This window comes from Pseudomonas sp. QLc11A (genome assembly GCF_052112305.1).
In the GTDB taxonomy this organism is placed as follows: Bacteria; Pseudomonadota; Gammaproteobacteria; order Pseudomonadales; family Pseudomonadaceae; genus Aquipseudomonas; species Aquipseudomonas laurylsulfatiphila.
The window spans coordinates 57,022-172,364 of sequence record NZ_JAVAJJ010000002.1; the positions used below are offsets into that span (position 1 = coordinate 57,022).

The window sequence follows — 115,343 nt, forward strand, 5'->3', positions numbered from 1 at the left end:
TGCACCTGCAAAGCAATGCCGAGTACGAATTGATCGACCGTATTCACGCTGCCCGCAGCGAAGGCGTGGACTTCATTTTGATCAACCCGGCAGCTTTTACACATACAAGTGTCGCATTACGTGACGCGCTGCTGGCGGTGAGCATCCCATTCATCGAAGTGCATTTGTCTAACGTGCACAAACGCGAACCTTTCCGCCATCACTCTTACTTCTCCGACGTAGCGGTGGGAGTGATCTGCGGCCTTGGCGCCAGCGGTTATCGACTGGCCCTGGAGGCCGCCCTGGAACAGCTTGAACAACAAGTTAACCGCCCCTGACCGACCCTTGGGAGTTGATGATTCATGGATATCCGTAAAGTTAAGAAACTGATCGAATTGCTGGAAGAGTCCGGCATCGACGAGCTTGAGATCAAGGAAGGCGAAGAGTCCGTACGCATCAGCCGTCATAGCAAGACCCCGGCTCAACAGTACTACGCACCGGCTCCAATGCATGCTCCGGTTGCTGCGCCTGTCGCTGCCGCCGCTCCGGCTGCCGCTGCCGCACCTGCTGCTGCCGCCGCACCAGCGCTGAACGGCACCGTTGCCCGTTCGCCGATGGTCGGTACGTTCTACCGCAAGTCTTCGCCAACCTCGCCGTCCTTCGTTGAAGTCGGCCAGACCGTGAAGAAAGGCGACACCCTGTGCATCGTTGAAGCCATGAAGATGATGAACCACATCGAAGCTGAAACCAGCGGTGTGATCGAATCCATCCTCGTCGAAGACGGCCAGCCGGTTGAGTACGACCAACCGCTGTTCACCATCGTTTGAACCGCGGAGAGCCTTTGATGACTGCGAAGTTGGAAAAAGTTCTGATCGCCAACCGCGGTGAGATCGCCCTGCGGATCCTGCGCGCCTGCAAAGAGATGGGCATCAAAACCGTCGCCGTTTACTCCAAGGCTGACAAGGAACTGATGCACCTGGGCCTGGCAGACGAATCCGTCTGCATCGGTCCGGCATCGGCGGCCCACTCCTACCTGCACATTCCGGCAATCATTGCCGCAGCCGAAGTGACTGGCGCCACCGCCATTCACCCGGGCTACGGCTTCCTTGCGGAAAACGCCGACTTCGCCGAACAGGTCGAGAAGTCCGGCTTCGCGTTCATTGGCCCGAAAGCCGAAACCATTCGCCTGATGGGCGACAAGGTATCGGCCAAGCACGCCATGATCGCAGCTGGCGTACCGACCGTTCCGGGTTCTGACGGCCCGCTGCCGGAAGACGAAGAAACCGCTCTGCGCATTGGTCGCGAAGTGGGTTACCCGGTGATCATCAAGGCCGCTGGCGGCGGCGGTGGTCGCGGCATGCGCGTTGTGCACAAGGAAGAAGACCTGATTTCCTCGGCGAAACTGACCCGCTCCGAAGCAGGCGCGGCGTTCGGCAACCCGATGGTCTATCTGGAAAAATTCCTGACCAACCCACGCCACGTGGAAGTCCAGGTTCTTTCCGATGGCCAGGGCCAGGCTATCCATCTGGGCGACCGCGATTGCTCGCTGCAACGTCGTCACCAGAAGGTTCTTGAAGAAGCGCCGGCACCGGGCATTGACGAGAACGCACGTCAGGAAGTCCTCGCACGCTGCGTCAAGGCGTGCATCGACATCGGCTACCGTGGCGCAGGCACTTTCGAGTTCCTGTACGAAAACGGTCGTTTCTACTTCATCGAGATGAACACTCGTGTCCAGGTAGAGCACCCGGTTTCGGAAATGGTCACCGGCATCGACATCGTCAAGGAGATGCTCAGCATCGCCGCCGGCAACAAGCTGTCGTTCACCCAGGATGACGTGGTCATCCGCGGTCACGCGCTGGAATGCCGGATCAACGCCGAAGACCCGAAAACCTTCATGCCGAGCCCTGGCACGGTCAAGCATTTCCACGCTCCAGGCGGCAACGGCGTTCGCGTCGACTCGCACCTGTACAGTGGTTATGCCGTTCCGCCGAACTACGATTCGTTGATCGGCAAGCTGATCACCTACGGCGCAACCCGTGACGAAGCCATGGCGCGCATGCGCAATGCGCTGGACGAGATCGTGGTTGACGGGATCAAGACCAACATCCCGCTGCACCGCGACCTGACCCGCGATGAAGGCTTCTGCAAAGGGGGCGTGAACATTCACTACCTCGAGCACAAGCTGGCTGGCGAGAAGCACTAAGCTTTAGCTGGCACATGACAAGGCCGCCTCCGGGCGGCTTTGTTGTATCTAAAGGTTTCGCATTTCCCCTGTGGGAGCGAGCTTGCTCGCGATGAGGCAGGTACATCCAGCATCGGCGTTGACTGATACACCGCTATCGCGAGCAAGCTCGCTCCCACAGAGTTCCGGGTTAACCGGGAGTCGCGACAGCCCCAGGTCAACCCACTCCCACAAAAGCCCCGCGCTCGCGTAAACTTGCGCGCTTCTCGCAGCCCGCTAGGCTGCAATCAACATTTTTCAAAGGTGCCCGCCATGCCTTGGCTGCAAGTACGTCTCGCCATCAGCCCAGAACAAGCCGAAACCTATGAAGACGCTTTCCTTGAAGTGGGCGCCGTGTCGGTGACCTTCATGGACGCCGAAGACCAGCCGATCTTCGAGCCGGAACTCAATACCACGCCGCTGTGGTCGCACACGCACCTGCTGGCCCTGTTCGAAGGTGGCACCGAGCCCGGCCCGGTACTGGCCCACCTGGAGCTGCTGACCGGCAGCCCGCTGCCTGAACACCACAGCGAAGTCATCGAAGACCAGGATTGGGAACGCAGCTGGATGGACGGATTCCAGCCAATGCGTTTCGGCCAGCGCCTGTGGATCGTGCCGAGCTGGCACGCCGCGCCGGAACCTGACGCAGTGAACCTGTTGCTTGATCCAGGCCTGGCGTTCGGTACCGGCACCCACCCGACCACCGCACTGTGCCTGGAATGGCTCGACGGTCAGGACCTGAAAGACTGCAACGTGCTGGACTTCGGCTGCGGTTCGGGGATTCTGGCGATCGCCGCGCTGTTACTGGGCGCCAGGAAAGCCGTGGGCACCGACATCGACGTGCAGGCACTGGAAGCCTCCCGCGACAACGCCGGGCGCAACAACATCGCCGAACACCTGTTCCCGCTGTACCTGCCGCAGGACCTGCCGCAGGTGCAGGCCGACGTGCTGGTGGCCAACATTCTCGCCGGCCCGCTGGTTTCCCTGGCGCCGCAGCTGTCCGGCCTGGTCAAGTCGGGCGGTCGCCTGGCGCTGTCGGGCATCCTCGCCGAACAGGGTGACGAAGTCGCTGCCGCCTACGCCAAGGACTTCGATCTGGATCCGATCGCCAATCGCGATGGCTGGGTGCGCATCACTGGCCGTCGGCGCTAGAATGTCCGCCTGCATAATCCGGAATGCCGCATGACCGATAGCTTCGTCACTCAATGCCCGCATTGCCAAACCAGCTTCCGCGTCAGCCATGCCCAATTGAGCGTGGCTCGCGGCGTGGTTCGCTGCGGCTCCTGCCTGCAGGTGTTCAATGCCGCCAGACAATTGCTTGAGCAGGCCGGCAAGGAACCACCGGTAGCGGCGCCGCTACCGCCTGTGCAGCCTGCCGAACCGCTCGAGCCATCGGCACCGCGCGCCATCAGCCAAAAGCAATGGAGCGCGACTGAACTGGACCTGGACAGTCTCGACCTCGACGAAGAACTCGCCCGGCTCGAACAGCGGGAAATCCAGCCGGCCACCGAGCTCGGCCGCCATCGCGGCGACTCGCTGAGCGCCCGTCGCGACAGCACCGGGCAGGATGACGAGGAGCCCTGGTCCGACAGCCTGTTCAGTGAGTCGGCGGCCGATCGCGCGCAAGTCGACGAACCGTTAGACCACCCTGAATTGCCAGAGCCGACGGTTGAACCGGGCAAAGTCTCGCGCACCGAACCTTCGCTGTCCCTGGAACCGGTCGATCTCGACGACGAACTGCAGCCACCCCAGTTGCGCTTGCATGACCCACTCGATGCGCCACTGCACCACGAACGCCTGTCGGCCGCCGACGAGAACGAAATCGACGACAACCTGCCCTCGATCGAACCGTTGCGCAAGCGACGCGAACGCAGCGAGACAGGCCCACGTGCCGAAGTGCTGCAAGACCTGACCGACGACCCGCTGCAACTGGACTGGCAAAAACGCCGCTCACCCTGGGGCCGACGGCTGTTGTGGTTGCTGCTGGTGCTGATTGCCGCTGGCGCGCTCGCCGGCCAGTACATCGCCTACCATTTCGACGAACTGGCGAGACAGGATCAATATCGCCCGTGGTTCCAGCAACTGTGCCCGCAAATCGGCTGCACGGTGCCCTCCAAAGTCGACATTGCAAAAATCAAAAGCAGCAACCTGGTGGTGCGCAGCCATCCTGAATTCAATGGCGCGCTGGTGGTCGATGCGATCATCTATAACCGCGCAACCTTTTCCCAGCCCTTCCCGCTGCTGGAACTGCGCTTCGCCGACCTCAATGGCCACCTGATCGCCAGTCGCCGCTTCAAACCCGGCGAGTACCTCAATGGCGATCTCGAAGGCATGGCGGAAATGCCTCCGCAGACGCCGATCCACATCGCCCTGGACATTCTCGACCCCGGCGCCAAGGCCGTGAACTACAGTCTGAGCTTCCACTCTCCGGAGTGAAACGCTTCATCGCTCCCCGATTGAAGTCGGCTTTCTGACTCCCCCTGGCCAACCAAACCACGGGTAATAACAGAATAACTGTTCAGATTTTGTTCAATTCAGCCTTTATCCAGTCATCGAGAGCGGGTATCATGCCCACCCTTTTTCGAACTCTCATGATCCGGCCCCACAACAGGGAAGTCCTATGTCGGCGGTACGCATCGGCCCATATACATTGCATAACAGCTTGATTCTCGCCCCCATGGCGGGTGTCACCGACCAGCCCTTTCGTCAGCTGTGCAAGCGCTTGGGCGCGGGACTGGTCGTCTCGGAAATGGTCACCAGCGACATGAGCTTGTGGAACACCCGCAAATCGCGCATGCGCATGATCCACACAGGTGATCCCGAGCCACGCTCGGTACAGATCGCTGGTGGGGACGCGCAGATGCTGGCGGACGCTGCACGTGCCAATGTTGAAATGGGCGCACAGATTATTGATATCAACATGGGCTGCCCGGCCAAGAAAGTCTGCAACAAAGCTGCCGGTTCTGCACTGCTGAAGGATGAAACCCTGGTAACCGAGATCCTGCAGGCCGTCGTGGCTGCGGTCGATGTGCCGGTTACCCTGAAGATCCGGACCGGCTGGGACCGGGACAACAAGAACGGCCTGACGGTGGCGAAGATCGCCGAGCAGGCAGGCATTACGGCGCTGGCAGTGCATGGCCGCACCCGTGCCGACCTGTACACCGGTGAAGCCGAGTACGACACCATTGCCGCAATCAAGCAGGCGGTGTCGATTCCGGTCTTCGCCAACGGCGATATCGATTCACCGGAAAAAGCCCGGTACGTGCTCGACGCGACCGGTGCCGATGGTTTGTTGATTGGCCGGGCTGCCCAGGGGCGGCCATGGATTTTTCGCGAGATCGACCACTTCCTGCGTACCGGCGAGAAACTCCCGGCGCTGGAACTGATCGAGGTGGAACGCATCCTGCTAGAGCATCTGGCTGCCCTGCACGCCTTCTATGGCGATGTCATGGGTGTACGCATTGCTCGAAAGCATGTGGGCTGGTATCTCGCAACCCTGCCGGGCGCCAGGGAGTTTCGCGCCCACTTCAATCGTTTGGATGGTACGGATACACAATGCGCCAACGTTCGGGCGTTTTTCGCCGAGCGTTACAAGAGCCTGACAGGGGACGGAGAGTGGGTGGCCGCATGACGATGATGACCGAGACTTTAGTGAGTGGAACAACACCCGTGAGCGACAACGTGAATTTGAAACAGCACCTCAATACACCGAGCGAAGAGGGCCAGACCCTTCGCGGGAGTGTCGAGAAGGCGCTGCACAATTATTTCGCCCACCTTGAGGGCGCTGCCGTCACTGATGTGTACAACCTGGTGCTCTCCGAAGTCGAGGCTCCCCTGCTCGAATGCGTGATGAACTACGTCAAGGGCAACCAGACCAAGGCCAGCGAGATGCTCGGACTGAACCGGGGCACGCTGCGCAAGAAACTCAAGCAGTACGATTTGCTGTAAGCATTCAATCAAACCAGAAAGGCGCCCGCGTAAAACCGGTCGCCTTTTTTGCTGACTTCCTTTGCTTTTGATGGAAATTGAGATGACCGACCAGACTACCCGCCTGCCGATCCGCCGCGCCTTGATCAGCGTTTCCGACAAGACCGGGATCCTCGAATTCGCCAAGGAGCTTGAAGCCCTGGGCGTCGAGATCCTCTCCACCGGCGGGACGTTCAAGCTGCTGCAGGACAACGGCGTTGCCGCAGTGGAAGTCGCGGATTACACCGGTTTCGCCGAAATGATGGACGGCCGGGTGAAAACCCTGCACCCGAAAATCCACGGCGGGATCCTCGGTCGTCGCGGTATCGACGACGCGATCATGAACGAACACGGCATCAAGCCGATCGACCTGGTCGCAGTCAACCTGTACCCGTTCGAAGCCACCATCAACAAGCCAGGCTGCGACCTGCCGACCGCCATCGAGAACATCGACATCGGCGGCCCGACCATGGTTCGTTCGGCCGCGAAAAACCATAAAGACGTAGCGATCGTGGTCAATGCCAGCGATTACGCCAGCGTCCTTGAAAACCTCAAGGCCGGCGGCCTGACCTACGCTCAGCGCTTCGACCTGATGCTCAAGGCGTTCGAACACACCGCCGCCTACGACGGCATGATCGCCAACTACATGGGCACCGTGAACCAGGCGGCCGACACCCTGAGCACAGAAGGCCGCAGCGAATTCCCGCGCACCTTCAACAGCCAGTTCATCAAGGCCCAGGAAATGCGCTACGGCGAGAACCCGCACCAGAGCGCGGCGTTCTACGTGGAAGCCAAGCCTGCCGAAGTCGGCATCGCCACCGCGACCCAGCTGCAAGGCAAGGAACTGTCGTACAACAACGTGGCCGACACCGACGCCGCGCTGGAATGCGTGAAGAGCTTCGTCAAGCCGGCTTGCGTGATCGTCAAGCACGCCAACCCGTGCGGCGTGGCTGTCAGCCCTGACGCCGAAGGCGGCATCCGCAAGGCCTACGACCTGGCCTACGCCACCGACACCGAATCCGCTTTCGGCGGCATCATCGCCTTCAACCGCGAACTGGACGCCGAGACCGCCAAGGCCATCGTCGAACGCCAGTTCGTCGAAGTGATCATTGCCCCGAGCGTCAGCGAAGAAGCCCGCGCCATTGTCGCCGCCAAAGCCAACGTACGCCTGCTGGCCTGTGGCGAGTGGTCGACTGACCGCGCCGCTGCCTGGGACTACAAACGCGTCAACGGCGGCCTGCTGGTGCAGAGCCGCGACATCGGCATGATCGGCGCCGACGACCTGAAAGTGGTGACCAAGCGCGCACCGACCGAACAGGAAATCAACGACCTGATCTTCGCCTGGAAAGTCGCCAAGTACGTGAAGTCCAACGCCATCGTCTACGCCAAGAATCGCCAGACCATCGGTGTCGGCGCCGGCCAGATGAGCCGCGTGAACTCGGCGCGCATTGCTGCCATCAAGGCAGAACATGCCGGCTTGCAGGTAGCCGGTTCGGTGATGGCTTCCGACGCATTCTTCCCGTTCCGCGACGGTCTGGACAATGCGGCCAAGGCGGGCGTGACTGCCGTGATCCAGCCAGGCGGCTCGATGCGTGATGCTGAAGTGATTGCAGCGGCCGACGAAGCCGGCATCGCGATGGTATTCACCGGCATGCGCCACTTCCGTCACTAATACGGCAACGGTCGCACTGACGCCGGCATCTGCTGCGTTGGAGCCCACCTCGATGATGCTCATTGCCAAAAGGCAACTCCGCTCATCGAGGTGGGCTCCGCCTTGCATCTACCGGCGTCATTGCAACCTCCTAGGGCGTGAAGCGCTTTAGGTTCCAAAACAGAATTAGCGTCATCCGAGGTTTTTGAAATGAATGTTTTGATCATTGGCAGCGGCGGCCGTGAACACGCCCTGGCCTGGAAAGTGGCTCAGGATCCGCGCGTGCAGAAGGTGTTCGTGGCGCCGGGCAACGCTGGTACCGCCATCGAAGCCAAGTGCGAGAACGTTGCCATCGACGTACTGGCGCTTGAGCAACTGGCAGACTTTGCCGAGAAAAACGTTTCCCTGACCATCGTCGGCCCTGAAGTGCCGCTGGTTGCCGGTGTTGTGGACCTGTTCCGCAGCCGCGGCCTGGATTGCTTCGGCCCGACCGCTGGCGCTGCGCAGCTGGAAGGTTCGAAAGCCTTCACCAAGGACTTCCTGGCTCGCCACAAGATCCCGACTGCCGACTACCAGAACTTCACCGAAATCGAGCCTGCCCTCGCCTACCTGCGTGAAAAAGGCGCTCCGATCGTGATCAAGGCCGACGGCCTGGCCGCCGGTAAAGGCGTGATCGTCGCCATGACCCTGGCCGAAGCCGAAGACGCCGTGCGCGACATGCTGGCGGGCAATGCCTTTGGCGATGCCGGTTCGCGCGTGGTCATCGAAGAGTTCCTGGACGGCGAAGAAGCAAGCTTCATCGTCATGGTCGACGGCAAGAACGTGCTGCCGATGGCCACCAGCCAGGACCACAAACGCGTCGGCGACGGCGACTCCGGTCCGAACACCGGCGGCATGGGTGCTTACTCCCCGGCGCCAGTGGTCACCGCCGACGTGCACAAGCGCGTCATGGACCTGGTGATCTGGCCGACCGTGCGCGGCATGGCCGAAGAAGGCAACGTCTACACTGGCTTCCTGTACGCCGGCCTGATGATCGACAAGGCTGGTAACCCAAAAGTCATCGAATTCAACTGCCGTTTCGGCGACCCTGAAACCCAACCGGTGATGCTGCGCCTGCAGTCGAGTCTGGTGTTGCTGGTTGAAGCCGCCCTGGCCCAGGCGCTGGATAAAGTGGAAGCGCAATGGGATCCACGTCCGAGCGTCGGCATCGTTCTGGCCGCTGGCGGCTATCCTGGTGACTACGCCAAGGGCACAGCCATCAAGGGGCTGGATGCTGCCGCCGCACTGGAAGGCAAGGTTTTCCACGCCGGTACGGCGCTCAAGGACGGTCAGGTAGTGACCGCCGGTGGTCGTGTGTTGTGCGCCACAGCCATGGGTGCCAGCGTCGACGCTGCACAGCAGCAGGCCTACAAGCTGGCGGCAACGATTGACTGGGAAGGCTGCTTCTATCGCAAGGACATTGGCTACCGCGCCATTGCCCGCGAGCGCGGCGAAAGCCAGGAATAAGGTAGACACCGCGCCAGGCAATGAACACGGTTCATTGCCTGGCTATTCCGGCGCCGCGCATCGTTATATTCTGGCATCAACCTATCGAAGGGATTTCGCCGTGCGCTGGCTCAGGATTGCCATAAGCTTAACCGTCACATTGCTGACCCTGCTCTGCATGCTACCGGCCCAGGCCGCGCAAGGCAGTGGCTGGGCGGTATTGCTCGACGAACAGGGCGACCTGCAACTGAGCGACATCCGTTCCGCACGCTACACCAATCAATTCAGCCCCATCGAGCTCGATCGCATTACCGCGGCTGAACCCGATGGAGCGCTATGGTTGCGATTCAAGCTTGCACCGGGCAAGCACGAACAGGTGCTGCGATTGTTCGCGCCTGACCTGCGCCAGTTCAACATGTACGTACTGGACGGCGACAAGCTGATCGACCAATCCAGCACGGGCAACGAACAACCCCAATCCGAGCGTCCATTGCCCAGCAGCGACTTCATGCTGCCCCTGCCGCAAAGCGACAGCCCGCTGGACGTCTACCTTCGACTGGCCTCCGACCACCAGTTACGACCCTACTTCACCCTGCAATCGGCGGTCATCGCGGCTGCCAACCAGAACCAGACGCTGATCTATGGCCTGCTGTTCGGTTGCATCGCCATGCTGATCCTGCACAACCTCATCCGCTACGCCTACACCCGCTCGCACAGTGCCCTCTGGCTGGCAGCGTGTGAAGGGCTGTTGATGCTCAGCCTGCTGCTGTTGCTGAACCTCGCCGGCCCCTGGCTACCGGACTGGCACGCACTGCAGACGCCGGGGGCTTACCTGACATTGCTGCTGACGGCACCCTGCGGCCTGATGCTTGCCTATCGCTTCTTCTCCCCGCTCGGACCGCACCCGCTGAACCGGTTGCTGCTCGGCGAGGTCCTGCTGATCACCGCCTGCGGCCTGATGCTGCTGTTCGTCAATACCTTGCCGCTGAACTTCATTACCTACGGCCTGGTAGCCCTGGCTGGCCTGACCATGCTGTTCATCAGCGCCTATCACTGGCAAAAAGGCTATCGCCCGGCCCGTCTCTTCGTGGCGGCCATGGTGGTGTTCAACCTCGCCACCCTGGTCATCCTGCCTGCGCTGTTGGGGCTGACCCTGGTCGAACCCCATGGCCTGATCACGACATTGCTGGTATTCATCTGCATCAGCGGCCTGCTGATGAGCATCGCGTTGAGCGAGCGCCAGCGCCGCATCACCGAAGACCGTTTCAGCATCAGCCGCGACCTGGCGGCCAGCAATGCCGAGGTCAACGCCAAGGCCGAGTTCCTGGCGAAGATCAGCCATGAAATCCGCACCCCGATGAACGGCGTTCTCGGCATGACCGAGCTGCTGTTGGGCACCCCGCTATCGGTCAAGCAACGCGACTATGTGCAGACGATCCACAGCGCCGGGAACGAGCTGCTGACACTGATCAACGAAATTCTCGACATTTCCAAACTCGAGTCCGGGCAGATCGAACTGGACGATGTGCAGTTCGACCTCAACGCGCTGATCGAAGACTGCCTGAGCATCTTCCGCGCCAAGGCCGAGCAGCAAAACGTCGAGTTGATCAGCTTCATCCAGCCGCAAGTGCCTCGAGTGATCAGCGGTGACCCGACACGCCTGCGCCAGACCCTGTTGAGCCTGCTCGAAAACGCCCTGAAAAAAACCGACGAAGGCGAAATCCTGATCGTCGTGGCGCTCGACGAGCGCAACACCAAACCGCGCCTGCGTATCGCCGTGCAGGACAGCGGCGAGCCGATGGACGCCGATGAACGCGACGCCCTGATGCACGCCGAACTGCACAGCCGGCATTTTCTGTCGGCCACCCACCTGGGCGGCAACCTGGGCCTGGTGATTGCCCGGCAACTGATACGCTTGATGCAAGGGGAGTTCGGAATCAAGAGTGGCAGCAACCAGGGCAGCACCCTGTGGCTGACCCTGCCGCTGGATCCGGATCGCCTCGAGCACCCGACCTCCGACCTCGATGGCCCGCTGCAAGGTGCACGGGTATTGGTGGTAGACGACAACGACACCTGTCGCAAGGTGCTGGTGCAGCAATGCAGCGCCTGGGGCCTCAACGTCAGCGCCGCGCCTTCCGGCAAGGAAGCGCTGGCACTGCTGCGCACCAAGGCGCATTTGCGCGATTACTTCGATGTGGTCCTGCTGGACCAGAACATGCCCGGCATGACCGGCATGCAACTGGCGGCCAAGATCAAGGAAGACCCGAGCCTGAACCATGACATCCTGCTGATCATGCTCACCGGCATCAGCAATGCGCCGAGCAAGATCATTGCGCGCAACTCCGGCATCAAGCGCATCCTCGCCAAACCGGTGGCCGGCTACACCCTCAAGACCACCCTGGCCGACGAACTGACCCAACGCAACAAAGGCCTGGTCGTCACGCAATCACTGCCAAGCGGCCCGCCCCCGCCGGTCAAGGTCCCCAGCGATTTCCGCATTCTGGTGGCCGAAGACAACAGCATTTCGACCAAGGTGATCCGCGGCATGCTGAGCAAGCTCAACCTGCAACCGGATACCGCCTGCAACGGCGAAGAAGCCTTGCAGGCGATGAAAGCCCAGCGTTACGACCTGGTCCTGATGGACTGCGAAATGCCGATCCTCGACGGTTTCTCGGCCACCCAGCAATTGCGCGCCTGGGAAGTCGGCAACCAGCGGGTCCGTACCCCCGTGGTGGCATTGACCGCCCACATCCTGGCCGAACACAAAGAGCGTGCGCGCCAGGCCGGCATGGACGGACACATGGCCAAACCGGTCGAACTGTCACAACTGCGTGAATTGATCGAACACTGGGTCGCCCAGCGTGACCAGCAGAATCGCGCAACGACCCAAACGTCCTGAGCCGACAGACTGCGCAACCCCTGATAGACTCCCCCCTCGACTTCCCTCGCCAGTGAGCCCGGCACCATGCTCCATGTGTTGTTCAGCGTTTACCTGAAGATGCTGGTGCTCTACAGCCCATTCTTCGTGTTGTCCTGCTTCATCAGCCTGACCCGTGGTTATTCGCGCAAGGAACAGCGACGGCTGGCCTGGAAAGTTGCAGTCGCCACACTGGTCTCCAGTGTGCTGCTGTACTTGTTCGGCCGAGTGATTTTCAGTGTTTTCGGCATTACCGTGGATGCGTTCCGCATCGGTGCCGGTAGCGTCCTGTTCATCTCGGCACTCGGGATGGCACAAGGCAAATCGGCGGTACAGACCGACAACGTGCAGCAGGATGTGACCATCGTCCCGCTGACCATTCCACTGACCGTCGGCCCGGGCACCATCGGTGCATTACTGGTGATGGGCGTGAGTCAGCCGCACTGGGACGACAAACTCACCGCCATTGTCGGCATTGCCATGGCCAGTTTTACTGTGGGCGTGGTGCTGTTTTTGTCCAGTCGAATCGAGCGCATTCTCGGTGATCAGGGATTACAGATCGTCAGCCGTTTGATGGGGCTATTCGTATGCGCATTGGCGGCGCAGATTATCTTCACCGGGGTGAGGGGGTATCTGGTGCCTTAGCCCCCCCCTAAGCAAGCTGCACCGCGTGTTCGCCGACCTTGATGCACAGTGCCTGCCGTTGCGGCCCTAGCCACCGCACTGTGTCTTCTCGGAATGCCGTGTATTCGTTGACAGCAAATCGGGCGTGAAGAAATGAAGTCGTCACACCTCCCTCTACGCGATTCAAAGCGAAGTCTTGCCCGATAAACTGGCCTTCAATCGGCTGATCTGTTTCAAAGAACACGGTGGCCAATGTTAAAAAACCATCAGCCTCGACTACGCCTGCCAGCACTCTCACACGATGAGTACGCTTGAGATTGTCTTCGATACCGACTGAATGAGTCCCACTCTCCAATATCGATTGCTCACGGAAAACCCCAGCCCCCAGCGACTGTACTGGCAGTTGCGCAATCATGCGCAGAGCACTTCCCATCAGGAGGACTTGCTGAGCGGACAGCCTTGATTGAAAGGCTGCATGCACAGCGTCATACACGGAAAAAATCGTAACGCCTGATCGAGGGAACATTCCTGAGGTTGCCCCCTGGTCATGGAACTGCCAGCCACAAGCGGCCAGCGTCTCCACGAATACTTCGGCCCATTTGGCGTGGGCGTGACCATTCGGAAAATCTTCCTCGGCGGTGAGTTGCGCAAACAAGACAGTGTCAAGGCTGTCCTGCAGGGCCGCAGGCGACAACGCCTTCGACATCAGCAAAATGCTGCCTGAATTTATTACTACGGAGTACGTCATTCGCTTTCCTTGATTCAGAAAGGCCAAAGGCCTGAAGCCTCTGGCCTCGTTCCTTCACTTGCGCCGGCTGAACCGCCTGACCAACACATCTTTTCGGTGTTCGCCGAGGTACTCTTCGATGTCCGACTTGATTTCCGCATAACGGGCAGGGTTGAACGTTACAAACGACTTTCCGTGAAAGATTTCCAGGGAAGAAGTCTTCCAGTCGACAAACAGCGCACCGCCATCATCACTACCACCCTGATGATCAACCGCGCCTACCGCGATCAGGATAATTCCGTTGGCCATTTGCTCGCAGGGAATAGTGGTCAGGCGTACGCCTTCCGTATTCTTCGCTTCAAGGTTGAACAGATTTAGTGCATCAGGCTCTTTCTTCAATGCATCCAGCGTGGAGTTGGTGATTGCACTGAGCACAGTTGCGCCAGGAATTGCGGCCTTTGCAGCCTCGACGGCAGCCTGGATAATATCGACCATGACATTATCCATCGTGATCTTCAGCGAAGTGGCACTGTACTTTGAGTAACCTTTATCTGGAACGAAACACCCCAACTCTTCCAGGCACTTGGTAAAGGCGTGATACCAAGCCTTGGGATCTTTATTCCCGGGCACTTCGTAATTAGCTTCCATCTTCGACATGGTAATCAGGTTTTCAATGATCGCCATGTTCTCGATGCTGATCTTGTCACCGTAGCCAATCAGACTGTTGCCCAACACCAGCGCGTCCAATTCCTTGGTAGGACTCGAAGCGACCGACGACATCAACGACATTGTGCGCGGCCGCTTGGCCATGGCACTTTTACGCATCTTAATGCATGCTCTTACGAAATCAGCACTTTTCGAAAAACTTACAGAACTTTCAAAGTCATCCACAAGCAATACTCCTTTATTTATTAACAAGCGCTCCATCCAGAAGCGCCTTAAAACTAACGCAGCTCACTCCAACCATCAACCGCAACTAAATACAACATGTGTATATCAATCATTACAAACTAGCGAGACACGCATTCAACAACAAACAAACAGACACCGCCCACCAGGCCATTACTAATTAATAATGGCCTGGAGTTATTCAGCAGTCCGGAACAGTAACTATTGAATCGGGGTAAGCTTGTCGCCATAACTGCGTGGTGTGTACACCCAGGTACTACCGTCCAGGCGAGGGAACACACGAGTTGTCGAAGACCCGATGAGTACCATTGTCCGCATGTCCACCTGATCGACACCCAGTTGACCCAGCGTGGTCACCCGTAACGTCTGACCCGGACGGCCAATATCCCGCCCCAATACGACGGGAGTTCCCGGCTCACGGTGCTGGCTGACAATCTCCAGCGCCCGGCCCAATTGCCATGGGCGTGAACGAGAGATCGGATTGTAGAAAGCCAGCGCAAGATCGGCTTGCGCGGCCAGGTCCAGACGTTTTTCAATGATCGACCAGGGCTTGAGGTTGTCTGACAGCGACAGCACACAGAAGTCATGACCCAACGGCGCACCGGCCTGGGCGGCCGTCGCCAGCGAGGCTGAGACACCTGGCAGGATTTCGAGATCGACGTTGTGCCAGGCGGCATCGCTGGACTCGTGAAGCGCCTCCAGCACAGCCGCGGCCATGGCAAAGACCCCCGGATCACCGGACGACACCACCACCACAGAACGCCCTTGAGCCGCCAGTTCGAAGGCGTGACGGGCACGCTGCATTTCTTCGCGGTTATCCGTGCAGTGCAGCACCTGGTCAGCCCGGAATGGCCCGGCCATGCGTACGTAGGTTTCGTAGCCGAGCACATCGTTGGCGCGAGCCAGTTCTGCCTTCACCGCCGGCACCATCAAGTCGGCAGCGCCTGGCCCGAGGCCAATCACCGCCAGCCGTCCGCGCGGTCGGCCGATCTGCGATGGCTCCAACGGCTGCTCGGCGACTGCAATGGCAACCACGTCATCGCCGACGATGGATACAGGCCTGATGGCATGATGCACCAGCTCAGTCGCCGCACCTGCAGCGCTGACAAAACGCAACGGCACACTCAGCTCAAGCGCCGCTTCGCGCAACGTGGAGCCGGCCATTTCACTATCGGCTGCCAACAGGCAAGCCACCGATTGCACTGCGATTCCGGCCTGACGCAAAGCCTGGCGAATGGCGGCCGATGCATCGGCCACTTCACCCGCCACGGCAACCAGCACGTTGCGTGGATAGATCCGCAATTCGTGGGCCGCAGGCGCTCGCTCGGCATGACCGACGTGAACGGTCAGTCGCGCGTGTTCATTCTCAGGCAATTGCGCTTGCGCCAACCACGGTGCAGAACCTTCGATACGCACCGTTTCACCCGCCAGCAAATCGGACACGAAACGCTTGCCCAATTCCAGATCGCCCAAGACATACCCACTGGGCGGATTGAGCAGGCAGGTGCCGAAACGCAGTTCACCGCTGGTGGTGATCGCCGCCGAGACTTCCAGTGCGGCGGCAATCTCGCGCGCCATCACATTCACGCCGCCAAGACCACCAAGCAGAGGCACCACCGCGCTGCCGTCTTCGGCCACGGCCAGCACTGGCGGCTCTGCGCCTTTTTCCAGCAGCAATGGCGCCAGCGTTCGGATCACGATCCCGGCTGCGCACAAGGCTATGATCGGCGTGTCCTGTTGATAAAGCTCACGCAGGGTCGCACCGAATTCACGGTAGACGCGGTCAGCGCCCTCAACCCGCCCGGTCAGGCCGTGGATCAACGCCCCCGGATAAAACTGCTGAATTTTCTGTGCGGTCGCGAGGCTGCCATTGCCGAGAATGACAATCGCCGGAACTGGACGGGTCATCAGCCTTGCCACCTTTCACCGGGAACGATGATCAACGAGAAGTACGGCGAAGACATCGGCTCGACCTGATCCAGCGGCACGATCTTCTGATTGGCCATGGTTGCGCGTTCGACGTACAGCGCACGCTCGGCCAGGCCGAGCTCTCCGAGCACCTGGCGGACCTTGGGAAAGTTGCGTCCCAGCTTCATGATCACCGCCGCATCGGCATCGGCCAGGCGACGCTTGAGTTCGTCGTGCGGCAGCACACCGGACAACACCGACAGACTCTGATTGCGATACACCAGCGGCGCACCGAGCACCGAGGCTCCGCCGAGCATCGAACACACGCCAGGCACGACTTCAGCCTGATAACGCTGGGCGAGCCGGTCGTGCAGGTACATGTAGGAGCCGTAGAAGAACGGATCGCCCTCGCAGATCACTGCCACATCGCGGCCTGCGTCGAGATGCGCGGCCAGCTCTGCGGCAGCGTCATCATAGAAGTCGCTGATCACTTGCTCGTAGGACAACGGCGCCGGCAAGGCTTCAGTGGTCACCGGGTACACCAGTGGCAACAAATTCTGTGCGTCCTGCAGGTGCGCTTCGATGATACCGAAGGCGTTGCCCTTCTTGCCCTTGGCGACGAAGTACGCCACTACAGGCGACTCGCGCAGCAGTCGCAACGCCTTGACGGTAATCAGTTCCGGATCACCGGGACCGACGCCAAGGCCGATCAAACGTCCAGGTTGCTGCATCATTCGATCTCCGTGGCGAGGGCATTGACGGCGGCGGCAGCCATGGCGCTACCGCCCAGGCGACCCTGCATGATGACAAATGGCACGCCACGGCTGTCAGCCGCCAGCGCTGCCTTGGATTCGGCGGCGCCGACGAAACCTACAGGGAACCCGAGGATCAGCGCCGGTTTCGGCGCACCGGCGTCGAGCATTTCCAGCAAATAAAACAATGCCGTCGGGGCGTTGCCGATGACCACCACGCTACCTTCCAGATGGGGACGCCACAGTTCCAGGGCAGCGGCTGAGCGGGTGTTGCCCAATTCACGGGCCAGCTGCGGAACGCTTTCGTCACGCAAGGTGCAGATCACCGGATTGTTCGCTGGCAACCGCGCGCGGGTCACGCCTTCGGAGACCATTCGCGCATCGCACAAAATCGGCGCGCCGGCCGCCAGCGCATCACGCCCGGCCTTGCCCGCCCCGTCGGAAAACTGCAAACCGTCGATGGCCTCGACCATGCCGCAGGCGTGAATCACACGGACCGCGAGTTTCTCCAGATCGGCAGGAATTCGGTCGAGGTTGGCCTCGGCGCGAATGATCGCGAAGGAGTTGCGATAGATCTCCTGACCGTCGCGGATGTAATCAAGCATCAAGGGGGCTCCGTGAGCGAGCGTCGAGCAAGGCCGCGACCGCTTCAATAGTAAGGTTGTGTGCGTGCAGCGCGCCGAAACCCGGCTGCGCTGCGTCGCGAAAATATAGATCGTAGTGACCGGGGGCGACGGCCAGCAACGTGACGGGCGCGATATGCGCGGCGGCGCAGGAACGCGGGCAACCGCTCAGGTGTATGTTCAGCGCCGGTCCATGGCGACGCAGCAACGCGGCCAATTGCAGGGCATCGCCCTTGGTATCGGCCAGGCCTTTGGCGCAACCGTTTGAGCCGGTGCAGGCGATCAGCCGGGACAATGGCTGATCGGCTTCACACTGCAGACCCAGACACTGCAGTCGCCGAATGACCTCAGCGGCATTTTCCGCGCGAACATTGGGCACCAGCAGACTTTGCCAGGGTGTGAAACGCAGACTCGAATCACCGAGTTCGCATGCCACTTGCGCCACGCCTCGCAGCATCGTCGGATCGAGCCGTCCCAGTGGCGGGACAGCCCCCACATAGACAACGCCGGAGTCGGCCTGGGGATGGGCGCCGATGTGCAAATCGCTGCCAGCCGAAACCCGCTGCCAATCGACAACCGCTTGCATCGATACACACTCAGCCAACCGAAGCAGAACGTGCCCGATCGAGTACTCGGCCAGCAAATGACGCATCCGCGTCTGCTCGGGGCGCGCCCGTTCAAGGAACAACTCAAGCACCGCGACTACCAGGGCATGGCCATCGTCGAGCGCGACCGAACCGACCGGTTGGTCCGTCGGGCATCCAGCCAACCCAAACGCCAGCCGTCGCACACCGTTTCGCTCGAAGGCCGCGAGCCACAGGTCGTGGGGATGCTCAAGCATCGCCAGAGCCTCGCCGCCATCGAGTTGCACAGCGAACTTGGCACTGAGATCGTGAAAGCGTTCCTGCTGTTGCACCGTGGCCAAAATCCGATCGGCAAGTGCACGGGTATCGAACAGCATCTGCTGATCGAACCCGGCGGCAGGGCTGAGCATCAGATTGCGAACATCGTCACCCGCCGCATGGCTCGGGCCCAATCCTGCGGCAAGCAGGCAGTCGATCAAAGCGGCCTGTTCGTTGCCGATGCCACGAATCTGCAAGTTGCCGCGATTGGTCGCCTCGATCACGCCACCGGCATATCGCTCGGCTGCATCGGCCACCGCGAAGGCCTGCTGTGCACGGATGGAACCACTGCTGAGTTTGATTCGGCAAATGCCGCCGTCCAACGCCTGGACGATACGCAGCAACCCGGGACAGGCCGAAGGGCGTAAAGGGTTGGATTTCTGACGAGGATTCACTGGATGACCGGTACGAGGCGAAGGGCAGCATTATGCCTGCTTTGTCAGGCGGGATGAAAAGTCCAGGCAAATGGACGACGAAAAGCGCCCGGCTCCGGCGTCAGAATATTTGTTCTGGCACACGAGTTGTACTGGCTCATGTCAGGCATAAACGCCGCAAAAAATACTGACAACAAAAATCAACTTCACAACCCGCTCTTATTTCAACCCCATATCGACTCCTGTACTTTTAATTCGCAAACAACAATAGCAAACATATCAAATAGCTAACTATCAGGAGCAACCCATGAGCAAAAACAGCCTGTCTGGAGCATTAACCGGACACAGCCTTACTTCATGCATAGACGAACTTTCACTGCAAGATCACAAAGACCTTACCGATTGCACACAAATAGCCACAAAATCCGCTGACATGCTTTGTAGTCGCTTCACTGATTCGTCAACGTGGCTGCATGAGTATGTAAATACGCTGGATTTCCTGGGTTGGTCTGTCTTTGAAAACGCGATTTTCACCCGCACCCGTAGCGTCATTTCACAAAGCGTTGCGCACTTTCTGGTGCAAAGCGCTGAAGGCATGCGGGACTCCCGACAAGGCAATGCCATGATAGACACGCTCGACGCGCTGAAGCCCGACAAATCGGCGCTGTTTTCACTGGATAAAGAGAGTCTTATGGGAGAAGGTTTTCAGGTAATACCTGCACGCTACGATTCAAGGGGGTTCCTTGAAATAGCCGTCTTTAATCTTGAATTGGTAGTAACCACAAGAAAAAGTGGTTTTTTGTTCTGGAACTGGGAAGATCAGGATGCACAAATCACCCAGCGCCGGGCCAGCCTTAAACTGGACAGATATAAACTCGAAAATAAAAAACCGCTGATTGAAAAAAAGCTTCGCGAGATCACCATGAAGAGATTCGAACTGCGCAAGCCATCATAAGATTGAATATCCTGACACTTGAATGGTGTCATCACGGTCAAAAGCACGCCTTCACCCGATGACAACAGGCGAATGCCGCGCCGCGGTATGATGCGCAACCGCCAGCCCGGCACGGACCGGCTCCGTGATTTGGCTTCGATTGATAGATGAGGAACAGCATGACCCCCTGGCTGACAGTAGTAGGCATCGGAGAGGAAGGCTTCAAGGGGCTTGGAAAAAATGCCCGACATGCTCTGCTGAAGGCTTCGCGGATCATTGGCGGTCAACGACAACTGGATCTGCTGCCAACCTGCATCCGTGGCGAACGGCAACTGTGGCCAAGTCCTTTTTCCCTTGAACCGGTCCTGGCCAGACGTGGCGAGCCCGTCTGCGTCCTGGCCAGCGGCGATCCAATGTTCTATGGCGTCGGCGCCAGCCTTGCCCGACAACTCCCTGCCAGCGAAGTGCTGACGCTTCCCGCGCCCTCCTCCTGCTCACTGGCAGCAGCGCGAATGGGTTGGCCCTTGCAGGACGTGGTCACCCTTTCGGTAGTGGCCCGGCCGCTCGCCACACTCAACGCCCACCTGTCCAGCGGCGTGCGCTTGCTGGTATTGAGCAACGACGGCCGCAGCCCCGCGGCCATCGCTGCACTGTTGCGCGAACGAGGCTTCGGCCCCAGCCGCCTCACCGTGCTGGAACACCTGGGCGGCGAAGCCGAGCGGCGTATCGACAGCATTGCCAGCGAATGGAACGCCCCGCTGATCGCCGACCTGAACCTGGTCGCCATCGAATGTGTCGCTGAACCGAATACACCGCGCCTGTCCCGACTGGCCGGACTGCCGGACTCCGCCTTCAGGCACGACGGTCAATTGACCAAACGCGATGTGCGCGCCATCACCCTCGCACGTCTGGCCCCGATCCCCGGCGAACTGTTGTGGGATGTCGGTGCCGGCAGTGGCTCGATCGGCATCGAATGGATGCGCACCCACCCCGGTTGTCGCGCACTGGCCATCGAGGCGGATGACGGCCGCCAGGCGTTGATCGAGCACAACCGCGATGCCCTCGGCGTTCCCGGCCTGCAGCTGGTTCGTGGCAATGCGCCGCAGGCCTTGGCCGGCCTGGAGCGACCGGACGCGATTTTCATCGGCGGCGGTGTCACCCGTGAAGGCGTGCTGGATACGTGCTGGGCCGAACTCAAGCCCGGTGGCCGGCTGATTGCCAACGCAGTCACCCTGCAAAGTGAAATGACCCTGATGGCCTGGCGCGAGCAACACGGCGGAGAGTTGACGCGAATTCATATCGCGCAAGCACAACCGCTGGGCAACTTTGACACCTGGCGCCAGGCCCTGCCGATTACCTTGCTGGACGTGACGAAGCCTTTCGATGCGTGACGAGACCGCCGAACAACCTGCACCGCTGCGCAGTGGCTTGACCACCGGCAGTTGCGCCACCGCTACCAGCCTCGCTGCCGCTCGCTTGCTGTTGGCCGGTGTAACGGCCGATGCGGTGGACATCGTGCTGCCCAAAGGCAAGCACGTGCAGATGCGTCTGGAGTTCTGCCGCCTCACCGAGGACGGTGCCGAAGCGGGAACCCTCAAGGACGCCGGCGACGATCCCGACGTGACCCATGGCGCCCTGCTGTACTCCCAGGTGCGCCTGAGCGCCGAGCCGGGGATTCGCTTCCATGCCGGCCGCGGCGTCGGCACCGTGACCCGGCCCGGGCTGGTGCTGGGTGTCGGCGAACCGGCGATCAACCCGGTGCCACGCAAAATGATCGGCGATCACCTGGCGGGACTGGCCGACGAACTCGGTTATGCCGGCGGTTTCGACGTGACGGTCAATGTCGAGAATGGCGAGGCACTGGCACTGAAAACCATGAACCCACGCCTGGGCATTCTTGGTGGACTGTCGATCCTCGGCACCAGCGGCATCGTCCGGCCGTTTTCATGCGCGGCCTACATTGCCTCGATCCACCAGGGCATCGACGTGGCAAAAACCAACGGTTACCTGCACATCGCCGCCTGTACCGGCAACGCCAGCGAAGACACCATGCGCCAGGTCTACAACCTGCCGGAAATTGCCCTGATCGAAATGGGCGACTTCGTCGGTGCCGTACTCAAACACCTGCGCAAAGTGCCCGTGGACAAGCTCAGCCTGTGCGGTGGTTTCGGCAAGATCAGCAAACTGGCGGCCGGGCATATGGATTTGCACAGTCGTCATTCGAGCATCGACCTGCCGCAACTGGCGCAATGGGCCGCACAGGTCGGTGCCGATACGGCATTGCAGCAAAGCATCCGCGAGGCCAACACCAGCCAGCAGGCACTGGCCATGGCCGCCGCAGCCGGGGTTGCCCTGGGCGACGCAGTCTGCCAGCACGCCCTGGATTTTGCCCGCAGCGTGGTGCCGGCACAGGTTCAGGTGGAAGTCTTTGCCATCGATCGCCAGGGCGGGATTGTCGGCCATGCAGGCGCGTTTCAATGAAGCGCATCCTGTTGCTCGGCGGTGTGACCGAAGCCCTGGCCATTGCCCGCACGCTGGGGCCGCAGCACATTTACAGCCTGGCCGGTATCGGTCGGGTGCCGACGGACCTGCAATGTCAGATCCGCGTGGGAGGTTACGGCGGTGCCGAGGGTCTGGCGCAATTCATTCGCGATGAAGGTATCGAACTGCTGGTCGATGCCACTCACCCCTACGCCGCCCAAATCAGCCAGAACGCTGCGACCGCCGCGCAATTGAGCGGCGTTCCCTGCTGGGCGCTGCGACGTCCGGCCTGGCAAGCCCGGGTGGGTGATGACTGGCGGGAAGTTGCCGATTGGGCCGAACTGATCGAAGCCCTGAAACCCTTCCGCCGACCGCTGTTCACCCTCGGCCGCGAGCCCCTGCAACACCTGGACGAAATTCCTGCGGAGCAATTCTGGACTCTGCGCGCGCTGGAGGTCTATCCGGGTAACGAGCGCTGCGAAGTGATCGGCGCACGAGGCCCCTTCCTGATTGAGGATGAACGAGCCTTGTTCGAACGCCGACAGATCGACGTATTGATCAGCAAGAACAGCGGCAGCGCAGCGACCGAGCCGAAGCTGGAAGTGGCGCGTGAGCGTGGGGTGCCGGTAATTGTTTTGAAGCGGCCGGTGTTGCCTTGGGTTGAGCGAGAGTTTGCGGCGGTGGCCGAGATACTGCAGGTAATGGTAGAGCAGCAATTGATCTGATTTTTGCGAACACGTCAGGGCGCCTTCGCGGGCAAGCCCGCTCCCACAGTGGACCTCACTGAGCACAAATCCAGGGCTAGACAAAGAAACCTGTGGGAGCGGGCTTGCCCGCGAAGCGCCACCAGGGATTACGCAAAGGCTGGAACCTGCCAGTCACTCAGACTTTACGTACAAACTTTTAATGAACGACTGACTCTCTTGAGATTCTGAACAATGTTTAAGCGGTGCTGGCATTCTGGAATTCGCAGCTATGATGAAATCAATGAACGCAACGCACTGCGACACCAAACCGCACGCCGCATTTTTACTTATCGGCCCTGATCAGGCTAAATAGCCCGCGCCTGATCGCCCACCCAAACGGATTTTGTCCCATGTCCCGACAACGGCTCGCAATTGCCTGGATAGCCTGCTTCGCAGTGCTGTTCAATTTGCTCGCCATGCCGATGTCCGGAGCGATGGCGCAAACGTCGAAGTCACCTGCCGAACAGTTGTTGTGGGGCAGCTTCTGCAGCGCCAGCGGCACCAGGATGGTGGCGATTTCCATCGGCGACCTTGAACAGAAAGCCCCGCAAAACGACGATCATTCCAACATGCAGCATTGCTGGTGCTGCTCGGGTTCTGCGCCATTGGTGGCGTTGCCGGGACATTCGCCACAGCTGTATTTCGCGCACTTCGAATCCAACCGAAGCCTGCCTGCCACCTCGCTCGACAGCCCGTCACCACGCCAGCAATGGCCGAGTCTCAACCCCCGCGCTTCACCTCTGGTGTGATTTTTTCTCGCAATTGACCTGCGTTTAAATCGTCCCGGAGAACTGCCATGTTGAACAAACTCATCGTTCTGGCCGCGTTGTTGCTGCCTGCCTGCTTTGCCAATGCCCACGAATACAAGGTCGGCACGCTGGAAATCGCCCACCCGTGGTCCCAGGAGTTGCCACCCAGTGCGCCCACCGTTGCGGCGTATTTCGTGATCGACAACGAAGGCAAGACCGCCGACCGCCTGCTCAGCGTCGACACCCCCATTGCCGGCGAAGCGCAATTGCATGAGCACGTGATGCAAGGCGACATGATGAAAATGCAGCACGTACCGAGCGTGGAAGTGCCCGCCGGTGGCGAGGTCACTTTCGCACCGATGGCCTATCACGTGATGTTGCTGGGTCTCAAGGACCGCAGCCTGCTGGTTGACGGCAAGCGCTTCCCCATGACACTGCACTTCGAAAAAGCCGGTGACGTGACGGTCGAAGTCGCGGTGCAGAAGCAGGCGCCGGACGGCATGCAAGCGCACATGCACAATCCGTAATCGCCTGAGCTGAAAACGCCCATGCGCCCGCTTAGCGCCAGGTCATCCAGGCCACGCAGTCAGGCATTGAGCCTGACACGCGGCAGCTGGATCAGCCTGTTCGCCATGCTGATGATCTTTATCGGTCCGCTGATTTCCCAGTCGATGCCGATGGATTCGCGCGCCATGTCGATGAGCATGCCTGCGGGTATGAGCATGGACATGTCTGCGATGGAGCATGCCGACCACGGCAAGCAAACCTCCGCCGAGCATTGCCCGCCAGCCCCGGGGCACCATGTGCTGTGGGAAAAGTGCGGCTATTGCAGCCTGCTGTTCAATTGCCCGGCGCTGACCGGTGGCGTGTCCTTCGCCAACTTCGTCACTCCACCTGTCAACACCTTCACCACGCCCTCTCCGCGCCTGGGCCATGCCCGGCTAACCGTCTTCCCCGGCGCCCGCACCCGCGCCCCGCCTGCCGTCGCGTAAACACCCACCTCCGATCTCACACGGCCCGCAAGACAACCCAAGCAACCGGTGGGAGCGGGCTTGCTCGCGAAGAGAGAGTGTCAGTCAACGTAGATGTCGCCTGGCACACCGCTTTCGCGAGCAAGCCCGCTCCCACAGGGACAGCTTCAGGCTGCCGGCCGTGTCGTTTACGACTGTTCGATGGAAATTTCATGTCCAGGTTTTCTGCTGACACAGGCTTGAGCCCAGCCCAAGTCTCCATGGCCCAAAACGAATCCGGCATTCGTTTCAGGCACGCCACTGCGATTTTGTGCAGTGCATTGCTGGCGCCTTCCGCGCTGGCCGATGAACACGCCGGTCACACTGAAGAACTGAGCCCGACGGTGATTACCGCCGTTGCTCCCAGCTCGCCATTGACCATCGTCACCAACCCCAAGGACCCGCGCCAACCGGTGCCGGCCAGCGACGGCTCGGATTATCTCAAAACCATTCCGGGCTTCGCCCAAGTGCGCAACGGCGGCACCAACGGCGACCCGGTGCTGCGCGGCATGTTCGGCTCGCGCCTGAACATCCTCACCAACGGCGGCATGATGCTTGGCGCCTGTCCTGGGCGGATGGACGCGCCGACCTCCTACATTTCGCCGGAAACCTACGACAGGCTGACCGTGATCAAAGGCCCGCAAACCGTGCTCTGGGGGCCGGGCGCTTCGGCCGGCACCATCCTGTTCGACCGCGAGCCGGAAAGCTTCGGCGAGCTCGGCACACGGGTCAACGCCAGTGTGCTGGCCGGCTCCAACGGGCGCTTCGACAAACTGGTGGATGCCGCTGCCGGCGGGCCACTGGGCTACGTGCGGGTAATCGGCAACACCGCACATGCAGACGACTATCAGGATGGCAACAACGACACCGTCCCATCGCGCTACGACAAATGGAACGGCGACGTCGCACTCGGCTGGACCCCGGATGCCGATACCCTGCTGGAGCTGACCGCCGGCAAGGGTGACGGTGAAGCGCGCTACGCCGGGCGCAGCATGGACGGTTCGCAGTTCCTGCGCGAAAGCCTCGGCCTGCGCTTCGAGAAATCCAGCATCGGCGATGTGCTGGATACGGTCGAGGCGCAGGTCTACTACAACTACGCCGACCACGTGATGGACAACTACACCCTGCGCACGCCGTCCGGTACCGGCATGATGGCCGGCCCCATGGCCTCCAACGTCGACCGACGCACCCTCGGCGCGCGGATAAAGGCCACCTGGCGCTGGGCTGATGTGCAACTGATCAGTGGCATCGACGCACAGACCAACGAACATCGCCAGCGCAGCGCCATGGGCATCGACACCTACAAGGACCTGCCCTACACCAAGGATGCCGACTTCCATAACTACGGTGCGTTCGGCGAACTGACCTGGTACGCCACCGACCGTGACCGCTTGATCAGCGGCGCACGCCTGGACCGCGCCTCGGCCAAGGACTATCGGCAGACCGTCGGCTCGGGAATGATGACCCGCCCGAATCCGACCGCCGACGACACCCGCGCCGACACCCTGCCAAGCGGCTTCATCCGCTACGAGCATGACCTGGCCGACAGCCCGACCACCTTGTACGCGGGCCTCGGTCACACCCAGCGGTTCCCGGATTACTGGGAGCTGTTTTCACCCAAGTCCGGCCCCGCCGGTTCGGTGAATGCCTTCGATTCAATCAAACCGGAAAAAACCACCCAGCTCGATTTCGGCCTGCAATACAAGACCGAAACACTCCAAGCCTGGGCCTCGGGCTACGTCGGGCAGGTGCGCGATTACATCCTGTTCAACTACACCCCGACAATGATGGGCACGACCTCGCAAGCCGAGAACATCGACGCACGAATCATGGGCGGCGAACTGGGCGCCGCGTACAGCCTCACTGAACACTGGAAAGCCGACGCGACCCTGGCCTACGCCTGGGGCAAGAACAGCAGCGATGGCTCTGCATTGCCGCAGATGCCGCCGCTGGATGCCCGTTTCGGCCTGACCTACAGCGAAGACAACTGGAGTGCCGGCGCACTGTGGAGAGTGGTCGCCGCACAAAACCGTATCGACCAGAACAAGGGCAACGTGGTCGGCAAGGACTTCGGCAAGACGCCGGGGTTCGGCGTGTTCTCCCTCAACGGTGCCTATCGGATCAACAGCAACTGGAAGGTCAGCAGCGGCGTCGACAACCTGTTCGGCAAGGCTTACGCCGAGCATTTGAACCTGGCAGGCAACGCTGGTTTCGGCTACCCCGCCAACGACCCGCAAGCCATCAAGGAGCCGGGGCGCACGCTCTGGACCAAGGTGGATATGAGCTTTTAAGAGCATCGCGGGCAAGCCCGCTCCCACATGGACAATGTGGAACCTGTGGGAGCGGGCTTGCCCGCGATCGGTTGCGCAGCAACCGCAAAACAAACAACTAAAAGATCCAGCCAAGCGGAGCACACGTGATGAAACAGCCCAAAGTGAATTTCTACAACCTGGCCTGGCGCTGGCATTTCTATGCCGGATTGTTCGTTGCGCCATTCATGGTGATGCTGGCCCTGACCGGCACCATTTACCTGTTCAAGCCGCAACTCGATTCGCTGATGTACAGCAGCCTGCTCAACGTGCCGGCCGGTCATCACACTGTCCCGGCCGACGACCTGCTCAAGCGGGTAAAAGATGCGTATCCCCAGGCAACGATCAAACAGTACCTGCCACCGGTCAATACCGAACGCAGCGCCCAGTTCGTCGTGCTCAACGACGGCAACGAGCTGAACGTTTTTGTCGATCCGTACCACGGCGACATCCTCGGCGAGCAAGACGCCAAGAAGAACCTGCAAGCCATTGCGCGCGCGATTCACGGCGAGCTGATGATCGGCACCGTCGGCGATCGGCTGATCGAACTGGCCGCCGGTTGGGGTGTGGTGCTGGTGGTTTCCGGGGTATTCCTGTGGTGGCCGCGCGGTCAGGCCGCCGGCATTCTGTGGCCACGCCTGAGCAGTCGCGGGCGGGTGCTTTGGCGTGACTTGCATGCCGTCACCGGATTCTGGGGCGCCTCCCTGCTGTTGGTGATGCTGCTCAGCGGCATGACCTGGACCGGCTTCTGGGGCCAGCAATACGCGGCCGTGTGGAACGTCTTTCCGGCGGCAATGTGGGACAACGTACCGAAGTCCGACGTCGAGGCGCGCAGCCTCAACAGCGCCACCCGCCAGACCGTGCCCTGGGCCATGGAAAACACGCCGATGCCAATGTCCGGCGACCACGCCGAGCACATGGCCCACGATGGCGCGCAAGCCGGCCCGGCCGCACCGACCATCAGCCTGCAGGACGTGCAGAACATCGCCACCCAAAGCAAGGTCGAGCCGGGCTACAGCATCACCTTGCCAACGACCGCCACGGGTGTGTTCACCATCGCCGTGTTCGCCGATGACCCGCGCAATGACGCCACGTTGCACATCGACCAGTACACCGGCAAGGTCCTTGCCGATGTGCGTTTCGAGCACTACGGCGCCGTCGCCCGCGCCACGGAAATCGGCGTGATGCTGCACGAAGGCAAGATGTTCGGCACACTCAATCAGCTCATCGTTTTGCTGATCTGCCTGATGATCCTGCTCAGTGCGGTCAGCGGCGTGGTGATCTGGTGGAAGCGTCGTCCGCAAGGAAAACTCGGCGTACCGCCGCTGCGCCACGACCTGCCGAAATGGAAAACCGCCATGGTGATCATGTTCGCCCTCGCGGTGGCCTTCCCGTTGGTGGGCGCTTCGCTGGTGGTGGTGTGGGTGCTGGATCGCGTGCTGCTGTCGCGTTTTACCCGGCAGACTGAGAACGCCTCATCTTCATCATGAAACAGCTGAGATGCGCGGGGCTCAAGGGGCTGTAAACTGCCCCGCGCGTCACCCTCTCGCATTGAGGGTGTCCTTTCGGGCCTCTTCGCGAGCAAGCCCGCTCCCACAGGTTTCACGCAACTCCTGTGGGAGCGGGCTTGCTCGCGAAGAGGCCATCAGCTTCACCTCAAGAGTAACGGCATGACCTCGCTGCACCTCACCAACCTCACCTGGTCCCCACTGGGCCACGGCCATTGCCACCATCAATTCCAGCTGCGTGATGCCTCCGTGCACGTGGCCGCGGGTGAGTTCGTCGGGCTGATCGGCCCCAACGGCAGTGGCAAGACCAGCCTGTTGCGTTGTGCCTGGCGCTTCAGTAAACCGGAGCACGGCGAAGTCAGGCTCGATCATCAGAATGTCTGGAAGCAATCCTCGCGCTGGTGTGCACAACGCATCGCCGTGGTCTTGCAGGAGTTCCCCGACGCCTTCGGCCTGACCGTCGAGGAAGTGGTCGCCATGGGCCGCACGCCGCACAAAGGACTGTTCGATGGCGACACGCTCGAGGACTCGACACTCATTCATCAGGCGCTGGAGTCCGTCGGCCTCAAGGGCTTCGATGACCATGAGTTCGCCACCCTCTCTGGCGGTGAAAAACAGCGGGTAATCCTCGCCCGCGCCCTGGCCCAGCAACCGCAACTGCTGATCCTCGACGAGCCGACCAACCACCTCGACCCACGCTATCAGCTTGAGCTGTTGAAGTTGGTCAAGCACCTGAACATCGGCACCCTGGCGAGCATCCACGACCTCAACCTGGCGGCGGCTTTTTGTGATCGGTTGTACGTGATCAACCATGGCCGCATCGTCGCCAGCGGCACGCCGCAAGAGGTGCTCACCGCCGCCCTGCTGCGCAACGTGTTTGGCGTCGAAGCGCTTATCGATGACCATCCGCTGCACGGCTACCCACGAATCACCTGGATAACCCAACCATGAATTTGCGTTCCCTGCTGAGCTTCGGCCTCTGCCTCGTGATGCTGTCGGGCAGCGCCCAGGCCTTGGCCGAAGCCACCCATTACCCGCTGACAGTCAAAAGCTGCAACCGCGAAGTGACCTTCACGCAAGCACCGCAACACGCCCTCAGCCACGACATCAACATGACCCAGATGATGCTCGCCCTCGGCCTCAAATCACGAATGGCCGGCTACAGCGGCGTCAGTGGCTGGAAGGCCGTGACACCCGACATGCAGTCGCTGCTCGACGGTCTGCCGGAGCTGGCGGCCAAGTACCCGTCGGTGGAAACCCTGCTCGATGCCAACGTCGATTTCCTCTTCGCCGGCTGGGACTACGGCATGCGCGTGGGCGGCGATCTCACTCCGCAAACCCTGCAGCCGCTGGGCATCAATGTGTATGAGCTGAGCGAATCCTGCGCCTTCGTGATGAAGCGCCCACCGGCCAGCCTCGAAGACACCTACAACGACCTGCGCAACCTCGGCAGGATCTTCGACGTGCAGGACCGCGCCAACGCCCTGGTCGCCCACATGCAGGCGCAAGTGGCCAACATTCGCGAAACCTTGCCCGCGCAAAGACCGCGGGTCTTCCTGTACGACAGCGGCGAAGACCGGGCCATGACCTCAGGCCGCCTGGGCATGCCGCAAGCACTGATCGACGCCGCTGGCGGGCGCAACATCCTGGAGGATGTCGACGCAAGCTGGACCCGGGTCAACTGGGAAAGCGTGGTCGAACACAATCCGCAGGTGATCGTGATCGTCGACTACAGCGAAATCACTGCCGAACAGAAGATTCAGTTCCTGCTGGCCAACAAGGCCCTGCAATCGGTGGACGCGATCAAGCACCGGCGCTTCATCGTCATCCCGTACGTGCAGGCCACACCGGGCATTGATAACGTGCTGGCGGTCGCCACCCTGGCCAAGGGCTTCCACAGCGAATGATCAACCGTCGCTACGCCCTGTTGCTGATCGCCCTCGGTGCCCTGTTGCTGGTGTCGTGCGTGGTGTCCCTGGGTTTCGGCCCGGCGCGGGTACCGCTGGACGTGGTGTGGCGCATTCTGTTGCACAAACTGTTCGGCTTCGGTGTACCGGACTGGAACCCCGGGCAGGAACATATCGTCTGGCTGATCCGCGTGCCGCGCATGCTGCTCGGCGCACTCGTGGGCGCCGGGCTGGCTTTGATCGGCGCCGTGCTGCAAGCGGTGACGCGCAATCCGCTGGCTGACCCGCATTTACTCGGCGTCACGTCCGGCGCGACGTTGGGCGCGGTGATCGTTGTGTTGCATGTCGGAGAAATCGTTGGCCTGCTGACCTTGCCGATCGCAGCCTTCATCGGTGCATTGCTGAGCATGCTGGTGGTGCTGATGATCGCTAGCCGCCACGGTCGCCTCGACAGTGATCGTCTGTTGTTGTGCGGCGTGGCGGTGTCGTTCGTGATGATGGCGATCGCCAATTTGTTGCTGTTCCTGGGCGACCATCGAGCCAGTTCGGCGGTGATGTTCTGGATGCTCGGCGGACTCGGGCTGGCGCGCTGGGAATTGCTGGCGGTACCGACCGCCAGTGTGTTGTTCGGGCTGGTGTTGCTGCTGGGCATGGCGCGACCGTTGAATGCACTGATGGCCGGTGAGCAGACGGCAGTGACCTTGGGCCTGAATGCGCGCACCGTGCGCCTGCGGGTATTTCTGATTGCATCGCTGATGACCGGGGTTCTGGTGTCGATCAGCGGCTCGATCGGTTTTGTCGGACTGATGGTGCCGCACATCGCGCGGCGACTGGTCGGGGCTGAACACCGAAGAGTGCTGCCGGTGTGCGTGTTGCTCGGCAGCGTGTTTCTGGTCTGGGTCGACGTTGCTGCACGGACGATGATCGCGCCCGAAGACTTGCCCATCGGGGTGGCCACGGCGGCGATTGGCGGGTTGTTCTTCATCGGCTTGATGCGACGTCGTTAACGCCATGTTTAATTAAAACAAACTTCAAAACTGCATCTATGCCTGGAAAAACCTCGTATTGAGTTAGCACTTAACAAATCCATTACCACGCTCATACTCCGCCCCCGCGAGTTGAATAATAAAAACACTCGCGCACTTCAATGACGATTATTCCTACACCTCAATCGTCACAACTCTTACAAGAGCGGAAAGAGGTAAACATGTTCAAAAAACTCATCATATCCATCGCACTTGTTTCAACGCCTGCATGGGCAGCCAAGCCCCCCTTTACTGGCGTTGACTACAGCGGCCGATATCAATGCACCGGGATGGACAGCCATATCGGTGCGTTTGAAGGTGTTGTCGACATGAAACTCAATGCCGAACAAAGTACCGGCGAACATGGCGCCTACGGTATTACCCTGACGTTGCCCGACAACTCCCGGTATGACGGCTTTGCCGCCGCCAACTCGAGTTCCCTGGCGATTTACTTTGCTCATACGGACCCGTCGCTCAAGGATTACGGTGTCGGGATTGCGAACTTCGCTTCCATGCCCGACGGGAAAACTTCATTCACCAAGTACTACTACGGCCCGGAGTACAAAGGTGGCGGACATGGTTTTGAAACCTGCGTCAAAAGCTGATCTGATGCGCCGCTGACTTTGTGGGAGCGGGCTTGCTCGCGAAGAGGGTGTGTCAGACAACATCAATGGCATCTGAAACACCGCATTCGCGAGCAAGCCCACTCCCACAATCGATTGTTGTTGCTCACACAATCTGCGCCCCAATCTGGCGCAACGCTTCGCACCAACACGCCTGCCGCGATCCTTCCTGGTGCGTCATCAATCCGCATAACCGCTCTAAAACGCTATTCCCCTACCTTTCCCCGACCGGGCACAGCCCTTGCTAAAGACCCTTCAGTAGTCCGCATCTGCCAACCAAGAAAACTCATAAGTTCATGGAGATCGCACAATGAAGCGTCGCAGTTTGATCAAGGCTTTCACTCTCTCGGCATCCATTGCCGCAATGGGCATGACCTGGACCGTCCAGGCCGCCGAGACCATCAAGGTCGGTATTCTGCATTCGTTGTCCGGGACCATGGCGATCTCCGAAACGTCATTGAAAGACATGGCGCTGATGACCATCGACGAGATCAACGCCAAGGGCGGCGTGAACGGCAAGATGCTGGAGCCGGTGGTGGTCGACCCGGCGTCGAACTGGCCGCTGTTCGCCGAAAAGGGTCGTCAGTTGCTAACCCAGGACAAGGTCGCCGTGGTGTTCGGTTGCTGGACTTCGGTGTCGCGCAAATCGGTACTGCCGGTGTTCGAAGAGCTCAATGGCCTGCTGTTCTACCCGGTGCAGTACGAAGGCGAAGAAATGTCGCCGAACGTGTTCTACACCGGCGCCGCGCCGAACCAGCAGGCGATCCCCGCCGTTGAATACCTGATGAGCGAAGAAGGCGGCAGCGCCAAACGCTACTTCCTGCTCGGTACCGACTACGTCTACCCGCGCACCACCAACAAGATCCTGCGCTCGTTCCTGCACTCCAAAGGTGTGGCCGACAAGGACATCGAAGAGGTCTACACCCCCTTCGGTCACAGCGATTACCAGACCATCGTCGCCAACATCAAGAAGTTCTCGGCGGGCGGCAAGACCGCCGTCATCTCCACCGTCAACGGCGACTCCAACGTGCCGTTCTACAAAGAACTGGCCAACCAGGGCCTGAAAGCCACCGACGTTCCGGTTGTGGCGTTCTCGGTCGGCGAAGAAGAACTGCGCGGCATCGACACCAAGCCACTGGTGGGCAACCTCGCCGCGTGGAACTACTTCGAATCGGTCGAGAACCCGGTGAACAAGAAGTTCGTCGACGACTGGAAAGCCTACGCCAAGAAACACAACCTGCCGGGCGCCGACAAAGCGGTGACCAACGACCCGATGGAAGCCACCTATGTCGGCATTCACATGTGGGCGCAAGCCGCCGAAAAAGCCAAATCCACCGACGTCGACAAAGTCCGCGAAGCCCTGGCCGGCCAGACCTTTGCTGCGCCATCCGGTTACACGCTGACCATGGACAAGACCAATCACCACCTGCACAAGCCGGTGATGATTGGTGAGATCCAGTCTGACGGTCAGTTCAACGTGGTGTGGCAGACCGAAGGACCGATCCGCGCCCAACCGTGGAGCCCGTTCATCCAGGGCAACGACAAGAAGCCGGAGTATGCGGTGAAGAGCAACTAAGCCACAGGATGTCGGGCCCGGGCACTTTGTCTCAGGCCGACACAAATCCCTGTGGGAGCTGGCTTGCCTGCGATGGCATCGCCTCGGTGCAGCAAATACATCGAGTCGCCTGCATCGCTGGCAAGCCAGCTCCCACAATGTCCGCGTCAAGGCGACTTACTATGCCCACCGCCCTTTACCGCCTCATCCTCGCCATCGCACTCTTGCTGCCGATGGCCACCCACGCCGGCGACGCCGAAGACTTCGTCGCCGCCAATCCCGTGCAGCAAGCCAAACTTCTGGAAGCCTGGGCCGCGCAGCCCGATCCGGCCCGTATCGAGTTGATCAATGCCCTGCAACAAGGCGAACTGACCATCGACGGGCAACCGAAAACCCTGCGCCTGAACAACCGCCTGCGGGGTCTGATCGACTCGGCCCTGGCCAGTCATCAGTTGCTCGCCGCCGACGCAAAAATCCGTCTGGCCGCCGCGCAGCAATTGCAGAAGAGCGCCAAACCGGCGCAGTTGAAATTCCTCGACCAGCAACTGGCGGGAGAAAAGGATGAAGGCGTCCACGCCGCCCTCAGCCTGGCCCTGGCCAATCTGCAACTGGTCGACAGCGATCCAGCCGTGCGCCTCGCTGCCGTGCGCCTGCTCGGCGAAACCGGCGATCCGCTGGCCCGCACCCGCCTCGAAAGCCTGCTTGAGCCGGGCGTTGAAACCGATGCGATGGTGCGTACCGCCGCTGAAACCAGCCTCGCCCAGGTCAAGCGCAAGCTGCTGGTCGGCGAGATGCTGGGCCAGGCGTTCAGCGGCATGTCCCTTGGTTCGATCCTGCTGCTCGCGGCACTGGGCCTTGCGATCACCTTCGGCCTGCTCGGCGTGATCAACATGGCTCACGGCGAGATGCTGATGCTCGGCGCCTACTCGACCTATGTGGTGCAACTGATGTTCCAACGCTTCGCCCCGCAGGCCATCGAGTTCTATCCGCTGATTGCGTTGCCCGTGGCATTTTTCGTCACCGCCGCCATCGGCATGGCGCTGGAGCGCACGGTGATTCGCCACCTCTATGGCCGCCCGCTGGAAACCCTGCTCGCCACCTGGGGCATCAGCCTGATGCTGATTCAGCTCGTTCGGTTGCTGTTCGGCGCGCAGAACGTCGAAGTGGCCAACCCGGCCTGGCTGTCGGGCGGGATTCAGGTGCTGCCCAATCTCGTACTGCCCTACAACCGCATCGTCATCATTGTCTTTGCACTGTTTGTGGTGGTGCTGACCTGGCTGCTGCTGAACAAGACACGCCTGGGCCTGAACGTGCGAGCGGTCACCCAGAATCGCAACATGGCCGCCTGCTGCGGCGTGCCCACCGGACGCGTGGACATGCTCGCCTTCGGTCTTGGCTCGGGCATCGCCGGCCTCGGTGGCGTGGCCCTGAGCCAGATCGGCAACGTCGGCCCGGACCTCGGCCAGAGCTACATCATCGACTCGTTCCTGGTGGTGGTGCTCGGTGGTGTCGGCCAGTTGGCCGGTAGCGTGCTGGCGGCATTCGGCTTAGGGATAGCCAACAAGATTCTCGAACCGCAGATCGGTGCGGTGCTCGGCAAGATCCTCATCCTCGCGCTGATCATTCTGTTCATCCAGAAACGTCCGCAAGGCCTCTTCGCACTCAAAGGACGGGTGATCGACTGATGAACCAGCCCCTGCTCGTTACCGCGACCCAAAAAGCCGGCCCCAAAGTCTCGATTGCCATCGGCGCAGTGATCCTCATTGTGTTGCTGGCGTTACCGCTGCTGTCGTTGTTACCGGTGGACAGCACGCTGCATGTTTCAGCCTATACGCTGACGTTGGTGGGCAAGATTCTCTGCTACGCCATCGTCGCCCTGGCGCTCGATCTGGTCTGGGGCTACGCCGGCCTGCTGTCCCTGGGGCACGGCCTGTTCTTCGCCCTCGGCGGCTATGCCATGGGCATGTACCTGATGCGCCAGGCTTCGGGTGATGGTTTGCCAGCGTTCATGACGTTCCTGTCGTGGACTGAAATGCCGTGGTTCTGGACCGGTACCAGCAGCTTCCTCTGGACCCTGTGCCTGGTGGTATTGGCGCCGGGGTTGCTGGCGTTGGTATTCGGCTTCTTCGCCTTCCGTTCGCGAATCAAGGGCGTGTATTTCTCGATCATGACCCAGGCCCTGACCTTTGCCGGCATGTTGCTGTTCTTCCGCAACGAAACCGGTTTTGGCGGCAACAACGGCTTCACCAACTTCCGCACCATTCTCGGCTTTGGCATCACCGAACCGGGCACCCGCGCGGTGCTGTTTTTCGCCACGGTGCTGTTGCTGGTGGCGAGCCTGTACATCGGCTGGCGCCTGGCGCAGAGCAAGTTCGGTCGGGTACTGACCGCGTTGCGCGATGCGGAGAACCGCCTGATGTTCTGCGGCTACGATCCGCGCGGGTTCAAGTTGTTTGTCTGGGTGCTGAGCGCGGTGTTGTGTGGCCTGGCCGGTGCGCTGTACGTGCCGCAAGTCGGCATCATCAACCCGAGCGAGATGTCGCCGACCAACTCGATCGAAGCGGCCGTATGGGTCGCCCTCGGCGGGCGCGGCACCTTGATCGGTCCGTTGCTCGGTGCCGGTGTGGTCAACGGCATGAAGAGCTGGTTCACCGTGGCGTTCCCCGAGTACTGGCTGTTCTTCCTCGGCGCGCTGTTCATCGTCGTGACCCTGTACCTGCCCAAAGGCGTGATCGGTCTGCTGAAGAAAAGAGGTGAATCATGAGAGTCACGGCAACCGCTGAGTTCATGCTCGAACCGGCGTTTTTCCCCGTAGAACCCAACAAGGACGCTGGCAGCAGCCGTGACGCCATCGGTCTTGGCCAGCGCGCCGGCAAAGGCCTGAATACACGCCACGGCACCATCCTGACCCTGGAAGACATCAGCGTCAGCTTCGACGGCTTCAAGGCGCTGAACGATTTGAACCTGTACATCGGCGTCGGCGAACTGCGCTGCATCATCGGCCCCAATGGCGCAGGCAAGACCACGCTGATGGACGTAATCACCGGCAAGACCCGCCCCAGCCACGGCAAAGCCTGGTTCGGCGAAACCCTGGACCTGACGCAGATGGGCGAAGTGCAGATCGCCCAGGCCGGCATCGGGCGCAAGTTCCAGAAGCCGACGGTGTTCGAAGCCTTGAGCGTGTTCGAAAACCTGGAACTGGCGCAGAAAACCGACAAGTCAGTGTGGGCCAGCCTGCGGGCGCGCTTGAGCGGCGAGCAGAAAGACCGCATCGCCGAAGTGCTGGACACCATTCGCTTGACCAGCTCGGTCAATCGCCCGGCCGGCTTGCTGTCCCACGGCCAGAAACAGTTCCTCGAAATCGGCATGCTGCTGATGCAGGACCCGCAATTGCTGCTGCTCGATGAACCGGTGGCGGGCATGACCGACGCCGAAACCGAATTCACCGCCGAGCTGTTCAAGCGCCTGGCCGGCAAGCATTCGCTGATGGTGGTGGAACACGACATGGGCTTCGTCGGCTCGATTGCCGACCACGTCACCGTGTTGCATCAGGGCAGCGTGCTGGCCGAGGGCTCACTGGAGCAGGTGCAGGACAACGAACGGGTGATCGAGGTCTATCTCGGTCGCTGAGGTTGCGAATGCAAACCCTGTGGGAGCTGGCTTGCCAGCTCCCACAGGGTTCTGTGTGAAATACAAGGAATTTGAACATGCTGCAAGTCGAAAAACTGCACCAGTACTACGGCGGAAGCCACATCCTGCGCGGCCTGACGTTTGACGTGAAGGTCGGCGAAGTCACCTGTCTGCTCGGGCGCAACGGCGTGGGCAAGACCACCCTGCTCAAATGCCTGATGGGCCTGCTGCCGGCCAGGGAAGGCGCGGTGAACTGGGAAGGCAAACCCATCACTGCGTTCAAGCCGCACCAGCGAGTGCATGCCGGCATTGCCTACGTACCCCAGGGCCGGGAGATCTTCGGCCGCCTGACCGTCGAGGAAAACCTGCTGATGGGCCTGTCGCGTTTTCCCGGTAGCGAAGCGAAGGAAGTGCCAGCGTTCATTTACGAGCTGTTCCCGGTACTGTTGCAAATGAAACAACGCCGGGGGGGCGATCTGTCCGGCGGCCAGCAACAGCAACTGGCCATCGGCCGCGCGCTGGCCAGCCGCCCTCGCCTGCTGATCCTCGACGAGCCCACCGAAGGCATCCAGCCGTCAGTGATCAAGGAGATCGGTGCCGTGATCAAAAAACTCGCGGCCCGGGGCGACATGGCCATTCTGCTGGTGGAGCAGTTCTACGATTTCGCCGCCGAACTGGCCGACCAATACCTGGTGATGTCCCGGGGCGAGATCGTGCAACAGGGGCGTGGTGAAAATATGGAAGCTGAGGGCGTGCGTGGGCTCGTTACCATCTGAGGCGTCACGGTCCGCTTCTTTTGCCACGGCACCAATTTGTCGCGACGAATTTGCGACTGCGCACGCTATTGGTGCATCACGACACTAAACAGCCACCTCCTGCCTGCAATGCCTTGCGGCACAGCCTTTGCAAACATCCTGATGACCTCTCGACAAGCATTGACTATGACTCTTCCGGCTTCAGGCGTTTTGTTTACCCCCAGTTGGCATGCCGAACTGGAACTGGGCTACGCCCGATTCGACAACACCACGCGCCCGGTCCAGCGTCGGCACAAAGGCCCGCTGCGGGTACAAAAGCACCTGTATGCCGAAGGGCCGGAAGTCTGCCAGCACATCATCGTCCACCCACCCGGCGGCATTGCCGGCGGTGATCGACTGGACATTTCGGCCAGCGTCGAGGGCAATGCCTGGGCGCAAATCACCAGCCCCGGCGCGGCCAAGTGGTATCGCGCCGCTGGTCCCGCCTATCAGCAGCTGAATCTGAAGGTGGCGGCCGGTGCGACACTGGAATGGCTGCCCCAGGAGACGATCATTTTCAGTGCGGCCCAGGCTGAACTCAGCACCTCCATCGACCTTGAAGGCGATGCGCGCCTGTTCTACTGGGACGTCGTGGCCCTGGGCCGTCCGGCCAGTGGCGAGCGCTTCGACCTTGGGCATTTCCAGGCACGACTGGGTGTGCGCCGCGACGGCCAGTTGCTCTGGCATGAACGTCAGCGCATTGTCGGAGCGGACGGTTTACTTGATTCGCCCATAGGGCTCGACGGGCAACCGGTGTTTGCCACGTTGTTGGTGACGGGTGAGATCGATAGCGAACTGCTGGAGAAATGCCGCTCGCTGCCCAACGACGTGCGCGGGGATTTGACCCAGTTGCCGGGGTTGCTGGTTGCACGGTGTCTGGCCAGTGAAGCGTTGTTGGCGCGGGGATGGTTGATTGAACTTTGGAAGTTGTTACGCCCCGCCCTTCTGGGTCGCGAGGCCGTATCACCCAGAATATGGAGCACCTGAAATGCGATCGAATGTGGGAGCGGGCTTGCTCGCGAATGCGGTGGGCCAGTCAGCATTGATGTTGAATGACACTCCGCATTCGCGAGCAAGCCCGCTCCCACAGGGTTTGTATTCACAGATCCGAACTTTTTAATCTGCCCAGATGGATGTCTACGATGGACCTGACCCCACGCGAAAAAGACAAGCTGCTGATCTTCACCGCGGGCCTGGTGGCCGAGCGGCGTTTGGCGCGCGGCGTGAAACTCAATTACCCGGAAACCATGGCCTATATCTCCGCGGCCCTGCTCGAAGGCGCCCGTGACGGCCAGACCGTGGCCGACCTGATGCACTTGGGCACCACCCTGCTGACTCGCGAACAAGTGATGGAAGGCATCCCGGAAATGATCCCGGAAATCCAGGTCGAGGCCACCTTTCCCGATGGCACCAAACTGGTCACCGTCCACCAACCCATCGCCTGAGGCCGCGCCATGACTTACCACATCCGCGATGCCGTGCCTGCCGACTTGCCGGCCATCTGTGACATCTACAACGACGCCGTGCTCAACACCACAGCGATCTGGAATGAACAGGCGGTCGACCTCGGCAACCGTCAGGCCTGGTTCAGCGCCCGGCAATCCCAGGCTTACCCGATTCTGGTGATCGTCGATGGTGAAAATTCGGTACTGGGCTATGCCTCATTCGGTGACTGGCGACCTTTCGACGGTTTCCGCCACACCGTCGAGCACTCGGTCTACGTGCGCAGCGACCAGCGCGGCAACGGCCTCGGCCCACAGCTGATGGAAGCGCTGGTCGAGCGCGCCAAAGGCTGCGGCAAGCACGTGATGGTCGCCGCCATCGAAAGCGGTAACGCCGCGTCCATTCGTTTGCATGAGCGCATCGGCTTCATCACCACCGGGCAAATGCCTCAGGTCGGCACCAAATTCGGCCGCTGGCTGGACCTGACGTTCATGCAACTGACCCTCAACCCCGGCGCGCAGCCGCCAGGCATCAACCAGGAGTAATACCCGATGAACGCCGCCCAACTGCGACGCGTAAACGTTGAAAGCTTTGCGCACTATCGTCAGGGCCTGATCGACCTGCTGCTCGACGCCGTCGGCTATGGGGCCAGTGTCGGCTTCATGGCCGGCCTCGATGCGACCCAGGCACACGCCTATTTTGATGAGGTCCAGGACAACCTGAACAAGGGCAATCTGTTGCTGTGGGTGGTGGTCAAGGACGAACAGGTGCAGGCCAGCGTGCAGTTGGGCTTGTGCCAGAAAGCCAACGGCCTGAACCGCGCCGAAGTGCAAAAGCTGCTGGTGCGCGAACATGCCCGGCGTCGCGGTCTGGGCCAGCAACTGATGAGCGCGCTGGAGGCGGCCGCCCTGCAACACAAGCGCGGCATGCTGTACCTCGACACCGAGGCCGGTTCGCCCGCCGAAGCCTTCTACCAATCGCTGGGCTATACCCGCGCCGGTGAAATCCCCGACTACGCCTGCGACCCGAGCGGCCGCTACAAACCGACCGCCCTTTATTACAAGATTCTCCAAGGAGCCCAATGATGATTCCCGGTGAATACCAGATCCAGCCCGGTGACATCGAACTCAACGTCGGCCGCCGCACGATCAGCCTGAAGGTGGCCAACAGTGGTGACCGGCCGATCCAGGTCGGCTCGCATTATCACTTTTTCGAAACCAACGACGCCCTGGCGTTCGACCGTGCCGCCAGTCGCGGCATGCGCCTGAATATCCCGGCCGGCACGGCGGTGCGTTTCGAACCGGGGCAGAGTCGCGAGGTGGAGTTGGTGGATCTGGCGGGGCATCGTCGGGTGTTCGGGTTTGCCGGCAGGATCATGGGTGATCTTTAAGTAACGCTGCGGCCGCACTGGCGTCATCGCGAGCAAGCTCGCTCCCACAGTTGATCGCGTTCCTCTGTGGGAGTGAGCTTGCTCGCGATAGTGAGCGCAGCGAACGATCTCAAATCCAATTAAACCCCCAAGGCAAGCGCATGAAAATCTCAAGACAAGCCTACGCCGACATGTTCGGTCCCACCGTCGGTGACAAGGTGCGCCTGGCCGATACCGAATTGTGGATCGAAGTGGAACAGGACTTCACCACCTACGGCGAAGAAGTGAAATTCGGTGGCGGTAAAGTCATTCGTGACGGCCAGGGTCAGAGCCAGCTGCTGGCCGCCGACGTGGTCGACACCCTGATCACCAACGCGCTGATCATCGATCACTGGGGTATCGTCAAGGCCGACGTCGGTCTCAAGGACGGGCGCATCGCGGCGATCGGCAAGGCCGGCAACCCGGACATCCAGCCCAACGTCAACATCGCCATTGGCGCCAGCACCGAAGTCATCGCCGGCGAAGGCATGATCCTCACCGCCGGCGGCATCGACACCCACATCCACTTCATCTGCCCGCAGCAGATCGAAGAGGCATTGATGAGCGGTGTCACTACCATGATCGGTGGCGGCACCGGACCGGCTACCGGCACCAATGCGACCACCTGCACCTCCGGGCCGTGGCACCTGGCGCGCATGCTTCAGGCCGCCGACGCATTCCCGATGAACATCGGCCTCACCGGCAAGGGCAACGCCAGCTTGCCGGAGCCGTTGATCGAACAGGTCAAGGCCGGTGCCATCGGCCTCAAGCTGCATGAGGACTGGGGCACCACACCCGCGAGCATCGACAACTGCCTGAGCGTGGCCGACCGGTTCGACGTGCAGGTGGCGATCCACACCGACACCCTCAACGAATCCGGTTTCGTCGAGACCACCCTCGCCGCCTTCAAGGGCCGCACCATTCACACCTATCACACCGAAGGTGCCGGTGGCGGTCACGCGCCGGACATCATCAAGGCCTGCGGTTTTGCCAACGTGCTGCCGAGTTCGACCAACCCGACCCGGCCGTTCACCCGCAACACCATCGACGAACACCTCGACATGCTGATGGTCTGCCATCACCTCGACCCAAGCATTGCCGAGGATGTGGCCTTCGCCGAAAGCCGCATTCGCCGCGAGACGATTGCCGCCGAGGACATCCTCCACGACCTCGGTGCGTTCTCGATGATCAGCTCCGACAGCCAGGCCATGGGGCGGGTCGGTGAAGTCATCACCCGCACCTGGCAGACCGCCGACAAGATGAAAAAACAACGCGGGCCGCTGCCCGGTGATGGTGAGGGCAACGACAACTTCCGCGCCAAACGCTACATCGCCAAGTACACCATCAACCCGGCGATCACCCACGGCATCAGCCATGAAGTGGGTTCGGTCGAAGTGGGCAAATGGGCGGACCTGGTGCTCTGGCGTCCGGCGTTTTTCGGCGTGAAACCGACGCTGATTCTCAAGGGCGGTGCCATCGCGGCCAGCCTGATGGGCGACGCCAATGCCTCGATCCCGACACCGCAACCGGTGCACTACCGCCCGATGTTCGCCAGCTTCGGCGGTTCGCTGCACGCCACCAGCATGACCTTTATCAGTCAGGCGGCACAGGAGGCAGGCTTGCCTGAAGCGCTGGGTTTGAAGAAGAAAATCGCAGTGGTCAAAGGTTGCCGCGACGTGCAGAAAACCGACCTGATCCACAACGACTACCTGCCGAAAATCGACGTCGATCCGCAGACCTATCAGGTCAAGGCCGATGGGGTTTTGCTGTGGTGTGAACCGGCGGATACGTTACCAATGGCGCAACGGTACTTTCTGTTCTGACTCGAAGAAAAACCGAATGCCGCTCCTTGCGACATTCGGGGCTCGGTTGAACCAGTGCGCATCGTCACGCGTGGTTATCGCCATCTTCCAGGTCGAGAATTTCCTGCGGAGTCAACAGATCGGTCAGCTTGCGCTCGGCCTCCCCTGCCTCATCAGCCAAAGCCCTGGACTGAGTGTTATAGGCATCGCTGGTCAGCGATTCTCTATCAATGTCCAGTTTTTCCAGGCGCTGCTCGATAGGTGCATAAGCCAGATCGAACCTGGAGCGGTACTTTTCTTTCAGGTATTCGCCCCAGAAATCACGGCGCGCAATCGAATCAATCTCTGCCTTCGAATCTTTCAGGCTGTTTACATGCTGCTCTGCTGCCTCCAGTTTCGCGGCAGGCACGTACTGCGAACCGGTGTAATCGGCCTGAGTAGGCTGCCCCGGCAAATCGAGCTTTTCCCGGAGGTTCACCCGGTAGGAAAGCCGTACTTCAATTTGATCCATTAATAACAGTTGCTGGCCCTTCTCTCTTACCGTGGCATTGGAGCGGGCAATCGCTTCAATACGTTCTTTTATATCTTTGAGCGCAAATGTTTCAACCTGATCCAGACGGAACAATCCTTTGGCCAGCTTGAGCAGTTCAGCGCCCGCGCCTTTGTCGCCAACACGTGCCAAGGCTTTATGAACCTGCACCTTGATTTCCAGGTCGCTGAACATCAGGGCAGCACGATCGCTGCAGGTTTGCGGCTCTCCCGCCGCCTGGAACAGCTCGTCACGCAACTGCGCATTCTCTCCAGCCGCTTCCAGGACTGCCCAGACCCGAGCTTCGAGATCGGGATAAGCCTTCTTGTACTCCGCCGTTTTACTCAGTTTTTCCAATAATCGGAAAAATTCCTCGCTTTCACTGACTGCGCCACCCATCTCATCTCCGGCCGCTTCCCGATCGAGGGACTCTGTGTCGAGGCGCGTCCATAGCTGTTTTTTTGCTGTGTGTTCAGCAGCAGGAATATTGCTCAGCCATCGATCGACCCTCTGCTCCGATGGCGCCAACGTACCCCCTTCGGCCCCCCGATTAGCCGGTGCCTCGGCGGGAACCGGCATCAAACCCGCGCCATCCTCATCCAGGTAAATACGCGCCAGAATGTCCGCGTACTGCTGTATGCCACGCTCTGAAAGAGGATTGCCGTTCAACTCGGTGATCCTCAATACTCGATTGATTGCCCTCGCCTGGTCCGGTGGTGGATTCACCGCCCAATCGGGAAACGAAGTGAGCTGGTTATCACGCAGATCGACCATTTGCAGATGGCGTGGCCAAAAAAGACCTTCCGGCCATTGACTGATCCCGGTGGCCTGCAAGCGAACTTCGGTCAACTCGGTCATCTGACTGAAGTCAGGAGTACGCTCCAGCGGATTATGGCTGAGGTACAGCTTTTCAAGATTACGCCTGCCAGCCAGTAAAGCTGCGTCATCGGGGGTTAGCCTGATGTTGTTTCTGGAAAGGTCCAACCTGACCAGATTCTCCATCTCATCCAGCTGCGCGGGTATGTCTACCAGTCGGTTTGCCTGGAGATTCAACTGTCGAACGTTGTAAAAGGATTCGAGAAACTCGTTGGGAGTCGCCACGAGCCCCATTTCACTCAGGTTCACAAATTCCACATGGGGAAAGGTCGCGTCCAGAGCAGGAAGCGCCCCGACGGTCCGACCTCGCAGAGTCAATTCGCCTCCACGAGGATAACCACTGGCAGAAAGCCTGTTTGTCTTTCTTTGCCAGCAACGCTTGAGGAACTCAACGACCACTTGTTTATCATACTGCTCGACCGCCACGACACTGCCATCTGGCAAAATACGCGTAGAAGGGGTCGCCAGCCATTGCTCCGACCAATTCAGCAAACCTTGAAACTCGGCCTCCAGGTTAGACAGAATCAGTTCGGGATTCTCTGCTTCAATAAACGCCAGATAGCGCTCGGCTTGACCATCGGTGAAACCTGGGAAAAGCCTGAGTATTCGCTCCTTGTTCGACACCTGCCGCGGGTTCATACCAGCCCCACGCCCGGACAGCGGATAGCCCAAGCGACCATCGGCCCAGCGCTGAGGCGCCCTGAAACCGGGCCTGATCGGTTGCATGCCCAACCGTGAGCGCAATTCACCGCGAGTCAATACATGCCGCCTGATCAATGCCTGCAGCTCCGGTCCTTGCCCCACATCGGGCAAACCTATTGCATTGCGCGCCCCATCGGGCAAGGCATGCTGAAGCGCGGCGTAGAAATTATCCGCGCCGTGCAAATGACCATCGTTCTGGTCACGGGCCTCGTACAGCCCCTCTGCACCGCGCACCAGAACCTTTCGGCTGACGGCCGTTTCCGCACCGACACTGGCCCTTAGATCACCATTGAACGAGCCGTCTCGAACTTCCAGGCGCAGATCGTTCGACCAGCCTGGCAGCTTCTCGAGTGAGTTGAGCACAAGCGTCTCGGCATCCTGATTGATCACCGCCTCCAGATACAGCCCCTCGTAAGCTCGCGACAGACGCACTTCGCGCTGGATCCAGCGCAGTTCCTCCGCCAAACGCAAAGGTATGGGTTTGGTTTGAAACCTGTCGTCGAAGTCCCATTTAGCCATTTGCTGTCGTTCAGTGTTGCTGGCTTCAGCCAGCAACTGTTCGATCACTTTCACGGGCACACTGGAAAAGCGCGATTTGATCAAATTGAGCCGTGGATCGCTGCTCCCGCTCCTGGCGTTGTAGACATCATTGAAGAACTCGACTTTATGGTGTTCGGCAAACTTGGCGAGACTTGCGCACAGCGTCTCGACACGCTTATCCAGAGTATCGCGGGGGGTTCCAGGCCGCTGACCAAGCACAACATTGGTTTCACTTTCATCAAGGCTCTCCAGGAACGTTCTCAACAGACGCCCGTCACGTATCTGCGCATCATGTATCTGCACGACCCGTATCTTGTCCGGTGCGCCCCGTGGATTGACGTATTCCCAGAGCGTATTTGCCTGCCCATCGAGAATCCGTATCGACACCGTGTCCGGCCACCTGCCATAACGCGTCATGACATGCAGTTGATTGATCGAATGATCCACTGTCGGCCCGGCGGGTAAGTCGCTCTTCATGTCGGCGATAAAGCTCTCGACCTGCTTGTATGCGTCAAATCGACTGATGGTATCGATCAGCATCGGCGCCGGTGACTCGTTCTCGACGTACATCTTGCGCAAGACGCTTTCATCGGTGCCGCTGGCTTCGCGAATCTGCACCAGCTCGGTATCGCTGAACCCGCTGACGCTATGCCCCAGGCGCCTCATGAGTTCTGGCCCCTCCCAGGTCCTCGGCTGTTCCACTTCATGACTCCAGGCGCCGGAGCCGTTATGGCTCAACTCAGGTGCATAGGCATTCGCCCGGTCAGGATGCGCGATTCTGTATTTGCCGCTAACCGGGTCCTTTTTCACGGCATAGCGCTTATCTCCCAAGGGCAAAAACTCCTGACCATCGTGCCGCAGCAGGCCCAGTTCATTCGGCTTCAGACCTTCTGACAATGCCCCCGTGTGCTCATAGGGTTTTAGATCGGGTTTCCACAAACGGGCTTCCCCATTCGGTAGGGTGACCTGCTTCATACTGTCGAAGAAAGGTGAGCGCTTAAGCGGCGCAACGGGCTCAGCGCTCTCGGCGCCAAGCGCCGCCAGAAGGGCAAGCTGAGCAACGTTTTGCGTGACATCCATCAGATACGCAAATCCCTCATCCGAATCGCTCTGCGCCAATGACTCGATGCCCTCTACCAACTCATCAGTCAATTGAACGGCCATGACCGCCATCATCGCCACCCCCAGGGGCGGGACAAATAATGCAACCACGTTGAAGACAGACAGCGCGATCCCCAAATAGCCGAGCATTTTTTCATGGCGGGCCTGTGCATCGGCATCTGCCGTGGACACCGCAACATACTTCGCATCGTTGAGGAGTTTGTTCAAATGCTGGTCGAAGAGAAATACCCAAAGCGCCCCTCCGACCGGCGTTTCCTCCATATGGATCCTGGCGGCAGGATCAGGGGCTCGTACATATACACGGCTGTTCGGTTCCTGCTTAAGGGGTGTCAGGCGATCATTCAACCGCTTGAAAAAACGCGCTTTATCCTCCTGTTTGACAAACCGGCTGAAAAAATCCTGATACTTGCGATCACGCAGCCGCTCACGCAATTCGTTATGGAATTGCTGCGCGGATGCGTACTCTTTGATCGGGCTGACGGGGTCATGGGGAATATAGACAACCAGGCGCTGCACCCGATCACTGCTGAGGCGATCAGGACCGATCAGCACAACTCCGATCAACTCGGTGTCCCCAAGCAGTTTCAACCCATTGAACTGAACGGGCTTGCCATCCAGCATCAAGTCGTTCGAGTGCTCCTTGACCTTCATCAGGACGTTATAAACACTCGAATCATTACCGGACTTGTCAATATCACCCTGCATTCGCGCGAGATCGATCGCCGCGTGGAACGCATCTTGTTGACTGAGCACGACCCTGGCTTTCAAGACCCCTTCGGCCACAGTTTCCCCCAACCCCAGCGCCGAATTGATATGCGCCTGATACTTGCCCCCCAAGTCCAACTGTCGACACAGTGCTGCAAACTGTTCAACGGTGAAAGGTAACCGTCCCTGCGACGAAAGAAGGCGCACCGAGTCACCAGTTCGCGTTGCACCATAAGTATCCGTTTCGTCATCCTCGGAAAAATTATGCAAGGCCGCGTCCAACAGGCTACTGCTCAATGAAATAGCATCGGCAAATGGCTCGGGGCTGGGAACCGAGTGTCGCAACTGCGTACGATCGACATCAACCGAGACCTTGAATTGCTCCAGGATTGCCCCGCTCAAGAGGGGGCGTGCGAATGCCTTGACGTCCTCCAGATTAACCAGCAGTTGATCGACCGCGCTCTGCGAAGAGAAACTCTGCTGACTACTGTGTTTGAACGCATCCTGGTGAGCTTGCGATGCAGCTATATACCAAGCCGGAAGGGTGAGACCAACATCGCGCAAGGCCTTTCGTCGTTGTCGCGTGGCGCTCAAAAGCCAGGCTGGAAGTTTATCTTTGACAAACTCATAGTGGCGCCCATTATCTTCAGCTGACATAACTTCGCGATTACTTGCAAGAGGTACATTTAATTCAGACATAATTTTAAACGCTCATGGCATTTTATCGAGCATAGAACTTACTAAAAGCCCACCCAAATAAAAAACCAAATAACCACGGAAAAACCACGAAGATGAATACCATAGCCATCGAACATTCGAATACTAAAATATACTTATATACCACCCGCACAGATTATCCACGCCGCGACACTAAAAACATTACATCTCTATGAATTACTTTGACCTCGCGTACTGTTCAACACCGCTATTGCTCGATTAGTTCAATACACTCTTACAGTAACTGGGTGCCGAAGTCGCCGCGCCGACCCTGACCGGCAAGATCAACCTCAAGGTGCCGGTCGGCAGCCAGAATGGCCAGCGCATGCGTACCAAGGGCCATGGCCTGATGAACAAGGCCGGTGAGCGCGGTTACCTGTTCGTGCAGCTGAAAGCCGTCATGCCGAAGAAGTCGGACGATAACATCAAGGCCCTGTAGCAGGACCTGGCAGAATAAGGCTACCGCGACACGAGCAAAGGCCTCGCACACCCTGTGTCGAGGCCTTTGTTTTTTCCGTGATTACTGAACGGAGTCAATCCGCAGCCGATCCAGCTTGGCCCGAATCATCGCTTCCCGTGTCAGTTTTTTCAGCAACTGCGTAATCTGCAGATCGATGTCATCCAAGGCTTGAACATATTCCTCGTCAGTCATCAGCTTGCCGTTCGCAAAGTCAGTTTCACTTTTGCCCAACTCACTGCACAACCCCTTGATTTCCGCCTCCACCGCCGCCTTTCCCTCGGCGGTGAGCCGCGTACCTTCGGCCCTGCGCTGCAACGCATCCTGCAAATCGGTGGTGGCGTCGATCCTGCGCTTCAAGCCGTTCAATTCCTCGCGGTAAGTAGACTCCAGCCAGGTTCGCCAGAGCGGTTGCTCGAAGAGGCGATCAATCAGCAGATCACCTTCCTCCAGCGCCTTGATCCGCTGGAACGCTGCTTCGATCATCTCCTTGCTCACACCGGCGATGTTGCGAAACTGCATGCCCCGCGCCTGCCACGGCAGATCCAGACGTTCCGCCAGATCGGTCATGTAGGCCAGGTGCACTTCCACTTCATCGATAGTGCCGATCACATCGCCATTGGCGTCGTAGCGACGGAACCGTTCGCCGTTAGCCAACCGCGCAGACACCCGCTGACGGGCGATGGCACCGAGTTCATCGAGCCGGGACTTGCCCAGGGCCAGTTCCAGCAATTGCGCCTCGATCAGGTCCGCACGCACCAGTGCGTAGGCTTCATGCACCATCACCTGCACGCCCATGGCATTGAACAGTTGCGTACCGCCATCCACGCACTCGGTGGGCGTTGCCGCCTCGTTGAACAGCTTGCTTCGCAGTTCACTGTCGCTGGCCATGGCTTCGAGCATGCGCCAGACCTTGGTCGTCAGTTCCGTCTGATAGTCACCGCCGGCCTTGAAGTCGGCGGACTGGGTGAGCTTGCGCAGTTCATTGAAAAACGGCACCGAACCAAACTCGTCTTCGACCTCGTTCCAGACTTCCTGCTTTTCCTGCCATTGCCGCTCGGTCATGCCCATCCACCATTCCGCGCTGTCGAGCAGACCTCGGGGTGGGTATGGGCGGTCCGGGTCCATACCGACCGACTCGATGTACAACCTGAGGGTGTCGAGATTTTCCGGAGAAATCCAGTGCGGCTCCCGGCTGATCACCGTGCGTGCCAGCAGCTCGGCGCGAAACGATCCGGGCGCGACTTGCGGTATCCGGCTGATCGGATTGCGGCTCAATTCAATGAAAATACTGCGTGGCCGCGATTGGGAAAACAGACCGACAGGCCAACTGTCCAGTCCGGCATCGCTCAACACCAATACCTGCAAATGCGGCATCCGGCTGACATCAGGAATGAGCTTCAGTGGGTTGCCGCGCAGCGCCAACGACCTCAGGCGTGTCAGATTCTTCAGGCGATCAACTGCCACTAGATCCAGCTCGATGCGGTTGTCGTTGAGGTACAGGTCGGTGAGATGACGCATGTCCTTCAGTACCGGCGGGAAAGCGGTCAGCAGATTGTCTTGCAGATTGAGGTAGCGCACCTGATGGAACGGGTCGAGGAACGACAGGTTCCCGGAACGCAACTGCCCACCGCGCAGGCTCAGGCTGGTGACATGATCGAAGTTGGCCTCCAGTTTCGGCAGGGTTTCCAGCAGTCGGTTCAGTCTGGGAATGTTATCCAGACTCAACGCCTGCGGCCGCACTACCCCGAAAGCCTCGATGCCCTCCGGCCCGGTGCGCTGCCAGCATTGCCTGAGCGTTTTATAGATGTTGTTTCGCGCATGCCATTCCGCCACGCCCGCCGGGGTAAAACGAGCGGATTGCGTCGGCGAATTCATCCAGCGTTGCAGGGCACGGTTCAATTGGTTGAACTCGGCCTCCAGCACGGTCAGCCGTTCATGCACCGCCCCTTCGCCCTGACCGAAACCCGCCAGCAGTGCCTCGACTTCCTCCGAAGTAAAATCCGGATACAGTGCATGAGCCCGTTGTCGCAGCCCCACGCCTTGCGGTGCTTGTCGGGCATAGCCACGCATGCCGCCACGCAAGCGCATGACGCTCGGGTCGTAAGCCGGCCTGGTGATCGGGTGGTCCCGCAGAATCGGCTCAAACCGGGATCGATCCAGCGGCTGCGCCCTGACCGCTTGCTCAAGGCGTGAAGACTCATGGATTTCAAAGCCAAGCGCTGTGCGCTCAGAGTCGGGCAAGGCATGCAGCACCGCCGCGTACAGATTGTCCGCACCGTGCAGCTGTTGATCACTGCCGTCCCGTGCCTCGTATTGGCCATCCTCACCCAGGACCAGCACTTTGCGGGTCGTCGCGTCGACGGGGCCGAGACTGTCGGTCAGTGATCCCGTGAATGAATACTCACGGATTTCCAGACGCAGATCCGCCGGCCAGCCCGGCAATGCGGCCAGCGAGTGCAGCTCCAGGCGTGCGGTATCGCGATTGTGCAGTGCGTCGAGGTACAGGCTTTCATAAGCCCGTGTCACACGCAGTTGTTCCGCTGCCTCCCGAGCTTGTTGAGCCAGTCTCAACGGGACACGTTTTTTTTCGTTCAAATGCTGCACATCCGAGGGATGCGCGTCACTCAGCAACTCCTGCGCCTGACTGACAGAGATATCAGCCCCATCATCCTTGAGCATGTTCACCAACGGATCGTCCGACCGGGTACGGCGCTTGTACAACAGGTCGAACAACTGACTTTTGCGCTGACGCGCCAGCGCCGCCCATTGATCACAAAGTGCCTGGGCACGTTTCGCCTGGTCACCGAAATACCCTTCTCCAAGCAGTTCGCGTAGCGCTGTTTCGTCAAGGAAACCGACCACCCGTTCCGGCAACTCACCCGCAAGCAGTTCAGACCAGGTCATCTGCAAGGTATTGGTCGCTGACGCATTGGCGTAGCCTTCCTTGATCGATACACCGGTCAGGCCCGGTCCCTGGAAGACTTCAATGGCCTTGTCGCCGGGCCAGCCGCGCAATTCCGTCATGAGTCGAAGCGAGTAATCCGCCCAATCGTTACTGATCCGATGGGCCAGAATCTGTTGCGCACCGGCTTCGGCATCGGCATGGGCCTTGAAGCGCTTGAGGGTATCGACCAATGACGCGGGCGGAGTTTCATGTTCGACATGGAGCCGGCGCAAGGTGTTTTCATGCACACCGCTGGCAGTCAAAATCTGCTCCAGGGTCTCATCGGATAGCCCATCCACCGAAGCGCCCAGACGCCTGAGCACTACACGCCGATCCCATTCGAGCGGTTGATCGAGCTCGGTCTTCCAGCTGCCGGCACCGTTGTGCTCCAACAGCGGCTGATAGGCTTCGGCGCGAGTCAGGTGTTGCAGCCGATGCTGGCCGGTTTCCGGGTCTTGCCTGACGGCATAGCATTTGTCATCGAGGCGTAGCAGGTCTTGCTCCTGATAACGGTACAGCCCAGTGTCACCAGCCTTCGCCCCATCGGGCAATGCGATCGTTTGCTCATAAGGGGCGAGATCAGGGTTCCACAACCGCTCCTTGCCGCCGACTTCCACTGGCTTGAGCCCCTCGACAAACGGCGACACCTTGATCGGTGCGACAGCGGGGCCGGGCAACACATGGCCGGCGCCCATCAGTGCCAGTTGCGCGAAGTTGATCAAGACCCCGTTGAAGTACGCCGAAGCCTGTTCCTTGTCACCCTTGCTCCAGTCCTCGACGCCTTCGGCAACCTCGGCGAGCATTTGCGCGACCATGATGCCGAGCATGGCTTCCCCCAGCCCCGGCACCAGCATTGCGGCGAAATTGAAAACATTCCAGCCGATCGACAGGTAACCGGTCAGGCGCTTGAAGCGTGCGTTGGCATCCTCGTCACCGGTCGGTACCGCGATCAGCCGGGCATCGGCGATGGCCTTGTTACGCCGCTCCACAAACAGGGTGATCCACAGATCATCCGCGATCTGGTTGGTCACCGGTTCCGCATCGGGATTTTCGACCGCCGTTTCACGCCACCACGGGCCCATGTCCAGCGGTTCGCGCTCATGCCAGGTGTAGGTCGTGAGACGCTCTTTGACCCGGGTGAAAAACAGCCCCTTGTCCTTCTGCGCCACAAAGCGGCTGAAAAAGGCCTGGTAATCGGTACTTCTCAACTGACCCAGGAGCGCCTTCATGAACGCGGTCAGCGAGGGATACTCCTTCAATGGATGGTCAGGATCATCGGGCACATAGGCGATCAACGGACCGCTTATACGACTCTGTTGATAGATATCGTCGCGGCGCAACAGTTCATCGCTCAACCCCTGCGGCCCATTGGCGAAGAAGGCTTGCAGCAGTTTGAACTGCTCGTATTCCCGACCCGGCAGAACAGGAATGCGGCGCGACCAGTCGATCCAGAATCTCAACAGCGCCGGCGTCAACGCTTCAACTTCGCGCTTTATCTGCGATGGCTCGCTGACCGCGCTGAACAACACGATGCCGGTCAACCGAAAGCCCATCAGCGACAAGCGATGAGCATGCAATGGCCGGTCGTACAGCCTGATGTTTGCCTGCCCCTCACGCACCTGGCCCAGTTTGGCGTAGGCATGGTCACTGATATCACCCTTTAATCGGGCAATCAGTGCGGCCACATGAAAGGCCGCCTGTTCACTGGCCACCGAGTCTTGTTGCAAGGTTCGCTGTGCTTGCGGGGTATCGGGCAACAGGACGGACTTGATGTGCCGCTGGTACTGCCCGCCGATGTCCAGGCAGCGGCACAAGGCGGCAAAATCCGGCAGGGCAATGGCCGGCTCCAGGCTGAGACCGCCCCGACCGTCCTTGCGGTAAATACCGGAACTGTCTCGGAGCGCCCCTTCGACGGTTTCAGCTTCCTCGAAGTTGTGCAGTGCCGCCTCCAGCAAGGTGGACTGGCGGACGCGACTGGCGCCGGTGTCGATGCCGAAGATGATCGTACTGGGCACCTCGAGCTGCACGCTGAGTTCGTCGGCGCGTTCCACCGAGCTGAAGTTCGCCTGCAACATCTCCCTGAGCAGCGGCTCGGCGAAGGTCTCAATGTCGTGTTGCAAGCTGCCCAGGGTTTTGTCCAGTACACCCTGAAAACGCCAGCGCTCCTCGATCAACTGCTTCAGGTACTGGCGGTCCATGGCCCGTGCGCCGCTGTACCACTCGGGCATCACCGGCTTCAGGGTTTCGAGGGATTTGAGCCTTGCAGGCGGGGCATTTTTCAGGGCGCGCGGTATCCCGTCGAATACGCGACGGTAATGTACACCCTGGTGTTCGACGCCTGTGGTTTCAATGGTTTGCGGTGAATGGCTTCCATGCAATTCAGACACTTTTACAACACCTTGATGGCTGGATTTGAACCCACAGCTTCGCCAACCCGCCCGCCAAACAAAAGCCCAAAAAACCGTTGGGCCGCCCCTGAAAAAAGGCTTCCACCGTTCGAAATTCAAAGAGCCGTCATTACATAAGTACCGCCACAGAGGCCTGGACTTATGCCACCGAACGAGCGGTCGTGTTTTTTCCGGCAAAGGGACTACTATTCGATTCGCTGTCCTCGATTCATGCTCAGGTAACCGCCATGCGTCTTTCCGAATTCATCGTGCTACAGGTTGATCGCATCGTCGATGAGTGGGAGCAGTTCGCCAAAACCATCACCCCGGCCGCCGAGTCCATGGACAGCACCGCCTTGCGCGACCATGCCAGGTCGATCCTGCTGGCCGCGGCCCGGGACATGTGCAAGCCCCAGACACCCGCCGAACAAGCGGCCAAGGCACGCGGCGAAGGCCCGGAGAAAACCCCGAGCCTCGACGAGGCCGGCGCCAGCCATGGCGAGTTGCGCCATACCGTGGGTTTTGACCTGGTGCAGATGACCAGTGAATTCCGTCATTTGCGCGCCTGTGTCATCCGCCTGTGGGTCAACAGCCTGCAGTCACCTGACCTGGCCTACTTCCAGGACATGATCCGTTTCAACGAAGCCATCGACGAAGCCCTGGCCGAATCCACCGCCGCCTATGCCGAAATGGTCAACCGCTCCCGGGACATTTTCCTCGCGATCCTCGGCCATGACCTGCGCGCGCCCCTGCAGGCGGTGAGCATGTCCACCGAAATTCTGCTGCGCAAAGCCGCGCTGGAAGGTGATGCGCTCAAGTGCGCGATCAATATCCAGCGCAGCACCGGACATCTGGCAGTGATGGTCGGGGATTTGCTGGAACTGGTGCGCAGTCGCCTGGGCAAGCACCTGCCGATCGAACCGACGCCCATGGACCTGGCCGAAGCGGCACAGGACGCGATTGCGCGGGCCTGTGCCGGTCAACCGGAGTGCGATCCGACCCTGACGGTACAGGGTGACACCCGCGGTACCTGGGACCCGCGCAGGGTCGATCAGATGCTGCAAAACCTGATCGGCAATGCCTTGCAGCATGGCTCGAGCAAACGTGAAGTGACCTTGACCCTCAAGGGCGAGGCCGACGGCGTTCGGCTGACGGTGCAGAACGATGGAGTCCCCATCCCCTGCGATGCGATCCCGACCATTTTCGACCCGCTGGTGCGCAGTGCCAGCGAAGAACTCGGCGAGCCCACTACCAGCCTTGGGTTGGGGTTGTTTATCGTCAAGGAAGTGGTCGACGCCCACCAGGGGACGATTGAAGTCAGTTCCAGTGAGACGGATGGCACGACCTTTACCGTGGTGTTGCCGAGGACAATATAGGGCCATTGTGGCGAGGGGGCTTGCCCCCGTTGGGCTGCGCAGCAGTCCTGAAACCAGGCACTGCATTTTTGTCAGTTGTACCTGGTCGCTCGATTGGCGGGCGCTTTGCACCCGAACGGGGGCAAGCCCCCTCGCCACAGAGTTAGTGTTGGTTATTACTTGAGGAACTACTCGACCAACAACCGCCCCAACCGCTGCTTGAGCATGCGGTTCTCGGCGCGCAGCTGCTGCACCTCTTCGAGCAGGTCCAGCGCCAGGGCGACGCCTTCCCACTCCAGGTCAAGGTCGCGCCGCAGCTTGGCGGCACGTTTGGCCAGGGTCAGCTCATAGTCGTTGAAAACCCAGTCCTTGGGCTGAGCGCCCTGAGGTTCGAGGATGCCGTGCTCGACGATTTCGATCACGTAGACGTCCGACAGCTCGGTCGCCTCACAGAATTCTGCCATGTCCAGTTGAACGATCAGGGGACTGCTCATTGTCAGTGACTCCTTGGTTCTAAGGGATCAAAAATGCTCTCGCGGGTCGAACGCGGCTTTTTTCGCCAGCTCCTGCCACAGGGCCTTGATGTCATCGTCGGATTTCTTCGGCATCACGGCCTTCAATTGCACAAACAGGTAACCGCGCTCACCGGCCTTGTTCATCAGGCCATGGCCCTTGGCGCGCATGCGCTGGCCGTTCTGGCTGCCGGCCGGCACCTTGAGGTTGATCTTGCCGGTCAGGGTCGGCACGGCGACTTCGGCCCCCAGCGCCAGCTCCCACGGAGCCAGTGGCAAGGTGATGATCAGGTTATCGCCTTCGACGTCGAATTTCGGGTGCGGTGCGAAACGGATCGTCAGGTACAGGTCGCCATTGGCGCCGCCACCCACACCCGGAGCGCCCTGCCCCTTGAGGCGAATGCGTTCGCCGTCGGCCACACCGGCCGGAATCTTCACGTTCAGGCTTTTGCTGGTGTTGCTCACATGCTGGCCGGCCGCGTTGTACTGCGGTACTTGGAAGGTGACCTTCTTCGATTCGGTCGACAGCGTTTCTTCGAGAAAAACCCCAAGCTCCATTTCCACGTCCTGCCCTCGACGTCCGGTGCTGCGACGCGACTGTCCACCGCCATTGAAACCAGGCCCACGGTTGCCGAAGATCGAACTGAAGAAGTCCGAGAAATCGCCCGTGTCCTGACCACCGCCACCGAAACCGCCACGGCTTTGCCAGCCTGGTGGTCCCTGGAACGGTTGGCCGTGCTGGCCATAGCGGCGCAGATCATCGTATTCGGCGCGCTTGTCGGCGCTTTTCAGCGCTTCATAGGCTTCCGAGGCGTCCTTGAACTTGGCCTCGGCGTCCTTTTCCTTGCTGACGTCGGGGTGGTATTTGCGCGCCAGCTTGCGATAGGCGGCCTTGATCGCCTTATCGTCTGCGGTCGGCTCCACACCGAGAATCTTGTAATAGTCTTTGAAGTCCATCGCGGGAATCACCATCCGTTATCAAATCGCGCCACGGGCCACAGCATGCGCTTGTTTGCAGCCGTTGGTTTGACCGATCTCAAATTTGTGACCGGGCGGCGCAGCAGAAGTTTATCGGCAGCCGGCGGGGCTTCTTGCGAGCACGCCCGCCGCTGTCCGGTTGATGCAGGGTAGTTTGGGGGGGATGCCCCATCTTTCAAGGCATTGTTTGCGAAGAATTAGCAGATAACCGGCCTTCGATTCTGGCGCGCACTGGCATACACTGCGCGGCCGTTTTTTAACCGGAACCTGAAAGACATGAACAACGCATCTCCAGCCCGTGCCGTGGGTATCGATTTTGGCACGTCCAACTCCACCGTCGGCTGGCTGCGCCCCGGCGTGGAAACGCTGATCGCGCTGGAGGACGACAAGATCACCCTGCCGTCGGTGGTCTTCTTCAATATCGAAGAACGTCGCCCGGTGTACGGCCGGCTGGCGTTGCACGAGTACCTGGAAGGCTACGAAGGCCGCCTGATGCGCTCGCTCAAGAGCCTGCTGGGTTCCAAGCTGATCAAGCACGACACCAGCGTCCTGGGCACGGCCATGCCGTTCAAGGACCTGCTCGGACTGTTCATTGGCCAGCTCAAGAGCCGTGCCGAAACCGCCGCCGGTCGGGAATTCGAAGAAGTGGTGCTGGGTCGTCCGGTGTTCTTCGTCGACGACGACCCGATGGCCGACAAGGAAGCCGAAGACACCCTGGTCGACGTGGCGCGCAAGATCGGTTTCAAGGAAGTCTCGTTCCAGTTCGAACCGATTGCCGCGGCATTCGACTACGAGTCGACCATCGAGAAAGAAGAGCTGGTACTGATCGTCGACATCGGCGGGGGTACGTCCGACTTCTCCCTGGTGCGCCTGTCGCCAGAGCGGCGTGCTGTGGATAACCGCCAGGACGACATCCTCGCCACCGGCGGCGTGCACATCGGCGGGACCGACTTCGACAAACAACTCTCGCTGGCCGGCCTGATGCCACTGTTCGGCTACGGCAGCCGGATGAAGAGCGGCGCCTACATGCCCACCAGCCATCACATGAACCTGGCGACCTGGCACACGATCAACTCGGTGTACTCACAGAAATCGCAACTGGCCCTGGGCAGCATGCGCTACGACATCGAAGACACCGGCGGCATCGATCGCCTGTTCAAGCTGATCGAACAGCGCGCCGGGCACTGGCTGGCGATGGAAGTGGAAGAAACCAAGATCCAGCTGACCCACGCCGACAACCGCCACGTGCCGCTGGACCGCATTGAAGCGGGCCTGAGCGTGGACTTGAGCCGTGCGCTGTTCGAGTCGGCCATCGACAACCTGCTGGAGCGGGTGCGCAACAGCGTCACCCAATTGCTGACCGACGCCGATGTCCGGGTCGATCAGGTCGACACGGTGTTCTTCACCGGCGGCTCGAGCGGCATTCCGGCGCTGCGCAACAGCGTCTCGGCGATGCTGCCGAAGGCGCGGCATGTGGAAGGGAACATCTTTGGCAGTATCGGCAGTGGTCTGGCGATCGAAGCTGCGAAACGCTACGGCTCGATGGACTGATCCGAAACCGAGGCGCCTCCATCGCGGGCAAGCCCGCTCCCACAGGTCGTGCGCTGTTCCTGTGGGAGCGGGCTTGCCCGCGATGGCGTCAGATCAAGCAACACCAATCTGAATGATCAAACCATCCCCACCTGCTTCAACTCGCTCTTCAGATACGCGTAGTAAATCGGCCCCGCCACCACCCCCGGCAGGCCGAACGCGGCCTCGAACACCAGCATCGCCAGCAGCAACTCCCAGGACTTGGCACTGATCTGCCCGCCGACGATACGCGCGTTGAGGAAGTATTCGAGCTTGTGGATAACAATCAGGTAACCCAGCGCCGCGACGGCGACCCAGATCGACAGCGACAGACCGACGATGGTGATCAGGGTGTTCGACATCAGGTTGCCGATCACCGGCAGCAGGCCGAGCAGGAACGTCAGCACGATCAGGGTTTTGGTCAGCGGCAGCTTGATGCCGAACATCGGCAGGATCACCGCCAGGAAAATACCGGTGAAAATGGTGTTGAGCAGGGAAATCTTGATCTGGGCGAACACGATGTTGCGAAACGCCTGGACCAGCAGGTGCAGACGATCAAACAGCGCCGCCGCCAGCGGTTTGCGCTTGGTCAGATCCGGTACACGCTGCAACGCAATGATCGCGCCCAGCACCATGCCGATCAGCAAGGTCACGAACATGTGCGCCGCATCCTTGCCCACCAGTTGCAACTCGCTCAGGTGCTTGCTGACCCACTCGCCAATGGCCACACGAAACTCGGCGGCACTGGCCGGCAGATAGGCGTCGATGAACGGCGGCAGTTGCCCGCGTGCGCGGTCGACCACCCCCATGAATTTGTCGAGGGAAGCGCCGGGGTTTTCCGCCTCGTGCAGCAGGAAGCTGAAGGCGCCGGCAAAGATCAGCGACAGCACGCTGACAATCAGTGTCCCCAGCAAGGCCACCGCCAGCCAGCGCGCGCGCCGGCCTTCGATCAGCCGTTGCAGTTGCGGGGTGAGCATGTTGACCAGCTCGAACACCAGCAACCCGGCGAGCAGGCTCGGCAGCAACCGCAGCGGCAGGACCAGCAGCAGCCCGCCAAAAATGATGACCCAGCTGATGACCAGCAGAACTTGACGCTGAGAAAACGTTGGCATACAGCCTCAAAAACGAACGGCGTAAAAAGGATTGGCAGTCTGCCAGCGATCCGGTGCGAGCACTAGGATTGTGTGGGTCGACCTTGGTCGGGGGCAGCTCAAGCGACTCGGCGCCCTTGTCGGCCTCTTCGTCGGAACGCCGCCCGGAGCAAGCCCGCTCCCACATGGTTTCTGTGCTGAACAAAAATTGCGCAGGCATCCAGGATCCCTGTGGGAGCGGGCTTGCCCGCGAAGAGGGCGGCCCATTCACCACAAGCGTCCAGGTTTACTTTTTCTTCAGGCAATCACTCATGAACGCCTTGCGCTCATCACCCTTGAGGGCTTTGGTGGTGGCGTCGGCGTTGCAGGTTTTCATTTTCTCTTGCTGCGGCGTCAAGGCCTTGCCGGCATCGTTTGCCGCCGGTGCGGCCTTCAGGCAGGTGCTCATGAAGGCTTTGCGCTCGTCGCCCTTGAGGCTTTTGGCCGTGGCGTCGGCGTTGCAGGTAGTCATCTTTTCCTGTTGGGCTGTGGCGGCGAAACCCTGGGAGCAGAGCAGCAAACCGATCATCAACAACGGGACACGCAACATCATCATGGAGTTTTCTCCTGGTCGCCACACCGAGGGGGCACGGCCTTGTACTGGAGTGTAGACAAGCCCTGTTACACCTTCCTGTTCTCCAGATGGCTGCGCCGGTACTGCTCCGGCGTACACCCGGCCTGGCGCTGGAACATCGCGATAAACGCCGAGCCGGTGCTGTAGCCCATGTCGAAAGCGATTTCCTGAATGCTGCGCTGGCTGTCCAGCGCTTCGATCGCCGCCAGAAAACGCAGGCGCTGGCGCCACTCACCGAAGCTCATGCCTAGCTCCCGCACGAACTGCCGCGCCAGGGTGCGTTCGCTGACATGGATGCGTGCGGCCCATTCCGCCAGCGGCCGGTTATCCCCAGGCTCGGTCTGCAATGCTTCTAGAATCCCCAGCAATCCCGGGCTGCTGGCGTAGGGCAGATAGCACTCGTGCACCGGGGCCTGTTGCAGTTGATCCACCAATACCTGGGCCAGACGCTGGTCCGCATCGCGCTCGGGAATTTGCACGTCCCGGGCGGCGAAGTCCTTGAGGATCGCCTTGAGGATGTCACTGATGGCCAGGGTACAGGCTCGCGACGGCAGTTCGGCGCACACCTTGGGCGCCAGACACACGGCGCGGTAGTTGACCGGTTGGTGGCTATAGAAACTGTGCTCGATCTGTGGCGGTACCCACACTGCGTATTGCGGTGGCGACATGAAGCGGCTGCCCTCGACATCCATGTGCAGCACGCCGTGGGCTGCATATTCCAGCGTCCCCCAGGGATGCCGATGGGGGGCGGCGTATTCGTGGGCGTCAAAATCGGCGTAGCGGAAGTACACCGCCGACGGCAGTTCGCTGAAATCCAGCAGGTCGATGTGTTTACTGCTCATGCTGTCCGTCATCAGGGGCGAGTTGTCCGGATCGAAGTATAGGCTTGTATCCAGACAAGCGGATAATTGCTCTTCATTAACGTTCTGGTTTTTCCCGATGCAATACGCTTACCCCCTGCTGGCCATTTTCATCTGGGCCGGCAACACCGTGATCACCAAAATGTCGGCCGGGGCGATCTTCCCCGCCGAGATCGGTTTCTACCGCTGGCTGCTGGCCGGGTTGCTGTTCACGCCCTTCATGCTCAAACCGGTGCTCGCCCATTGGCCCCTGATCCGCCCGAAACTGGGCAAGATCTTTGTCCTCGGTGTTCTCGGCATGGCGGTCTATCAAAGCCTGGCGTACTTCGCCGCGAGCCTGACCTCGGCCACCAACATGGGCATCATCCTGTCGCTGATGCCGCTGATGTCGCTCGCCATGGCGATCATCAGCCTCGGCCAGCGCCTGACCATGGGGGCCCTGGCCGGAGCGGTGCTGTCGTTCGCCGGTGTCCTGGTGGTGGTGTCGTCCGGCAGCCTGGGCACATTGCTCGAACACGGAGTCAACCTGGGCGACGCGATGATGCTGATCGCCACCCTGGCCTATGCGGTCTACAGCACTCTGTTGAAAAAATGGCAGCTGAAACTGCCGCCGCTGGTGCTCTTGTATCTGCAGGTGCTGGTGGCCGTAGTAGTGCTGTTTCCGCTGTTCCTCGCCTCACCGAAAGTCGGCCCGACCCTGCAGAATATTCCACTGGTGCTGTACGCCTGCCTGCTGGCTTCGATGGTCGCGCCGTTGGCGTGGATGCAGGCGGTGGTACGTTTGGGTCCGAGCCGGACCACGCAGTTCTTCAATTTGCTGCCGTTGATTACCGCATTGATTGCAGCGGTGGTGTTGCATGAGCAGTTGGCGATGTACCACCTGGTGGGCGGAGTGTTGACCCTCGGTGGGGTGATTGTTTCCGAGCGTTGGACCACCGTGCTTGGTCGCAAGATAAGCGTTGCCTGATCCGGCGCTTTCGCGGGCAAGCCCGCTCCCACAGGGGATTGCATTCCATTGTGGGAGCGTGGCTTGGTCCGGGCGGCGTTCCGACGATGAACGATAACGCGGTCTAAAGCCCCGTCGCGCTTAGTCGCGCCGCATGTTCGACAAACAAACGGATCGGCTCTGCCCCCTTGCCCACCAGCCCCAGCGACTGATTGACGATATCGAAGTGATCCAGCGGATACTCATCGCCAATCACCGTGCCCAGGTGCGAGCTGTAGCGCCCGACCATGCCGTCGCAATGCCCGGCTTCACGGACGAAGGTTTTGGCGAATAACCGACAACTGCGGTTGGTACCGTCCAGCAGATTGCGCCCGCGATCGGTGATGCCCGGCTGCAAAGTGCCGGACCAGGAGTAATAGCGCACGCCGTTGACCTCTTCCGGCCCGTGCCCGCCCCAGGTTTCAGGCAAGCCCTGTGGATAACGTTGGTTGAACAGCGCCACGCCAGCGCTGGTGAGGGAGAGATGGGACGCATGGATATCCACCGGCAGCTTCGGCCCACGGTAACCGGTATCCAGCAACCCCATCAGCGCGCTGACCATCCGCAGCAAAAAACAGAGCAGATGACCACGGACGCTGTCATGGGGGTAATGCTTGTGCAGATAATCGGCAAGCTCCGAACCATGGTTCGGCCCCGCCACCGAAGTCACCGATGCCACAAGATCCGGACGCTTGGCGGCGGCGTAACGGGCGGTCAACGAGCCCTGGCTATGGCCGATCAGGTTGACCTTGTCGGCCCCGGTTTCCCGCAGGATTTCGTCGATACGTGCCAGCAATTGCTCGCCGCGCACTTCGTTCGAATTAAGCGGCGAGACCTGCACGGCGAACACCACGGCCCCGCCATGGCGCAGCACCTCGACAATCCCGTACCAGTACGGATAAAGCACCAGCCGGATGAACCCGAGCATTCCCGGGACCAGCACCAGCGGGTAACGCGGGGCAGAACCTTGCGACATGGGCGGACATCCTTGTGGTCGGGGGGGTGACGCAAGGCGCAATGCAAGACATCCGCCAAGCTACGCCTGCGAAGATGACAACTCGACGACAAGTCTATGTCATCCACCCTACTTCAACCCTGCCACGCCCGCCACGATCAGGCCGACCGAGACCAGTTTGATCATGCTCAGGCTTTCCTCCAGCAGCGCGAACCCGAGAAACACCGTGCCCAGCGAACCGATGGCGGTCCAGATCGGGTACGCGATGCTCACGGGTAACTCGCGCATGGCCAGGGTCAGGAAGTAGATCCCGCCCACAGCGGCCACCACCGTGATCAGCGAGGGCCAGAGCCGGGTGAAGCCCTCGGCGTATTTCATGCCCATGGCGAAGGTGACTTCGAACCCGGCGGCGACCAGCAGAAACACCCAGGCCATCTAGAACTCCCAGGCCAGCGCCAACAAGCGCTGCTCAGCCTCGGCGGCAGAGATTTCAAAACTGCGCTCGGCGGACTCCTCGCCCTCGGCAGCGACCACTGTGACATCGGTGATGCCGATGAATCCGAGCACCGTGCGCAGCAGCGTATCGGCATGGTTCATGGCTTCCAGCTCGCCGCCCGGACCAAAACCGAAGCCGCCACGGCTGGTGATGATCAGGGCTTTTTTGCCTTGCACCAACGGTTGGTACTGGGCCACGCCATTGTCCAGGGTGTGATCGAAGGTCACCCCTACCCGCACGATCTGATCGATCCAGGCCTTCAAGCCGCTGGGTACGCTGAAGTTATGCATCGGTGTGGAAATCACCAGCACATCATGACCAAGCAGTTCGCCGATCAGTTCGTCGCTGAACGCCAGATCGGCCTGCATCGACAGCGGCCGAGCAGCGGGTTCGGGGTAAAACGCGGCGGCCACGAATGCCTCGTTGACCGGCGGGATCAGCGCCCGACCGACTTCGCGCCGGGTCAGTTGCGAGTGTGGATGACGGGCCTGCCAGGCCGACAGAAACACTTCGGCCAAACGCCGGGAGTGCGAACGATCGCCGCGGGGGCTGGCATGAACGGCAAGAATTCTACTCATCTGAATCTCCTCAGGGACTAAACTCAAACGGCTTTCGACTTGCAGCTTGAAGCTCACCGTTGCGTCCCTCAAATGAGTAAAAATCAGCCAAGGTGAATCTATTTCATCTATGGAGTTTTCAATGTTCGCCTCATTGCCCTTGACCGCCCTGCGCGCCTTCGAATCCGCCTCACGCCTGTTAAGTTTCAAGGCCGCCGCCGAAGAACTGTCTGTCACCCCGACGGCGGTGTCCCATCAGATCCGCTCCCTGGAAAGCTGGCTCGGCGTGCCGCTGTTCGAACGCCTGCCACGCCAGGTGCGCCTGACCGAATGCGGCGAACGGTTGTTCCAGAGCCTGCACGGAGCTTTCCTCGAAGTGGCGCAAAGTGTCGATACCCTGCGCCCGCAACGCAGTGGCGCCAACCTGACGGTCTCCACCACCGCAGCCTTCGCCGCACTGTGGCTGGTACCTCGGTTGGGACGCTTCTACGCCCGACACCCGAACATCAACGTGCGCCTCGACACCCACTGCGAAGTCATCGATTTGCATCAGGATGCCAGTGTCGATCTGGTGCTGCGCTACAGCCTCGACAATTACCCCAACCTGTACGGCCAGTGCCTGTTCGATGAGTCCTTCGGTGTCTACGGTTCGCCCGAACAAGTGGCACTGGCGGTCAATCGTGCCCCGACGCTGATCAGCGTGCGCTGGCACAACTCGAAACTCTATGCACACGGCTGGGAAGCCTGGTGCGCGCAATCGGGCGAAACCTGGCTGAGCGGTCGGCCAGCGGTGCGCGAATACGACGAAGAGCATTACGCCCTGCAAGCGGCGATTGCCGGGCAGGGCCTGGTGCTGGCGAGCAATATTCTGGTGTCCGAGAGCGTGGCCAGTGGATTATTGGCGCCTTATCGCGGGGACGTTCAGGTGGATGGCGCCGGATACAGTGCGCTGTGCGTGCCGGGGCGCGAACGTCATCCTCCGGTGCGGGCGTTTTTTGGGTGGTTGCGTGAGGAGGCATTGGCATCCGGTCATTCGTTGCGATGAACGTTCATCGTGCGACGAAAATAACGACAATAGTTACCAGACATACTGATCACAAATTTAACCAGACCAACTCCCCACACCAAAACAGCAAGGCACGATATTTATCAAGTTACAACCACACCATGGACTAAACTCTCCCAGCCCTTATATTCAACTGACAGACAAGAAGTCTGCAAAACATATTAAGGACTAAACAACCATGCACTTTGAACAACAACTTGAATTTCTGGACAGCCTGCCCGCCCTTCCTGCTCGACGTGCTCGACGTGCTGCCTATACTCAAACTCAAAGCGTCTCAGACGAGCTTCCAATTGATCCAAACAAGGAAAGTGGCACCGTCGGCCCGGACATGATGAACATCTATGTACCCGGCGTATCGGTGCAAAACCGTGAAGATGTAGACAACTGCAAATTATTGATGCAAAACGCAGCATCGCAAAAATACGACATGATTAAAGAGTTGCATCAGTGGTACAAATTTTACACAGAAGGCCTGCGTAACCTCGGATGGACGATCAACAAGATTTACGATCAGAACATAATCATTGAAAGAACCGGCCTTACCATGGACGCCGTCGCTTTTGACATACTTCAGAAGCTGGTCGGGGTAAACGCTCCTCGCTTGGCAGAACTGACTGGCAAAGCCGTGGAGGGAGTGAAAGGTGAGGACGGCCTGATCCAGATCTACAATCATAACGCTCAAAAAGGTTCTCAAGCGGTATTTGATATTTCCCCAGTCTGGCAAACCCGGGAAGGTTCTCCGATGATGATCCTCAGCTGTACAAGTGTGGATGTCAGGGAAAGTACTCGCGGTATTCTTTGGTGGAAATCGACAACTAAATCCACCACCGTAAAATCGCAAGCAACACCGGTTTACCTCAATACTCAAGTCTATTCCAAAGTACGAAACAAGGTTCTTGAGAAACTGGGAAATGCGGCCGAAGCATATCTCGATGGAATTCCAGGTTTCCAATAACCAAAAGCTTTCAAATTGGCGTTGAGGTCGAATCGAGACCTCAACCCAACCGTCCCAATTGATCCGAGGCCTACATGGAATCTTTCAAATCCGACACTTACATTGTCAATGGCAATATCACGGTTTTTTTTGGTACTCATGCTAAACAATTCAAAAAAGATATTTTACACTCCAGCTTGCTGGGTCAGTTAATTGCGGACCAATCTCCCAACACCTGGCTCTCTTCCTATATAACCACACTGGGCAAATTTTACTGGACAATCAATAAAACCAACCCCCACAATTTTCCCAACGAAACAACCAGCCTGCTAAATATCGTATCCACAGCCTTGCCTGATGCAATACAAAAAGAACGATTACAGCAACTGAGCGATGCATTATCTTCCATCGCACAGTTAGCCGCTGATACACCTGCAGGTGAAACGCTCCTGAACAGGGTTCAAAAGCAAAATGCACCCGTCGACGGTGAAGCACCCACGTTCACCGTGAGCACACTGTTCACTCTGGTTTGCGAGAATAAAAAAATCCTTTCACTCCAAATAAAGCTCGAAACTACTCGCGCAGTAGGACTTGCCGTCTTTGAACAACCAATCTCTGACAAGATCATCCTGGGTGATATCGAATCCGTTTTGTGGACAACCTATTTGTCGGAAGACAACTACGCCAAGATTCGGGATCAGGTCATTAATAAGCTTGGAAGCAAGCCTCACACCTGCCTGTTTCCCATCGAAGCGTAACCGCTCATCACGCTATTGGCTCTCTGGTCCAATAGCGTGCACACAAACTCTTCTATTACTTGACCGTCTTCGGCGCCTTGCCCGACTTCATCTGCTCCAGCAACGGCGCGCATTGATTCGGCTCACCACCGCTCGGTGCCACCAGCGCCAGCAACCCTGCCGCCGGCGCGGCAATCACACCCAGCGCCACCATTCCGGCGCCGCGCAACATCAACGGCACGGCCTTGACCCCGGCATCGGGCTTGATGAACTTGCCGCGCACATACAGCGGCGAACGCAATGAAATCAGGCGCCAGCCCTTGGATTCCGGGGTGATGGTCAGGTCCAGTTGTTCCGTCGCCATGTTAGCGGTGCCGTCGATGTAGACGACGGCGTTCTCAGTGTCGAATACAAACAGCCGGGTGGTTGCCAGGCCCGACTGGATTCCGAAGTCGGCGGCCGCGCAGTTGATCTTCACTTCCTTGTCGCCAAAGATCTTGCCAACCACGTAGTTGCCGACGTTCAGGCCCGCCAACTCCATCAATTCGCGACTGATGGCACCATCGTTGATCAGCATTTTCAGATCGCCATTGGCGCTGCCCAGCAGCCTGGCCACCGAATTGCCGCGCCCGCTGATATCAGCGTCGCCATTGAGTTCGCCAAAACTGGTCTTCATCGGCTCAAAGCCGGGGAACAACTGTTTGAGCTTGAATCCCCGCGCCGTGAGCCTGGCGTGGCCTTCCAGGGGATCGGTGTGGCCGTTCAGGCGAATCTGTGCGTCCAGCTTGCCGCCGGCCACGCCGAAGAGCAGCGGTTCGAGGCTGAGCACACCATCGGTGAGCACCAGATGGGTATAGAGGTCGTTGAATGGCAGTTTTTCGCTGTGCACGATGCGCTTGCCGGTGAACTCGACATCGGCGTCCATATCGCGCCAGCGGTCTGTCTTGAACTCTTCGACCGGCAGCACTTTGTCCGCTGGTTGTTTGCTGTCACCGCCACGGGCCTTCTGTTTGGCGTTGGAATCCGCGCCGATCAGCGGCGCCAGGTCAGCAAACAGCAATTGATTGGACAACAGCGAGCCGCTGAGTTTTGGCCGTGGCTGGCTGGCCACATAGGTCAGACTGCCGTGGATGTCACTCTCGCCGATCTTGCCGTTGAATCCTTCATAGCGGAACACCGCGCCACCCGGCTCGTGCAACTTGGCAATCAGATGGCCGTCGGTGGCATAGGGTGGGGTGTCCGGCAGGATCACGCCGGTCAGTGGGTAGAGGTTGCCCAGGCTGGTGCCGGCCAGTTTCAGGCGCAGGTCCAGGGCGCCGAGATTCAGCGGATCGATCAGGGTGCCAGCCAGGTCGACGCTGGAATCGGCGATTTTCACCTGTGCCTGAAGCGGAAACGGGCGTGCCGCGTCCTGCAGCGCCAACAGCCCGCCAATCTTGCCCTGCCCCGCGAGTTTCTGGCCGTGGTACTGGCCGTTGACCTTGAGGGCGAACGCATAATCCTGGGGTGACGAGCCCTTTTCCTGCACGGCTTTCGCCGCTTTGTCGCCGACGATATCGCTGAACGGAATCGGCTTGCCCAACGGATCGATCAGCACGTCGAGCTGCGTCTTCAGGCTCTGGTCGTCGAGGGTGACGTGGCCCTTGTCAAAACCGATCGCACCGATATCCAAGACCCAACTGGAAGGTTCGGCGTTCGGGTCCTTGGGATCGAATTTGAACGTCCAGTTGGCGCGCCCGTCAGCCAGGCGTTGCAGCTGCGCATTCGGCTCGGCGAGGTCGATACGCGGGATCACCACCCGCTGTGCCAGCAAAGCCAGGGGTGAAATGCGCAACTCGACACGCTTGAGAGTGGCCATCTGCGGTTGCTTGGACCAGTCCGGATTGCCCAGGCTGAGGTCCTCGGCCACCACATGGGGCCACGGCACCCAGGCGCGCCAGCCGCTTTCATCGGGCTCGGTCTGCCAGACCACCGACAGATTGCCGTTGATGGCAAAAGCGCGGTGCAGTTCTTCGGAAACCTTGGCATTGAGCGGCGGTTTGATCCGGTTCCAGTCGAAGAACACGATGATCAGCACCAGCAACGCCAGCAAGGTAAGGAAGGTGGAAAGGGTCCAGACAAACGTCTTTTGGGTGCGCGTCATTGCACAGGGCTCCTGATACGACTGAGCGCCCCGACTGCGACGCACAGGTGAAACGGTGAGCCGGAAGCGGCTCGCCATGAAGTCTACGACTGATAAAGACCCGGCAGGTTTAATCGATAGACCGATTTCGCCGAATTCAGCCAGTCCAATACTGACCAATCAGTCATTCAACGTTACCGACCCCGCACTTTTACACGTCACGAGTGGGTCGAAAATACCCAAACCAGTGCCAGACAACTCGCCGGAAACGCCCGGCCTAGAGCCTCCCCAGCAAACAATCAATTCCGTTGATTATTACCATTGCGTTTATGAACTTTTATATCGACTTATCGAGAGTAGCATTGCCCTCGTACCCACTTTTTCGCACCCCCGAGGAGCACAACAATCATGAAACGCCAATTACTGCTTAGCCTTTCACTCTCGATGCTGGCCAGCACTGCTTTTGCCCTGCCAGCAGCTGACCAGGCCACTCCACAAGTGAAACAAGACCACTCGGTGTTCAGCCAGACCGTCGCCGCCGATGGCTCCGACCGCACCCCACAAGGCCAGACCCTTGCCGAAGGCGGTAATGATCGCCTGAAAGAAAAAGGCCTGATCACTCAGGATGGCTCGGACCGTACTCCACAAGGCCAGACCCTGGCTGCCGATGGTTCCGATCGCACCCCACAAGGCCAGACCCTCGCCGCAGACGGTTCGGATCGCACCCCACAAGGTCAAACCCTCGCTGCCGACGGTTCGGATCGCACTCCACAAGGTCAAACCCTCGCCGCAGACGGTTCGGATCGCACCCCACAAGGTCAAACCCTCGCTGAAGGCGGTGGTGACCGTGTGATCGAACGCAACAGCGCTCTGAGCTAAGCCCCATGGCCGCCCAGAAAAAAAGCCCAATCCCCGGATTGGGCTTTTGACTTTTCAGCACTGCGCTTTATAGATGGCGCACTTCCCCGCTTGATCCCTCACAGTCGTTCGACGCCGGCAAAGCCGATTTGCTAGAGTGCGCCGCGTCCTTGTCCAGAAAACGCCCTTGCGATGCTGCCCCGCGCCGAACAGAAACAACAGACCCGTAATGCCCTGATGGACGCTGCCCGGCGCCTGATGGATGGCGGCCGAGGATTCGGCAGCCTGAGCCTGCGTGAAGTCGCGAAAACCGCCGGCATCGTACCGACCGGTTTCTACCGCCATTTTGCCGATATGGATGAACTGGGCCTGGTGCTGGTCAGCGAAGTCGGCCAGACCTTCCGCGAAACCATTCGCCTGGTACGGCACAACGAATTCGTGATGGGCGGCATCATCGATGCCTCGGTGCGGATCTTTCTCGACGTGGTCAGCGCCAACCGCTCGCAGTTCCTGTTTCTCGCCCGCGAGCAATACGGCGGTTCGCTGCCGGTGCGCCAGGCCATTGGCCGTCTGCGTGAAGGCATCAGTTCGGACCTGGCGGCGGATTTGTCACTGATGCCGAAACTGCAGCACCTGGACATCGCCGACCTGAGCGTCATGGCGGATCTGATCGTCAAAAGCGTGTTCGCCACCCTGCCGGACATCATCGATCCGCCAGCCGAGGCCTTGCCTGAGCACCTGACGCCCCAGGCCAAGATCACCCAGCAACTGCGCTTCATCTTTATCGGTCTCAAGCACTGGCAAGGGCTCGGCAGTACCGAGTAATGCCATCATCTACAGACTGCCCCTGAACCTTGTGGGAGCGAGCCTGCTCGCGATGGCGTCGACACATTCAACATCCATGTAACAGGCACACCGCTATCGCGAGCAGGCTCGCTCCCACAAAAATCAATTCCGCCTTAAATTGGTGCGCAGAAAAAAATCAGCGCACCAACTTCAACCAAAAAACTCACTCAATCGATAACCTTCCTACGTCTCCTTCAGCCATTTCCTACACATCATGTCGATTGGCAAGCCCCTTGCTCTAGCCTGAGCATCGTCCATTGCTGGAAGCCTTCCGATGCTGGTGATTCATCGCAGAATCGACCCTCAACCCGTTTGGGCCGCGGAACTGCACCTGACGTTCGAAGCCCGCAGCAAAAGCCGTTTGCGCTGTTTCAGTGCCGAGGGCGAAGACGTCGGGTTGTTTTTGGAGCGCGGCCAACCGCCCCTGCATGACGGCGAATGCCTGCAAGCCGAAGACGGGCGAATCGTGCGTGTCTGCGCCCGCCCCGAACAACTGCTACACGTCACCTGCGCCAATGCCTTCGAACTGACCCGCGCGGCCTATCACTTGGGCAACCGCCATGTCGCCTTGCAAGTCGGCGACGGCTGGTTGCGCCTGCTCGACGATTACGTGCTCAAGGCCATGCTCGAACAACTCGGTGCCATTGCCTCGAACATCGAAGCGCCATTCCAGCCGGAACATGGCGCCTACGGCGGTGGCCATCATCATTCGCGCCACGGTGATGAAGACTTCAACTACGCGCCGAAACTGCACCAGTTCGGCGTACGCCCATGAACCCGGCCTGGGCGCTGCTGCGCCTGGCCAGTCCGCAATTGCCGATTGGCGGCTACAGCTACTCCCAAGGGCTGGAAATGGCTGTGGATAACGGCCGGGTAAACGACCCCGACAGTGCGCGACGCTGGATCGGCGATCAGTTGCTGTTGAATCTGGCACGTTTTGAAGCGCCGTTGCTGCTCGCCCATTGCGTGGCCGCCAGCGAGGACAACTGGGGCCAATTGCTGCAACGCTGCGAGGAACACCGTGCCAGTCGCGAAACTCGCGAACTGCATCAGGAAAGCCGGCAGATGGGCTACTCGTTGCAGCAGTTGCTCAACGGCTTGCCGGAACTCGACTCAGCCGCCCGCGCCTTCCTCGAACAACGCAGCGAGCCCCATCTGGCCCTGGGATGGGCCTTGGCCGCGCGCGCCTGGCAGATCAGCCCGCAGGACGCCTTGGCTGCGTGGCTATGGAGCTGGCTGGAGAACCAGTTGGCGGTGCTGATGAAGACTTTGCCATTGGGCCAGCAAGCCGCCCAGCGCCTGACCAGCGAACTGTTGCCGCTGCTTCAACAGGCGCAACAGAACGCCACCCGAATCGATCCCGATCACTACGGCAGCGCCGCTTTCGGCCTGTCCCTGGCGTGTATGGCCCATGAGCGCCAGTACAGCCGTCTGTTCCGTTCCTAGGGCCTGTTATTTTGGAGAATCACATGAACACACAACCTCTGCGAGTTGGCATCGGCGGCCCGGTCGGTTCCGGAAAAACCGCCCTGACCCTGGCCCTGTGCCTGGCCCTGCGCGAGCGCTATAACCTAGCCGTGGTGACCAACGACATCTATACCCGCGAAGACGCCGACTTTCTGGTGCGCAACGAAGCCCTGGCGCCGGAACGCATCATCGGCGTGGAAACCGGCGGCTGCCCGCACACCGCCATCCGCGAAGACGCTTCGATCAACCTTGAAGCCGTGGATCAACTCAATCGCCGTTTTCCGGGCCTGGACCTGATTCTCGTGGAGTCCGGTGGCGACAACCTCTCCGCGACCTTCAGCCCGGAACTGTCCGACCTGACGATCTACGTGATCGACGTTTCGGCCGGCGACAAGCTGCCGCGCAAGGGGGGGCCGGGGATCTGCAAATCCGACCTGCTGGTGATCAACAAGATCGACCTGGCGCCACTGGTCGGTGCCTCGCTGGAGATGATGAACAGCGACACCCAGCGCATGCGCAACGGCAAGCCATTTGTCTTCAGCAACCAGAAAACCGGCCAGGGTCTGGAACAGATCATCGCCTTCATCGAACGCCAGGGCTTGCTGACCGCGGCCTGATCACCCCTTCAACAAGGAAACTTTCCATGACACTGAAACGCATTCTCGGCGCCCTGGCCCTGCTGCTGACGCCAGCCCTTGCCCTCGCCCATCCGGGGCACGGCGACAATGGCTTGATCGCCGGTATCAGCCACCCGCTTGGCGGTCTCGATCACCTGCTGGCGATGCTCGCGGTCGGCCTGTGGGCTGCACAACAACACGGTACTGCGCGCTGGGCGCTGCCGTGTACCTTCGTTGGCACCATGCTGATTGGCGGGATGCTGGGTTTTGAAGGGTTGAACCTGCCTGCACTGGAGAGCGGGATTGCCGCTTCCGTTTTGGCCTTGGGGCTGGCGGTGGCGCTGGCTGTACGTCCACCGTTGGTGATGGCGGTAGGTGCGACGGCATTGTTTGCGCTGTTTCATGGTGTGGCGCATGGGCTGGAACTGCCGGACATGTCGAGTCCATGGACCTATGCCGCAGGCTTTGTCGCAGCGACGGCGGTGTTGCATGCGGCGGGTTATGCGCTGGTGCGGACCTTGCCGCTGGCGGCAGCACCGCTGGTTCGACTGGCGGGCGCGGCTTCGGCGGCGACCGGGGTGTGGTTGCTGGCGGGTTGATTCTCTAGCGCCTGATCTGGCCTCATCGCGGGCAAGCCCGCTCCCACAGGGTTCCTGGTGTGAATGCTATCTATGTCACACAGCAAACCAATGTGGGAGCGGGCTTGCCCGCGAAGGCGGCCTGACAGACACAGCCTCTCTCAAGTCAGCCTCTCTGCTAACATGTCGCGCAATCGCCCTTGCCGTGACGACGCCAGCCAATGCCACCTGTTTCCCGCTCCGCCTCCCAGCCTGAATTGACCGCCCTGTTCGCCTCGGTGCAGCAGCATTTCCTGAACGTCATCGTGCCGCTCTGGCTAGGTCCTGGCTGGAATGCCGACATGGCGTTGCCTTATGAGGCGCTGGATGCCGGACACCACCCGCTGCCACCGCAACGCTACCGGGCCATGGCCTGTGCGCGGCAGTTGTATCTGTTTGCCAGCCTGATCGGTCAGGTGCCGGGCGCCGAAGAGCGTGCCGCCGCTTTGTTCCGCTCGTTGCAGCGGCACTTCCACGATGCAGAGCACGGCGGCTGGTTCTACAGCGTCGATGCACATGGTGCGCCGCTGGATCAGCGCAAGGACCTCTATACCCACGCGTTCATCCTGTTCGCCTGCGCCCATTACTGGGACAAGGTCCGCGAGCCGCTGGTCGAGTCGGTACTCAACGCCTCGCTGGAAGTGATCGCGCAGCGTTTCGCCACGGACGACGGTCTGTATGAAGCCACGCTCGACCGCGACTGGGCATCGCTGGGCAGCGGCCCCTTGCAAAACCCGCTGATGCACCTGGCCGAAGCATTCCTCGCCACCCTGTCGGTGCGTGAAGACCTCGACGTGCAACAAGCACTCACCGAGTTATGCACAGCCATGCACGCGCGCTTCATCGATCCGCAGCACGGCGTGTTGATGGAAAAGCCGCTGGGGTCTGTGGATAACTGGTTTGAACCGGGGCATCAGTTCGAGTGGTATTTCCTGCTGGAATCCTCGGCGCTGCTGCGCACTTCAACCCTGCATGCCGATCTGGAAAGGGCCTTCGCCTTTACCGAGCAATTGGGCGTGGATCAACAGACCGGTGCGGTGCGGGCCATGCTCGATCTCGAACCAGATGGCGGCGTCCGGGATGCCACACAGCGTATCTGGGCCCAGGCCGAGTACCTGCGCGCCCTGACGCTGCGACCCGATAGCGAGTCGGATGTTCTGCGCCAGTTGCAGGCGTTGCAGCAGCGCTCGCTACATGCCGGCGGCTGGTATGAGTGTCGTGACGCCCACGGTGAAGTCAGCCGCCGCGACATGCCGTCGACCACGCCTTATCACCTGGCGACCTGTTATCGCGGGCTGGCGGAATATCTCGGCTGAGTGTTTGGTTGCTTTCGCGAGCAGGCTCGCTCCCACAGTTGATCGCATTTCAATGTGGGAGCGAGCCTGCTCGCGAATGACCTCAAAGAGGTCACCTGACTGTCACTCAATCCACTTGCGGTCCCCGGTAAAGCTGATGGTCAGCCATCGTGCGGCATCCGGCTCGCCAAGCTTTGTGGAAATTTCCTCGCGCAAACTGTCCAGTTGCCCCACACCGTCCAGCCAGTAATCCTTCGGCAATACGATGTGGATCTCGATAAAACACGCCCTGCCGTGCTTCTGCACGTAGGAAATGTAGTCGTCGAAACCATGCTCGACCTTCGCCACCTCCATCACCTGACGCACCTTGTCGTCCAGCTGATCCGGGACGATCCCCAACACATCGCGCAAGGCCGGTCCGAGGATTTTGAGCGCCGGGGGGAGCATGCCCAAGGCCAGCAGAATCAGGATCATCGGGTCGACATACACCGCCCACTTGTCGTAACCCTGAGTCTTGAGCAGCAGCGCGATGAGGAAACTCACCAGCAAACCAGCCGACAGCATCGCGTCCACCAGCCAACTGATGTTGTCGAACTGGATCAGCGATGAGTTGAGCGTGCGGTTGCGGTGGCGGACGTAGAAAAAATAAATGAGCTCGACGACGGTAAACACTGCCGCATAGACGATCACCAGTCCGAGCTCGACCTCGCGGCCACCATTGATGATGCCGAACACGCCGTTGAGAAAGGCGTAAATGGCGACCAGAAAAATGAAGCTACCCTCGATGACCAGCACCATGGGTTCCAGGTGCCAGGAACCAAACTGGAAGCGCTGGTTGCTTTCCTTGGCAATCAGCCTGGCGGTGATCAGCATCAGGACCTTGATGAAGGCCGCGATCAACGAAAAGAAGCCATCGAACAGGATGGATTGAGCGCCCGACACAAAACCGGTGATGATCCCGGCGAATGTCACGGCGAGCATCAGGAAGGTCGATTGTTTGAGCAGCGCCTGCTCGCCTCGATTACTCACTGGATCTCCTCTAAGACCTCTAGACCGCCGGGTGCGGCGGCGTTAGTAGGTGAGGAGTCTAGCCGATCTACAGCGGTGGCCGAACTGGCCTCATCGCGGGCAAGCCCGCTCCCACAGGTTCAGCGCGATTCCTGTGGGAGCGGGCTTGCCCGCGATGAACGATGACTCGGTATTAAGCCTTGCCACCGCTTCGATCAATAGCAAACCCGGCCCAGGCCTGGCTCACTGGCATCAGCTCCAGGCTGTTGATGTTGATGTGCGCAGGCGCATTGAGTACCCAGAAGATGGTCTCGGCGATGTCTTGCGGCTGGATCGGCTCGGCACCGGCGTAGGTGGCGTTGTAGCGCTCCTGATCACCGGCAAAACGCACCAGCGAGAACTCGCTCTCGCACAGTCCCGGCTCGATGTTGCTGACCCGTACGCCGGTGCCCTGCAGGTCGCAGCGCAGGTTCAGGGAGAACTGTTTGACGAACGCCTTGGTCGCGCCATACACATGGCTGCCCGGGTACGGATAGTTGCCGGCAATGGACCCCAGGTTGACGATGCCAGCGCCACGACCGTGGGCGATCAGGCGTGGCAACAGCAGACGGGTGCTGTACATCAGGCCTTTGACGTTGGTGTCGACCATGGTGTCCCAATCGTCCAGGTCGCACTTGGGTGCCGGATCGACGCCCAGGGCCAGCCCGGCGTTGTTGATCAACCCACGCAGCTTGGCAAAGGACGGCGGCAGATTGGCAATCGCCTCCTCCATGGCCTTGCGATCACGCACATCGAGCACCAGGCCATGGACTTCGGTCTGCTTCGACAGCTCGGCGCACAGCGCATTGAGGCGCTCTTCACGACGGCCTGTCAGCACCAATTTCCAGCCTGCGTCGGCAAAACGACGGGCACAGGCTTCACCAAAACCGGAGGTCGCGCCGGTAATAAACAGGGTGTTGGACATCGTGTTCTCCTTGCTTCGGCTGATCGCCAGCCATTGGAATGGTAAATCAGCAGGCAGAATGCCCGGCCTTGCCCATAGCGGCAACCGCACTTTCTGTACAAAAAACGAACAACCATCGCAAGCCCTCGGCCAGCCTGGCTTGCAGCCATGTGCGCGCACGTTATCCACAGGCCGGTCCACAGTCTTTGGGGGCAAGTGGAAAAGCTGCAAGCCGCTGTCCACAAGGCTTTTCGCGGATTTTTGAAACTTTTTTGCTTGACCCTCAATAGCCTGCCGTGTAGCCCCTGGGGATTTTCATGACTGACGGGTCAATCCAGCGATGGCGCCAAGCCAGTAACCACGGCCTTCAGCCGGGTCTTTCCAGAGTTTAATCACAGACTTATCCACAGGCTTGTCCACGCTGATTCCACCCACTTTCATCTCGAACAAAAAGGTTGACAAAGCGCTCTTCAAGTTGCGCAAAAACACTTGATCAAAAACTGAACACGCCTCTGCAGGCCACGGTTTAAAAGGCCTGCAGCCAGCTACTCCCACGTTATTCACAGCCGGCTCCACAGCAAACGGGGACAAGTCAAAACCGTGACAAAACAACTATTTGCAGCGGCTTTATGTCGCGCTTCGGGAGCTCTTGAATATTGTTTTCCACAATTTCCCGGAGGCACGCCAAAAACCCTGTGGGAGCGAGCTTGCTCGCGATAGCGGTTCGTCAGTCAACATCAATATTGGCTGATAGATTGCTATCGCGAGCAAGCTCGCTCCCACAGGGTTTAGTGGTGTTTGGGAGATGTAAAAAAGCCCCGGCGATTGCGCGCCGGGGCTTGTGCATAACCCACTGAAACTCAGTGGCCGCCGAGATAAGCGTTACGCACATCCTCGTTGACCAGCAGCTCCTTGCCGGTACCGGTCATGCGGATTTCGCCGTTGACCATCACGTACGCCCGGTCCGACAACCGCAGGGCGTGGTTGGCGTTCTGTTCCACCAGGAAGATGGTCATGCCGGTCTTGGCCAGTTCTCGCAGGGTCGCGAAGATCTGTTTCACCACGATCGGCGCCAGGCCCAGGCTCGGCTCATCCAGCAGCAACAACTTGGGCCGGCTCATCAGGGCGCGGGCGATGGCAAGCATCTGCTGCTCGCCACCGGACATGGTCATCGCCCGCTGGGTACGCCGCTCTTCGAGCCGCGGGAACAGCTCGAACATGCGTTGCATGTCTTCCTTGGCGTACTTGTCACCGATAGGGATGGTACCCATCAGCAGGTTTTCTTCGACTGTCATGTCGGGGAACACCCGCCGCCCTTCCGGCGATTGCGCGATGCCGTTGGAGGCGATGTAGTGGGACGACTTGTGGGTAATGTCCACGCCCTGATAAAGGATCTGCCCGTCGGCGGCCCGTGGCTGGCCGAAGATCGACATCAGCAGGGTTGACTTGCCGGCGCCGTTGGAGCCGATCAGGCTGACGGTCTCCCCTTCGTTGATGTGCAGCGAGACGCCTTTCAGGGCCTGGATCGGGCCGTAGAACACGTCCAGGTCCTTGAGTTCGAGGATGGGTTTGCTCATACCACCTCCTCTTCGTCGGCGCCCAGGTACGCGGCAATCACTTTCGGGTCGTTGCGGATGTCGTCGGGACCACCCTCGGCGATGACGATGCCGTGGTCCAGCACCACGATGTGATCGGAAATGCTCATTACCATGCCCATGTCGTGTTCGATCAGCACCACGGTCAGATCGTGCTCATCGCGCAGCAGCCGGATCATCGCGCTCAGCGCTTCGGTTTCCTGAGGGTTGAGGCCGGCGGCCGGTTCGTCGAGGCAGATGATCTGCGGACGGGTGCACATGGCGCGGGCGATTTCCAGGCGGCGCTGCTGGCCGTAGGACAGTTCACCGGCCAGGCGGTTGGCACAGTCCACCAGGTCCACCACTTCCAGCCAGTAGAAGGCATGGTCCAGCGCATCGCTTTCGGCCTTGCGATAGCCCTTGGTGTTGAGGATGCCGGCCAGCATGTTGCGGTTGACCCACATGTGCTGGGCCACCAGCAGGTTTTCCAGCACCGACATTTCCTTGAACAGGCGAATGTTCTGGAACGTCCGCGCCAGGCCGGCACGGTTCACCAGGTGGGTGCCGCCGAACATCTTGTAGCGCAGCCGGGTGATGAAGCTTTTTGGCGACACGAAATCGGTCGGCTTGAACGATTCGCCCAGCAACTTGATAACGTTGGTCTGTTGCCCGCGCACGTTCAGTTCGATCTTGCCGCCGGAGGCCTTGTAGAACCCGGTCAGGCAGTTGAAGACCGTGGTCTTGCCGGCGCCGTTGGGGCCGATCAGGGCGAAGATCGAGTTGCGATTGACCTTCAGGCTCACATCATTCAATGCCTTGATGCCGCCGAAGTGCATCATCAGCTTCTCTACGGAGAGTACGACTTCGCTCATGGCGCTACTCCTTTGCGCGGGGTCACACCGGTACGACTGATCCGAATCAGACCGCGCGGTCGCCAGATCATCATCAACACCATCAGGATGCCGAACAGCAGCACGCGGTACTCGGCGAAGCCACGCAGCAGTTCCGGGGCGACGGTCAGCACGAAGGCTGCAATCACCACGCCTATGGTCGACCCCATGCCGCCCAGTACCACGATGGCGAGGATCAACGCCGATTCGAAGAAGGTGAACGAGGTCGGGTTGACGAAGCCCTGGTAGGTGGCGAAGAACACCCCGGCCAGACCGGCCGTCGAGGCACCGATGGTGAATGCCGAGAGCTTGACCAATACGTGGTTCAGGCCCATGGAGCGGCAGGCGATTTCGTCTTCGCGCAGGGCTTCCCAGGCGCGGCCGACCGGCATGCGGGTCAGGCGATGCTTGATGTAGAGCACAGCCAGCACCACCAGGAACAACACCGCGTAGATGAAGTAGTACTTCACGTCGGGGTTGTAGGCGATGCCGAAGAACTCATGGAACGGCACGCCGCCGTCCTTGGCTCGTTTGCCGAACTCCAGGCCGAAGAAGGTCGGCAGCGGTGCCGGCATACCGTTCGGGCCGCCAGTGAGCGACAACCAGTTGTTGAGGACCAGGCGGATGATTTCACCGAAGCCCAGGGTCACGATCGCCAGGTAGTCGCCGTGCAGGCGCAGCACCGGGAAACCGAGGATGCAACCGGCCAGGCCCGCGATGATCGCCGCCAGCGGCAACACCGTCCAGAAGCCCAGGCCGAGGTATTGGTAACCGAGTGCCAGGCCGTAGGCGCCAATGGCATAGAACGCCACGTAACCGAGGTCGAGCAGGCCGGCCAGGCCAACCACGATGTTCAATCCCAGCCCCAGCAGTACGTAGATCAACCCGAGGATGACCACGCCCAGCAGGTAGGAGTTGGAGAAAAACGGAAACACCACGGCAATCAAGATCACCAGCGGGATGATCCATCGCAGCCGCGACTTGTAGTCAGGCGCCAGCACATGCACCCCGGAGCCTGTCGTTTCAAAGCCTTCGAGGATTTTCAGGCCCTGGGCTGTCTGCAGGAACATGCTCAGGGCAAAACGTCCGGCCATGACGATCGCCACGATCCACGCCACCCGGGTGGTTTCCAGGTTGAAGCCATAGCCATCGAGAACGACACCGACAATCGGCCCGAACACAATCAGGGCAATGAGACCGGCAAGAATCGCGTCAACCAGGCTTTTTTTGATATCGATTGTTTTATGAGTGGTTGAAGACATCGCTTACACCTTCGACACAAGAGGACGGCCGAGCAGGCCTTGAGGCCGAAAGACCAGAACGAGGACCAACAGCGAGAAGCTGAAAACGTCTTTGTAGTCCGAGTTCACCAGGCCGGAAAACAGCGACTCGGAAATCCCGAGAATGATCCCGCCGAGCATCGCGCCAGGCAGTGAGCCAATCCCGCCGAGCACCGCGGCGGTGAACGCCTTGATCCCGATGATGAAGCCGGCATAGAAGTCGAATGTGCCGTAGTTCATGGTGATCAGCACGCCGGCCAGGGCCGCCATCGCTGCACCGATGATGAACACGTAGGAAATCACCCGATCGGTGTTGATCCCCAGGATCGAAGCCATCTTGCGGTCTTGCTGGGTTGCACGGCACATGCGGCCGAGCTTGGTGTACTTGATGATGTAGGTCAGCGCGGCCATCCCGACAAACGCGGCGACCAGAATGAAGACCTTGGTGTAGGTCAACTGAACGAAACCGGTACCGATATCAACGCGCCAGGCACCCGACAGCAAAGTCGGAACGCCTTGTTGCTTCGCGCCTTGGGAGATCTGTGCGTAGTTTTGCAGGATCAGGGAGATACCGATCGCACTGATCAGCGGTGCGAGTCGAGTGGAGTTGCGCAGGGGCTTGTAGGCGACACGCTCGATGACCCAGCCATACACCGCCGTGACGACGATGGTGAAGATCAGCGTGCCAAGCATCAGCAGCGGGAAGGATTCGATACCGAAGTAAGCCAGCAGAGCCAGACTGATTGCCGCGAGGTAAGCGGAAATCATGTAAACCTCGCCGTGGGCGAAGTTGATCATGCCGATGATGCCATAGACCATTGTGTAGCCGATGGCGATCAGGCCATAGACCGACCCGAGGGTCAGGCCGTTGACCAGTTGCTGCAGGAAAATACCATCCATAACGCAATCTCACGCAATGAGAACCTGCACATGTGGCTGTGCGGTTCTTCTAAGGAAAATACAGATATACGTCGGAGCAATGACAACCACGATCAACCCGGCCACCACCGCCCCCTGTAGGAGCGAGCTTGCTCGCGAAGAACCTGAGGACAACGCGTTGAACCAGCAAGCACGCGTTATCGTTGACGTTTTTCGCGAGCGTGCTCGCTCCTACAGGGAATCAGTGGGGTTCAGGTGATCGAGTCAGCCCTTACTTCTGTTTTTCCAGCTGGTGGTATTTGCCGTCCTTGTCCCACTGGTAAACCACGTAGTCGGAGATTTTCAGGTCGCCCTTGCTGTCCCAGGTCTTCTCGCCCATGACGGTCTTGACCGGGTTCTTCTTCAGCCATGCGGCCGCTTCTTCGCCCTTGTTGGACTTGGCGCCGTTGAAGGCTGCCGCCAGGGCCTGGACCGAAGCGTAGGCGTACAGGGTGTAGCCTTCAGGCTCGGTACCGGCCTTGCGGAAGGCATCTACCACGGTCTTGCTGTCTGGCAGCAGGCGTGGGTCGGCGCCGAAGGTCATCAGCACGCCGTCTACGAATTGCGGACCGCCAGCGGTGGTCACCAGTTCGTCGGTCACGATGCCGTCGTCGGACATGAACTTGACGTCTTTCAGGCCCTGTTCACGCAGTTGACGCACCAGAGGACCGGCTTCCGGGTGCAGGCCACCGAAGTAGACGACGTCAGCGCCAGCGCCGCGGATCTTGGTCACGATGGTGCTGAAGTCTTTCTCGCCACGGGTCAGGCCTTCATACAGCACAGGCTTCACACCACGCTTCTCAAGCTGAGCCTTGGTGGCATCCGCCAGGCCCTGACCGTAGGTGTCCTTGTCGTGCAGCACGACCACTTTCTTGCCCTTGAGCACGTCGACGATGTAGTCGCCGGCCACGATGCCTTGCTGGTCGTCACGCCCGCACATACGGAACATGGCGCTCAGGCCACGCTCGGTCACAGCCGGGTTGGTGGAGCCAGGAGTGATTGCGATGATGCCGGCTTCGTCGTAGATCTCGGAGGCCGGGATGGTCGACGAGGAGCAGAAGTGACCGACCACGCCGGCGACTTTCTGGTTGGTCAGGTCTTTGGCGACCGTCACAGCCTGTTTCGGTTCGCAGGCGTCATCGCCCTTGACCAGTACGATTTTTTCCCCGTTGACCCCGCCCGACGCGTTGACCGCATCGGCCGCCGCTTGTGCACCCTTCATGTACTGTTCGCCAAATGCCGCGTTGGCGCCTGTCATTGGTCCCGCTACGCCGATCTTGATGTCAGCCTGAGCAAACGCAGAAACACCCAGCGCAGTTGCCACTGCGAGGGCCAGAAAGCCTTTCTTGTAAAACGTCTGGGACATGAGGTGGTGCTCCATGGTTTTTTTAATTGGCACTGCGACTTCAATGAATGCTCAGAGCAAGGGCCGTGCCATCGGTTTTTTATTCTGAAAAAAGTCGCTGCTTTCTTGTTATTTCGACTGTTTCGATCCCATTTTCATTGGGCGTGCAACCGTCTAAACCGCGGAAGGTAAAACCATTATTTTTTTGAGGCGCAACCCGCCCGCGCCATCATTGCAACCGCAGCTTTAAACGACGTGCAACCAGCCTGTAACAACGTGCGTCACCGAAGTGCACACTGCTGGTGCGAGACTGCTACAACCCGCACCACTACAGGCTAGCTGCAGATCGAAAAAGCGCCGCTTGCGCCCTGCAAAAATCAACATTCAGATCACGATCCGCAGGCACTGGCCTGCGTGATACAGCGAGAATCCTGCTTCGTACAGACAGCTGCGCAACCCCACTCCGGCCAATGGCTGCATGGGCGCGAAAGGAATCGGTAGCGCTTGAGGATTTCCGTTACACAGATAATCGGCAAAGGCCTTGCCGACCACCGTTCCCGTGGTCACGCCCCGCCCGTTGTAACCGGTGACTGCCACCAAACCGGGCGCTGGCTCGAACAGGCGCATCAGATGATCGGGGGTAAAGGCGATGCGGCCGGTCCAGGTGCATTCCCATTCCACCGGTTTGAGGTACGGGAAATAGTGCTGCTGCACCCGGTCGGCCCAGGCCTTGAGGAACCAGGTCGGCTTCTGATTGCCATTACCCAGGCTGCCAAGCAACAGGCGACCGTCTTTATCCCGACGGATACTGCTGAGCACCTGTCGGGTGTCCCAGGAACCCTGGCCACCGGGCAGAATTTGCCGGGCGGCTTCTTCAGTCAGCGGCACCGAGGCTACCTGATAGTAATAACCGGGGAAGAAATTGCGCCGCAGTTCCGTCCAGTCGCCTTCGGTGTAGGCATTGGAGGCAATCACCACCTTCTCGGCCATCACCGAACCCTGGGCGGTTTGCACCGACCAGCGCTGGCCCTGGCGTTCGAGCCGGGTGACCGGGGAATGATCGAACAATTGCCCGCCCAGGCCGATGGCCGCCTTGGCCAGCCCCGTGGTGTAGGCCATCGGGTTGAGCGTGCCGGCGCGGCGATCGAGCAATGCCGCGGCGATCTTTTTCGTGCCGGTGGCTTGCTCGCAGGCCTGACCGGTGAGCAGCTCTACCGGCGCACCACGACGTTTCCATTGTTCTTCACGACTGCGCAAGTCGGCTTCGCCACGGGCGTTGTGCGCCATGTGCAGCGTGCCTTCGCGGCGCAACTGGCAATCGATGTTGTACTTGTCCACAAGGCTGAACACCAGGGATGGCGCTGCGCCCAGCATGCGGTTGAGCTGGCTGCCGACCTCAGTGCCGAACCCGGCTTCGATCTCGTCCGGGGGAATCCACATCCCGGCATTGACCAGCCCGACGTTGCGCCCAGAGCCACCATGGCCGGCACGATGGGCCTCCAGCACACAAACGGTCTTGCCTTGCTCCAGCAGATGCACCGCCGCCGACAAACCGGTAAACCCGGCGCCGATGACACAGACATCCACCGTGACCTCACCCTTGAGGGCCGAATTGTCCGGCCTCTGTGGCGTCAGTTTTTCCCACAGACACTCTTCGCGTAACGGCATTGCCAGACTCCAACAGAAACCCAACCAACACACAAATCACTGCAGGAGCGAGCTTGCTCGCGAAAAACGTCATGGCAACGCGTTTAAACAGTAAGCCCGCGTTATCGTTGACGATCATCGCGAGCAAGCTCGCTCCTACAATTAATCGAACGTGATGCCCTGCGCCAATGGCAACTCCAGCGAATAGTTCACGGTGTTGGTCTGGCGGCGCATGTAGCCGCGCCATGCATCGGAGCCGGATTCACGACCGCCGCCGGTTTCTTTCTCACCACCAAACGCGCCACCGATTTCCGCGCCGCTCGGGCCGATGTTGACGTTGGCGATGCCGCAGTCGCTGCCCACCGCCGACATGAACTGCTCGGCTTCACGCACGTCGGTGGTGAAGATGCACGAGGACAGGCCCTGTGGCACGGCGTTGTTCAGGCGCAACGCTTCCTGGAAGTCGGTGTAGCCGACCACGTACAGGATTGGTGCAAAGGTTTCGTGGCAGACCACATCGCTCTGCTCCGGCATTTCGACGATGGCCGGCGAAACGTAGTAAGCGTTCGGGAACTGGTCTTCCAGCTGACGCTTGCCGCCGAAGACCTTGCCGCCTTCGCTCAAGGCCTGCTCCAGCGCATCCTGCATGTTGTCGAAGCTTTGCTTGTCGATCAGCGGGCCGACCAGGTTGCCTTCCAGCGGATGGCCGATACGCACTTTCGAGTACGCGGCTTTCAGGCGGGTGACGATTTCTTCTTTCACCGATTCATGAGCGATCAGTCGACGCAAGGTGGTGCAGCGCTGACCGGCGGTGCCGACGGCACTGAACAGAATCGCGCGAACAGCCATGTCCAGGTCGGCGCTCGGACCGAGGATCATGGCATTGTTACCGCCCAGTTCGAGAATGCTGCGGGCAAAGCGCGCGGCCACTTTCGGTGCCACTTCGCGGCCCATGCGGGTGCTGCCGGTGGCGCTGATCAGGGCTACGCGCGGGTCGTCCACCAAGGCTTCGCCGGCATCGCGACCGCCGATCACTACCTGGCACAAATTCGCGGGTGCATCGCTGAAGTTCTTCACGACGCGGTCGAACAGCGCCTGGCAGGCCAGCGCGGTGAGCGGGGTCTTTTCCGAGGGTTTCCACACCACAGGGTTGCCGCACACCAGCGCCAGCGTGGTGTTCCAGGCCCAGACCGCAACCGGGAAGTTGAATGCACTGATCACCCCGACAACGCCCAGCGGGTGCCAGGTTTCACGCATGTGGTGGCCTGGGCGCTCGGAAGCGATGGTCAAACCGTACAGCTGACGGGACAGGCCGACGGCGAAGTCGCAGATGTCGATCATTTCCTGAACTTCACCCAGGCCTTCCTGGGTGATCTTGCCGGCTTCCCAGGACACCAGCTCGCCGAGGTCGGCCTTGTATTCGCGCAGCACTTCACCGAATTGACGCACCAACTCACCACGGCGCGGTGCCGGAACCTTGCGCCACAGTTCGAACGCATGATCTGCGCGACTGATGTGCTGCTCGACTTCAGCCGCGCCTTCCCAGTTCACGGCGGCGATCCTGCTGCCATCGACCGGCGAATGCACCGGCACTTTGCCGTTCTGGTACAGGGCCGGGTTCACACCTAGACGATCAAGCAATGCGGCAACCATGGGTCACTCCTCAAGCAAAAGACAGAACACGTGCAGCCGGAAATTCACGGCTGATCAGACCTGTAGTTTTAGCTGCCCGGAGGTTACTCAACAAACGACCTTTAAGAGAGATATCATTCCGTTTATTCATGCTGTGCATTGCTGGCAATAAGAAACAAGAACCAAGGACCGCCCATGCTGAATAAACGCTACCTGCCATCGATCGCTGCGCTGCAGTGCTTCGAAGCCGTCACCCGGCACTTGAGCTTCACCCGGGCTGCCGAAGAGCTGAACCTGACCCAGAGCGCCGTGAGCAAACAGGTCGCGCAACTCGAGGAGCTGTTGCAGCACCTGCTGTTCCGCCGGGTGCGCCGCCGCCTGCAGATGACGCCGGCCGGCGATCTGTACCTGGTTGAAGTGCGAAAAATCCTCACTCAGGTCGAGATGTCGACCCATTACCTGCGTTCCTACGGTGGCGAAACCGAAGTCCTGCGGGTTTCGACGCCGCCCACCTTCGGCGCCCGCTGGCTGGTACCGCGCCTGAAAGGCTGGCGTCTGCGCCATCCGTCGATCCATCTGGACCTGTGCAGCGAACAGGAAGCCGACGACCTGCTGCAAGGTCGCAGCGACCTGGCGTTCTACTTCGGCCAGGGCTCGCGGCCCGGCACCGAATGCCTGAAGCTGTTCGGTGAAGAGCTGGTGCCAGTGTGTGCCCCGGGCAGCCTGCCGGACACCCCGTTCACCGACCCAACGCAACTGACCGACCTGGTCCTGCTGCAAAACGCCTCCCGCCCCCAGGCCTGGCATGACTGGTTCGACCACCAGGGCTACCACACCGAGCACAGCTACCACGGCCCGCGTTTCGAAACCTTTTACATGTGCATCCGCGCCGCCCAGGTTGGCTGCGGCGTGGCACTGCTACCGCGCTTTCTGGTGGAAGAGGAACTGGCCGACGGCAAGCTGGTCATTCCCTGGCAGCATGCAATGCCCAGCAGTGACGCCTATTACCTTGCGTACCCGGAGCATTCGGCGGAAGTGCCCAAGGTGCGGGATTTTGTGAAATGGATGCTGGAGCAGATTGATAGCCCGGATGCCCCACAACATTGAGCCTTTTCACAATCCCTGTGGGAGCGAGCTTGCTCGCGATGGCGTCATTACATTCAATACTTGAATTGCCTGTCAGTCCGCTATCGCGAGCAAGCTCGCTCCCACAAGGATCTGGGGCAGTCTGAAAAATTGCTGGCAATCCCCACCACCGTTGTGCGCCACTAGCTCTATTCAATGTGGAGAACCCCCGTTATGAGCGAGAGTGTGTTTGCCGATCGCATCGTGCAGAACCTGCTCGACACCGACTTCTACAAGCTGACGATGATGCAGGCGGTGCTGCACAACTACCCCAACGTCGAAGTCGAATGGGAGTTTCGTTGCCGTAACGGCGAGGATTTGCGCCCATACCTGGCGGAAATCCGTTTCCAGATCGAGCGCCTGGCCGAACTGAGCCTGAGCGCCGATCAATTGAGCTTTCTGGAACGCATCAGCTTCCTGAAGCCGGATTTCCTGCGCTTTCTCGGCTTGTTTCGCTTCAACCTGCGCTACCTCCACACCGGTATCGAAAACGGCGAGCTGGTCATCCGCCTACGCGGCCCCTGGCTGCATGTGATCCTGTTCGAAGTGCCGCTGCTGGCGCTGGTCAGCGAGGTACGCAATCGCTATCGCTATCGCGAAGTCGTGCTGGAGCAGGCCCGCGAGCAGCTCTACCGCAAGTTCGACTGGCTGAGCGCCAACGCCAGCAGCGATGAATTGTCCGAGCTGCAGGTGGCCGATTTCGGCACGCGCCGCCGTTTCTCGTATCGCGTACAGGAAGAAGTGGTGAATGTGCTCAAGCACGACTTCCCCGGACGCTTTGTCGGCACCAGCAACGTGCACCTGTCCCGGGAGCTGGACATGAAACCGCTGGGCACCATGGCCCACGAATGGATCATGGCGCACCAGCAGCTCGGCCCGCGGCTGATCGACAGCCAGATCGCCGCACTCGATTGCTGGGTCCGCGAATACCGTGGCCTGCTGGGGATTGCCCTGACCGACTGCATCACCATGGATGCCTTCCTCGGCGATTTCGATCTGTTTTTCGCCAAGCTTTTCGACGGTTTGCGCCACGATTCGGGCGATCCGGTGGTCTGGGCGGAAAAAGCCATCGCCCACTATCACAAGCTCGGTATCGACCCGATGAGCAAGACCCTGACCTTCTCCGACAGCCTGACCCTGCCCAGGGCCCTGGAGATATTCCGGGCGCTGCGCGGTCGGATCAATGTCAGCTTCGGCATCGGCACCAACCTGACCTGTGATATTCCGGGTGTCGAACCGATGAGCATCGTGCTTAAAATGGCCGCCTGCAACGGCCAGCCGGTGGCGAAGATCTCGGACGAGCCCGGCAAGACGCACTGCAAAGACCCGAATTTCGTCGCGTACTTGCGACACGTTTTCCAAGTACCTGCCGCCCTTTCAAGTACATCAAGCAAGGAGTGAATTCATGCAAGCCGTACAGCGTGAGATTGCTGAACAGCTCAAGGTCCAGCCGCCATTCGCCGACGAAGCCGCCCTTGAGGCCGAAGTCGCCCGGCGGGTGACTTTCATTCAGGACTGCCTGGCCAACTCCGGGCTCAAGACCCTGGTCCTGGGCATCAGTGGCGGTGTCGACTCCCTGACCGCCGGCCTGCTGGCCCAGCGAGCCGTGCGTGAACTGCGCCAGCGCAGCGGTGATGCCGCGTACAAATTCATTGCCGTGCGCCTGCCCTACGAAACCCAGTTCGATGAACACGACGCCCAGGCTTCGGTAGATTTCATCAAGCCGGACGAGCGTCACACCGTGAACATCGGTCCGGCGGTCAAGGCCCTGGCCAATGAAGTGGCGGCCTTCGAAGGCAAACATGCGGTGTCGGTGGACTTCGTGCTCGGCAACACCAAGGCGCGCATGCGCATGGTCGCCCAATACACCATCGCCGGCGCGGCCCATGGCCTGGTGATCGGCACCGATCACGCGGCGGAAGCGGTGATGGGGTTCTTCACCAAGTTCGGTGACGGCGCCTGCGACCTGGCGCCACTGAGCGGTCTGGTGAAAAACCAGGTCCGCGCCATCGCCCGCAGCTTCGGCGCGCCGGAATCGCTGGTGGAAAAAGTCCCGACGGCGGACCTTGAAGACCTGTCGCCCGGCAAACCGGACGAAGCCTCCCACGGCGTGACCTATGCCGAGATCGACGCGTTCCTGCACGGCCATCCGGTGCGTGAGGAAGCGTTCAAGATCATTTGCGACACCTACAACAAGACCCATCACAAGCGTGTGATGCCGTTCGCGCCTTGATTGGTGATTGAATGAAAAAGCCCGCTGAAGAGTGATCCTCAGCGGGCTTTTCTTTGGCCAGCACATTTGTTGATGCAGATGGCCCATTCGCGAGCAGGCTCGCTCCCACATTTGATCGCGGTCTAAATGTGGGAGCGGGCTTGCTCGCGAAGAACGATGACGCGGTGTACCTGATTACTTCAGGGTCACGGTGCCTTTCATCATCGAGATGTGGCCCGGGAACGAGCAGAAGAACCCGTACTTTTCACCGGCCGCGAGCTTGGACACGTCGAAGGTCACCGAATCGGTTTCCTTGGCGCCGATGATCTTGGTGTGGGCGATCACACGGGCGTCACCTTCTTTCAGGTAGTTCTTGTCGATACCGGCGCTCAGGCCATCGGTGGCGATCGGCTGCATGTCGGCTTCTTTACTCAGCACCCAGTTATGGCCCATGACGTTCTTCGGCAAGCTGCCGGAGTGCTTGAGTTCCACGGTAAACGTCTTGCAGCTCTTGTCGATTTCAATGGCCTTCGTGTCGAAAGACATCTGGTCGGTGGAGTCGACAGTGACTTTGCACTCGGCAGCCATCAATTGGCTGCTGGCCAGTGTCAACAGGGATACCGCAACAAGTTTGGCAAACATGGTGAATCTCCAAGGCAGGGTTAACGAAATCGCGAATAAACAGAAGACTGCCTGAAAACTTCGCAAGTTCATATGACTTGAATCAAAAATTGTATACAACTTTCGAGCTATGGCACCGATGCGAAATATCTAACGGCCAAGTGTCTGGTCCGGGCCTATCATCAGGCCGTCCCCCTTCAAATGGAATGTCTGTCATGTCGATCAACAGCCTGTTGTGCAGTTTGCTGGCCGCCTACGCCTGCGGCGCCAGCGGTACGTACGAAACGCCAAAACACCAAGTCTAGCCCTTGGAGTGACGCGCGCCTGCCTTTACTCTGTGGCCCTGATCGACCATGGAGCAAGGCATGTCTTTAACATCCGTTTGTGTATTTTGTGGCGCCAGCACCGGCACCCACCCGGCTTACCGCGAAGCCGCCGTGGCCCTTGGCCGGGCTCTGGCCGAACGCAAGCTGACCCTGGTGTATGGCGGTGGCGCCGTGGGGCTGATGGGCATCGTCGCTGATGCGGCCCTGGCGGCCGGCGGTGAAGTGATCGGCATCATCCCGCAAAGCCTCAAGGACAAGGAAATCGGCCACAGCGGCCTGACCCGCCTGGAAGTTGTCGATGGCATGCACGCGCGCAAGGCCCGGATGGCCGAACTCAGCGATGCCTTTATCGCGCTGCCCGGTGGCCTTGGCACCCTCGAAGAACTGTTCGAAGTCTGGACCTGGGGCCAACTCGGCTACCACGGAAAACCGCTGGGATTGCTGGAAGTGAACGGTTTCTACAGCAAATTGACGTCTTTTCTTGATCACATCGTCGGCGAAGGCTTCGTTCGCGGGCAGCACCGTGACATGCTGCAGGTGAGCGAATCGCCGCAAAACCTGCTCGATGCTCTGGATGCCTGGCAACCGTCCGTAGCGCCAAAGTGGGCCGAGCAAAAACCCAGCTAACGGCTCGGCACCGATACAGGGCAGAATATGCGCCGCTCAACCTCACCTTCGACCCCAGAGGATCGCCCATGGCTAAACCTAATTATTCCTTCGCCAAACGTCAGAGAGACTTGGCCAAGGAGCAGAAGAAAGAGGAAAAGCTTCAGCGCAAGAAAGCTACAGCTGAAGAAGCGGCACTGAACCCTGAGGGTGAAGTGGCGGCAGAAGACGATGTTGATGCACCAAAAGACTCGGCGCCCGACGCCTGAGAACCTCCGGGCCGGTTGATCTGATCTGGCCCACCGGATCTGTGTAATGGATTGGCAGCTTGGCTGCCGATCCTCACAGGCCGATCTAAAACCCCACCCCAAAGAGCTGCACATACCGCCCCCTGTAGGAGCGAGCTTGCTCGCGAAAAACTCCAAGACAACGCATTTTTCCTGACAGTACGCGTCATCGTTCACGCCCATCGCGAGCAAGCTCGCTCCTACAGTCGATCGTTGTTATTCCAGTGGCATCACGGTTACCCGAACTTCCGGGTCGTGGTTCCCTCCTCCCAGGATCACCCCCCGCAACGGCGACACATCGGAAAAATCCCGGCCCCAGGCCAGGGTGATGTGCTCCAGCGCCGGCTGCACATTGTTGGTCGGATCGAAATCCACCCACCCCGACACCGGACAAAACACCGAAACCCAGGCGTGGGACGCATCGGCGCCGATCAGCCGTGGCTGACCCGGTGGTGGCTGGGTCAGCAGGTAGCCGCTGATATAGCGCGCCGCCAACCCTCTGGAACGCACGCAAGCGAGCATCAGGTGAGCAAAGTCCTGACAGACCCCGCGTCGGCGCTCCAGCACTTCCACCAGCGGAGTCGCCACCTGGGTAGCTTCAGCATCGAAGGTGAACTCGCTGAAGATTTTCTCCATCAGCGCCTGCACGCCGAGCAACAACGGTCGACCGGGTGGAAAACAGCTTTGCGAGAACTCGACGAAGTTTTTCTTCAAATGCACATACGGCGATTCGAACCGGTATCGGCAGGCTTCGAGCAATTCTGGCGACAACGGTTGGCTGCTGTAGGTCAGTGCGCTTCGTGTGTGTTCCCACGCCGCAGACTTACTGAAGTCCAGCACAGGTCGGGGCAACACTTCGATCGTGAGACTGGCGTTGACCAGCAACTCATCGTGGGGACGCTCGAACGCCAGCCGGGTCAGCGGATTGCCGAATACATCCAGCTCATCGCGACGCGAGGTTGGCTGCGGACTGATCTGCAATTGCCGGTCGGTGCAACGCTGCCAGGCACAAGGGCGCGGCCACAAATGCGCCAACTGCTGGGCCAGGGACACCGGGCTGTCGTAGTGATAATGGGTGTCGTGGAAAATCTGGTAACGGGCGCTCATCAGACAGACACCGTGCGCTGGCTGACATCGTCGACATGGGCGAAATGCCGCAGCGCCAGGCGATCGGAGACTTGCCCGCTGGCGTCGGCGATCTCCTGCAACAGTGCGGCCAACCCTTCGATGGCGGCGCGAACACTGGCATCGCCGAACAGCGGGTTTTCCAGGCAACCCAGATCGAATCGCGCCAGACGCTCGACCAATTGCGGCAGTACTGTTTCACGCGGTACGCCAAAGTCGTCGTTGAGACGCTTGAGGGTGCGTGTCACCAGTTTCAACTGGAACAACACGGCGTGAGGGTTCTGCTCGTCGAGCAACAACAGGTCGAGTACCGGGATCAACTGCGCGACCGCCAGATAGCGCGACCGGTAGGTGATGCTGCTGTTGCCCAGTTCCAGCAACCATTCCAGCCCGGCCTGATCGAAGACCCCGGCGCCCCGCAGGAACGCCGCCAGGCTGCCGCTGAGAAACTGCAAGCGTTCGATCCGCCGGCCAATCATCAGGAAACGCCAGCCTTCGTCCCGGGTCATGTCGTCCAGGGCAAAGCCGGACAGCGCCGCCAGGGACATCACCAGACGGTTGAGGAAATCCAGCAACTCGCCGAAATCCGGTTCTTCGGTTTCCAGCTCCATGGCTTCGCGCTGCAACTCCACCAACGCCTGCCAGTTTTCCCGCGAGAGCTTGCCGCGCACTTGCGAAGCGGCCCACTGCAAGCGTTGCAGGTTGGAACGCAGGCTGAACGGCCAGTCGTCACCGAGCAATGCCGCCAACAGGCGTTCGGGTAATTCGCCCTCTTCGGGCAGCAGCATCAACCGTTCGCCGAGATCGACTGCGGCCTGCAAGGCTTGCGGGTCGTCGCCGTCGACATAGCGCGCGAGCATGACGCGCAGCAAACGGGCACTGTCATCGCAACGTTCGCAGTAACGGCCAAACCAGAACAGGTTTTCCACCACCCGCGATGGCAGATACGGATCGCGCCGCACCAGATCATGCACGCTGATGTTGCGCTGGGCCTTCCATTGCTCGCCACTGGGCGCTCGATCGCCCAACACCCAAGTGTCCTTGCTGGCGCCGCCGCGTTGCATCGACACCACTTCGGCATCGGCTTGCGCGGCGACCCGGGTCAAGCCACCGGGCAACACCCGATATCCCTCACGGCTGGCCACCGCATACACGCGCATGCCGATGGCCCGGGGTTGCAGTTGACCGTCTTCGGCTTGCCAGATCGGCGCCTGGGACAGTTGCGCAAGTTCTTGCGCCACATAAGCATATGGCCGTGCCTGCATGCGCTCGGCGAGCTCCTGGCGCTGTTTTTCACTCAAGTCGCGGCCAAATACCGGTGCAAAGCTCTGGGACGGAAACGCCGGTTTGATCAGCAGCTCCGGCAGTTTTTCCAAAGCCTGGGCCAATACCGGCGCTTCGCCGCACCACCAGGTGGCGATGGACGGCAGGATCAGCTCTTCGCCGAACAGGAACTGATTGATCTTCGGCAGGAAACCCAGCAAGCCCGGCGATTCCAGCACACCACTGCCAAGCGCGTTGGCTACCAGCACCCGCCCCTGCCGCACCGCTTCCAGCAGGCCCGGCACACCGAGGGCCGAATCAGTGCGCAGTTCCAGCGGGTCGCAGAAGTCATCGTCGAGCCGACGCATGATCGCGTGCACCCGGCGCAGTCCACTCAGGGTCTTCAGGTAGACCGTGGCGTCGCGCACCGTCAGGTCGCCGCCCTCCACCAGCGGATAGCCGAGCTGACGCGCCAGGTACAGATGTTCGAAGTAACTTTCGTTGAAACGCCCGGGTGTCAGCAGCACCACCAAGGGTGCGTCCTCGTCACTCGGGGCCTGACGCGCCAGTGTTTCCTGCAAGGTACGGAAGAACCCGGCCAGGTGTTGCACCTTCAAATCACGGTACAACTCGGGAAAGGCCCGGGACACAATCGTGCGGTTTTCCAGCGCATACCCGGCACCGGAGGGCGCCTGGGTGCGGTCCGCCGTGACCCACCAGCGGCCATCGGGTGTGCGCGCCAGATCCACGGCATACAGATGCAGAAAGGCTCCGTCAGGCGGGTTGATCCCCTGACAGGGCCAAAGGAAGTTGTTGTGACCGAACACCAGTTCGGCGGGCAGCAGGCCTTCGGCAATCAGCTGTTGCGGACCGTAAAGGTCAGCCAGTACGGCATTGAGCAAACGCGCCCGCTGCGCGATGCCGGCCGACAACTGTTGCCATTCATCGGCAGCGATGACGTGGGGCAGCAGGTCCAGCTCCCACGGCCGGTCAGCGCCCTTGGGGTCGGCATAGACGTTATAGGTAACGCCGTTTTCCTGAATCTGCCGGGTCAACAGGGCCTGACGCTGCACCAGTTGTGCCGGCGTGCTGCGTTGCAACTGCTCGAACAGCCGACGCCAGTGCGGGCGCACGGCGCCACTGGCGTCGAGCAGTTCGTGATAGGTGCCCGCCGTCAGCGGGTAGCGGTCTAGCAGGTCAGGCATGGAAAGCTCGGCAGACAGCAATGATCGGTCAGACTAGCGCAGGCTCGTGACGCCCGGATAGACGAAAAATCCGAGCGTCGCGGACGGTTTAGAAACGTCGCAAATCGAGCGTCATCGGTAGCTCATCGTTAATGTCCAGATGGGGTACAGGCAGTTTCCCCGGCGTGTGCCCGATGCGGAAGAAGCGCGCCATCCGCCGGCTCTCGGCCTCATTGGCATTGACCGGCAAGCTGTCGTAATTGCGCCCGCCCGGGTGGGCGACGTGGTACTGGCAGCCGCCCAGCGAACGCTGCATCCAGGTATCGAGCAGGTCAAATACCAGCGGCGCGTGGACCGGGATGGTCGGCTGCAGGCAATTGGCCGGTTGCCAGGCACGAAAACGCACGCCCGCGACGAATTCGCCGACTCGCCCGGTGGGCTGCAATGGAACAGGAATACCATTGCAGGTCAGCAGATAACGCTGGGGCGGCAAGCCGCTGAGTTTGACCTGCAAACGCTCCAGCGACGAATCCACGTAACGCACCGTGCCGCCCATGGCGCCCTCTTCACCCAGTACGTGCCAGGGCTCGAGCGCCTGACGCAGCTCCAGTGCAATACCGCTGACGGCGTAATCGCCCACCTTGGGAAAACGGAACTCCAGATGCGCGGCGAACCATTCAGCCCGCACCGGATAACCGGCGGCGTTGAGGTCGACGATGACATCGGCAAAATCCTGCTCGATAAAGTGCGGCAGCAGGAAGCGATCGTGCAGCTCCGTGCCCCAGCGCGCGAGTTTTTGCGGTGCATAGGGCTCGCGCCAGAACCGCGCCACCAGCGCCCGCAGCAACAATTGTTGTGCCAGGCTCATGCGGGCATGGGGCGGCATCTCGAACGCGCGCAGCTCCAGCAATCCGAGGCGGCCGGTGGCACCGTCCGGCGAATAGAGCTTGTCGATGCAGAACTCGGCGCGGTGGGTGTTGCCGGTGACATCGATCAGCAGGTTGCGCAGCAGTCGATCCACCAACCATGGCGGACACTCCTCACCCGGTGAGGGCATTTGCGCAAATGCGATTTCCAGTTCGTACAAGGCATCGTTGCGCGCTTCGTCGACGCGGGGCGCCTGGGACGTCGGGCCGATGAACAATCCGGAAAACAGGTAGGACAAGGACGGGTGGTTGTGCCAGTAGCTGATCAGGCTGCGCAGCAGATCCGGGCGACGCAGAAACGGCGAGTCCCCCGGGGTCGCGCCACCCAGCACGAAATGGTTACCGCCGCCCGTACCGGTGTGCCGGCCGTCGATCATGAATTTCTCGGTGGTCAGGCGGGTCTGGCGCGCTTCTTCATAGAGGAACTCGGTGCGCTCGACCAATTCATCCCAGGTGGCGGACGGCTGCACGTTGACTTCGATCACCCCCGGGTCCGGGGTGATGCGGAAGTTGCTCAGGCGTGGATCGCTCGGCGGCTCATAGCCCTCCAGCAATACCGGGCACATCAGTTCTTCAGCGGTGGCTTCGATGGCCGCGACCAGTTCAAGGTAATCCTCGACCCGCTCCAGCGGCGGCATGAACAGGTACAACCGGCCTTCCCGCGCCTCGGCACAGAAGGCCGTACGGGTCAGCCAGTCGGCGGACTCGTCGATTTTGGGTGCGCGCTCTTCTGTGACGGCTGCGCCTTGGCTCTGAAGCTGACCGGTGTCAGGCAGCGGCGGGAACGCCTGATTCGGGTCTTGGGCATGAATGAATGGATATTCCGCCGCTTTCACCCAGGGTTGCGACCCCAGCGGCAAGCGATAGCCCAGCGGCGAGTCCCCCGGCACCAGACGGCAGTGCTCTTCGCGCAGATACCAGCGGCCGCTCTGCCACTGATCGCCCTTGGCGGTGCGCGCCAGCGGAAGGACCTGGCCAATCACCTTGTCCAACCCCTGGCTGAACACCTTGCGCAGACGCGCCCGCTCCAACGGCTCCTCCAGACGCGAATCTTCGGCGCTGACGTTTTGCGGCAGCATTCCTTCGCGCCAGAGGTAATAGAAATTGTCTTCGTAGGCTGGAAAAACGAAGCGGGTCGGAATTTTCAGGCGTTCGGCGACACTCGCCAGAAAACGTCCGGCCAGCGCGCCATCGGCGCCGTAGTCTTGTTGTTCGTCGGCGATCAGCGCGCTGTTGTGCCAGATCGGCACGCCGTCGCGGCGCCAATAACAATTGAGCGACCAGCGCGGCAGTTGCTCGCCGGGGTACCACTTGCCTTGCCCGAAATGCACCAGTCCATTGGGCGCGTAGTGTTTACGCATGCGCTGGAACAGTTCGGCGGACAACCGCCGCTTGTCCGGCCCCAGTGCCGCGGTATTCCACTCGGCACCGTCCGGGTCATCGATGGACACAAAGGTCGGCTCGCCGCCCATGGTCAGGCGCACATCGCCCTCCAGCAAGTCGGCATCGATCTGTCGGCCCAGGGCCTGGATCGCCATCCACTGGTCGTCGGTGTAGGGCCTGGTAACCCGCGGCGCTTCCCAAATCCGCTCCACGGACATTTCGTGGCTGAATTCGCACTCGCAGGGTTCCACGAGGCCACTGATCGGTGCCGCAGAAGACGGATCGGGACTACAGGCCAACGGAATATGTCCTTCACCGGCAAACAGCCCGGAGGTTGCGTCCAGACCGATCCAGCCGGCACCGGGCAAGTACACCTCGCACCAGGCGTGCAGATCGGTGAAATCCACTTCGGTGCCGGACGGACCGTCGAGACTTTTCACGTCGGCGGTCAGCTGGATCAGGTAGCCCGACACGAAACGCGCCGCCAGTCCCAGGTTGCGCAGCAGTTGCACCAGCAACCAGGCGGAATCGCGGCACGAACCGGAAGCCTGTTCGAGGGTATGTTCAGGCGTTTGTACGCCGGGCTCCATGCGAATCAGGTAGTTGATTTCTTCGCTCAGGCGCTGGTTGAGCGCGACGAGGAAGTCCACGGCAGGCAACGGTGTGCGGTCGATGCCGTCCAGATAGGCCTTGAATTTCGGCGTCAGCGGCAGGGTTTCCAGATACGGCGTCAGTTCCTTGCGCTCATCTGCTGCATAGGTGAAGGGGATCTTTTCCGCGTAGGGTTCGAGGAAGAAGTCGAACGGATTGAAGATCGCCATCTCCGCCAGCAGATCGACCTCGATCCGCAGTTCTTCGGTTTTCTCCGGGAACACCAACCGCGCCAGGTAATTGCCCTGGGGGTCCTGCTGCCAGTTGATGAAGTGCTGCTCGGGCGAGACTTTCAGCGCATAAGACAGAATCCGCGTGCGGCTGTGGGCGGCGGGACGCAGGCGAACAATCTGCGGACCCAGCTCGACAGCGCGGTCATAGCGGTAATGCGTGACGTGGTGCAATGCGACATGAATCGACACGGCGTGCCTCCTGCGAGCCTTGAGCGTATTGGAAAGCGCGCAAGACTTATGCCATCGCGCATTGCTGGCGCTTTCTTCGGTTGCCTGAGGCAGTACAGCACCAAAAACGGGCGATGCGGATAATTGGATTGCAAGAGTTGCACGTATTTGTGGCGTCAGTTGCATAGACGCCGCCAAAACCGGCCTCTTCGCGGGCAAGCCCGCTCCCACAGGTTTAGAGGCGTTCGCAAAATTTGTGTTTGACTCGGACACTGTGGGAGCGGGCTTGCCCGCGAAGAGGCCAGCAGCCCTGCACACCCTCCAAGCCCGGAATGCAAAACGCCAACCCGAAGGTTGGCGTTCTGTTCAGCGCAGGCGAGGCTTAGCGCGGTACGACGGGTTTGCGAGCCGGCTTCGGCCCCTTGCCCTTGGCCGCGTCCTTGCGTTCCTTGGCCGCCTGCTGGTTGCGGGCGAACGCCGCCGCCTTGGCCTGTTCGCGCTTGTCCCACGGGTTGCCGCCATCGCTGGCACGCGGTGGCAGGCCTGTGTGCTGGGTGAGGATCTTGGTGGTCTTTTCCTTGGCCACCTTATGGCTGCCGGCCGGCGTCGAGTTCTTGCGACGGGCGCTCTGGTAGCTGTCAGTCGACGGCTGGTGCAAAGGAATCAACTGGTTCTTGCCCGGCCCGATCAGGTCGGCGCGACCCATGCGGGTCAGTGCTTCACGCAGCATTGGCCAGCCTTTCGGGTCGTGATAACGCAAGAACGCCTTGTGCAGACGACGCTGCTCCTCGCTCTTGACGATGGTCACCGCGTCACTCTTGTAGGTGACCTTGCGCAGCGGGTTCTTGCCCGAGTGGTACATCGCGGTGGCGGTGGCCATCGGCGACGGGTAGAACGCCTGCACCTGGTCGGCACGGAAACCGTTGCCCTTGAGCCACAGGGCCAGGTTCATCATGTCTTCATCGGTGGTGCCCGGGTGGGCGGCGATGAAGTACGGGATCAGGTACTGCTCCTTGCCCGCTTCCTTGGAGTACTTCTCGAACATGCGCTTGAACTTGTCATAGCTGCCGATGCCCGGTTTCATCATCTGGTTGAGCGGACCTTCCTCGGTGTGTTCCGGGGCGATCTTCAGGTAACCACCGACGTGGTGGGTCACCAGCTCTTTAACGTATTCCGGCGACTCGACCGCGAGGTCATAACGCAGGCCGGAAGCGATCAGGATCTTCTTCACACCCGGCAATTCACGGGCACTGCGATACAGCTTGATCAGCGCCGAGTGGTCGGTGTTCAGGTTCGGGCAGATACCCGGGAACACGCAGGATGGCTTGCGGCACGCGGATTCGATTTCCGGGCTCTTGCAGGCGATGCGGTACATGTTCGCGGTCGGGCCACCGAGGTCGGAGATCACGCCGGTAAAACCGGGAACCTTGTCGCGAATTTCTTCGATTTCGCGAATGATCGACTCGTGGGAACGGTTCTGGATGATCCGCCCTTCGTGCTCGGTGATCGAGCAGAAGGTGCAGCCGCCGAAGCAGCCACGCATGATGTTCACTGAGAAGCGGATCATGTCATAGGCCGGGATCTTCTCCTTGCCGTACGCCGGGTGCGGAATGCGCGCATAAGGCATGCCGAACACGTAGTCCATTTCTTCGGTGGTCATCGGAATCGGTGGCGGGTTGAACCAAACGTCCACTTCGCCGTGCTTCTGCACCAGCGCGCGGGCATTACCCGGGTTGGTTTCCAGGTGCAGCACGCGGTTAGCGTGGGCGTAGAGCACCGCGTCGTTGCGGACCTTTTCCACCGACGGCAGACGGATCACGGTCTTGTCGCGGGTCATGCGCGGGCTGGCCAAAATCTGCACGACCTTGGCTTCTTGCGGATCGTCAACCGGACCTTTTTCCTGCTCGATGGCGCAGGCCTGGGTGTCCTGGGTGTTGACGTACGGGTTGATGATCTTGTCGATCTTGCCCGGACGGTCGATGCGCGTGGAGTCGACTTCGTACCAGCCTTGCGGCGTATCACGACGGATGAACGCGGTCCCGCGCACGTCGGTAATGTCTTCGATCTTGTGACCGTAGGACAGACGCTGGGCGACCTCGACGATCGCGCGCTCGGCGTTGCCGTAGAGCAGGATGTCGGCGCTGGCGTCGATCAGGATCGAGTTGCGCACGCGGTCCTGCCAGTAGTCATAATGCGCGATGCGGCGCAGCGACGCTTCGATGCCGCCGAGCACGATTGGCACGTGCTTGTAGGCTTCCTTGCAGCGCTGGCTGTAGACCAGGCTTGCGCGATCCGGACGCTTGCCCGCCAGGCCACCCGGGGTGTAGGCATCGTCGGAGCGGATTTTCTTGTCGGCGGTGTAACGGTTGATCATCGAGTCCATGTTGCCGGCCGCGACACCGAAGAACAGGTTCGGCTCGCCGAGCTTCATGAAGTCGTCTTTGGACTGCCAGTTCGGCTGGGCAATGATCCCGACGCGGAAGCCCTGGGACTCCAGCAGCCGGCCAATGATCGCCATGCCGAACGACGGGTGGTCGACGTAGGCATCACCGGTGACGATGATGATGTCGCAGGAATCCCAGCCGAGCTGATCCATCTCCTCCCTGCTCATGGGCAGGAACGGCGCTGGCCCGAAACATTCGGCCCAGTACTTGGGATAGTCAAATAACGGCTTGGCTGCTTGCATGTCGATAACCGGTGTTGGCTTTCATTGAATTTCGCGGGCGCGGAATATAGCACAAATTTTGACCAATTCCGACGGCTGTGGTCGGAAATTGGTGGGAGATGCTATAGCGCAATACCTTGGAGCAACACACAACCCTTGTGGCGAGGGGGCTTGCCCCCGTTGGGTTGCGAAGCAACCCCAAAACCCGAGCCCCCATTCTCCAGATGAAATGGGTTGGCTGGTTTTACGACTGCTTCACAGCCGGACGGGGGCAAGCCCCCTCGCCACAGGGGCCCTGCATCAACAGTTATTCGTCGTCGTCGAAGTTATAGCTACCCGGCGCCAGGTTCTCGAATCGGGTGTACTTACCGATAAAGGCCAGGCGGATAAAGCCGATCGGCCCGTTCCGCTGCTTGCCGATGATGATCTCGGCAATGCCCTTGTGCTCGGTTTCCGGGTGATACACCTCGTCGCGATACACGAACATGATCACGTCGGCGTCCTGCTCGATCGCTCCGGATTCCCGCAAGTCGGAGTTCACCGGGCGCTTGTTCGGCCGCTGTTCCAGGGAACGGTTGAGCTGCGAGAGCGCCACCACCGGGCAGTTGAATTCCTTGGCCAGGGCTTTCAGGGATCGGGAGATCTCGGAAATCTCGTTGGTCCGGTTGTCACCGCTGGAACCCGGGATCTGCATCAGCTGCAGGTAGTCGATCATGATCAGGCCGACATCGCCGTGTTCGCGCACCAGACGGCGGGTCCGGGCGCGCATTTCCGACGGGCTGATGCCCGCGGTATCGTCGATGAACAGCTTGCGGTCGTTGAGCAGGTTGACCGCCGAGGTCAGGCGCGGCCAGTCGTCGTCTTCCAACTGACCGGAACGCACCTTGGTCTGGTCGATGCGGCCGAGGGAAGACAGCATACGCATGATCAGCGATTCGCCTGGCATCTCGAGGGAGTACACCAGGACGGCCTTCTCGCTGCGCAACACGGCGTTTTCCACCAGGTTCATCGCAAAGGTGGTTTTACCCATGGACGGACGGCCGGCGACGATGATCAGGTCGGCCGGTTGCAGGCCGCTGGTTTTCTCGTCGAGGTCGGTATAGCCGGTGGACAGCCCGGTGATGGCGTTGTCGGTGTTGAACAGGGTGTCGATGCGGTCGATGGCTTTGGTCAGCAGGTCGTTGACGCCCACCGGGCCACCGGTTTTTGGCCGCGCTTCGGCAATCTGAAAGATCTGGCGCTCGGCTTCGTCGAGAATCTCGGCGGCGGTACGGCCTTCCGGATTGAAAGCGCTATCGGCGATTTCGGTGCTGATGCCGATCAATTGACGCAATGTCGCCCGTTCGCGAACGATCTGCGCATAGGCCTTGATGTTGGCGACGGACGGGGTGTTTTTCGCCAGCTCGCCCAAGTAACCGAGGCCGCCGACCTGTGAAGTCTGACCTTCCTTGTCCAGTTGCTCGGACAGGGTCACGACGTCGATCGGCATGTTCTGATCGGCCAGTTTGGCGATCGCGCGGAAAATCAGGCGGTGGTCATGCCGATAGAAATCGCCGTCGGAGACCTGATCGAGCACGCGTTCCCAGGCGTTGTTGTCCAGCATCAGACCACCGAGCACAGCCTGTTCGGCCTCGATGGAATGCGGCGGCACCTTCAGCGCGGCGGTTTGCAGGTCGTATTGCTCGGGAGCTAAGATTTCGTTCATGGCCACTTGGTTTTTTTTTGGAAAGCAGGAATGTAAAAACTGGGATGCCAGAAAGACAAAGGGCACGACCTGTAAACAGGATCGTGCCCGATGTTACCGGCAAGCACCCGAGGGTGCCAGCCGACAAGTGCTGCTTAAGCTGCTACCACGACAACGCGTACGGTGGCTTCAACTTCGGCGTGCAGGTGCACGGCTACGTCGAATTCGCCTACGTTGCGGATGGTGCCGTTCGGCAGACGAACTTCGCTCTTCTGCACTTCAACGCCGGAGGCGGTCAGTGCGTCAGCGATGTCGTGAGTACCGATCGAACCGAACAGCTTGCCTTCGTCGCCAGCGGTGGCAGTGATGGTCACTTCCAGCTCGGCCAGTTGGGCAGCGCGGCTTTCAGCCGATGCTTTGCGATCTGCTGCAGCTTTTTCCAGCTCAGCGCGACGCTCTTCGAACGCAGCCAGGTTGGCTGGGGTCGCAGCGGTAGCTTTGCCGTAAGGCAGCAGGTAGTTACGACCGTAACCAGCCTTAACGTTCACTTTGTCACCCAGGTTGCCCAGGTTGGTGACTTTTTCCAGAAGGATCAGTTGCATGTGAAAATCCTCTTAACTTTTAACCTTCACCGTTCGCGTTATCGGCATCTTTCGGTGCCGAACGACCGCGAAAATCAATCAGGCTGTCGACGATGGCCAGGACCACCAGCAACGGATAGATCAGTTGCATGAACAGCAACAGCGTCACGTACAACCCCACAAGCCAGAACCTGGCCAGTCGCTTCTGCGCCACCAGCCCGTGAATCAGGGCCAGCCCGGCGAACACCAGCGGTACGCTGCACAACGGCGTCAACATGGCCATCTGCGGACCGATGTTCGGCCCCAGAAGCATGCACGCCAGCAGCAACATCGCCGGCAACAGCGGGAGGCGGATGGCGCGAAACTCGCGACCAAAACCGCCCGGGTTGTACAACAACGCCTGCCAGTAACGCCCGACAAGCAGGCTCAGCAAGCTGACGATTTGCAACAACGCCGCAATCAGGCCGGTCAGGACCGGTGCAATCAGGGACGCGAAACGCGCTTGTTCGTCTACCGACAACTTCTGGTAGACATCACCGAGTAGCGACGGCATGACTTTGATCAAAGCCTGCGCCAGCATCTCGATCTGGGGAGCAAAAGCTGTCCCCAACACCACTGAAAACACCACTCCCATCGCTATGCTGACCAGCAGCACGCGGTTCCAGGACTCGCTTGCGCGCAAAACCAACGCAAGGCTCGCAGACCCCAGCAGCACCAGAAGTGCCCGTGGGTCGTCGGAGTAAAGCCACCAGGCCAATGCCGGCAGCAGTCCCAGAGCAAGAACGCCCAGGGCGTCCCTCAATCCGCGCCGCAGGAGCACAAGGCATCCGGCGGCAGCACCCAACCAATACAACAGCGGCAATGCCGCGCATCCAGCCACTACCAGAGTGGCCTGCATACGGCCGCGCATGATGAACTCAGCTATGGCCCGCATGCATTCAATCCTTTGCTACGTGTCGACTGCCCGGTCTCAGCGGCCGTGGCTGTCGGTGTAGGCCAGCAGGGCCAGGAAGCGGGCGCGCTTGATAGCGGTGGCCAGCTGACGCTGATAACGAGCTTTGGTACCGGTGATGCGGCTTGGAACAATTTTGCCGGTCTCGGATACGTAGGCTTTCAGAGTGTTGAGATCTTTGTAATCGATCTCTTTCACGTCTTCAGCGGTGAAGCGGCAGAATTTACGACGACGGAAGAAACGTGCCATTTGATAGGCTCCTTAAAAGGTCCGTGGATTACTCGTCAGCGTTATCGCTGTTGTCGCTGTCATCACTGTCAGCGCTTTCAACGCCTTCGTGCTCAGGACGGTCGCGACGCTCACGGCGCTCACTGCGGTTTTCTTCAGCCTTGAGCATCTCGGACTGGCCGGTAACGGCTTCGTCGCGACGGATGACCAGGTTACGGATCACTGCATCGTTGTAGCGGAAGTTGTCTTCCAGCTCGGCCAGGGCCTTGCCAGTGCACTCAACGTTCAGCATCACGTAGTGAGCCTTGTGAACATTGTTGATTGCGTAGGCCAGTTGACGACGGCCCCAATCTTCCAGACGGTGGATTTTGCCGCCGTCTTCTTCGATCAGCTTGGTGTAACGCTCAACCATGCCGCCGACTTGCTCGCTTTGATCCGGGTGGACCAAAAAGATGATTTCGTAATGACGCATGAATGCTCCTTACGGGTTGTAGCCTGCCGCTCAAAAGCGGTCAGACAAGGAGTGAATGACACTTATGGACTTGCGTGGGTAAGGCACATGCGTGCCTGCCGTCACAGCAAGGGGCGCAATTGTAGAGAAGGGGCGAAGGAGGCGCAAGGTAATTGGTGATTATTTGAACAACCTCCAGCACAACAAGAACACTGTAGGGGCGAGCTTGCTCGCGAAGGTTGTCAACGATAACGCGGGGAAGCTGATTCTCCGCGGCGATCTTGAGTTCTTCGCGAGCAAGCTCGCTCCTACAGTGGGTCGCGCATGGATCAGGACTTCTTGGCAGCAGCCTTGGCTTTGACACTGCGCTGGCGCTGCGCTTCGAACAGGCAAACGCCGGTGGCCACGGAAACGTTGAGGCTGCTGACGCTACCGGCCATCGGCAGGTTCACCAGATAATCGCAATGCTCACGGGTCAGGCGACGCATGCCCTTGCCTTCGGCCCCCATGATCAGGATGGTCGGACCGGTGAGATCCTGGTCATACAGACTGACCTCAGCCTCGCCGGCTGTACCGACAACCCACAAGCCGCGCTGCTGGAGCTTTTCCAGGGTGCGCGCCAGGTTGGTCACGGCAACCAGCGGAATCACTTCCGCCGCGCCGCAGGCGATTTTTCGTACAACCGGAGTCAGCGTGGCCGACTTGTCCTTCGGTACGATCACTGCCAGCGCGCCCGCCGCATCGGCGGAGCGCAGGCAGGCGCCGAGGTTGTGCGGATCGGTCACACCGTCGAGCACCAGCAACAACGGCGCACCATCGGTGCGATCAAGCAGCTCATCAAGCATTGCCTCGCCCCAGACCTGGCTCGGACTCACGTCCGCGACCACGCCCTGGTGCACGCCTTCAACCCAGGCGTCCATTTCGCGGCGCTCGGCCTGGCCGACCTGGACCCGGTTTTCGTTGGCCAGCTCAATCAGCGTCTGGACCCGAGGATCATTGCGGCCTTCGGCCAGCCAGATCTGCTTGACGCGTTTCGGGTGGTGACGCAACAACGCTTCTACAGCATGGACGCCGTAGATCTTTTCCAACTGACTCATGGCTTGGCCTTAGGTTTACGCGCCCCGCCACTCTTGGCTGGAGCCGAGCCCGCTTTTGGCGGGCCTTTACGATGTTTGCTCGGTTTGGCTGGCTTGCCGCCGACGGCCTTGTCAGGCGCCGACCGGCTGGTCTTTCCCCCAGACGCCGCTTTACCGCCGCTTTTCGCACCGGCCAGCAACGCCTGTTTCATTTCACGACTTTTGCGCACTTCGGCGTTTTTCGCCGCGGCATCGCTCGGGCGATAGGCTTCCACAGCCTTTTCCTTGGCAGGACGGCGACCGGTTTTCGCCGGGGCCGGTTCTGCTTCGACTTTCGCTGCAGGCGCTGCACTTTCGGTACCGCGTTTTTTGCGGCCGATCGGCGCGCTGATGGTTTTTTCAGCCATCTCGAAGTCGATCTTGCGCTCGTCGAGGTCGACGCGCATGACTCGCACTTCCACGGTGTCGCCCAAGCGGAAGCTGCGACCGGTGCGCTCACCGGCCAGGCGGTGGTGCACAGGATCGAAGTGGTAGTAATCGCCCGGCAGCGCGGTGACGTGCACCAGGCCTTCGACGTAGATATCGGTCAGCTCGACGAACAGACCAAAACCGGTCACGGCCGTGATCACACCCGGGAACGACTCGCCCACGCGATCTTTCATGAACTCGCACTTGAGCCAGTTCACCACGTCGCGGGTTGCTTCGTCGGCACGGCGCTCGCTCATCGAGCACTGCTCGCCGAGCTGCTCCAGGGCCGCTTCGTCGTACGGATAGATGCGTGCCTTGGGAATGGTCATCGCACCGGCACGGCGAACGTGCGGGGTGTTCTGCTTCGAATGGATCACGCTGCGGATTGCGCGATGCGTGAGCAAGTCCGGATAGCGGCGGATCGGCGAGGTGAAGTGGGTATAGGCTTCGTAATTCAGGCCGAAGTGGCCCTGGTTATCAGCGCTGTACACCGCCTGGCTCAACGAACGCAGCATGACGGTCTGGATCAGGTGGAAATCCGGACGATCCTTGATACCGGCCAGCAATGCCTGGTAATCCTTCGGCGACGGACCGTCCTTGCCTTTGTGCAGGGACAAACCAAGTTCACCGAGGAAGGCGCGCAGTTTTTCCAGACGCTCCGGCGGCGGACCATCGTGAACGCGGTACAACGCAGGAATTTCGTGCTTTTTCAGGAATTCGGCGGTGGCCACGTTGGCCGCCAGCATGCATTCCTCGATCAGCTTGTGTGCGTCGTTGCGTACGGTCGGACGGATTTCGGCAATCTTGCGCTCGGAACCGAAGATGATCCGGGTTTCCTGGGTCTCGAAATCGATCGCGCCACGAACGTGACGGGCCGCCAGCAATACCTTGTACAGCGAGTACAGCTGCTTGAGGTGCGGCACGACGTCGGTGTATTCGCCGCGAAGCTTGCGCGCCTCGGTGGCTTTCGGCGTTTCGAGCATGGCGCTGACTTTGTTGTAGGTCAGGCGCGCATGGGAGTGGATCACCGCTTCGTAGAAGCAGTAGTCGGTCATTTCGCCGGACTTGGAGATGGTCATCTCGCAAACCATGGCCAGACGATCGACTTGCGGGTTCAGCGAGCACAAACCGTTGGACAGCTGCTCAGGCAGCATCGGAATCACGCGCTCGGGGAAGTACACCGAGTTGCCGCGAACCTGCGCTTCGGCATCCAGCGCCGAACCGAGCTTCACGTAGCTGGATACGTCGGCAATCGCCACGTACAGCTTCCAGCCGCCCGAGAACAGACGCAGCTTGCCCGGACGGGCTTCGCAATAGACCGCATCGTCGAAGTCGCGGGCATCTTCGCCGTCAATGGTGACGAACGGCAGATGGCGCAGGTCGATGCGCTTCTCTTTGTCTTTCTCTTCGACTTCCGGCTTGAGCTTGGCGGCTTCCTTGAGCACGGCGTCAGGCCAGACGTGAGGAATGTCATAGGTACGCAGGGCGACGTCGATTTCCATGCCCGGCGCCATGTAGTTGCCCACGACTTCAACCACGTCGCCTTGCGGCTGGAAGCGTGGCGTCGGCCAGTGAGTGATCTTCACTTCGACGAACTGACCGATCTGCGCGTTGGCATTACGGCCCGGCGTCACCAGCACTTCCTGCTGGATCTTCGGGTTATCCGCAACGACGAAACCGATACCGCCCTCTTCGAAGTAGCGACCGACGATAGTCTCGTGTGCACGGGATACCACTTCGACGATCATGCCTTCACGGCGACCACGACGATCCAGACCGGAAACACGCGCCAGGGCACGGTCACCGTCGAACACCAGGCGCATCTGCGCCGGGCTCATGAACAGATCGTCACTGCCGTCGTCCGGCACCAGGAAGCCGAAGCCGTCACGGTGACCGCTGATGCGCCCCAGGATCAGGTCAAGCTTGTCCACCGGCGCATAAGTGCCGCGACGGGTATAGATGAGTTGAGCATCGCGCTCCATGGCGCGCAGGCGGCGGCGCAGGGCTTCGATCTGGTCTTCTGTGGTCAGACCAAACTCTTCGACCAGTTGCTCGCGGTTAGCAGGCGAACCCCGATCAGCAAGGTGCTGAAGGATCAGTTCGCGGCTAGGAATAGGGTTTTCATATTTTTCCGCTTCACGAGCGGCCTCGGGATCGAGGGACTGCCAATCGGCCATTAGAGAGTTTTCACCTTGTCTATATGCGGGTTAGTTTGGCATAGGCGTAATGAAACGGGAAATTTCAGGCTAAGACGACCCATCTAAAGCCCTGTATCGACACCGCAAAGCTGTTTTGAAGACCGCTGGCGAAATTTTCCAGGTTTTTTTGATTCCGGGGGTTTACAGTTAAAAAGACGCTCCGTATAGTGCGCGCCATCGACGACGGAGACGTTGCCGATACTGCCCAGATGGTGAAATTGGTAGACACGCCAGCTTCAGGTGCTGGTGACCGCAAGGTCGTGGAAGTTCGAGTCTTCTTCTGGGCACCAATTTCGAGCTTGAGATTAGATCAATTTCAAGGCTCACACAAAAACCCGCGAAAGCGGGTTTTTGCATTCTGGACCACTGGTTTATTAATTTTTAAAATCAGGGGTTTACAGATCAAAACGCTCTCCGTATAGTGCGCCACATCAACAGCGGCAACGCTGAAGATGAATGCCCAGATGGTGAAATTGGTAGACACGCCAGCTTCAGGTGCTGGTGACCTTACGGTCGTGGAAGTTCGAGTCTTCTTCTGGGCACCAATTCAAGTTCAAGGTTACGGCCTTTAACTTCACAAAAACCCGCGAAAGCGGGTTTTTGCGTTTCTGGCATCCAGAAATGTTCTCTACCGCCCTTCTGTAGGAGCGAGCCTGCTCGCGATGCACGCCCAGACAACATTTGCATGCAGGCACCCCGCGTTATCGTTGGAGACCGTCGCGAGCAGGCTCGCTCCTACAGGGTCATCGGCAGCCCGTACCAAACGCAAATCCAACCCGCAAGGCGCATTTGAGAAGCAATATCGTTTATCATTGTTACAAGTTTTTGCAATGCGACAGTGAGGAACCCTGCGAATGATGTTTCGAAATACCCTGCGCCGCGGCTTGACCATCACCCTGCTCGGCCTGGCACTTGCCACTCCCCTCACCCAGGCCGCCGACCCGGTTTCCCTGACGCTCTACAACGGCCAACACAAAGAAGTCGGCGACGCGGTCGCCAAAGCCTTCGAAGCCAAGACCGGGATCCATGTCAATGTACGCAAAGGCAGCAGCAACCAGCTCGCCAGCCAGGTCGTCGAAGAAGGCGATCGCTCCCCTGCCGACGTGATCTACACCGAAGAATCGCCGCCACTGAACAAACTTGGCGAACAAGGCCTGCTGGCCAGGGCGGATGACGCCACGCTGGCCGTTCTGCCCAAGGAATACGTCGCCAGCAATGGCACCTGGATTGGCGTGACTGCCCGGGTGCGCGTCGTCGCCTACAACCCCAAGCTGATTGATGAAAAAGACCTGCCGACCTCGGTGATGGAATTCTCCGATCCAAAATGGCAAGGCAAGGTCGGCTTCGTGCCCACCAGCGGAGCCTTCCAGGAACAAGCCGTCGCCATCATCAAAGTGCACGGCATGGACGCTGCCGAAGAATGGCTGACCGGGCTGCGCGCATTCGGCAAGACCTACAGCAACAATATGGTCGCGCTCAAAGCCGTGGAAAATGGCGAAGTGGCCACCGTGCTGGTCAACAACTACTACTGGTTCGCCTTGCAGCGTGAAAAGGGCCAGCTCGATTCGAAACTGCACTACTTCACCGGCGGCGACGTTGGCGGGCTGATCACCGTGTCCAGCGCAGCAGTGCTGAAATCCAGCAAACACCCAACAGAAGCACAGCAATTGCTCGCCTACATGGCCAGCGAGGAAGGCCAGCGCGTGATCACCCAGACCACCGCCGAATACCCGCTGCACAAAGGCATGGAGTCTGATCGCGGACTCAAGCCATTCAGCGAGCTGCAAGCACCGAAAGTCACGCCAGCCGACCTGGGCAATGCCGAAGAAGCCCTGGACCTGGAACGTGACGTTGGCCTGAACTGATGAGCGCATCGCTTTCCGCACATGGCGGGTACATGCCACGACGCAAGCGGCCGTCAATCTGGCTGGTCCTGCCGGTTTTGCTACTGGTGGTGCTCAGCCTGCTGCCGTTGGCCTATGTCGGGCTCAAGGCCTGGCAAGCAGGCTGGGCCGAGGCGCTGCACTTGCTGTGGCGCCCCTATGTGTTCGGACTGCTGCGCAACACTCTGGCGTTGATGGTCGGCGTGACGCTGGCCTGCGGCGTGATCGGCCTGTCGCTGGCGTGGTTGCTGGAGCGCAGCAGTCTGCCGGGGCGACGCCTGTGGGGTGTGATCCTGTGCCTGCCCTTCGCCGTACCGGCGTTTGTCAGCAGCTTCACCTGGGTTTCATTGAGCGCTCATTTCGAGGGACTCGGCGGGGCGATTCTGGTGATGACGCTCTCTAAATACCCGCTGATTTTCCTGCCGGTGGCGGCGACCCTGCGCAATCTCGACCCTTCACTGGAAGAGTCGGCGCGCACCTTGGGACAGAACCGCTGGGGCGTGTTCTTCAAGGTCACCTTGCCCCTGCTCTGGCCGTCGCTGCTCGCCGGTTCCTTGCTGATTGCCCTGCACATGCTGGTGGAATTCGGCGCGCTGTCGATCATCGGCCTGCAAACCTTCACCACCGCGATCTATCAGCAGTTCGAGCTGGAATTCAGCAATGCCAATGCGGCGATGCTCTCCGCCGTACTGCTGATGTTGTGCCTGGCGTTGTTGTGGCTGGAGCTGCGCGTGCGCGGCAAGGGGCGACACGTGCGCACCGGCCAGGGTGCGGCGCGGCAGGCGGAGCAGGTTCAACTGGGGCCTTGGGCAGTGGCGGGACAGCTTTATTGCCTGCTGCTGGCAATCATCGGCAGCGGGATTCCGTTGGGCATGCTGGCTTACTGGCTGGCAGTCGGATCATCGGCGGCCTTTCCAATGGCTGCCATCGGCGAAGCATTGCTGTCATCCCTCGCGCTGTCGCTGGGTGGCGCTGCGGTGTGCCTGGTGCTGGCGGTGCCGGTCGGCCTGCTGGTCGTGCGCTACAAGGGCCAATTGGCGATCTGGGCCGAGCGCTTGCCATATCTGCTGCATGCCCTGCCGGGACTGGTCATTGCCCTGACCCTGGTGTATTTCGCCCTGCACTACGTGCCGATGCTGTACCAGACTTCGGCATTGCTGCTGATCGCGTACGCCCTGCTGTTTCTGCCGCTGGCCCAGGCGCCGATCCGCACCGCCCTGAACAAGGCGGCACCGCAGCTTGAAGAAGCGGCACGTACACTGGGCGCCTCGTCTTTCAGCGCTTTCTGCCGAGTGACACTGCCGATCATTTTCCCGGCACTGGGTGCAGCGTTTGCGCTGGTGTTCCTGGATGCGATGAAAGAACTGACGGCGACCTTGCTGTTGAGTCCGACCGGGCTGAATACACTGGCGACGGAAGTCTGGGCGCATACCGCGAATGTGGAATTTGCCGCGGCGGCGCCTTATGCGGCGTTATTGATATTAGTGTCGGGGTTGCCGGTCTATCTGCTGACGACCCGGATGTATCTGAGTCGTTAAGACCGCCATCGCGAGCAGGCTCGCTCCCACAGGGAAACGCATTCCAATGTGGGAGCGAGCCTGCTCGCGATGACGCCAGACCATTCAACACAAACCCTAAGCCCTGAACTGCCCCAGGCTCGCCTTCAACTGCGCCGCCAACCCATCCAGCACCTTGCCGCTGGCCGTGGTTTCCACCACCGCCTGAGCCGCTTTCTCGGCCTGGGCATGAATGGTCTGGACCCGACCACGCACCGCCTGCGCCCCTTGCGCTTGATGCGCCGCGGCCTGGGTCGCCAGACCTATCGCCGCATGCACCTGCTCAACCGACGCCTGCACCGACTGCTGCAATCGCGCACTGTCACGCAACACCACCAAACCTTCGTTGGCCTGGCGTCCGGCCTGACCGATTGCCGCGACCGCCTCGCGCGCGCCCTGCTGCAACGCCACGATGTGCGCCTGGATATCACCAGTGGAGCTCTGCGTCTTGCTCGCCAGCGCCCGCACCTCATCTGCAACCACCGCAAACCCGCGCCCGGTCTCGCCGGCACGCGCCGCTTCAATGGCCGCGTTCAGCGCCAGCAGGTTGGTCTGCTCGGCGATGCCGTGAATCACCGTCAACACGACTTCAATCTGCTCGCTTTGCTGCGCCAGGCGCTCGATCACCTGGGCGCCGGTATTGACCTGCCCCGCCAGCTCCTCGATCAGGCTGCCGACTTTCGCCGAGGTCCGGGTGTTTTCATCAGTGGCCTGACGAATCTCCACCACCTGTTTCAGCGCCGCCTGCATGGCGTGGCTTTCCGACTGCGCCTCATCCGCCATTTGCGACAAGGCACGCAAACTCTCCGCCACTTCGTCGCGCTGCATGCCAGCCGCTGCGTCCGCACCCGCGTTGCGCAGGGTCATGGCACCAATCTCGACGCCGGTACGCTGAGCCACATCGCCCGCCTCGCGCACGATCGGCTGCAACTTATCCACAAAGCGATTGACCGCCGAGGCCATGTCGCCAATTTCGTCCTTACTGTTGATCTGCACACGCTTGGTCAGATCGCCCTCGCCCGCCGCCAGGTCATCCATGGCAACGATCAGCATTTTCAGGCGATTGACCACTCGGCGACCGAGCACCACCACCAGCAACAGCAGGACACCAAAACCCACGACCGCCAGACACACGCCGATGCGCCAGCGCAATGTTGCAGCGGCTTCCTGTACGGTGCTGGTGGTGTTGGCTTTCATTTCAGCCGCTGTGGACTGCGCGGACTGCAGACGCGCGCGCATCGCCGTTGCGCTGTCGGCAGCCGCGCCTTTGAGGCTGTCGCCAACCAGTTGGTCGCTGCTGGCGATCAAGGCCGAGAAGCGCTTGTCGAGGGCCGCAAGGTCCGTCTCCACGGAAGCCGTCGAGACCCCCATCAGGACCTTGCCGATTTCCACGCCATTGGGGTTGATCGAGGCCTCGATGTAGAAAACCGAAGGATCGTTCTTCGCCGCATCCAGCACCTTGTCGAGCGCCCGCTCGCCCTGGCCTTTTTCCAGCAGTGCCTTGTTGATCGGGTTTTCCCGGTTGAGGTAGCGCGTCAGGTGCTGACCGGTAGCGTCGTCATACACCACGAACAGCACATTGGGATTGCGCTGGGCCCGACGGGCGAATTCGGACAGCGTCGGAATGTCGTTGTCCCACATGGCGCGGGGCGCGACCGAAGCCAGAAGCTGCGCCATATCGTTGGCGGAGTCCTTCAGGTCCTTTTCCAGGGTCGAACGCAATTGCGCCTGCTCTTCCTCAAGACGCGAGGACAAACCGGCCGTGAGGCGCTGACGTGTACTGGTAGAAAGGCTGTCCAGACTGGACGTGACTTCGCGCCCGGCCTGCTCAAGCTCGGCGGAAAGTTTTTGACTGTCCGCGCCTAGACGCGTGCCCAGATCGGCTTCGAGCGCGGTTACCGTACTCCGGGTCAGAGCAACAGCCACCAGCACCTGCACCAAAAGGGCGATACCCAGAGTAACGAACACAGGCCGCAACAAACGGCTTTGTAACAGTGAGAGAACGGCCGACACTGTGAATCCCTCTACTTGGACGCCATTATTTTGATGGCATTCTTTTGAGGATATTTACAGCAAAGGTCATGCCGTCCTGCAGACAAATACGACAAAGGCCCCGATTAAGGAGCCTTTGTGTTTTACATCAACGACTTATCAAGCAAACGGATGACGCAGAACGATGGTTTCGTTGCGGTCCGGGCCCGTCGAAATAATGTCGATCGGCGCACCGATCAGCTCTTCAACGCGCTTGATGTAAGCACGGGCGTTAGCTGGCAGCTCTTCCAGGGTTTTGGCACCCACGGTCGACTCGGTCCAGCCCGGCACTTCTTCGTACACAGGCTGCAGGCCCACGTAGCTGTCAGCATCAGTCGGGGCAACGGCCTTGCCTTCTGCGTCTTTGTAGCCGACGCAGATGTTGATGGTTTCCAGACCGTCGAGCACGTCCAGCTTGGTCAGGCAGATGCCCGAGATGCTGTTCACATCGATAGCGCGACGCAGGATAACAGCGTCGAACCAGCCACAACGACGAGCACGGCCGGTAGTCGCGCCGAACTCGTGACCTTGTTTGGCCAGGTGCGCACCGACTTCGTCGAACAGCTCCGTCGGGAATGGACCCGAACCTACACGCGTGGTGTAAGCCTTGGTGATGCCCAGGATGTAGTCCAGGAACATGGGGCCAACACCCGAACCGGTAGCAACGCCGCCAGCGGTGGTGTTGGAGCTGGTCACGTACGGGTAGGTACCGTGGTCGATGTCCAGCAGGGAGCCTTGGGCGCCTTCGAACATGATGTCTTTGCCAGCGCGACGCAGGTCGTGCAGCTCGGCAGTCACGTCCAGCATCAGCGGCTTGAGCAGCTCAGCGTATTCCTTGCACTCGGCCAGGGTCTTGTCGAAGTCGATGGCCGGCTCTTTGTAGTAACCCACCAGCATGAAGTTGTGGTATTCCACCAGTTCACGCAGCTTGTCTTCAAAGCGCGGCATGTTGAGCAGGTCGCCCACACGCAGGCCACGACGTGCAACCTTGTCTTCGTAGGCCGGGCCGATGCCGCGACCGGTGGTACCGATCTTCAGCTCGCCACGGGCCTTTTCACGGGCCTGGTCCAGCGCAACGTGGAAGGACAGGATCAGCGGGCAGGACGGGCTGATACGCAGGCGCTCGCGCACCGGCACACCTTTTTCTTCCAGCTTGGTGATCTCGCGCAGCAGGGCGTCAGGTGCTACCACCACGCCGTTGCCGATCAGGCACTGTACGCCTTCGCGCAGCACGCCCGACGGGATCAGGTGCAAGACGGTTTTTTCGCCATCGATCACCAGAGTGTGGCCCGCGTTGTGGCCACCCTGGTAGCGCACTACGGCGGCAGCATGTTCGGTCAGCAGATCAACGATCTTGCCTTTGCCCTCATCACCCCATTGGGTGCCCAGGACTACGACATTCTTACCCATAACACTTGTCCTCATTCGCGCAAACTTGGTGCCGGCGGCAGCCGGCAGGAAAACTCAAGAAGCCAGTGGCGATACTTGCCAAAGCCCGTTCTGCTGAATCAATTGCCGGTCGCAGTCCGCTTCACGGGCGGCGGCCAAAGGTTGTCCAGGCAAGGCCTGAACGACACGCTGACCCTCACTGCGCAACTGGCAAACCTGCTGCCAGAGTGCCGCATCCGTACTGTCAGGCATCCAGATACCGCCAGACGGTAGCTCGATCTCAGCACGCCCCAGGGTCACCAGGGTTTTCAAATCGGTGGAAAAACCGGTCGCCGGACGGGCACGACCGAAGTCGGCGCC

General features: G+C 60.1%; 97 protein-coding genes, 2 tRNA genes and 1 pseudogene (2 of these 100 only partly in view). 58 read left to right on the forward strand and 42 right to left on the reverse strand.

Annotated elements, in window-relative coordinates:
- The 11 genes from aroQ to Q8X48_RS03250 all read left to right on the forward strand — a co-directional run.
- On the forward strand, positions 1-317 hold the 3' portion of the coding sequence (gene aroQ, locus Q8X48_RS03200; protein WP_007971361.1) for a type II 3-dehydroquinate dehydratase. It extends 139 nt beyond the left edge of the window; only the last 317 of its 456 coding nucleotides appear in the window; the start codon falls outside the window, past its left edge; it ends in the stop codon at positions 315-317.
- 24 nt (positions 318-341) lie between these two features.
- Positions 342-806 carry an acetyl-CoA carboxylase biotin carboxyl carrier protein gene (gene accB, locus Q8X48_RS03205; RefSeq protein ID WP_126049025.1) on the forward strand — a complete coding sequence of 155 codons (465 nt, stop codon included), beginning with the start codon at positions 342-344 and terminating at the stop codon, positions 804-806.
- 17 nt (positions 807-823) lie between these two features.
- Positions 824-2,182, forward strand: a complete 1,359-nt coding sequence (gene accC, locus Q8X48_RS03210) for an acetyl-CoA carboxylase biotin carboxylase subunit (RefSeq protein ID WP_095964765.1) — start codon at positions 824-826, stop codon at positions 2,180-2,182.
- Between the two features lie 291 nt (positions 2,183-2,473).
- Positions 2,474-3,352, forward strand: coding sequence for a 50S ribosomal protein L11 methyltransferase (gene prmA, locus Q8X48_RS03215; RefSeq protein ID WP_126049021.1), 879 nt, complete (start codon positions 2,474-2,476; stop codon positions 3,350-3,352).
- A 30-nt stretch (positions 3,353-3,382) separates the two neighbouring features.
- Positions 3,383-4,636 (forward strand): DUF3426 domain-containing protein, encoded by a 1,254-nt coding sequence (locus Q8X48_RS03220; protein WP_407799615.1) that lies wholly within the window; start codon positions 3,383-3,385, stop codon positions 4,634-4,636.
- 184 nt (positions 4,637-4,820) lie between these two features.
- Positions 4,821-5,831, forward strand: coding sequence for a tRNA dihydrouridine synthase DusB (gene dusB, locus Q8X48_RS03225; RefSeq protein WP_007971370.1), 1,011 nt, complete (start codon positions 4,821-4,823; stop codon positions 5,829-5,831).
- Positions 5,828-6,148, forward strand: coding sequence for a DNA-binding transcriptional regulator Fis (gene fis, locus Q8X48_RS03230; protein ID WP_015093301.1), 321 nt, complete (start codon positions 5,828-5,830; stop codon positions 6,146-6,148). Before dusB ends, fis begins: the two co-directional genes overlap by 4 nt.
- Before the next feature lie 82 nt (positions 6,149-6,230).
- Positions 6,231-7,838, forward strand: a complete 1,608-nt coding sequence (purH, locus tag Q8X48_RS03235; RefSeq protein WP_407799616.1) for a bifunctional phosphoribosylaminoimidazolecarboxamide formyltransferase/IMP cyclohydrolase — start codon at positions 6,231-6,233, stop codon at positions 7,836-7,838.
- A gap of 189 nt (positions 7,839-8,027) precedes the next feature.
- Positions 8,028-9,323 carry a phosphoribosylamine--glycine ligase gene (purD, locus tag Q8X48_RS03240; RefSeq protein WP_007971374.1) on the forward strand — a complete coding sequence of 432 codons (1,296 nt, stop codon included), beginning with the start codon at positions 8,028-8,030 and terminating at the stop codon, positions 9,321-9,323.
- 100 nt (positions 9,324-9,423) lie between these two features.
- Positions 9,424-12,201 (forward strand): hybrid sensor histidine kinase/response regulator, encoded by a 2,778-nt coding sequence (locus Q8X48_RS03245; RefSeq protein WP_407799617.1) that lies wholly within the window; start codon positions 9,424-9,426, stop codon positions 12,199-12,201.
- 66 nt (positions 12,202-12,267) lie between these two features.
- Complete coding sequence (locus Q8X48_RS03250) at positions 12,268-12,864, forward strand: MarC family protein (protein ID WP_007971378.1); 597 nt, start codon at positions 12,268-12,270, stop codon at positions 12,862-12,864.
- A 7-nt stretch (positions 12,865-12,871) separates the two neighbouring features.
- On the opposite strand, the gene Q8X48_RS03255 is transcribed toward Q8X48_RS03250, so the two are convergent.
- The 6 genes from Q8X48_RS03255 to cobG all read right to left on the reverse strand — a co-directional run bounded on the left by Q8X48_RS03255 (position 12,872) and on the right by cobG (position 19,059).
- Positions 12,872-13,591 carry a hypothetical protein gene (locus tag Q8X48_RS03255; protein WP_407799618.1) on the reverse strand — a complete coding sequence of 240 codons (720 nt, stop codon included), beginning with the start codon at positions 13,589-13,591 and terminating at the stop codon, positions 12,872-12,874.
- 54 nt (positions 13,592-13,645) lie between these two features.
- On the reverse strand, positions 13,646-14,461 hold the full coding sequence (locus Q8X48_RS03260; protein ID WP_041474975.1) for a hypothetical protein: 816 nt from the start codon (positions 14,459-14,461) through the stop codon (positions 13,646-13,648).
- Positions 14,462-14,680: 219 nt separating this feature from the next.
- The gene (gene cobJ, locus Q8X48_RS03265; RefSeq protein WP_407799619.1) at positions 14,681-16,387 is read right to left on the reverse strand and encodes a precorrin-3B C(17)-methyltransferase; all 1,707 of its coding nucleotides are present in this window, start codon (positions 16,385-16,387) and stop codon (positions 14,681-14,683) included.
- On the reverse strand, positions 16,387-17,121 hold the full coding sequence (locus Q8X48_RS03270; RefSeq protein WP_015093294.1) for a precorrin-2 C(20)-methyltransferase: 735 nt from the start codon (positions 17,119-17,121) through the stop codon (positions 16,387-16,389). The genes cobJ and Q8X48_RS03270 overlap by 1 nt, the downstream gene beginning before the upstream one ends.
- On the reverse strand, positions 17,118-17,744 hold the full coding sequence (locus tag Q8X48_RS03275) for a precorrin-8X methylmutase (protein WP_407799620.1): 627 nt from the start codon (positions 17,742-17,744) through the stop codon (positions 17,118-17,120). The genes Q8X48_RS03270 and Q8X48_RS03275 overlap by 4 nt, the downstream gene beginning before the upstream one ends.
- Complete coding sequence (gene cobG / locus Q8X48_RS03280; RefSeq protein WP_407799621.1) at positions 17,737-19,059, reverse strand: precorrin-3B synthase; 1,323 nt, start codon at positions 19,057-19,059, stop codon at positions 17,737-17,739. The genes Q8X48_RS03275 and cobG overlap by 8 nt, the downstream gene beginning before the upstream one ends.
- A gap of 286 nt (positions 19,060-19,345) precedes the next feature.
- Here cobG and Q8X48_RS03285 point away from each other — a divergent pair, with 286 nt between their 5' ends.
- From Q8X48_RS03285 to ureC, 24 genes are all read left to right on the forward strand, one after another.
- Positions 19,346-19,993, forward strand: coding sequence for a hypothetical protein (locus tag Q8X48_RS03285; protein WP_407799622.1), 648 nt, complete (start codon positions 19,346-19,348; stop codon positions 19,991-19,993).
- A 158-nt stretch (positions 19,994-20,151) separates the two neighbouring features.
- Positions 20,152-21,363, forward strand: a complete 1,212-nt coding sequence (gene cbiE / locus Q8X48_RS03290) for a precorrin-6y C5,15-methyltransferase (decarboxylating) subunit CbiE (RefSeq protein ID WP_407799623.1) — start codon at positions 20,152-20,154, stop codon at positions 21,361-21,363.
- Positions 21,356-22,453, forward strand: coding sequence for a cobalt-precorrin-5B (C(1))-methyltransferase (locus tag Q8X48_RS03295; RefSeq protein ID WP_407799624.1), 1,098 nt, complete (start codon positions 21,356-21,358; stop codon positions 22,451-22,453). Before cbiE ends, Q8X48_RS03295 begins: the two co-directional genes overlap by 8 nt.
- A complete protein-coding gene (locus Q8X48_RS03300; protein ID WP_407799625.1) occupies positions 22,450-23,178 on the forward strand; it encodes a cobalt-precorrin-6A reductase in 729 nt (242 codons plus the stop codon). The genes Q8X48_RS03295 and Q8X48_RS03300 overlap by 4 nt, the downstream gene beginning before the upstream one ends.
- A 371-nt stretch (positions 23,179-23,549) precedes the next feature.
- Entirely contained in the window at positions 23,550-23,948 is a 399-nt protein-coding gene (locus Q8X48_RS03305) for a DUF2946 domain-containing protein (RefSeq protein ID WP_015093286.1), read from the forward strand.
- 47 nt (positions 23,949-23,995) lie between these two features.
- Complete coding sequence (locus tag Q8X48_RS03310) at positions 23,996-24,475, forward strand: copper chaperone PCu(A)C (protein WP_015093285.1); 480 nt, start codon at positions 23,996-23,998, stop codon at positions 24,473-24,475.
- Between the two features lie 21 nt (positions 24,476-24,496).
- Entirely contained in the window at positions 24,497-24,940 is a 444-nt protein-coding gene (locus Q8X48_RS03315) for a DUF2946 domain-containing protein (protein WP_407799627.1), read from the forward strand.
- A 239-nt stretch (positions 24,941-25,179) separates the two neighbouring features.
- The gene (locus Q8X48_RS03320; RefSeq protein ID WP_407799628.1) at positions 25,180-27,249 is read left to right on the forward strand and encodes a TonB-dependent copper receptor; all 2,070 of its coding nucleotides are present in this window, start codon (positions 25,180-25,182) and stop codon (positions 27,247-27,249) included.
- Positions 27,250-27,377: 128 nt separating this feature from the next.
- Complete coding sequence (locus Q8X48_RS03325) at positions 27,378-28,757, forward strand: PepSY-associated TM helix domain-containing protein (RefSeq protein ID WP_407799629.1); 1,380 nt, start codon at positions 27,378-27,380, stop codon at positions 28,755-28,757.
- Positions 28,758-28,937: 180 nt separating this feature from the next.
- Positions 28,938-29,726, forward strand: a complete 789-nt coding sequence (locus Q8X48_RS03330; protein ID WP_407799630.1) for an ABC transporter ATP-binding protein — start codon at positions 28,938-28,940, stop codon at positions 29,724-29,726.
- Positions 29,723-30,682 carry an ABC transporter substrate-binding protein gene (locus Q8X48_RS03335; protein WP_407799631.1) on the forward strand — a complete coding sequence of 320 codons (960 nt, stop codon included), beginning with the start codon at positions 29,723-29,725 and terminating at the stop codon, positions 30,680-30,682. The genes Q8X48_RS03330 and Q8X48_RS03335 overlap by 4 nt, the downstream gene beginning before the upstream one ends.
- A complete protein-coding gene (locus Q8X48_RS03340; protein WP_407799632.1) occupies positions 30,679-31,689 on the forward strand; it encodes a FecCD family ABC transporter permease in 1,011 nt (336 codons plus the stop codon). Before Q8X48_RS03335 ends, Q8X48_RS03340 begins: the two co-directional genes overlap by 4 nt.
- A 200-nt stretch (positions 31,690-31,889) precedes the next feature.
- Positions 31,890-32,312: a hypothetical protein gene (locus Q8X48_RS03345; protein ID WP_407799633.1), complete on the forward strand. Its 423-nt coding sequence runs from the start codon at positions 31,890-31,892 to the stop codon at positions 32,310-32,312.
- 328 nt (positions 32,313-32,640) lie between these two features.
- A complete protein-coding gene (urtA, locus tag Q8X48_RS03350; protein WP_007979634.1) occupies positions 32,641-33,906 on the forward strand; it encodes an urea ABC transporter substrate-binding protein in 1,266 nt (421 codons plus the stop codon).
- A gap of 161 nt (positions 33,907-34,067) precedes the next feature.
- The gene (gene urtB, locus Q8X48_RS03355; protein ID WP_407799635.1) at positions 34,068-35,570 is read left to right on the forward strand and encodes an urea ABC transporter permease subunit UrtB; all 1,503 of its coding nucleotides are present in this window, start codon (positions 34,068-34,070) and stop codon (positions 35,568-35,570) included.
- Positions 35,570-36,649 carry an urea ABC transporter permease subunit UrtC gene (urtC, locus tag Q8X48_RS03360; RefSeq protein ID WP_102700441.1) on the forward strand — a complete coding sequence of 360 codons (1,080 nt, stop codon included), beginning with the start codon at positions 35,570-35,572 and terminating at the stop codon, positions 36,647-36,649. The genes urtB and urtC overlap by 1 nt, the downstream gene beginning before the upstream one ends.
- The gene (gene urtD, locus Q8X48_RS03365) at positions 36,646-37,515 is read left to right on the forward strand and encodes an urea ABC transporter ATP-binding protein UrtD (protein WP_407799637.1); all 870 of its coding nucleotides are present in this window, start codon (positions 36,646-36,648) and stop codon (positions 37,513-37,515) included. Before urtC ends, urtD begins: the two co-directional genes overlap by 4 nt.
- A gap of 77 nt (positions 37,516-37,592) precedes the next feature.
- Positions 37,593-38,291, forward strand: a complete 699-nt coding sequence (gene urtE / locus Q8X48_RS03370) for an urea ABC transporter ATP-binding subunit UrtE (protein ID WP_407799638.1) — start codon at positions 37,593-37,595, stop codon at positions 38,289-38,291.
- 165 nt (positions 38,292-38,456) lie between these two features.
- Positions 38,457-39,296: an urease accessory protein UreD gene (locus tag Q8X48_RS03375; protein WP_407799639.1), complete on the forward strand. Its 840-nt coding sequence runs from the start codon at positions 38,457-38,459 to the stop codon at positions 39,294-39,296.
- 155 nt (positions 39,297-39,451) lie between these two features.
- On the forward strand, positions 39,452-39,754 hold the full coding sequence (locus tag Q8X48_RS03380; RefSeq protein WP_015093271.1) for an urease subunit gamma: 303 nt from the start codon (positions 39,452-39,454) through the stop codon (positions 39,752-39,754).
- A gap of 9 nt (positions 39,755-39,763) precedes the next feature.
- Complete coding sequence (locus tag Q8X48_RS03385) at positions 39,764-40,297, forward strand: GNAT family N-acetyltransferase (RefSeq protein WP_095964740.1); 534 nt, start codon at positions 39,764-39,766, stop codon at positions 40,295-40,297.
- A 6-nt stretch (positions 40,298-40,303) separates the two neighbouring features.
- The gene (locus Q8X48_RS03390; protein ID WP_015093269.1) at positions 40,304-40,837 is read left to right on the forward strand and encodes a GNAT family N-acetyltransferase; all 534 of its coding nucleotides are present in this window, start codon (positions 40,304-40,306) and stop codon (positions 40,835-40,837) included.
- Positions 40,837-41,142, forward strand: a complete 306-nt coding sequence (locus tag Q8X48_RS03395) for an urease subunit beta (RefSeq protein ID WP_007979653.1) — start codon at positions 40,837-40,839, stop codon at positions 41,140-41,142. Before Q8X48_RS03390 ends, Q8X48_RS03395 begins: the two co-directional genes overlap by 1 nt.
- A gap of 140 nt (positions 41,143-41,282) precedes the next feature.
- Positions 41,283-42,983, forward strand: a complete 1,701-nt coding sequence (gene ureC / locus Q8X48_RS03400) for an urease subunit alpha (RefSeq protein ID WP_407799641.1) — start codon at positions 41,283-41,285, stop codon at positions 42,981-42,983.
- Between the two features lie 64 nt (positions 42,984-43,047).
- Here ureC and Q8X48_RS03405 read toward each other — a convergent pair whose 3' ends face one another.
- Entirely contained in the window at positions 43,048-48,135 is a 5,088-nt protein-coding gene (locus tag Q8X48_RS03405) for an NEL-type E3 ubiquitin ligase domain-containing protein (RefSeq protein WP_407799643.1), read from the reverse strand.
- Between the two features lie 262 nt (positions 48,136-48,397).
- On the opposite strand from Q8X48_RS03405, the pseudogene Q8X48_RS03410 reads away from it, so the two are divergent.
- Positions 48,398-48,592: pseudogene (locus Q8X48_RS03410) on the forward strand (DnaJ C-terminal domain-containing protein); the annotation flags it as partial.
- Positions 48,593-48,673: 81 nt separating this feature from the next.
- Here the strand turns inward: Q8X48_RS03410 and Q8X48_RS03415 are convergent.
- Entirely contained in the window at positions 48,674-53,944 is a 5,271-nt protein-coding gene (locus tag Q8X48_RS03415; RefSeq protein ID WP_407799645.1) for a dermonecrotic toxin domain-containing protein, read from the reverse strand.
- A 248-nt stretch (positions 53,945-54,192) separates the two neighbouring features.
- On the opposite strand from Q8X48_RS03415, the gene Q8X48_RS03420 reads away from it, so the two are divergent.
- Positions 54,193-55,320 (forward strand): sensor histidine kinase, encoded by a 1,128-nt coding sequence (locus tag Q8X48_RS03420; protein ID WP_407799647.1) that lies wholly within the window; start codon positions 54,193-54,195, stop codon positions 55,318-55,320.
- A gap of 167 nt (positions 55,321-55,487) precedes the next feature.
- Here Q8X48_RS03420 and Q8X48_RS03425 read toward each other — a convergent pair whose 3' ends face one another.
- Both Q8X48_RS03425 and Q8X48_RS03430 read right to left on the reverse strand, forming a co-directional pair.
- Positions 55,488-55,793 (reverse strand): chaperone modulator CbpM, encoded by a 306-nt coding sequence (locus Q8X48_RS03425; RefSeq protein ID WP_007979663.1) that lies wholly within the window; start codon positions 55,791-55,793, stop codon positions 55,488-55,490.
- A gap of 27 nt (positions 55,794-55,820) precedes the next feature.
- A complete protein-coding gene (locus Q8X48_RS03430; RefSeq protein ID WP_015093265.1) occupies positions 55,821-56,768 on the reverse strand; it encodes a DnaJ C-terminal domain-containing protein in 948 nt (315 codons plus the stop codon).
- A gap of 297 nt (positions 56,769-57,065) precedes the next feature.
- Between Q8X48_RS03430 and Q8X48_RS03435 the strand changes: the two genes are divergently transcribed.
- Entirely contained in the window at positions 57,066-58,340 is a 1,275-nt protein-coding gene (locus Q8X48_RS03435; RefSeq protein WP_407799649.1) for an Hsp70 family protein, read from the forward strand.
- Positions 58,341-58,456: 116 nt separating this feature from the next.
- Here the strand turns inward: Q8X48_RS03435 and Q8X48_RS03440 are convergent, their stop codons facing one another.
- The 3 genes from Q8X48_RS03440 to Q8X48_RS03450 form a co-directional block, all read right to left on the reverse strand.
- Positions 58,457-59,470: an AI-2E family transporter gene (locus Q8X48_RS03440; protein WP_015093263.1), complete on the reverse strand. Its 1,014-nt coding sequence runs from the start codon at positions 59,468-59,470 to the stop codon at positions 58,457-58,459.
- A 265-nt stretch (positions 59,471-59,735) separates the two neighbouring features.
- Positions 59,736-60,044, reverse strand: a complete 309-nt coding sequence (locus tag Q8X48_RS03445) for a PsiF family protein (protein WP_126048961.1) — start codon at positions 60,042-60,044, stop codon at positions 59,736-59,738.
- Between the two features lie 65 nt (positions 60,045-60,109).
- The gene (locus tag Q8X48_RS03450; RefSeq protein ID WP_407799652.1) at positions 60,110-60,904 is read right to left on the reverse strand and encodes an AraC family transcriptional regulator; all 795 of its coding nucleotides are present in this window, start codon (positions 60,902-60,904) and stop codon (positions 60,110-60,112) included.
- Between the two features lie 97 nt (positions 60,905-61,001).
- On the opposite strand from Q8X48_RS03450, the gene Q8X48_RS03455 reads away from it, so the two are divergent.
- Complete coding sequence (locus tag Q8X48_RS03455) at positions 61,002-61,889, forward strand: DMT family transporter (RefSeq protein WP_015093260.1); 888 nt, start codon at positions 61,002-61,004, stop codon at positions 61,887-61,889.
- 103 nt (positions 61,890-61,992) lie between these two features.
- On the opposite strand, the gene Q8X48_RS03460 is transcribed toward Q8X48_RS03455, so the two are convergent.
- The 3 genes from Q8X48_RS03460 to Q8X48_RS03470 all read right to left on the reverse strand — a co-directional run bounded on the left by Q8X48_RS03460 (position 61,993) and on the right by Q8X48_RS03470 (position 63,936).
- A complete protein-coding gene (locus tag Q8X48_RS03460; protein ID WP_407799653.1) occupies positions 61,993-62,883 on the reverse strand; it encodes an alpha/beta fold hydrolase in 891 nt (296 codons plus the stop codon).
- A gap of 108 nt (positions 62,884-62,991) precedes the next feature.
- The gene (locus tag Q8X48_RS03465) at positions 62,992-63,297 is read right to left on the reverse strand and encodes a DMT family transporter (RefSeq protein ID WP_407799655.1); all 306 of its coding nucleotides are present in this window, start codon (positions 63,295-63,297) and stop codon (positions 62,992-62,994) included.
- On the reverse strand, positions 63,298-63,936 hold the full coding sequence (locus Q8X48_RS03470) for an FMN-dependent NADH-azoreductase (protein ID WP_407799656.1): 639 nt from the start codon (positions 63,934-63,936) through the stop codon (positions 63,298-63,300).
- Positions 63,937-64,045: 109 nt separating this feature from the next.
- Here Q8X48_RS03470 and Q8X48_RS03475 point away from each other — a divergent pair, with 109 nt between their 5' ends.
- From Q8X48_RS03475 to Q8X48_RS03485, 3 genes are all read left to right on the forward strand, one after another.
- Positions 64,046-64,960, forward strand: a complete 915-nt coding sequence (locus Q8X48_RS03475; RefSeq protein WP_407799658.1) for a LysR substrate-binding domain-containing protein — start codon at positions 64,046-64,048, stop codon at positions 64,958-64,960.
- 199 nt (positions 64,961-65,159) lie between these two features.
- The gene (locus tag Q8X48_RS03480) at positions 65,160-65,936 is read left to right on the forward strand and encodes a hypothetical protein (protein WP_407799659.1); all 777 of its coding nucleotides are present in this window, start codon (positions 65,160-65,162) and stop codon (positions 65,934-65,936) included.
- Positions 65,937-66,010: 74 nt separating this feature from the next.
- Positions 66,011-66,673 (forward strand): hypothetical protein, encoded by a 663-nt coding sequence (locus Q8X48_RS03485; RefSeq protein ID WP_407799661.1) that lies wholly within the window; start codon positions 66,011-66,013, stop codon positions 66,671-66,673.
- A gap of 55 nt (positions 66,674-66,728) precedes the next feature.
- Here Q8X48_RS03485 and Q8X48_RS03490 read toward each other — a convergent pair whose 3' ends face one another.
- Entirely contained in the window at positions 66,729-68,795 is a 2,067-nt protein-coding gene (locus Q8X48_RS03490; protein ID WP_407799663.1) for an AsmA family protein, read from the reverse strand.
- Positions 68,796-69,182: 387 nt separating this feature from the next.
- On the opposite strand from Q8X48_RS03490, the gene Q8X48_RS03495 reads away from it, so the two are divergent.
- The 7 genes from Q8X48_RS03495 (at position 69,183) to Q8X48_RS03525 (ending at position 74,495) form a co-directional block, all read left to right on the forward strand.
- A complete protein-coding gene (locus Q8X48_RS03495; RefSeq protein WP_102673144.1) occupies positions 69,183-69,653 on the forward strand; it encodes a hypothetical protein in 471 nt (156 codons plus the stop codon).
- 171 nt (positions 69,654-69,824) lie between these two features.
- Entirely contained in the window at positions 69,825-70,457 is a 633-nt protein-coding gene (locus Q8X48_RS03500) for a TetR family transcriptional regulator (RefSeq protein ID WP_007979686.1), read from the forward strand.
- A gap of 295 nt (positions 70,458-70,752) precedes the next feature.
- The gene (gene ureE / locus Q8X48_RS03505; RefSeq protein WP_015093252.1) at positions 70,753-71,253 is read left to right on the forward strand and encodes an urease accessory protein UreE; all 501 of its coding nucleotides are present in this window, start codon (positions 70,753-70,755) and stop codon (positions 71,251-71,253) included.
- Complete coding sequence (locus Q8X48_RS03510) at positions 71,250-71,924, forward strand: urease accessory protein UreF (RefSeq protein WP_126048948.1); 675 nt, start codon at positions 71,250-71,252, stop codon at positions 71,922-71,924. Before ureE ends, Q8X48_RS03510 begins: the two co-directional genes overlap by 4 nt.
- A gap of 23 nt (positions 71,925-71,947) precedes the next feature.
- Positions 71,948-72,562 carry an urease accessory protein UreG gene (ureG, locus tag Q8X48_RS03515; protein WP_007979691.1) on the forward strand — a complete coding sequence of 205 codons (615 nt, stop codon included), beginning with the start codon at positions 71,948-71,950 and terminating at the stop codon, positions 72,560-72,562.
- Positions 72,563-72,588: 26 nt separating this feature from the next.
- The gene (locus tag Q8X48_RS03520; RefSeq protein ID WP_217837043.1) at positions 72,589-73,161 is read left to right on the forward strand and encodes a HupE/UreJ family protein; all 573 of its coding nucleotides are present in this window, start codon (positions 72,589-72,591) and stop codon (positions 73,159-73,161) included.
- 200 nt (positions 73,162-73,361) lie between these two features.
- Positions 73,362-74,495 carry an AGE family epimerase/isomerase gene (locus Q8X48_RS03525; protein WP_407799666.1) on the forward strand — a complete coding sequence of 378 codons (1,134 nt, stop codon included), beginning with the start codon at positions 73,362-73,364 and terminating at the stop codon, positions 74,493-74,495.
- A 102-nt stretch (positions 74,496-74,597) separates the two neighbouring features.
- Here Q8X48_RS03525 and Q8X48_RS03530 read toward each other — a convergent pair whose 3' ends face one another.
- From Q8X48_RS03530 to amaB, 10 genes are all read right to left on the reverse strand, one after another.
- Entirely contained in the window at positions 74,598-75,503 is a 906-nt protein-coding gene (locus Q8X48_RS03530; protein ID WP_015093248.1) for a cation diffusion facilitator family transporter, read from the reverse strand.
- 172 nt (positions 75,504-75,675) lie between these two features.
- Positions 75,676-76,446, reverse strand: coding sequence for an SDR family oxidoreductase (locus tag Q8X48_RS03535; RefSeq protein WP_407799667.1), 771 nt, complete (start codon positions 76,444-76,446; stop codon positions 75,676-75,678).
- A 294-nt stretch (positions 76,447-76,740) separates the two neighbouring features.
- On the reverse strand, positions 76,741-76,989 hold the full coding sequence (locus tag Q8X48_RS03540) for a hypothetical protein (RefSeq protein WP_083884527.1): 249 nt from the start codon (positions 76,987-76,989) through the stop codon (positions 76,741-76,743).
- Between the two features lie 296 nt (positions 76,990-77,285).
- Positions 77,286-78,002 carry an ABC transporter ATP-binding protein gene (locus tag Q8X48_RS03545; RefSeq protein ID WP_007979701.1) on the reverse strand — a complete coding sequence of 239 codons (717 nt, stop codon included), beginning with the start codon at positions 78,000-78,002 and terminating at the stop codon, positions 77,286-77,288.
- Entirely contained in the window at positions 77,999-78,871 is an 873-nt protein-coding gene (locus tag Q8X48_RS03550; RefSeq protein ID WP_407799669.1) for an ABC transporter ATP-binding protein, read from the reverse strand. The genes Q8X48_RS03545 and Q8X48_RS03550 overlap by 4 nt, the downstream gene beginning before the upstream one ends.
- Positions 78,868-80,151 carry a high-affinity branched-chain amino acid ABC transporter permease LivM gene (gene livM, locus Q8X48_RS03555; protein ID WP_015093245.1) on the reverse strand — a complete coding sequence of 428 codons (1,284 nt, stop codon included), beginning with the start codon at positions 80,149-80,151 and terminating at the stop codon, positions 78,868-78,870. Before livM ends, Q8X48_RS03550 begins: the two co-directional genes overlap by 4 nt.
- A gap of 3 nt (positions 80,152-80,154) precedes the next feature.
- Positions 80,155-81,069 carry an ABC transporter permease subunit gene (locus tag Q8X48_RS03560; protein ID WP_008048116.1) on the reverse strand — a complete coding sequence of 305 codons (915 nt, stop codon included), beginning with the start codon at positions 81,067-81,069 and terminating at the stop codon, positions 80,155-80,157.
- 250 nt (positions 81,070-81,319) lie between these two features.
- Positions 81,320-82,453, reverse strand: a complete 1,134-nt coding sequence (locus tag Q8X48_RS03565) for an ABC transporter substrate-binding protein (protein WP_102698673.1) — start codon at positions 82,451-82,453, stop codon at positions 81,320-81,322.
- Between the two features lie 363 nt (positions 82,454-82,816).
- The gene (amaA, locus tag Q8X48_RS03570; protein ID WP_015093244.1) at positions 82,817-84,100 is read right to left on the reverse strand and encodes an L-pipecolate oxidase; all 1,284 of its coding nucleotides are present in this window, start codon (positions 84,098-84,100) and stop codon (positions 82,817-82,819) included.
- A gap of 141 nt (positions 84,101-84,241) precedes the next feature.
- The gene (gene amaB / locus Q8X48_RS03575; RefSeq protein ID WP_007973303.1) at positions 84,242-85,732 is read right to left on the reverse strand and encodes an L-piperidine-6-carboxylate dehydrogenase; all 1,491 of its coding nucleotides are present in this window, start codon (positions 85,730-85,732) and stop codon (positions 84,242-84,244) included.
- Between the two features lie 174 nt (positions 85,733-85,906).
- Here amaB and Q8X48_RS03580 point away from each other — a divergent pair, with 174 nt between their 5' ends.
- The 3 genes from Q8X48_RS03580 (at position 85,907) to nadE (ending at position 89,069) form a co-directional block, all read left to right on the forward strand.
- On the forward strand, positions 85,907-86,818 hold the full coding sequence (locus Q8X48_RS03580) for a LysR family transcriptional regulator (RefSeq protein WP_015093243.1): 912 nt from the start codon (positions 85,907-85,909) through the stop codon (positions 86,816-86,818).
- A gap of 192 nt (positions 86,819-87,010) precedes the next feature.
- Positions 87,011-88,237, forward strand: a complete 1,227-nt coding sequence (pncB, locus tag Q8X48_RS03585) for a nicotinate phosphoribosyltransferase (protein WP_126048937.1) — start codon at positions 87,011-87,013, stop codon at positions 88,235-88,237.
- Between the two features lie 4 nt (positions 88,238-88,241).
- On the forward strand, positions 88,242-89,069 hold the full coding sequence (gene nadE, locus Q8X48_RS03590) for an ammonia-dependent NAD(+) synthetase (protein WP_407799674.1): 828 nt from the start codon (positions 88,242-88,244) through the stop codon (positions 89,067-89,069).
- Positions 89,070-89,243: 174 nt separating this feature from the next.
- Here the strand turns inward: nadE and azu are convergent, their stop codons facing one another.
- Entirely contained in the window at positions 89,244-89,690 is a 447-nt protein-coding gene (gene azu, locus Q8X48_RS03595) for an azurin (protein ID WP_015093240.1), read from the reverse strand.
- 344 nt (positions 89,691-90,034) lie between these two features.
- Here azu and Q8X48_RS03600 point away from each other — a divergent pair, with 344 nt between their 5' ends.
- The gene (locus tag Q8X48_RS03600) at positions 90,035-90,622 is read left to right on the forward strand and encodes a TIGR00730 family Rossman fold protein (RefSeq protein ID WP_007973290.1); all 588 of its coding nucleotides are present in this window, start codon (positions 90,035-90,037) and stop codon (positions 90,620-90,622) included.
- Positions 90,623-90,690: 68 nt separating this feature from the next.
- The gene (locus Q8X48_RS03605; protein WP_007973286.1) at positions 90,691-90,870 is read left to right on the forward strand and encodes a hypothetical protein; all 180 of its coding nucleotides are present in this window, start codon (positions 90,691-90,693) and stop codon (positions 90,868-90,870) included.
- A gap of 234 nt (positions 90,871-91,104) precedes the next feature.
- Here Q8X48_RS03605 and Q8X48_RS03610 read toward each other — a convergent pair whose 3' ends face one another.
- From Q8X48_RS03610 to rnr, 11 genes are all read right to left on the reverse strand, one after another.
- Positions 91,105-91,995 (reverse strand): transglutaminase family protein, encoded by an 891-nt coding sequence (locus Q8X48_RS03610; RefSeq protein ID WP_095964708.1) that lies wholly within the window; start codon positions 91,993-91,995, stop codon positions 91,105-91,107.
- A complete protein-coding gene (locus tag Q8X48_RS03615) occupies positions 91,995-94,481 on the reverse strand; it encodes a circularly permuted type 2 ATP-grasp protein (protein WP_407799676.1) in 2,487 nt (828 codons plus the stop codon). The genes Q8X48_RS03610 and Q8X48_RS03615 overlap by 1 nt, the downstream gene beginning before the upstream one ends.
- Positions 94,482-94,569: 88 nt before the next feature.
- Positions 94,570-97,842, reverse strand: coding sequence for a transglutaminase family protein (locus tag Q8X48_RS03620; RefSeq protein WP_407799677.1), 3,273 nt, complete (start codon positions 97,840-97,842; stop codon positions 94,570-94,572).
- 361 nt (positions 97,843-98,203) lie between these two features.
- Positions 98,204-100,507 carry a YgiQ family radical SAM protein gene (locus tag Q8X48_RS03625; RefSeq protein ID WP_095964705.1) on the reverse strand — a complete coding sequence of 768 codons (2,304 nt, stop codon included), beginning with the start codon at positions 100,505-100,507 and terminating at the stop codon, positions 98,204-98,206.
- A gap of 286 nt (positions 100,508-100,793) precedes the next feature.
- Positions 100,794-102,191 (reverse strand): replicative DNA helicase, encoded by a 1,398-nt coding sequence (gene dnaB, locus Q8X48_RS03630; RefSeq protein ID WP_095964704.1) that lies wholly within the window; start codon positions 102,189-102,191, stop codon positions 100,794-100,796.
- A 134-nt stretch (positions 102,192-102,325) separates the two neighbouring features.
- Positions 102,326-102,772, reverse strand: coding sequence for a 50S ribosomal protein L9 (gene rplI, locus Q8X48_RS03635; protein ID WP_007973276.1), 447 nt, complete (start codon positions 102,770-102,772; stop codon positions 102,326-102,328).
- Between the two features lie 19 nt (positions 102,773-102,791).
- A complete protein-coding gene (locus Q8X48_RS03640) occupies positions 102,792-103,685 on the reverse strand; it encodes a hypothetical protein (RefSeq protein ID WP_407799680.1) in 894 nt (297 codons plus the stop codon).
- Positions 103,686-103,721: 36 nt separating this feature from the next.
- Complete coding sequence (rpsR, locus tag Q8X48_RS03645) at positions 103,722-103,952, reverse strand: 30S ribosomal protein S18 (protein ID WP_002551829.1); 231 nt, start codon at positions 103,950-103,952, stop codon at positions 103,722-103,724.
- A 28-nt stretch (positions 103,953-103,980) separates the two neighbouring features.
- Entirely contained in the window at positions 103,981-104,403 is a 423-nt protein-coding gene (rpsF, locus tag Q8X48_RS03650; RefSeq protein ID WP_007973274.1) for a 30S ribosomal protein S6, read from the reverse strand.
- Positions 104,404-104,711: 308 nt separating this feature from the next.
- On the reverse strand, positions 104,712-105,479 hold the full coding sequence (rlmB, locus tag Q8X48_RS03655; RefSeq protein ID WP_007973273.1) for a 23S rRNA (guanosine(2251)-2'-O)-methyltransferase RlmB: 768 nt from the start codon (positions 105,477-105,479) through the stop codon (positions 104,712-104,714).
- A complete protein-coding gene (gene rnr / locus Q8X48_RS03660; RefSeq protein ID WP_407799683.1) occupies positions 105,476-108,103 on the reverse strand; it encodes a ribonuclease R in 2,628 nt (875 codons plus the stop codon). The genes rlmB and rnr overlap by 4 nt, the downstream gene beginning before the upstream one ends.
- Before the next feature lie 224 nt (positions 108,104-108,327).
- Here rnr and Q8X48_RS03665 point away from each other — a divergent pair.
- The 4 genes from Q8X48_RS03665 to Q8X48_RS03680 all read left to right on the forward strand — a co-directional run bounded on the left by Q8X48_RS03665 (position 108,328) and on the right by Q8X48_RS03680 (position 111,545).
- A tRNA-Leu gene (locus Q8X48_RS03665) sits at positions 108,328-108,414 on the forward strand.
- 168 nt (positions 108,415-108,582) lie between these two features.
- A tRNA-Leu gene (locus tag Q8X48_RS03670) sits at positions 108,583-108,669 on the forward strand.
- A 309-nt stretch (positions 108,670-108,978) separates the two neighbouring features.
- Positions 108,979-109,989 carry an extracellular solute-binding protein gene (locus Q8X48_RS03675; RefSeq protein ID WP_217837033.1) on the forward strand — a complete coding sequence of 337 codons (1,011 nt, stop codon included), beginning with the start codon at positions 108,979-108,981 and terminating at the stop codon, positions 109,987-109,989.
- Complete coding sequence (locus Q8X48_RS03680; protein ID WP_126048919.1) at positions 109,989-111,545, forward strand: ABC transporter permease; 1,557 nt, start codon at positions 109,989-109,991, stop codon at positions 111,543-111,545. The genes Q8X48_RS03675 and Q8X48_RS03680 overlap by 1 nt, the downstream gene beginning before the upstream one ends.
- Positions 111,546-111,641: 96 nt before the next feature.
- On the opposite strand, the gene Q8X48_RS03685 is transcribed toward Q8X48_RS03680, so the two are convergent.
- The 3 genes from Q8X48_RS03685 to Q8X48_RS03695 all read right to left on the reverse strand — a co-directional run.
- The gene (locus Q8X48_RS03685) at positions 111,642-113,576 is read right to left on the reverse strand and encodes a methyl-accepting chemotaxis protein (RefSeq protein WP_407799686.1); all 1,935 of its coding nucleotides are present in this window, start codon (positions 113,574-113,576) and stop codon (positions 111,642-111,644) included.
- 138 nt (positions 113,577-113,714) lie between these two features.
- Positions 113,715-115,004 carry an adenylosuccinate synthase gene (locus tag Q8X48_RS03690; protein WP_407799688.1) on the reverse strand — a complete coding sequence of 430 codons (1,290 nt, stop codon included), beginning with the start codon at positions 115,002-115,004 and terminating at the stop codon, positions 113,715-113,717.
- 54 nt (positions 115,005-115,058) lie between these two features.
- A protein-coding gene (locus Q8X48_RS03695) for an ATP phosphoribosyltransferase regulatory subunit (protein WP_007973265.1) crosses the window boundary here: on the reverse strand, positions 115,059-115,343 show its end. The gene runs 903 nt beyond the window's last position; 285 of the gene's 1,188 nt are visible here — the last part of the coding sequence; its start codon lies beyond the right edge, outside the window; it ends in the stop codon at positions 115,059-115,061.

Excerpts from the sequence above, each read along its gene's own strand:
- accB (WP_126049025.1), top strand. The coding sequence starts at position 342 with ATGGATATCCGTAAAGTTAAGAAACTGATCGAATTGCTGGAAGAGTCC.
- accC (WP_095964765.1), top strand. The coding sequence starts at position 824 with ATGACTGCGAAGTTGGAAAAAGTTCTGATCGCCAACCGCGGTGAGATC.
- prmA (WP_126049021.1), top strand. The coding sequence starts at position 2,474 with ATGCCTTGGCTGCAAGTACGTCTCGCCATCAGCCCAGAACAAGCCGAA.
- Q8X48_RS03220 (WP_407799615.1), top strand. The coding sequence starts at position 3,383 with ATGACCGATAGCTTCGTCACTCAATGCCCGCATTGCCAAACCAGCTTC.
- dusB (WP_007971370.1), top strand. The coding sequence starts at position 4,821 with ATGTCGGCGGTACGCATCGGCCCATATACATTGCATAACAGCTTGATT.
- fis (WP_015093301.1), top strand. The coding sequence starts at position 5,828 with ATGACGATGATGACCGAGACTTTAGTGAGTGGAACAACACCCGTGAGC.
- purH (WP_407799616.1), top strand. The coding sequence starts at position 6,231 with ATGACCGACCAGACTACCCGCCTGCCGATCCGCCGCGCCTTGATCAGC.
- purD (WP_007971374.1), top strand. The coding sequence starts at position 8,028 with ATGAATGTTTTGATCATTGGCAGCGGCGGCCGTGAACACGCCCTGGCC.
- Q8X48_RS03250 (WP_007971378.1), top strand. The coding sequence starts at position 12,268 with ATGCTCCATGTGTTGTTCAGCGTTTACCTGAAGATGCTGGTGCTCTAC.
- Q8X48_RS03255 (WP_407799618.1), bottom strand. The coding sequence starts at position 13,591 with ATGACGTACTCCGTAGTAATAAATTCAGGCAGCATTTTGCTGATGTCG.
- cobJ (WP_407799619.1), bottom strand. The coding sequence starts at position 16,387 with ATGACCCGTCCAGTTCCGGCGATTGTCATTCTCGGCAATGGCAGCCTC.
- Q8X48_RS03270 (WP_015093294.1), bottom strand. The coding sequence starts at position 17,121 with ATGATGCAGCAACCTGGACGTTTGATCGGCCTTGGCGTCGGTCCCGGT.
- Q8X48_RS03275 (WP_407799620.1), bottom strand. The coding sequence starts at position 17,744 with ATGCTTGATTACATCCGCGACGGTCAGGAGATCTATCGCAACTCCTTC.
- Q8X48_RS03285 (WP_407799622.1), top strand. The coding sequence starts at position 19,346 with ATGAGCAAAAACAGCCTGTCTGGAGCATTAACCGGACACAGCCTTACT.
- cbiE (WP_407799623.1), top strand. The coding sequence starts at position 20,152 with ATGACCCCCTGGCTGACAGTAGTAGGCATCGGAGAGGAAGGCTTCAAG.
- Q8X48_RS03295 (WP_407799624.1), top strand. The coding sequence starts at position 21,356 with ATGCGTGACGAGACCGCCGAACAACCTGCACCGCTGCGCAGTGGCTTG.
- Q8X48_RS03300 (WP_407799625.1), top strand. The coding sequence starts at position 22,450 with ATGAAGCGCATCCTGTTGCTCGGCGGTGTGACCGAAGCCCTGGCCATT.
- Q8X48_RS03305 (WP_015093286.1), top strand. The coding sequence starts at position 23,550 with ATGTCCCGACAACGGCTCGCAATTGCCTGGATAGCCTGCTTCGCAGTG.
- Q8X48_RS03310 (WP_015093285.1), top strand. The coding sequence starts at position 23,996 with ATGTTGAACAAACTCATCGTTCTGGCCGCGTTGTTGCTGCCTGCCTGC.
- Q8X48_RS03315 (WP_407799627.1), top strand. The coding sequence starts at position 24,497 with ATGCGCCCGCTTAGCGCCAGGTCATCCAGGCCACGCAGTCAGGCATTG.
- Q8X48_RS03320 (WP_407799628.1), top strand. The coding sequence starts at position 25,180 with ATGGCCCAAAACGAATCCGGCATTCGTTTCAGGCACGCCACTGCGATT.
- Q8X48_RS03325 (WP_407799629.1), top strand. The coding sequence starts at position 27,378 with ATGAAACAGCCCAAAGTGAATTTCTACAACCTGGCCTGGCGCTGGCAT.
- Q8X48_RS03330 (WP_407799630.1), top strand. The coding sequence starts at position 28,938 with ATGACCTCGCTGCACCTCACCAACCTCACCTGGTCCCCACTGGGCCAC.
- Q8X48_RS03335 (WP_407799631.1), top strand. The coding sequence starts at position 29,723 with ATGAATTTGCGTTCCCTGCTGAGCTTCGGCCTCTGCCTCGTGATGCTG.
- Q8X48_RS03340 (WP_407799632.1), top strand. The coding sequence starts at position 30,679 with ATGATCAACCGTCGCTACGCCCTGTTGCTGATCGCCCTCGGTGCCCTG.
- Q8X48_RS03345 (WP_407799633.1), top strand. The coding sequence starts at position 31,890 with ATGTTCAAAAAACTCATCATATCCATCGCACTTGTTTCAACGCCTGCA.
- urtA (WP_007979634.1), top strand. The coding sequence starts at position 32,641 with ATGAAGCGTCGCAGTTTGATCAAGGCTTTCACTCTCTCGGCATCCATT.
- urtB (WP_407799635.1), top strand. The coding sequence starts at position 34,068 with ATGCCCACCGCCCTTTACCGCCTCATCCTCGCCATCGCACTCTTGCTG.
- urtC (WP_102700441.1), top strand. The coding sequence starts at position 35,570 with ATGAACCAGCCCCTGCTCGTTACCGCGACCCAAAAAGCCGGCCCCAAA.
- urtD (WP_407799637.1), top strand. The coding sequence starts at position 36,646 with ATGAGAGTCACGGCAACCGCTGAGTTCATGCTCGAACCGGCGTTTTTC.
- urtE (WP_407799638.1), top strand. The coding sequence starts at position 37,593 with ATGCTGCAAGTCGAAAAACTGCACCAGTACTACGGCGGAAGCCACATC.
- Q8X48_RS03375 (WP_407799639.1), top strand. The coding sequence starts at position 38,457 with ATGACTCTTCCGGCTTCAGGCGTTTTGTTTACCCCCAGTTGGCATGCC.
- Q8X48_RS03380 (WP_015093271.1), top strand. The coding sequence starts at position 39,452 with ATGGACCTGACCCCACGCGAAAAAGACAAGCTGCTGATCTTCACCGCG.
- Q8X48_RS03385 (WP_095964740.1), top strand. The coding sequence starts at position 39,764 with ATGACTTACCACATCCGCGATGCCGTGCCTGCCGACTTGCCGGCCATC.
- Q8X48_RS03390 (WP_015093269.1), top strand. The coding sequence starts at position 40,304 with ATGAACGCCGCCCAACTGCGACGCGTAAACGTTGAAAGCTTTGCGCAC.
- Q8X48_RS03395 (WP_007979653.1), top strand. The coding sequence starts at position 40,837 with ATGATTCCCGGTGAATACCAGATCCAGCCCGGTGACATCGAACTCAAC.
- ureC (WP_407799641.1), top strand. The coding sequence starts at position 41,283 with ATGAAAATCTCAAGACAAGCCTACGCCGACATGTTCGGTCCCACCGTC.
- Q8X48_RS03405 (WP_407799643.1), bottom strand. The coding sequence starts at position 48,135 with ATGTCTGAATTAAATGTACCTCTTGCAAGTAATCGCGAAGTTATGTCA.
- Q8X48_RS03420 (WP_407799647.1), top strand. The coding sequence starts at position 54,193 with ATGCGTCTTTCCGAATTCATCGTGCTACAGGTTGATCGCATCGTCGAT.
- Q8X48_RS03425 (WP_007979663.1), bottom strand. The coding sequence starts at position 55,793 with ATGAGCAGTCCCCTGATCGTTCAACTGGACATGGCAGAATTCTGTGAG.
- Q8X48_RS03430 (WP_015093265.1), bottom strand. The coding sequence starts at position 56,768 with ATGGACTTCAAAGACTATTACAAGATTCTCGGTGTGGAGCCGACCGCA.
- Q8X48_RS03435 (WP_407799649.1), top strand. The coding sequence starts at position 57,066 with ATGAACAACGCATCTCCAGCCCGTGCCGTGGGTATCGATTTTGGCACG.
- Q8X48_RS03440 (WP_015093263.1), bottom strand. The coding sequence starts at position 59,470 with ATGCCAACGTTTTCTCAGCGTCAAGTTCTGCTGGTCATCAGCTGGGTC.
- Q8X48_RS03445 (WP_126048961.1), bottom strand. The coding sequence starts at position 60,044 with ATGATGATGTTGCGTGTCCCGTTGTTGATGATCGGTTTGCTGCTCTGC.
- Q8X48_RS03450 (WP_407799652.1), bottom strand. The coding sequence starts at position 60,904 with ATGAGCAGTAAACACATCGACCTGCTGGATTTCAGCGAACTGCCGTCG.
- Q8X48_RS03455 (WP_015093260.1), top strand. The coding sequence starts at position 61,002 with ATGCAATACGCTTACCCCCTGCTGGCCATTTTCATCTGGGCCGGCAAC.
- Q8X48_RS03460 (WP_407799653.1), bottom strand. The coding sequence starts at position 62,883 with ATGTCGCAAGGTTCTGCCCCGCGTTACCCGCTGGTGCTGGTCCCGGGA.
- Q8X48_RS03465 (WP_407799655.1), bottom strand. The coding sequence starts at position 63,297 with ATGGCCTGGGTGTTTCTGCTGGTCGCCGCCGGGTTCGAAGTCACCTTC.
- Q8X48_RS03470 (WP_407799656.1), bottom strand. The coding sequence starts at position 63,936 with ATGAGTAGAATTCTTGCCGTTCATGCCAGCCCCCGCGGCGATCGTTCG.
- Q8X48_RS03475 (WP_407799658.1), top strand. The coding sequence starts at position 64,046 with ATGGAGTTTTCAATGTTCGCCTCATTGCCCTTGACCGCCCTGCGCGCC.
- Q8X48_RS03480 (WP_407799659.1), top strand. The coding sequence starts at position 65,160 with ATGCACTTTGAACAACAACTTGAATTTCTGGACAGCCTGCCCGCCCTT.
- Q8X48_RS03485 (WP_407799661.1), top strand. The coding sequence starts at position 66,011 with ATGGAATCTTTCAAATCCGACACTTACATTGTCAATGGCAATATCACG.
- Q8X48_RS03490 (WP_407799663.1), bottom strand. The coding sequence starts at position 68,795 with ATGACGCGCACCCAAAAGACGTTTGTCTGGACCCTTTCCACCTTCCTT.
- Q8X48_RS03495 (WP_102673144.1), top strand. The coding sequence starts at position 69,183 with ATGAAACGCCAATTACTGCTTAGCCTTTCACTCTCGATGCTGGCCAGC.
- Q8X48_RS03500 (WP_007979686.1), top strand. The coding sequence starts at position 69,825 with ATGCTGCCCCGCGCCGAACAGAAACAACAGACCCGTAATGCCCTGATG.
- ureE (WP_015093252.1), top strand. The coding sequence starts at position 70,753 with ATGCTGGTGATTCATCGCAGAATCGACCCTCAACCCGTTTGGGCCGCG.
- Q8X48_RS03510 (WP_126048948.1), top strand. The coding sequence starts at position 71,250 with ATGAACCCGGCCTGGGCGCTGCTGCGCCTGGCCAGTCCGCAATTGCCG.
- ureG (WP_007979691.1), top strand. The coding sequence starts at position 71,948 with ATGAACACACAACCTCTGCGAGTTGGCATCGGCGGCCCGGTCGGTTCC.
- Q8X48_RS03520 (WP_217837043.1), top strand. The coding sequence starts at position 72,589 with ATGACACTGAAACGCATTCTCGGCGCCCTGGCCCTGCTGCTGACGCCA.
- Q8X48_RS03525 (WP_407799666.1), top strand. The coding sequence starts at position 73,362 with ATGCCACCTGTTTCCCGCTCCGCCTCCCAGCCTGAATTGACCGCCCTG.
- Q8X48_RS03535 (WP_407799667.1), bottom strand. The coding sequence starts at position 76,446 with ATGTCCAACACCCTGTTTATTACCGGCGCGACCTCCGGTTTTGGTGAA.
- Q8X48_RS03545 (WP_007979701.1), bottom strand. The coding sequence starts at position 78,002 with ATGAGCAAACCCATCCTCGAACTCAAGGACCTGGACGTGTTCTACGGC.
- Q8X48_RS03550 (WP_407799669.1), bottom strand. The coding sequence starts at position 78,871 with ATGAGCGAAGTCGTACTCTCCGTAGAGAAGCTGATGATGCACTTCGGC.
- livM (WP_015093245.1), bottom strand. The coding sequence starts at position 80,151 with ATGTCTTCAACCACTCATAAAACAATCGATATCAAAAAAAGCCTGGTT.
- Q8X48_RS03560 (WP_008048116.1), bottom strand. The coding sequence starts at position 81,069 with ATGGATGGTATTTTCCTGCAGCAACTGGTCAACGGCCTGACCCTCGGG.
- Q8X48_RS03565 (WP_102698673.1), bottom strand. The coding sequence starts at position 82,453 with ATGTCCCAGACGTTTTACAAGAAAGGCTTTCTGGCCCTCGCAGTGGCA.
- amaA (WP_015093244.1), bottom strand. The coding sequence starts at position 84,100 with ATGCCGTTACGCGAAGAGTGTCTGTGGGAAAAACTGACGCCACAGAGG.
- amaB (WP_007973303.1), bottom strand. The coding sequence starts at position 85,732 with ATGGTTGCCGCATTGCTTGATCGTCTAGGTGTGAACCCGGCCCTGTAC.
- Q8X48_RS03580 (WP_015093243.1), top strand. The coding sequence starts at position 85,907 with ATGCTGAATAAACGCTACCTGCCATCGATCGCTGCGCTGCAGTGCTTC.
- pncB (WP_126048937.1), top strand. The coding sequence starts at position 87,011 with ATGAGCGAGAGTGTGTTTGCCGATCGCATCGTGCAGAACCTGCTCGAC.
- nadE (WP_407799674.1), top strand. The coding sequence starts at position 88,242 with ATGCAAGCCGTACAGCGTGAGATTGCTGAACAGCTCAAGGTCCAGCCG.
- azu (WP_015093240.1), bottom strand. The coding sequence starts at position 89,690 with ATGTTTGCCAAACTTGTTGCGGTATCCCTGTTGACACTGGCCAGCAGC.
- Q8X48_RS03600 (WP_007973290.1), top strand. The coding sequence starts at position 90,035 with ATGTCTTTAACATCCGTTTGTGTATTTTGTGGCGCCAGCACCGGCACC.
- Q8X48_RS03605 (WP_007973286.1), top strand. The coding sequence starts at position 90,691 with ATGGCTAAACCTAATTATTCCTTCGCCAAACGTCAGAGAGACTTGGCC.
- Q8X48_RS03610 (WP_095964708.1), bottom strand. The coding sequence starts at position 91,995 with ATGAGCGCCCGTTACCAGATTTTCCACGACACCCATTATCACTACGAC.
- Q8X48_RS03615 (WP_407799676.1), bottom strand. The coding sequence starts at position 94,481 with ATGCCTGACCTGCTAGACCGCTACCCGCTGACGGCGGGCACCTATCAC.
- Q8X48_RS03625 (WP_095964705.1), bottom strand. The coding sequence starts at position 100,507 with ATGCAAGCAGCCAAGCCGTTATTTGACTATCCCAAGTACTGGGCCGAA.
- dnaB (WP_095964704.1), bottom strand. The coding sequence starts at position 102,191 with ATGAACGAAATCTTAGCTCCCGAGCAATACGACCTGCAAACCGCCGCG.
- rplI (WP_007973276.1), bottom strand. The coding sequence starts at position 102,772 with ATGCAACTGATCCTTCTGGAAAAAGTCACCAACCTGGGCAACCTGGGT.
- Q8X48_RS03640 (WP_407799680.1), bottom strand. The coding sequence starts at position 103,685 with ATGCGGGCCATAGCTGAGTTCATCATGCGCGGCCGTATGCAGGCCACT.
- rpsR (WP_002551829.1), bottom strand. The coding sequence starts at position 103,952 with ATGGCACGTTTCTTCCGTCGTCGTAAATTCTGCCGCTTCACCGCTGAA.
- rpsF (WP_007973274.1), bottom strand. The coding sequence starts at position 104,403 with ATGCGTCATTACGAAATCATCTTTTTGGTCCACCCGGATCAAAGCGAG.
- rlmB (WP_007973273.1), bottom strand. The coding sequence starts at position 105,479 with ATGAGTCAGTTGGAAAAGATCTACGGCGTCCATGCTGTAGAAGCGTTG.
- rnr (WP_407799683.1), bottom strand. The coding sequence starts at position 108,103 with ATGGCCGATTGGCAGTCCCTCGATCCCGAGGCCGCTCGTGAAGCGGAA.
- Q8X48_RS03675 (WP_217837033.1), top strand. The coding sequence starts at position 108,979 with ATGATGTTTCGAAATACCCTGCGCCGCGGCTTGACCATCACCCTGCTC.
- Q8X48_RS03680 (WP_126048919.1), top strand. The coding sequence starts at position 109,989 with ATGAGCGCATCGCTTTCCGCACATGGCGGGTACATGCCACGACGCAAG.
- Q8X48_RS03690 (WP_407799688.1), bottom strand. The coding sequence starts at position 115,004 with ATGGGTAAGAATGTCGTAGTCCTGGGCACCCAATGGGGTGATGAGGGC.